At 41.9% G+C, this 115,343-nt stretch carries 102 protein-coding genes and 2 pseudogenes (1 of these 104 cut by a window edge); 56 read left to right on the top strand and 48 right to left on the bottom strand.

All coding sequences use genetic code 11. The annotated features are described in order from the left end of the window. The 4 genes from AC19MV_RS02310 to AC19MV_RS02295 form a co-directional block, all read right to left on the bottom strand. Positions 1-649, bottom strand: partial view of a bifunctional diguanylate cyclase/phosphodiesterase gene (locus AC19MV_RS02310; RefSeq protein WP_498305549.1) — the 5' end (the start) only. Its footprint begins 1,610 nt before the window's first position; the window shows 649 of its 2,259 coding nt (coding positions 1-649); its start codon is at positions 647-649; its stop codon lies off the left edge, out of view. A 238-nt stretch (positions 650-887) separates the two neighbouring features. Further along, entirely contained in the window at positions 888-2,102 is a 1,215-nt protein-coding gene (locus AC19MV_RS02305; protein ID WP_498305547.1) for an RsmB/NOP family class I SAM-dependent RNA methyltransferase, read from the bottom strand. A gap of 124 nt (positions 2,103-2,226) precedes the next feature. Beyond that, complete coding sequence (locus AC19MV_RS02300; protein ID WP_498305545.1) at positions 2,227-3,495, bottom strand: sugar MFS transporter; 1,269 nt, start codon at positions 3,493-3,495, stop codon at positions 2,227-2,229. 186 nt (positions 3,496-3,681) lie between these two features. Beyond that, entirely contained in the window at positions 3,682-5,313 is a 1,632-nt protein-coding gene (locus AC19MV_RS02295; protein ID WP_498305543.1) for an alpha-glucosidase family protein, read from the bottom strand. A 530-nt stretch (positions 5,314-5,843) separates the two neighbouring features. On the opposite strand from AC19MV_RS02295, the gene AC19MV_RS02290 reads away from it, so the two are divergent. Both AC19MV_RS02290 and AC19MV_RS02285 read left to right on the top strand, forming a co-directional pair. After that, positions 5,844-8,633, top strand: coding sequence for a TonB-dependent receptor (locus AC19MV_RS02290; RefSeq protein WP_498305541.1), 2,790 nt, complete (start codon positions 5,844-5,846; stop codon positions 8,631-8,633). Positions 8,634-8,733: 100 nt separating this feature from the next. Then, entirely contained in the window at positions 8,734-10,257 is a 1,524-nt protein-coding gene (locus tag AC19MV_RS02285; RefSeq protein WP_498305539.1) for a tryptophan halogenase family protein, read from the top strand. 147 nt (positions 10,258-10,404) lie between these two features. Here the strand turns inward: AC19MV_RS02285 and AC19MV_RS02280 are convergent, their stop codons facing one another. Continuing rightward, on the bottom strand, positions 10,405-10,545 hold the full coding sequence (locus tag AC19MV_RS02280) for a hypothetical protein (protein ID WP_432399539.1): 141 nt from the start codon (positions 10,543-10,545) through the stop codon (positions 10,405-10,407). Between AC19MV_RS02280 and AC19MV_RS02275 the strand changes: the two genes are divergently transcribed. After that, entirely contained in the window at positions 10,544-12,313 is a 1,770-nt protein-coding gene (locus AC19MV_RS02275; RefSeq protein WP_498305537.1) for a glycoside hydrolase family 13 protein, read from the top strand. The genes AC19MV_RS02280 and AC19MV_RS02275 overlap by 2 nt on opposite strands. A gap of 374 nt (positions 12,314-12,687) precedes the next feature. Next, positions 12,688-14,658 carry an alpha-amylase family glycosyl hydrolase gene (locus AC19MV_RS02270; protein ID WP_498305535.1) on the top strand — a complete coding sequence of 657 codons (1,971 nt, stop codon included), beginning with the start codon at positions 12,688-12,690 and terminating at the stop codon, positions 14,656-14,658. A 183-nt stretch (positions 14,659-14,841) separates the two neighbouring features. Here AC19MV_RS02270 and AC19MV_RS02265 read toward each other — a convergent pair whose 3' ends face one another. Together AC19MV_RS02265 and AC19MV_RS02260 are read right to left on the bottom strand one after the other, a co-directional pair. Further along, the gene (locus AC19MV_RS02265) at positions 14,842-16,155 is read right to left on the bottom strand and encodes a coproporphyrinogen III oxidase family protein (RefSeq protein WP_498305533.1); all 1,314 of its coding nucleotides are present in this window, start codon (positions 16,153-16,155) and stop codon (positions 14,842-14,844) included. A 425-nt stretch (positions 16,156-16,580) separates the two neighbouring features. Continuing rightward, positions 16,581-16,823: a YecH family metal-binding protein gene (locus tag AC19MV_RS02260; RefSeq protein WP_498299096.1), complete on the bottom strand. Its 243-nt coding sequence runs from the start codon at positions 16,821-16,823 to the stop codon at positions 16,581-16,583. Positions 16,824-17,283: 460 nt separating this feature from the next. Between AC19MV_RS02260 and trmY the strand changes: the two genes are divergently transcribed. Next, positions 17,284-17,880 carry a tRNA (pseudouridine(54)-N(1))-methyltransferase TrmY gene (trmY, locus tag AC19MV_RS02255; protein ID WP_498299098.1) on the top strand — a complete coding sequence of 199 codons (597 nt, stop codon included), beginning with the start codon at positions 17,284-17,286 and terminating at the stop codon, positions 17,878-17,880. A 598-nt stretch (positions 17,881-18,478) separates the two neighbouring features. On the opposite strand, the pseudogene AC19MV_RS02250 reads toward trmY, so the two are convergent. Next, positions 18,479-19,583: pseudogene (locus AC19MV_RS02250) on the bottom strand (ISAs1 family transposase). Positions 19,584-20,156: 573 nt separating this feature from the next. On the opposite strand from AC19MV_RS02250, the gene AC19MV_RS02245 reads away from it, so the two are divergent. From AC19MV_RS02245 to AC19MV_RS02210, 8 genes are all read left to right on the top strand, one after another. Then, positions 20,157-20,642, top strand: coding sequence for a hypothetical protein (locus tag AC19MV_RS02245; protein WP_498305531.1), 486 nt, complete (start codon positions 20,157-20,159; stop codon positions 20,640-20,642). Between the two features lie 42 nt (positions 20,643-20,684). Next, the gene (locus tag AC19MV_RS02240; protein WP_432399546.1) at positions 20,685-21,452 is read left to right on the top strand and encodes a hypothetical protein; all 768 of its coding nucleotides are present in this window, start codon (positions 20,685-20,687) and stop codon (positions 21,450-21,452) included. Between the two features lie 38 nt (positions 21,453-21,490). Continuing rightward, the gene (locus AC19MV_RS02235) at positions 21,491-22,150 is read left to right on the top strand and encodes a hypothetical protein (RefSeq protein WP_498305530.1); all 660 of its coding nucleotides are present in this window, start codon (positions 21,491-21,493) and stop codon (positions 22,148-22,150) included. Positions 22,151-22,188: 38 nt separating this feature from the next. Then, a complete protein-coding gene (locus AC19MV_RS02230) occupies positions 22,189-22,599 on the top strand; it encodes a hypothetical protein (protein WP_432399548.1) in 411 nt (136 codons plus the stop codon). Between the two features lie 428 nt (positions 22,600-23,027). Next, complete coding sequence (locus tag AC19MV_RS02225) at positions 23,028-25,136, top strand: glycoside hydrolase family 97 protein (RefSeq protein WP_498305529.1); 2,109 nt, start codon at positions 23,028-23,030, stop codon at positions 25,134-25,136. A 389-nt stretch (positions 25,137-25,525) separates the two neighbouring features. After that, entirely contained in the window at positions 25,526-27,064 is a 1,539-nt protein-coding gene (locus AC19MV_RS02220; protein WP_498305527.1) for an MFS transporter, read from the top strand. Positions 27,065-27,141: 77 nt separating this feature from the next. Further along, entirely contained in the window at positions 27,142-29,622 is a 2,481-nt protein-coding gene (locus AC19MV_RS02215; RefSeq protein ID WP_498305525.1) for a glucan 1,4-alpha-glucosidase, read from the top strand. 160 nt (positions 29,623-29,782) lie between these two features. Beyond that, entirely contained in the window at positions 29,783-30,178 is a 396-nt protein-coding gene (locus AC19MV_RS02210; protein WP_498305523.1) for a DUF805 domain-containing protein, read from the top strand. Between the two features lie 133 nt (positions 30,179-30,311). Here AC19MV_RS02210 and AC19MV_RS02205 read toward each other — a convergent pair whose 3' ends face one another. The 3 genes from AC19MV_RS02205 to AC19MV_RS02195 form a co-directional block, all read right to left on the bottom strand. Beyond that, entirely contained in the window at positions 30,312-31,244 is a 933-nt protein-coding gene (locus AC19MV_RS02205) for a DUF808 domain-containing protein (protein ID WP_498305522.1), read from the bottom strand. A gap of 94 nt (positions 31,245-31,338) precedes the next feature. Then, a complete protein-coding gene (locus AC19MV_RS02200) occupies positions 31,339-32,373 on the bottom strand; it encodes a LacI family DNA-binding transcriptional regulator (RefSeq protein WP_498305521.1) in 1,035 nt (344 codons plus the stop codon). A gap of 40 nt (positions 32,374-32,413) precedes the next feature. After that, complete coding sequence (locus tag AC19MV_RS02195; protein WP_432399555.1) at positions 32,414-33,124, bottom strand: DUF3334 family protein; 711 nt, start codon at positions 33,122-33,124, stop codon at positions 32,414-32,416. Between the two features lie 274 nt (positions 33,125-33,398). On the opposite strand from AC19MV_RS02195, the gene AC19MV_RS02190 reads away from it, so the two are divergent. The 11 genes from AC19MV_RS02190 to AC19MV_RS02140 all read left to right on the top strand — a co-directional run bounded on the left by AC19MV_RS02190 (position 33,399) and on the right by AC19MV_RS02140 (position 43,289). Then, entirely contained in the window at positions 33,399-35,009 is a 1,611-nt protein-coding gene (locus AC19MV_RS02190; RefSeq protein WP_498305519.1) for a methyl-accepting chemotaxis protein, read from the top strand. Between the two features lie 256 nt (positions 35,010-35,265). Beyond that, positions 35,266-35,523 carry an HPr family phosphocarrier protein gene (locus tag AC19MV_RS02185; RefSeq protein ID WP_498299106.1) on the top strand — a complete coding sequence of 86 codons (258 nt, stop codon included), beginning with the start codon at positions 35,266-35,268 and terminating at the stop codon, positions 35,521-35,523. Between the two features lie 10 nt (positions 35,524-35,533). After that, positions 35,534-37,249, top strand: coding sequence for a phosphoenolpyruvate--protein phosphotransferase (gene ptsP / locus AC19MV_RS02180; RefSeq protein ID WP_498305517.1), 1,716 nt, complete (start codon positions 35,534-35,536; stop codon positions 37,247-37,249). Between the two features lie 68 nt (positions 37,250-37,317). Beyond that, the gene (crr, locus tag AC19MV_RS02175; protein WP_432399559.1) at positions 37,318-37,827 is read left to right on the top strand and encodes a PTS glucose transporter subunit IIA; all 510 of its coding nucleotides are present in this window, start codon (positions 37,318-37,320) and stop codon (positions 37,825-37,827) included. A gap of 289 nt (positions 37,828-38,116) precedes the next feature. Next, on the top strand, positions 38,117-38,458 hold the full coding sequence (locus tag AC19MV_RS02170; RefSeq protein ID WP_498305515.1) for an ArsC family reductase: 342 nt from the start codon (positions 38,117-38,119) through the stop codon (positions 38,456-38,458). Further along, on the top strand, positions 38,458-39,591 hold the full coding sequence (dapE, locus tag AC19MV_RS02165; RefSeq protein ID WP_498305513.1) for a succinyl-diaminopimelate desuccinylase: 1,134 nt from the start codon (positions 38,458-38,460) through the stop codon (positions 39,589-39,591). The genes AC19MV_RS02170 and dapE overlap by 1 nt, the downstream gene beginning before the upstream one ends. Before the next feature lie 65 nt (positions 39,592-39,656). Then, a complete protein-coding gene (locus tag AC19MV_RS02160) occupies positions 39,657-40,289 on the top strand; it encodes a M15 family metallopeptidase (protein WP_498305811.1) in 633 nt (210 codons plus the stop codon). Between the two features lie 36 nt (positions 40,290-40,325). After that, positions 40,326-41,174, top strand: a complete 849-nt coding sequence (locus AC19MV_RS02155; RefSeq protein ID WP_498305511.1) for an alpha/beta fold hydrolase — start codon at positions 40,326-40,328, stop codon at positions 41,172-41,174. A gap of 109 nt (positions 41,175-41,283) precedes the next feature. Continuing rightward, positions 41,284-41,898: a carbonate dehydratase gene (gene can, locus AC19MV_RS02150; protein ID WP_498299112.1), complete on the top strand. Its 615-nt coding sequence runs from the start codon at positions 41,284-41,286 to the stop codon at positions 41,896-41,898. Between the two features lie 407 nt (positions 41,899-42,305). Continuing rightward, complete coding sequence (gene kdsB, locus AC19MV_RS02145) at positions 42,306-43,043, top strand: 3-deoxy-manno-octulosonate cytidylyltransferase (RefSeq protein ID WP_498305510.1); 738 nt, start codon at positions 42,306-42,308, stop codon at positions 43,041-43,043. A 36-nt stretch (positions 43,044-43,079) separates the two neighbouring features. Beyond that, positions 43,080-43,289: a DUF2897 family protein gene (locus AC19MV_RS02140; protein ID WP_432399565.1), complete on the top strand. Its 210-nt coding sequence runs from the start codon at positions 43,080-43,082 to the stop codon at positions 43,287-43,289. Between the two features lie 360 nt (positions 43,290-43,649). Here AC19MV_RS02140 and AC19MV_RS02135 read toward each other — a convergent pair whose 3' ends face one another. Both AC19MV_RS02135 and AC19MV_RS02130 read right to left on the bottom strand, forming a co-directional pair. Beyond that, positions 43,650-44,729 (bottom strand): AI-2E family transporter, encoded by a 1,080-nt coding sequence (locus tag AC19MV_RS02135; protein WP_498299113.1) that lies wholly within the window; start codon positions 44,727-44,729, stop codon positions 43,650-43,652. Between the two features lie 29 nt (positions 44,730-44,758). Then, complete coding sequence (locus tag AC19MV_RS02130; protein WP_432399567.1) at positions 44,759-44,980, bottom strand: sulfurtransferase TusA family protein; 222 nt, start codon at positions 44,978-44,980, stop codon at positions 44,759-44,761. Positions 44,981-45,107: 127 nt separating this feature from the next. Here AC19MV_RS02130 and bepA point away from each other — a divergent pair, with 127 nt between their 5' ends. From bepA to AC19MV_RS02115, 3 genes are all read left to right on the top strand, one after another. Next, complete coding sequence (gene bepA, locus AC19MV_RS02125; protein WP_498299114.1) at positions 45,108-46,577, top strand: beta-barrel assembly-enhancing protease; 1,470 nt, start codon at positions 45,108-45,110, stop codon at positions 46,575-46,577. Positions 46,578-46,662: 85 nt separating this feature from the next. Next, positions 46,663-47,019, top strand: a complete 357-nt coding sequence (gene arsC / locus AC19MV_RS02120; RefSeq protein ID WP_160052293.1) for an arsenate reductase (glutaredoxin) — start codon at positions 46,663-46,665, stop codon at positions 47,017-47,019. An 11-nt stretch (positions 47,020-47,030) separates the two neighbouring features. Further along, positions 47,031-47,408: a DUF2069 domain-containing protein gene (locus AC19MV_RS02115; RefSeq protein ID WP_432399568.1), complete on the top strand. Its 378-nt coding sequence runs from the start codon at positions 47,031-47,033 to the stop codon at positions 47,406-47,408. Between the two features lie 96 nt (positions 47,409-47,504). Here AC19MV_RS02115 and hda read toward each other — a convergent pair whose 3' ends face one another. After that, a complete protein-coding gene (hda, locus tag AC19MV_RS02110; protein ID WP_160052290.1) occupies positions 47,505-48,215 on the bottom strand; it encodes a DnaA inactivator Hda in 711 nt (236 codons plus the stop codon). An 84-nt stretch (positions 48,216-48,299) separates the two neighbouring features. Continuing rightward, complete coding sequence (locus AC19MV_RS02105) at positions 48,300-49,397, bottom strand: DUF2066 domain-containing protein (RefSeq protein ID WP_498305508.1); 1,098 nt, start codon at positions 49,395-49,397, stop codon at positions 48,300-48,302. A 249-nt stretch (positions 49,398-49,646) separates the two neighbouring features. On the opposite strand from AC19MV_RS02105, the gene AC19MV_RS02100 reads away from it, so the two are divergent. Next, the gene (locus AC19MV_RS02100; RefSeq protein WP_498299116.1) at positions 49,647-50,882 is read left to right on the top strand and encodes a uracil-xanthine permease family protein; all 1,236 of its coding nucleotides are present in this window, start codon (positions 49,647-49,649) and stop codon (positions 50,880-50,882) included. A gap of 100 nt (positions 50,883-50,982) precedes the next feature. Here the strand turns inward: AC19MV_RS02100 and grxD are convergent, their stop codons facing one another. Beyond that, on the bottom strand, positions 50,983-51,324 hold the full coding sequence (gene grxD, locus AC19MV_RS02095) for a Grx4 family monothiol glutaredoxin (RefSeq protein ID WP_011637214.1): 342 nt from the start codon (positions 51,322-51,324) through the stop codon (positions 50,983-50,985). A gap of 235 nt (positions 51,325-51,559) precedes the next feature. Between grxD and sodB the strand changes: the two genes are divergently transcribed. The 4 genes from sodB to AC19MV_RS02075 all read left to right on the top strand — a co-directional run bounded on the left by sodB (position 51,560) and on the right by AC19MV_RS02075 (position 57,252). Further along, complete coding sequence (sodB, locus tag AC19MV_RS02090; protein WP_011637213.1) at positions 51,560-52,144, top strand: superoxide dismutase [Fe]; 585 nt, start codon at positions 51,560-51,562, stop codon at positions 52,142-52,144. Positions 52,145-52,441: 297 nt separating this feature from the next. After that, on the top strand, positions 52,442-54,376 hold the full coding sequence (locus tag AC19MV_RS02085; RefSeq protein ID WP_498305506.1) for a PrkA family serine protein kinase: 1,935 nt from the start codon (positions 52,442-52,444) through the stop codon (positions 54,374-54,376). 56 nt (positions 54,377-54,432) lie between these two features. Continuing rightward, a complete protein-coding gene (locus tag AC19MV_RS02080) occupies positions 54,433-55,698 on the top strand; it encodes a YeaH/YhbH family protein (RefSeq protein WP_498305504.1) in 1,266 nt (421 codons plus the stop codon). A gap of 9 nt (positions 55,699-55,707) precedes the next feature. After that, positions 55,708-57,252 (top strand): SpoVR family protein, encoded by a 1,545-nt coding sequence (locus AC19MV_RS02075; RefSeq protein ID WP_498305502.1) that lies wholly within the window; start codon positions 55,708-55,710, stop codon positions 57,250-57,252. 125 nt (positions 57,253-57,377) lie between these two features. Here the strand turns inward: AC19MV_RS02075 and fadR are convergent, their stop codons facing one another. Next, the gene (gene fadR / locus AC19MV_RS02070; protein ID WP_432399575.1) at positions 57,378-58,097 is read right to left on the bottom strand and encodes a fatty acid metabolism transcriptional regulator FadR; all 720 of its coding nucleotides are present in this window, start codon (positions 58,095-58,097) and stop codon (positions 57,378-57,380) included. A 583-nt stretch (positions 58,098-58,680) separates the two neighbouring features. Between fadR and nhaB the strand changes: the two genes are divergently transcribed. Continuing rightward, positions 58,681-60,273 (top strand): sodium/proton antiporter NhaB, encoded by a 1,593-nt coding sequence (nhaB, locus tag AC19MV_RS02065; protein ID WP_498305500.1) that lies wholly within the window; start codon positions 58,681-58,683, stop codon positions 60,271-60,273. 112 nt (positions 60,274-60,385) lie between these two features. Continuing rightward, the gene (gene dsbB / locus AC19MV_RS02060; protein WP_498305498.1) at positions 60,386-60,895 is read left to right on the top strand and encodes a disulfide bond formation protein DsbB; all 510 of its coding nucleotides are present in this window, start codon (positions 60,386-60,388) and stop codon (positions 60,893-60,895) included. A 141-nt stretch (positions 60,896-61,036) separates the two neighbouring features. Here the strand turns inward: dsbB and AC19MV_RS02055 are convergent, their stop codons facing one another. The 3 genes from AC19MV_RS02055 to AC19MV_RS02045 all read right to left on the bottom strand — a co-directional run bounded on the left by AC19MV_RS02055 (position 61,037) and on the right by AC19MV_RS02045 (position 62,818). After that, positions 61,037-61,483 (bottom strand): YcgN family cysteine cluster protein, encoded by a 447-nt coding sequence (locus tag AC19MV_RS02055; protein ID WP_432399578.1) that lies wholly within the window; start codon positions 61,481-61,483, stop codon positions 61,037-61,039. Between the two features lie 61 nt (positions 61,484-61,544). After that, positions 61,545-62,507 carry a lytic murein transglycosylase gene (locus AC19MV_RS02050; protein ID WP_498305496.1) on the bottom strand — a complete coding sequence of 321 codons (963 nt, stop codon included), beginning with the start codon at positions 62,505-62,507 and terminating at the stop codon, positions 61,545-61,547. Between the two features lie 32 nt (positions 62,508-62,539). After that, a complete protein-coding gene (locus AC19MV_RS02045) occupies positions 62,540-62,818 on the bottom strand; it encodes a YcgL domain-containing protein (RefSeq protein ID WP_498305810.1) in 279 nt (92 codons plus the stop codon). A 119-nt stretch (positions 62,819-62,937) separates the two neighbouring features. On the opposite strand from AC19MV_RS02045, the gene minC reads away from it, so the two are divergent. The 3 genes from minC to minE are packed head-to-tail and all read left to right on the top strand — an operon-like array spanning position 62,938 to position 64,703. After that, positions 62,938-63,603, top strand: a complete 666-nt coding sequence (gene minC, locus AC19MV_RS02040; protein WP_498305494.1) for a septum site-determining protein MinC — start codon at positions 62,938-62,940, stop codon at positions 63,601-63,603. Positions 63,604-63,630: 27 nt separating this feature from the next. After that, positions 63,631-64,440 carry a septum site-determining protein MinD gene (minD, locus tag AC19MV_RS02035; protein WP_432399582.1) on the top strand — a complete coding sequence of 270 codons (810 nt, stop codon included), beginning with the start codon at positions 63,631-63,633 and terminating at the stop codon, positions 64,438-64,440. 2 nt (positions 64,441-64,442) lie between these two features. Further along, entirely contained in the window at positions 64,443-64,703 is a 261-nt protein-coding gene (gene minE / locus AC19MV_RS02030) for a cell division topological specificity factor MinE (RefSeq protein ID WP_160052275.1), read from the top strand. A gap of 103 nt (positions 64,704-64,806) precedes the next feature. Here the strand turns inward: minE and rnd are convergent, their stop codons facing one another. The 8 genes from rnd to yoaA all read right to left on the bottom strand — a co-directional run bounded on the left by rnd (position 64,807) and on the right by yoaA (position 73,592). Further along, on the bottom strand, positions 64,807-65,919 hold the full coding sequence (gene rnd, locus AC19MV_RS02025) for a ribonuclease D (RefSeq protein ID WP_498305493.1): 1,113 nt from the start codon (positions 65,917-65,919) through the stop codon (positions 64,807-64,809). 73 nt (positions 65,920-65,992) lie between these two features. After that, positions 65,993-67,666 (bottom strand): long-chain-fatty-acid--CoA ligase FadD, encoded by a 1,674-nt coding sequence (gene fadD / locus AC19MV_RS02020; RefSeq protein WP_432399586.1) that lies wholly within the window; start codon positions 67,664-67,666, stop codon positions 65,993-65,995. A 213-nt stretch (positions 67,667-67,879) separates the two neighbouring features. After that, a complete protein-coding gene (locus tag AC19MV_RS02015) occupies positions 67,880-68,767 on the bottom strand; it encodes an alpha/beta fold hydrolase (RefSeq protein WP_498305491.1) in 888 nt (295 codons plus the stop codon). A 204-nt stretch (positions 68,768-68,971) separates the two neighbouring features. Next, positions 68,972-69,835 carry a class I SAM-dependent methyltransferase gene (locus AC19MV_RS02010; RefSeq protein WP_432399588.1) on the bottom strand — a complete coding sequence of 288 codons (864 nt, stop codon included), beginning with the start codon at positions 69,833-69,835 and terminating at the stop codon, positions 68,972-68,974. Then, positions 69,832-70,506 carry a M50 family metallopeptidase gene (locus tag AC19MV_RS02005; RefSeq protein ID WP_498305489.1) on the bottom strand — a complete coding sequence of 225 codons (675 nt, stop codon included), beginning with the start codon at positions 70,504-70,506 and terminating at the stop codon, positions 69,832-69,834. The genes AC19MV_RS02010 and AC19MV_RS02005 overlap by 4 nt, the downstream gene beginning before the upstream one ends. Further along, positions 70,499-70,828 carry a hypothetical protein gene (locus AC19MV_RS02000; RefSeq protein ID WP_498305487.1) on the bottom strand — a complete coding sequence of 110 codons (330 nt, stop codon included), beginning with the start codon at positions 70,826-70,828 and terminating at the stop codon, positions 70,499-70,501. The genes AC19MV_RS02005 and AC19MV_RS02000 overlap by 8 nt, the downstream gene beginning before the upstream one ends. A 64-nt stretch (positions 70,829-70,892) precedes the next feature. Next, positions 70,893-71,594 (bottom strand): tRNA (adenosine(37)-N6)-threonylcarbamoyltransferase complex dimerization subunit type 1 TsaB, encoded by a 702-nt coding sequence (gene tsaB / locus AC19MV_RS01995; RefSeq protein ID WP_498305485.1) that lies wholly within the window; start codon positions 71,592-71,594, stop codon positions 70,893-70,895. Between the two features lie 72 nt (positions 71,595-71,666). Then, the gene (gene yoaA, locus AC19MV_RS01990; protein ID WP_498305483.1) at positions 71,667-73,592 is read right to left on the bottom strand and encodes a DNA repair helicase YoaA; all 1,926 of its coding nucleotides are present in this window, start codon (positions 73,590-73,592) and stop codon (positions 71,667-71,669) included. 289 nt (positions 73,593-73,881) lie between these two features. Here yoaA and AC19MV_RS01985 point away from each other — a divergent pair. Beyond that, a pseudogene (locus AC19MV_RS01985) lies at positions 73,882-74,437 on the top strand (DUF1569 domain-containing protein). Between the two features lie 77 nt (positions 74,438-74,514). Here AC19MV_RS01985 and AC19MV_RS01980 read toward each other — a convergent pair. Beyond that, positions 74,515-74,874 (bottom strand): Fis family transcriptional regulator, encoded by a 360-nt coding sequence (locus AC19MV_RS01980; RefSeq protein ID WP_498305481.1) that lies wholly within the window; start codon positions 74,872-74,874, stop codon positions 74,515-74,517. Between the two features lie 181 nt (positions 74,875-75,055). On the opposite strand from AC19MV_RS01980, the gene AC19MV_RS01975 reads away from it, so the two are divergent. Then, on the top strand, positions 75,056-76,399 hold the full coding sequence (locus AC19MV_RS01975) for a hypothetical protein (RefSeq protein WP_498305479.1): 1,344 nt from the start codon (positions 75,056-75,058) through the stop codon (positions 76,397-76,399). A 155-nt stretch (positions 76,400-76,554) separates the two neighbouring features. Here the strand turns inward: AC19MV_RS01975 and AC19MV_RS01970 are convergent, their stop codons facing one another. Further along, on the bottom strand, positions 76,555-77,424 hold the full coding sequence (locus AC19MV_RS01970; RefSeq protein ID WP_498305478.1) for a PAS domain S-box protein: 870 nt from the start codon (positions 77,422-77,424) through the stop codon (positions 76,555-76,557). Positions 77,425-78,100: 676 nt separating this feature from the next. Here AC19MV_RS01970 and hisG point away from each other — a divergent pair. The 8 genes from hisG to hisIE all read left to right on the top strand — a co-directional run bounded on the left by hisG (position 78,101) and on the right by hisIE (position 85,307). After that, the gene (gene hisG / locus AC19MV_RS01965; RefSeq protein WP_498299131.1) at positions 78,101-79,000 is read left to right on the top strand and encodes an ATP phosphoribosyltransferase; all 900 of its coding nucleotides are present in this window, start codon (positions 78,101-78,103) and stop codon (positions 78,998-79,000) included. 5 nt (positions 79,001-79,005) lie between these two features. Further along, entirely contained in the window at positions 79,006-80,295 is a 1,290-nt protein-coding gene (gene hisD / locus AC19MV_RS01960; RefSeq protein WP_498305477.1) for a histidinol dehydrogenase, read from the top strand. Between the two features lie 30 nt (positions 80,296-80,325). Further along, positions 80,326-81,387, top strand: coding sequence for a histidinol-phosphate transaminase (gene hisC / locus AC19MV_RS01955; RefSeq protein ID WP_498305475.1), 1,062 nt, complete (start codon positions 80,326-80,328; stop codon positions 81,385-81,387). Positions 81,388-81,448: 61 nt separating this feature from the next. Continuing rightward, on the top strand, positions 81,449-82,516 hold the full coding sequence (gene hisB, locus AC19MV_RS01950) for a bifunctional histidinol-phosphatase/imidazoleglycerol-phosphate dehydratase HisB (protein ID WP_498305474.1): 1,068 nt from the start codon (positions 81,449-81,451) through the stop codon (positions 82,514-82,516). 9 nt (positions 82,517-82,525) lie between these two features. After that, positions 82,526-83,170 carry an imidazole glycerol phosphate synthase subunit HisH gene (gene hisH / locus AC19MV_RS01945; protein ID WP_498305472.1) on the top strand — a complete coding sequence of 215 codons (645 nt, stop codon included), beginning with the start codon at positions 82,526-82,528 and terminating at the stop codon, positions 83,168-83,170. Further along, positions 83,167-83,904 (top strand): 1-(5-phosphoribosyl)-5-[(5-phosphoribosylamino)methylideneamino]imidazole-4-carboxamide isomerase, encoded by a 738-nt coding sequence (hisA, locus tag AC19MV_RS01940; RefSeq protein WP_498305470.1) that lies wholly within the window; start codon positions 83,167-83,169, stop codon positions 83,902-83,904. Before hisH ends, hisA begins: the two co-directional genes overlap by 4 nt. Continuing rightward, positions 83,886-84,659 (top strand): imidazole glycerol phosphate synthase subunit HisF, encoded by a 774-nt coding sequence (gene hisF, locus AC19MV_RS01935; protein ID WP_498299137.1) that lies wholly within the window; start codon positions 83,886-83,888, stop codon positions 84,657-84,659. Before hisA ends, hisF begins: the two co-directional genes overlap by 19 nt. Before the next feature lie 24 nt (positions 84,660-84,683). Next, positions 84,684-85,307: a bifunctional phosphoribosyl-AMP cyclohydrolase/phosphoribosyl-ATP diphosphatase HisIE gene (gene hisIE / locus AC19MV_RS01930; protein WP_498305469.1), complete on the top strand. Its 624-nt coding sequence runs from the start codon at positions 84,684-84,686 to the stop codon at positions 85,305-85,307. A gap of 88 nt (positions 85,308-85,395) precedes the next feature. On the opposite strand, the gene AC19MV_RS01925 is transcribed toward hisIE, so the two are convergent. The 12 genes from AC19MV_RS01925 to speA all read right to left on the bottom strand — a co-directional run bounded on the left by AC19MV_RS01925 (position 85,396) and on the right by speA (position 98,156). Then, the gene (locus AC19MV_RS01925) at positions 85,396-86,265 is read right to left on the bottom strand and encodes a mechanosensitive ion channel family protein (protein ID WP_498305467.1); all 870 of its coding nucleotides are present in this window, start codon (positions 86,263-86,265) and stop codon (positions 85,396-85,398) included. A gap of 76 nt (positions 86,266-86,341) precedes the next feature. Next, positions 86,342-87,277 (bottom strand): lauroyl-Kdo(2)-lipid IV(A) myristoyltransferase, encoded by a 936-nt coding sequence (gene lpxM, locus AC19MV_RS01920; RefSeq protein ID WP_498305465.1) that lies wholly within the window; start codon positions 87,275-87,277, stop codon positions 86,342-86,344. Positions 87,278-87,439: 162 nt separating this feature from the next. Continuing rightward, positions 87,440-87,739 carry an integration host factor subunit alpha gene (gene ihfA / locus AC19MV_RS01915; RefSeq protein ID WP_432399611.1) on the bottom strand — a complete coding sequence of 100 codons (300 nt, stop codon included), beginning with the start codon at positions 87,737-87,739 and terminating at the stop codon, positions 87,440-87,442. 3 nt (positions 87,740-87,742) lie between these two features. Next, the gene (gene pheT / locus AC19MV_RS01910) at positions 87,743-90,130 is read right to left on the bottom strand and encodes a phenylalanine--tRNA ligase subunit beta (RefSeq protein WP_498305464.1); all 2,388 of its coding nucleotides are present in this window, start codon (positions 90,128-90,130) and stop codon (positions 87,743-87,745) included. Positions 90,131-90,144: 14 nt separating this feature from the next. Beyond that, positions 90,145-91,128 carry a phenylalanine--tRNA ligase subunit alpha gene (gene pheS, locus AC19MV_RS01905; protein WP_432399614.1) on the bottom strand — a complete coding sequence of 328 codons (984 nt, stop codon included), beginning with the start codon at positions 91,126-91,128 and terminating at the stop codon, positions 90,145-90,147. A 754-nt stretch (positions 91,129-91,882) separates the two neighbouring features. Next, complete coding sequence (locus AC19MV_RS01900; protein ID WP_498305463.1) at positions 91,883-92,776, bottom strand: putative ATP-dependent zinc protease; 894 nt, start codon at positions 92,774-92,776, stop codon at positions 91,883-91,885. A 50-nt stretch (positions 92,777-92,826) separates the two neighbouring features. Further along, positions 92,827-93,177, bottom strand: coding sequence for a DUF3802 family protein (locus tag AC19MV_RS01895; RefSeq protein ID WP_432399616.1), 351 nt, complete (start codon positions 93,175-93,177; stop codon positions 92,827-92,829). Positions 93,178-93,258: 81 nt separating this feature from the next. After that, complete coding sequence (locus AC19MV_RS01890; RefSeq protein ID WP_498305462.1) at positions 93,259-93,834, bottom strand: YceI family protein; 576 nt, start codon at positions 93,832-93,834, stop codon at positions 93,259-93,261. Between the two features lie 79 nt (positions 93,835-93,913). Beyond that, on the bottom strand, positions 93,914-94,369 hold the full coding sequence (locus AC19MV_RS01885; protein WP_432399618.1) for a YaiI/YqxD family protein: 456 nt from the start codon (positions 94,367-94,369) through the stop codon (positions 93,914-93,916). Positions 94,370-94,398: 29 nt separating this feature from the next. Beyond that, positions 94,399-95,037: a pyridoxamine 5'-phosphate oxidase gene (pdxH, locus tag AC19MV_RS01880; protein ID WP_498305461.1), complete on the bottom strand. Its 639-nt coding sequence runs from the start codon at positions 95,035-95,037 to the stop codon at positions 94,399-94,401. 172 nt (positions 95,038-95,209) lie between these two features. Continuing rightward, positions 95,210-96,139: an adenosylmethionine decarboxylase gene (locus tag AC19MV_RS01875; RefSeq protein WP_498305809.1), complete on the bottom strand. Its 930-nt coding sequence runs from the start codon at positions 96,137-96,139 to the stop codon at positions 95,210-95,212. Between the two features lie 106 nt (positions 96,140-96,245). Beyond that, on the bottom strand, positions 96,246-98,156 hold the full coding sequence (gene speA, locus AC19MV_RS01870; RefSeq protein WP_432399620.1) for a biosynthetic arginine decarboxylase: 1,911 nt from the start codon (positions 98,154-98,156) through the stop codon (positions 96,246-96,248). Between the two features lie 593 nt (positions 98,157-98,749). Between speA and AC19MV_RS01865 the strand changes: the two genes are divergently transcribed. The 4 genes from AC19MV_RS01865 to AC19MV_RS01850 all read left to right on the top strand — a co-directional run bounded on the left by AC19MV_RS01865 (position 98,750) and on the right by AC19MV_RS01850 (position 102,279). Then, positions 98,750-99,583, top strand: a complete 834-nt coding sequence (locus AC19MV_RS01865) for a CvfB family protein (RefSeq protein WP_498305460.1) — start codon at positions 98,750-98,752, stop codon at positions 99,581-99,583. A 260-nt stretch (positions 99,584-99,843) separates the two neighbouring features. After that, positions 99,844-100,497: a YceH family protein gene (locus AC19MV_RS01860; protein ID WP_498305458.1), complete on the top strand. Its 654-nt coding sequence runs from the start codon at positions 99,844-99,846 to the stop codon at positions 100,495-100,497. Between the two features lie 52 nt (positions 100,498-100,549). Then, the gene (locus AC19MV_RS01855) at positions 100,550-101,383 is read left to right on the top strand and encodes an ABC transporter permease (protein ID WP_498299143.1); all 834 of its coding nucleotides are present in this window, start codon (positions 100,550-100,552) and stop codon (positions 101,381-101,383) included. Continuing rightward, entirely contained in the window at positions 101,380-102,279 is a 900-nt protein-coding gene (locus AC19MV_RS01850; protein ID WP_498305456.1) for an ABC transporter ATP-binding protein, read from the top strand. The genes AC19MV_RS01855 and AC19MV_RS01850 overlap by 4 nt, the downstream gene beginning before the upstream one ends. Before the next feature lie 795 nt (positions 102,280-103,074). Here AC19MV_RS01850 and AC19MV_RS01845 read toward each other — a convergent pair. The 3 genes from AC19MV_RS01845 to AC19MV_RS01835 all read right to left on the bottom strand — a co-directional run bounded on the left by AC19MV_RS01845 (position 103,075) and on the right by AC19MV_RS01835 (position 105,187). Next, entirely contained in the window at positions 103,075-103,281 is a 207-nt protein-coding gene (locus tag AC19MV_RS01845) for a cold-shock protein (RefSeq protein ID WP_011637160.1), read from the bottom strand. Positions 103,282-103,523: 242 nt separating this feature from the next. Then, a complete protein-coding gene (rlmA, locus tag AC19MV_RS01840) occupies positions 103,524-104,357 on the bottom strand; it encodes a 23S rRNA (guanine(745)-N(1))-methyltransferase (RefSeq protein WP_432399627.1) in 834 nt (277 codons plus the stop codon). Positions 104,358-104,380: 23 nt separating this feature from the next. Further along, the gene (locus AC19MV_RS01835; protein ID WP_498305454.1) at positions 104,381-105,187 is read right to left on the bottom strand and encodes a hypothetical protein; all 807 of its coding nucleotides are present in this window, start codon (positions 105,185-105,187) and stop codon (positions 104,381-104,383) included. A gap of 172 nt (positions 105,188-105,359) precedes the next feature. Between AC19MV_RS01835 and sbcB the strand changes: the two genes are divergently transcribed. The 5 genes from sbcB to AC19MV_RS01810 all read left to right on the top strand — a co-directional run bounded on the left by sbcB (position 105,360) and on the right by AC19MV_RS01810 (position 111,642). Then, positions 105,360-106,775 (top strand): exodeoxyribonuclease I, encoded by a 1,416-nt coding sequence (gene sbcB / locus AC19MV_RS01830; protein ID WP_498299146.1) that lies wholly within the window; start codon positions 105,360-105,362, stop codon positions 106,773-106,775. A 46-nt stretch (positions 106,776-106,821) separates the two neighbouring features. Continuing rightward, entirely contained in the window at positions 106,822-107,718 is an 897-nt protein-coding gene (cdd, locus tag AC19MV_RS01825) for a cytidine deaminase (RefSeq protein ID WP_498305452.1), read from the top strand. A 203-nt stretch (positions 107,719-107,921) separates the two neighbouring features. Continuing rightward, positions 107,922-111,005 (top strand): intermembrane phospholipid transport YdbH family protein, encoded by a 3,084-nt coding sequence (locus AC19MV_RS01820; protein WP_498305450.1) that lies wholly within the window; start codon positions 107,922-107,924, stop codon positions 111,003-111,005. A gap of 103 nt (positions 111,006-111,108) precedes the next feature. Continuing rightward, a complete protein-coding gene (locus tag AC19MV_RS01815) occupies positions 111,109-111,294 on the top strand; it encodes a YnbE family lipoprotein (protein WP_498305808.1) in 186 nt (61 codons plus the stop codon). A 12-nt stretch (positions 111,295-111,306) separates the two neighbouring features. Further along, on the top strand, positions 111,307-111,642 hold the full coding sequence (locus AC19MV_RS01810; protein ID WP_498305448.1) for a YdbL family probable chaperone protein: 336 nt from the start codon (positions 111,307-111,309) through the stop codon (positions 111,640-111,642). Between the two features lie 95 nt (positions 111,643-111,737). On the opposite strand, the gene AC19MV_RS01805 is transcribed toward AC19MV_RS01810, so the two are convergent. From AC19MV_RS01805 to AC19MV_RS01795, 3 genes are all read right to left on the bottom strand, one after another. Continuing rightward, positions 111,738-112,127 (bottom strand): hypothetical protein, encoded by a 390-nt coding sequence (locus AC19MV_RS01805; protein ID WP_498299162.1) that lies wholly within the window; start codon positions 112,125-112,127, stop codon positions 111,738-111,740. Between the two features lie 400 nt (positions 112,128-112,527). Continuing rightward, a complete protein-coding gene (locus AC19MV_RS01800) occupies positions 112,528-113,151 on the bottom strand; it encodes a 2OG-Fe(II) oxygenase (RefSeq protein ID WP_432399636.1) in 624 nt (207 codons plus the stop codon). Positions 113,152-113,355: 204 nt separating this feature from the next. Beyond that, positions 113,356-115,092 carry a SulP family inorganic anion transporter gene (locus AC19MV_RS01795; protein WP_498305807.1) on the bottom strand — a complete coding sequence of 579 codons (1,737 nt, stop codon included), beginning with the start codon at positions 115,090-115,092 and terminating at the stop codon, positions 113,356-113,358. Between the last annotated feature and the right edge of the window lie 251 nt (positions 115,093-115,343).

The following is a 115,343-nucleotide window of genomic DNA, read 5'->3' as shown; positions in this document are numbered from 1 at the left end:
TAGCTGACAATACGGAATTGTCTTCGCTGGTGATCACCAGGGCAATAGGTAAGCTGTTAAAGATTTTACTGCTCAAGCGCTGAACATGCATACCGCGACTGCGTTCAATGGCCAAACTGGCTAAACGAGCCGCTTCTTGAATTAAAATTAAATCCTGATCTGTAGGCGATTTTATGGTGTCGTAATACATGGCAAATGTGCCAAGCACTTTACCATCACTGTCTTTAATCGGTTCTGACCAACAGGCTTTTAACCCACAGTTAATTGGAATTTCTTTATATTGCTGCCAATTAGGATGGCCATCAATATCTTCAACAATAACCCGCTCAGCTAAAAAGGCAGCCGCACCACATGAGCCGACTTGAGGACCTATTTCAACTCCGTTAATGGCCTGGTTATACGCATCGGGTAAGTTAGGTGCTGCACCCGATATTAATCGTTTCCCGTCTTCGCTGATTAATAATACTGACGCGCGAGTGCCAATTTTTTGCGCTTCGATAAGCAGCACTAATGCGTTCAGCATTTCGCCAAGTGGCAGGCCTTGCAACACCATATTCAAGATAGTGCTGTAACGCTCTAATCTTGACTCATGGTAACCCTCTTCAAGAGGTTGCTGCGAAGAATTGTCGATATTCGGTCCTATATCCATATGGCTCCACAATGGTATGAGTAAACTCATATTACAACTGAATAATATGTTAATAAGATTATGCATTTATAGAAAGTTTATCAACGTTAAATTAAGATTTAATTATATAAAACACTATAAAATCTATGCTTTATTGTACAAATAAAAAAACGGTGCTTAAAAAGCACCGTTAAGTAATTGTTAATTATCAGTTACAGAAAACACAATCCAATAACGTTGATAACACCTTGGGCAAATATTATTCGGCAATGCGTTCCATCTTAGCAAGGTAGAAGCCGTCAAAGCCGCGCTCCGACACTAAAATGTTTTCATCTTCTAATAGAGTAAACTGCGGGTTTTCAGCTAAGAAGGCATCCACTTGTTGACGGTTTTCTTCTGGCATAATTGAACACGTTGCGTAAATGAGCATTCCGCCCACTTTGACCATACGACTGTAGCTTTGCAAAATATGCTTTTGCAGTTCAATAAGTACAGGCAAACGCTCTGGAGTATCACGCCATTTTGAATCTGGGTTGCGTTTTAATACACCTAAACCTGAACATGGCACATCAAGCAAAACGCGATCGGCTGTAAGCTTTAAACGTTTGATGGTTTTAGAGCTGGCAATAATGCGTGTTTCAACATTATGCGCGCCGGCACGTTTGGCACGGGTTTTAAGGTTATCGAGTTTCCATTGCTCAACATCCATGGCCAGTAAACGCCCCTTGCCTTGCATTTGGGCTGCTATATGTAATGTTTTACCGCCTGCACCTGCACACGCATCAACCACACGCATACCCGGTTTGGCGCCTACAGCATCGGCCACTAATTGCGAACCGGCATCTTGTTGCTCAAACCAGCCATCTTTAAAGGCATCGGTGCGAAACAGTGCAGAATCGGAGGTCACTTCAACAGCAGAGGCAACATCGGGTAATGCAATTGCTGTTACGCCCTCTTTTTGTAAGCGAGCAATTAGTTTTTCACGGTCGCATTTAAGCTCATTAACACGTAAATACCGCTTAGGTTGCTCGGCTAATGCGGCGCGCTCTGCTGGCCACTTGTCGCCTAATTGAGTTTGCCCTAGCTCGTTTAGCCATTCTGGACAACCGTCCCATAACACAGGATCGGCTTTGGCTTTTTCAAGATTGGCATCAAATGATGCTTGTTCGATTTGCAATGAATACTGCATTTTTGGCAAATCAAGACCATGAAACACATGCCAGCCATTAAGCAGTTTTGAACCTAGACGCTCAAATTCATCAGGTGTGATATCGACTAAAAAACAATATAAATTCAGCCGACGTAAGATATCGCCAGTAACTTGGGTGATCCGCGCTTGTTCTGATGGATTAAGCGATAAACCTGAAAAGTGCTCAGAGTAAGCTCTATCTAGTGGTTTTCCTCGGGTTAACACCATGGTCAGTACGTTTAATACTAATTCAGATGAACTGCCAGACAGCGGGTAAGTTAACATGGGCTCTCTCATAAAATAACAATAGTGTAAAAACGTGCCGATCATAGGGATTTAGACCACTGATAGCAAGAAAAAGCGACCCGAAGGTCGCTTAGTTTATCAGCCGTTAACGCATAAGATGCGATTACATTTTTGAGCCTTTAGCACCATAGAACAAAATAAAGCCATAACACACAACCGGTAAAATAAAGGCTAATTGCAAGCCCATGTTATCTGCCATTACGCCTTGCAGTAACGGCACAATGGCGCCGCCGACAATGGCTAAACATAAAATGCCGCTGCCTTGTGAGGTGTGAGGGCCTAAATCACGCAACGCTAAGCTGAAAATGGTCGGGAACATAATTGAGTTAAATAAACCCACCGCTAAAATAGACCACATCGCCACCGCGCCGCTGCTGTTCATCGCCACTAAGACCAACGCCGCCGCCATTAACGAATTAAAGGCTAAAAGGGTGCCAGCTGGAATTTTTTGCATTACAGCAGAACCAATAAAGCGACCGACCATCGCCCCGCCCCAATAATAGGTAATGTACTTAGCCGCATCGGCTTCTTGCAATCCGGCGATATGTTCTTCGCCTAAAAAGTTAACTAAAAAGCTGCCAATTGAGACTTCTGCGCCCACGTAAACAAAAATCCCCACTGCACCTAATACTAAGTGCATACTCTGCCATGCACTGGTTTTCCCGTTATGCGTAACAATGCCATTGTTGTCTGACACTTCATTGTGTTCAGCAATGGTCGGTAAGTTTAGTTTAGAGAAAATTAAGGCCAGCAAACCCAACATACCTGCCAAAATAAGATATGGCAGTTTAACGACTTCAGCTTCTGCTTGAGCATGGCTTAAGCCTGCTACTGCGCCCGTAGCCACAGACAAAATCAATACCGCGCCAAAATAAGGGGCAACCGTTGTACCCAGCGCATTAAACGCCTGGGTTAGGTTTAATCGACTCGATGCAGTTTCAACGCTACCTAAGGCATTAACATAAGGATTAGCGGCCACTTGTAAAATAGTAATGCCTGACGCCAACACAAACAGCGCGCCTAAGAATAAACCGTAAGTGGCAAACGCAGCGGCTGGGTAAAACAATAAACACCCTACACAGGCAATCAATAACCCGCACACGATGCCTTTTTGATATCCCATCTTTTTCACTAACTTACCGGCTGGCAATGACACCAAAAAGTAAGCACCAAAAAAGCAAAATTGAATCAACATGGCTTCGGTATAGTTAAGTGAGAACACCGCTTTTAAATGCGGAATTAAAATGTCGTTTAGGCAGGTAATAAACCCCCACATAAAAAACAGCGATGTTAATGACACCAGAGCAAAGCGATAATTACCGCTAGCACCGTCTGTTGTTGTGTGTTGTGAACTTTGCATTGTTGAAGCCATAATTGGTCTCTTCTTGTTAGTTATATTGATTTAGTTATATAGATTTAGTGATTTCGATTTTGATATAGCTGTTTAGGACATCTGCTGTGATGTCTGTGAGATGGCACAATAAGGCCTATACAGCTCGATATAGGGCCTTTTGATCAAAAAAGCCGAAATACTCAGCGTACTTCGGCTTTAATTAAGTTAGTCGATATAGGCATAAAAGCTACTAAACCCTGGTAACACAATAGTGTTTGCTTGCTGTTTATCTTGATGCCCTGTTGCTAGTCCATGGTCGTTCAGCACGGTATTGACCTTAATGTCAGCTAACTCAAACTGTGATGGTTGTGTCGATAAGTTAAATAATACCAACATCCGCTGCGAGCCGAGTGTTCTGACAAAAGCCAACACATTAGGATGTGCATCGACAAATTGGATATCACCGTCGATGAGTATATTTTGTTGTTTACGCCATGCTAAAAAGTGACGATAACTGTTTAAAATAGAGTCGCTATCGGCTTCTTGTACATCCACTGCACTATTGATGTGCTCTGCTGAGATGGGTAACCAGGGTTGTGTATGGCTAAAACCGGCATTATCTGCAGACTTAACCCAGGGCATTGGCGTACGACAACCATCACGACCTTTAAACATTGGCCAAAAGGCAAGACCAAACGGGTCTTGTAACTGGTTAAATTCGATTGGCGCTTCGGTTAACCCTAACTCTTCACCTTGATAGCTGCAGACACTACCGCGTAACGAAAACAACATCGCATTGAGCATTTTGACCATGGTCGGGTTAACCTGTTCCTTGCCCCAACGCGTGGCAACACGTTGAACGTCATGGTTGCCTATTGCCCAACATGGCCAACCGTCACCAATACTAGCCTCTAATGCTTCTACGGTTTGGCGAATATAGGCTGCGCTAAAATCATCGGTTAATAGCTCAAAACTGTAGGCCATATGTAGGCGGTCATCGCCCTGAGTGTATTGAGCCATGGTCGCGAGTGAATCTTCTGAGGAAACCTCACCTAATGTCACGGCACCGGGATAACGGTTAATCAATGCACGCAACGCTTCAATAAAGCCCACCGTTTGCGGCCGGGTATTATTGTAATAGTGGTATTGATAAGCGTAAGGATTGTCTTCGCTGAACCCACGGCCTTGGCGTTGGTCTTTCGGTTTAGCAGGGTTGTCGCGTAATTGCTCGTCATGATAACAAAACGTGATCGCATCAAGACGGAAACCATCGACACCCTTTTTAAGCCAGAACTCCACGTTGTTTAACACCGCCTGACGGACTTGTGGGCAATGGAAGTTTAAATCTGGTTGGCTTTTAAGGAAGTTATGTAAGTAATACTGCTGACGACGAGGCTCCCATTCCCATGCGCAACCACCAAAAATAGCTAACCAGTTATTTGGCGCGCTACCATCATCTTTAGGATCCGCCCACACGTACCAGTCGGCTTTATCGTTGTCACGACTCTGGCGACTTTGCTCAAACCACGCATGTTGATCAGAGGTATGACTTAATACCTGGTCAATCACCACTTTAATATTGCGTAGATGAGCCTGTTCAATAAGTTGATCAAAATCAGCCATGGTGCCAAATAATGGGTCAATTTCAAGGTAGTCACTGATGTCGTAACCAAAATCTTTCATTGGCGACTTAAAGAAAGGAGAAATCCATATCGCGTCAACATTGAGGCTCGCAATATAATCAAGCTTGGCTATGATCCCCTGCAAGTCACCCACACCATCGCCATTCGAATCCATCAAACTGCGAGGATAGACTTGATAAATCACCCCACCACGCCACCAGGTTACCTGACCCATTGTTTCCCCTTAAAATAAGCTAACCCGTCTCAAGACCCGCAAGTTAACTTTATGTTGCGAACGAGTAACAGCCCGCTGTTGTTTTATTGATATCCCTGAGGATACGTGAATAAGGAAATCAGGTTCAATACACCTGCATACGTATGCAAAGAAACAAATAGCATTACCACTTTACCAGTAGCAACAAATAAGCAATAAAAACAGAACCTTATCTTTGATTTTGATATCAACCGCAATGGCTTTCAAATATACAATTACCCCTCTATATCCCTGCAACAAGCTTTGAATACGTATGCATAATATTGTCGGCAAAAGTGTACTGGGAGTAGTATCGTCACTGTTGTGCAACAATTTGGTCATAACTCCAGCACTTATGCAGTCACTTATAATGGTTATTTAACATAGTTATTTATCATAGTCATTGAGCATGCTGGGGCATAAACACAATAAAGACTGTAACCATAATTCAAAAGGACACTAACACTCGACCTAAATCAAGCGGTTAAGTGTTCACTAAAGGGGAAAGATGAATGTTGCTATTTAAACCGAGCCTACTTACGTTAGCATTAGCCGCCGCGGGTGCGAGTATCAGCGCTTACGCTGCAGATGATGTACAAACAACAGAAACCGCTGAAGAAAATATCGAAGTGATCCAGGTCACTGGTATTCGTCGCAGTTTACAAGAATCACAATCATTAAAAATGTCTTCATCTTCAATCGTTGAAGCCATTTCTGCAGAAGACATTGGTAAATTACCTGATGTCAGTATCGCAGAGTCACTCGCTCGCCTACCCGGTATTACCGCACAGCGACTTGATGGCCGTGCAAACGTTATTTCTATTCGTGGCCTAGGCCCAGATTTTACCACTGCCACCTTAAACGGTCGCGAACAAGCGTCTGTCAATGACAACCGTGGCGTTGAATTTGACCAATACCCTTCTGAATTACTTAACCGTGTTGTGGTGTACAAAACCCCTGATGCATCGGTTATGGCGCAAGCCATTGGCGGCACGGTAGACATGCAAACCATTAGCCCACTGACTCATGGCGAGCAAGCCATTGCGGTGTCATTACGTGGCGAAATGAACGATTTGGGTTCACTTAACAGTGGTTCAAGCGACACTGGTTATCGTGGCAGCATTTCATATATCGACCAGTTTGCCGACGACACTATTGGTATTGCATTGGGTTATGCCCGTATGAAGTCGCCTAACCAAGAAGAGCGCTGGCAGGCATGGGGTTACCCAGATTTATACAAGCATGTTGATAATGGGCGAGAGTTTTACAATGCAGACGGGTCATATAACGATGTCGATGGCGAAGCTGCTGGCTTTACCGGTTTAGGTGGAGCAAAACCGTTTGTACGCTCAAGCGAATTAGAGCGCGATGGTGTATTAGCTGTATTTGAATACGCACCTAATAACCAATTCACTTCAGTTGTTGATATTTATTACACTAAATTTACTGATGATCAGCGTTTACGTGGTATAGAAATTCCTGGTGCTTGGGGATCTAACGGTGGTTTAGTTTCACCTACAAGTGAAGATGGTTTGATGGTGTCGGGCTCGATAAGTGGCGCTGAAGTCGTTGTGCGTAACGATGTCAACAAACGTGATGCTGACTCGTTATCGATTGGCTGGAACAACAAATACACCATCAATGATAATTGGCGCGTTGAAGCTGACATTGCAATGTCAAAAGCCGATCGTACCGACATTGGTATGGAAAGTTACAGCGGCACAGGTCGTGGTACCGGCGTTGGCGCGGTTGATGACTTAGGTTTTGCCTATAATGGCGATGGCGGTTATGACTTTACTCACAACTTAGATTACGCCGATCCAAATGTGATTAAATTAGGCGACCCACTCGGCTGGGGCAGTCCATTAGGGCCTAACACCCAAGACGGTTTTATTAATAAACCAGAAATTGAAGATGAGCTAAACTCGTTCCGTTTAAGTGCTGAGTACATCTTTGATGAAGGCGCTGTTCGTAGCGTTGAATTTGGTGTTAATCGCACAAATCGTGACAAGAGTAAGCTTGATAAAGGTTATTACTTAACACTTGCCGGCTACGATGGGTCAGATAACTACCTAGAAACCGTGCCAGATCAATTCTTGTTATCGCCGACTTCACTCGACTTTTTCGGTATGGGTGATGTACTTAGCTACGACTCATTAGCATTTTATAATGCCGGTGGTTACACCGAAACAGACGTAGCAGATGTAGATTTATCTCGCGCAACTAACTCTTGGTCTGTTTCAGAAGAAGTGTCTACCGTATTTGTTAAAGCAAACCTGGAATCTGAATTAATGGGTTTCCCATTAACGGGTAACGTCGGTTTACAAGCCGTACATACTGACCAAAGCTCTGACGGAACAGTCGCAACCGTTGAAAGCGGAGTGGTTAGCTTAACACCTCGCACCGCAGGTGACTCTTACGTTGAATGGTTACCAAGCATGAATTTAGGCTTTGAAGTGGCCGACGGTCAAATGGTTCGCTTTGCGGCAGCACGTACGTTAACCCGTGCGCGTATGGACAAAATGAATGCTAACGTTAACTTTAGCTACAATGAAAATCCAAACGACGGTGTTAACTGGTCTGGTGGTGCGGGTAATCCTGAATTACGCCCTTGGTTAGCGCGTCAATATGACATTAGCTACGAAAACTACTTTAGCGATCAAGGCTACTTCTCGTTAGCTGTTTTCTACAAAGACCTAGAAAACTACGTCTATGACCAACAATCAGCCTTTGATTTTAGCACTATTTTACCTCAAGGCGCTGACGACAACCCAATCGGGCTTGTGTCTCAACCACAAAATGGTCAAGGCGGTTATGTACAAGGTATTGAAGCCTCTTTATCACTAGATTTCGGCTTATTTGCAGATCAACTTGAGGGTTTTGGTACCATCTTAAGTGGTTCGTATAACGACAGTGAAGTGAAAGAAACCTCAGATAGCGCAGCGACAACATTGCCAGGCCTATCTGAAAAAACCTTTAACGCAACGGTTTACTATGAAAACGCCGGCTTTGAAGCGCGTATTAGCTCACGCTACCGCAGCGACTTCCTAGGTGAAGTGACCGCAATCAGCTTAACGCGTGTCAACGTTAACGTGAAAGCTGAAACCGTCGTTGATGCGCAAATTGGTTATGACTTTACTGAAAGCGGAATCGATGCCCTATACGGTTTATCGGTTCAGTTCCAGGTCAACAACCTAACCAACGAGCCATTTACCTCATATACAGGTGAAGATGCACGTCACGTACGTGATTATCAAAACTATGGTCGTAACTTTATGTTAGGTGCCAACTACAAGTTTTAAACGGCTTGTAATATAAAACCTCCCTCAAAAGCCTCTGTACCTTTTACAGGGGCTTTTTTACTTTATTGCACTCATCACACAATAAACAAAGGCGATAACAATGAAACAAACAACAATAAAAAACATTGTCATTGTGGGCGGCGGCACCTCAGGGTGGATGACAGCGGCCATGCTAGCGAGGCTGTTTAACACCCAACTCCATATTACTCTCATCGAGTCTGACGCCATTGGCACTATTGGTGTGGGCGAAGCGACAATCCCCCCGCTACAAATTTTTAATAGCGTTCTGGGCATTAAAGAAAGCGACTTTATTAACGCGACCCAAGCCACTTATAAATTGGGCATCGAATTTGAAAACTGGTATCAACAAGGTGATGCTTACATGCATGCCTTTGGTAATGTTGGCCGCGACCTAGGTTTTACTTCATTCCATCATTACTGGCTTTGTGCCCAGGCCACTCAAAAGACTGACTCAAACTCGCAATATAATTCAGCAGACTTTTGGCGATACTCCATTAATTACCAGGCCGCTAAACACAATAAATTTCAGCCTATTGCCAATATTCCCAATGCACAAATGTCGGGCATTACTCATGCCTACCATTTTGATGCCAGCCTATACGCCAACATGCTGCAACAATATTGCTTGCAACGAGGTGTTAACCGTATTGAAGGCAAAATAGATAACACAACACTTGATAACCACGGCAATATTGCCAGTGTTAACTTGCAAAACGGCCAAACCATCGCCGGTGATTTATTTATCGACTGCTCGGGCTTTTCTGCCCTATTAATTGAGCAAGCGCTCGGTGTCGATTATGAAAACTGGCAACATTGGTTACCTTGTGACAGTGCCTACGCCGTGCCGTGTGAAAGTACTCATCCACTGCTGCCATATACTAAAGCCACCGCACATGATGCAGGTTGGCAATGGCGTATTCCGCTGCAACATCGCACCGGCAATGGCATTGTTTATAGCAGCCAATACATGAGTGATGCGCAAGCAAAACAGCTGTTACTCAATAACCTTGATGGCACACCATTAGCTGAGCCCCGTAAAATCAAATTCACCACGGGCAGACGGGTAAAACAGTGGCATAAAAACTGTGTCGCGATTGGTTTATCGAGCGGTTTTTTAGAGCCGCTAGAATCCACCAGCTTACATTTAGTGCAATCGGCGATTATTCGTCTAACTAAATTGTTCCCGCATCACGGCATTCAATCTCAGCAAGTCGATGAGTTTAATCGCCAATCACAAACTGAGTTTGAACAAATTCGCGACTTTATTATTTTGCACTACCACCTCAACGCCAAACAAACAGAACCCGATAATACTGGGTTATGGCAGCATTGCCGCGACATGAATATTCCTGAGAGCTTGCAGCAAAAAATCGATTTATTTAGCCAAACAGCCTGTGTATTTAGGCACCAAGACGAACTCTTCACCGAAGCCGCCTGGATCCAGGTGATGCTCGGCCAGGGCATTACACCGGCAGACTTTCATCCGCTCGCGGCAGCGGTTGAGCCCGCTGCATTACAAGACTACCTAGGCAACATCAGTAAAGTGATTAACACCACCGTTGCCAACATGCCTGAACATAGCGCGTTTATTCGCGCGCTTTAGTGGATTTGGTGGATTTAGTGGATTTAGTGGATTTAGTGCATGGCATCTGTTGAAGATAAGAAGATCAATACCATAAAAAAAGAACTAAAAAGGACACCACATGACCTTGTCGAACTCAAAGTTACACTCAAAGTCACGCTCAAAGACTCACGCAAAACCAAACTCATTAACGCCTGCAAAAAAGTGTTTGCTTGCAGGTTCAATTTTATTCGGTTTAGCAATCAGTTGCAGTGCATTATCTGTGAATGCGGCGGTTAACGTTGAACCCCTTTCGTGGTGGGCAGGCATGCACAATCCACAACTGCAATTATTGGTTGCTGGCGATAATATTCGTGGCCACCAGGTTAAACTGCTCAACGCACAGGGCGTAAAGCTGGTCAACGTTGAGCAAACCGCAAGCCCCAATCATTTGTTCATCAATTTAGATTTACAAGATGCCAAAGCACAACAACTAAAAATTGGTCTTTATGATAATGATCAGCTAGTCGAACAATTTGATTATGCTATTCAAGCACGTGAGCCTGGCGCGCGCGAACGCCAGGGGTTTAGTAATAAAGATGTGATTTACTTAATCACCCCAGACCGCTTTGTTAACGGCAATCCAGATAACGATAATCACCCAAGCATGCTCGAAAAGAGCGACCGTAGTGTTGATGGTGGTCGCCACGGTGGCGACATTTTTGGGATCCGTAAAGCGCTGCCCTACCTGCACGAGCTAGGTGTGACTCAGTTATGGATTAACCCACTGCTTGAAAACAACCAAGATAAGTATTCTTATCACGGTTATTCAACCACCCACTTTTATCAAATAGACCCACGTTTTGGTACCAACGAAGAGTACCAGGCACTGGTGCAAGAGGCGCGTAGTTTTGGCATTGGGGTCATTAAAGATGTCATTGTGAATCACATGGGCTCAGGTCATCAATGGATGGCCGATTTTCCGAGCGAAACCTGGGTTAACGGCCAACAAGCCTGGCAGCAAAATCCGCAAGATATTTTGTACACCAGCCACCGTCGCACCACAGTACAAGACCCATACGCTGTGGCCAGTGACACCGCCGACTTTGACCAAGGCTGGTTTACCGACGCGATGCCCGACATGAATCAAACCGATCCACACATGGCAACTTACTTAATTCAAAACAGCATTTGGTGGGTTGAATATGCAGGCTTGAGTGGTATACGCGAAGACACCTACTCTTATGCAGACAAAGCATTTTTAACCCATTGGTCTAAAGCCATTATGGACGAATACCCAAACTTTAATATTGTTGGCGAAGAGTGGACAAGCAACCCGATTACCGTGAGTTACTGGCAGTCAGGTAAACAAAATAACGATGGTTACACCTCATACACCCCAAGTATGATGGACTTTCCGCTGTACGACACTTTGATTGCCAGTTTAACCGAGCCAGAAGGCTGGGACACAGGCTTAATTAATTTGTACCAACGCTTAGCCGACGATGTGGTGTATGCCAAGCCGACAGACTTAGTCTTATTTGAGGGCAATCACGACACCAACCGTTTATACAGCTTAATGAAAAACGATTTAGGCTTGTTTAATATTGCGATGGCCTACGTACTCACCAGCAACCGCATTCCACAGATTTTTTACGGCACAGAAGTGCTAATGCAAAGCCCAAGTGAAGGCAGAAACGATGGCGCGGTGCGCGGTGATTTCCCGGGTGGTTGGCCGCAAGATAAGGTCAACGCCTTTACCGGTGAAGGCTTAGATAACCAGCAACAAGCCACATTGTCATTTATGCGCAGCTTGCTTAATTACCGTAAAAATTCTGCAGCAATACAACACGGCAATTTGCGCCATTTTGTGCCTAAGGATGGCGTTTACGTGCAAAGCCGCCATGCGGATAATGAAACCTTATTGATTATCTACAATAAAAATGAGCAAAGTGTAGCGCTCGACTTATCACGCTTTAGCAGCGTATTTAATGGCAATACTCAAGGCGTTGATATTATCAATCAGAAATCTTATCGATTAGATGTTCCGCTTAAGCTTGAGCAAAAAGGCGTGACGATTTTGTCGCTCAAACGATAAGCTTATACCATTCCGCGTTAGTAAATGATCTCTCAGCTAGAATTTAAAAGGGCTTAAACAAGGCGTATGACTGAATGAATAGTTGTTCTCTTTCGAAGTCATGCAACGCAGTGTAAGCCCTTTTAAAACTCGCCAGAAAGGAATGCCCCAGCGGCTTTTGCTTTGCGTTCTCGCTATTTGAAAGGGAATAACCATTACTACACAGCGACGCCTTAATCAAAAACCGCTGGATGCATTCTGAGTGGTCACTTATTAATGCGGAATGGTATTACACATTGCTATGGCTAGGCTGAACCACTGTGGATTAGCCTAGCCGTGATAAACACACACGCTTATGCACCACACCAAGTGGATACCAAGATAAAAGAGTCCCTATGTTATTACCTTCTGTATCAATTAACGTTAACATGCGTCCCCTCGCCTACATAGCCGTGATAGGGTTAAGTTTAAGCATCAGCGGCTGTAAGCCCAACAATACCGACATTCAACAGACTGAAAATGTGAGACAATCGGCATTATCAATGACACAAGTTAAGTCATCGCCAACAACCGGTAAACCCGTGGTATACCAGGTTTTCACTCGCTTATATGGCAACACTAATACCACCAATAAACCTTGGGGCACCATTGCCGACAACGGCGTCGGCAAATTTAGCGACTTTACCGATACCGCTTTACAAGACATCAAATCCCTAGGCACCACTCACGTGTGGTATACCGGTGTGCCTCATCATGCGGTCATTAACGATTACACCAGTGTTGGGATCAGCAATGACGACCCCGATGTCGTTAAAGGCCGTGCAGGCTCACCTTATGCGGTAAAAGATTATTACAACGTCAACCCAGATTTAGCGACCAATCCAGCCAATCGCCTGGCAGAATTTGAAGCCTTAATCGAGCGCACTCACGATAATGGCATGCAAGTGATTATCGACATAGTGCCCAATCATATTGCCCGTAACTATCACTCTCTTTCAGCCCCAAAAGGTGAGCCAGACTTTGGTGCCAATGACGATACCTCACAGGTTTATAGCAAACATAACAACTTTTATTATGTGATCGGTGAAGACTTTGCCGTACCCGATGCTCCCACTGGCTACGCCCCATTAGGCGGCGAAACTCATCCTCTGAGCGACGGTAAGTTTACTGAATCTCCAGCTAAATGGACCGGTAATGGCTCACGTTTAGCCAAACCTGACGCCAACGACTGGTATGAAACCGTTAAAATAAATTATGGTATTAAGCCCGATGGCAGCCAAGACTTCCCTGCACTGCCCGCTGACTATGCAAGCAAAACGGCCGCGGAGCATTTGGTTTTTTGGCAAGCACAGGCCACAGATGACATTCCAGATTCATGGCGTAAGTTTGAACACATTGCCCAATACTGGTTAGCCAAAGGAGTGGATGGATTTCGATACGACATGGCCGAAATGGTACCGGTTGAATTTTGGAGCTATCTCAACAGCCACATTAAACACACAAACCCCAATGCCTTTATTCTGGCTGAGGTATATAACCCTGATTTATATCGTGATTATATTCATTTAGGTAAAATGGATTACCTGTACGACAAAGTGGATTTATACGACAGCTTAAAAGCCATTATTCAAGGTAAAGCCAGCACAGCGGTTATCGCCACAGTGCAAGCAAAAGTGAGCGACATTGAACAACATATGCTGCACTTTTTAGAAAACCACGACGAGCAACGTATTAACACCGCCGATTTTGCCGGTAATGCATTTAATGCTCTGCCAGCAATGGTGGTGTCGACCACATTAAGCCGCTCACCCACCTTGCTGTATTTTGGCCAGGATGTCGGCGAGCAAGGCGCTGAAAATGCAGGCTTTGGACAACCGACTCGCACCAGTATTTTTGATTATGTTGGCGTGCCTGCACACCAGCGCTGGATGAATAACGGCAAGTTTGATGGTGGACAGTCAACACCTGATGAAAAGGCATTGCGCACCTATTATCAAACGCTAATAAACTTAAGCCATACCGCTACTGCGCTAAGCGGTGAGTATAGAGAATTAGACAGCATCCAACGCCAAAATAAGCTTAAAGGCTATGATGACAGCGTATTTGCTTTCAGCCGCTTTAACGATGTTCAGCAATTAATCATCGTCAGTAATTTCAGCCAAAGCCAGAGCAAGCAATTTATCCTTCAGCTACCAAATACACTCATGCAAATGTGGCATATTAACGGTAATAAACAACTGACCGATTTATTAAAAAACACCCCACTCAATCAGCAACTCATTTGGCATCAAGATGGCAGTGCCAGTGTTGATATTGAACTAGCCCCTTTACAATCTGTAATTCTTGACGTTATCAATAAGACGTAAAATGATACTGACAAGACGTTAGGGCCTGTTGATATCAGACTTCCCCATTGGTTTGCTAGCAAGACGCAGTCTTTTATTACTAACTGCGTCAATCGCTAGCCTAATGCAAATCAATGCAAATCAATGCAACGCTGCTGTAAGACAAAGGGCTGGTTGATAGCCGTTAATTAATCCGATCAGAGGTTAAATACTTGCCAGTGTTTCAATTGCGCTTAAGGGTAATTCACGGGCCTGCTCGCGAAGAAAATCCATTCCAGATAAAAAGCCTGAAAACATTTTAAGCGCAATAAACTGGCCTTCAACGGTGGTAATGTAATTATCACCTTGTTTAGTCAGCGCCCCTGCTGAAATTAAAAAACTCATTTCTAACGGGAATGCGTGCCACAAAGACTTGCCGGTATAGGCTTTACATTGTTGATTGTTCAGCAAGCCAAGACCCATCATCATCATTAAATAATGCTGTGAAAGTGCCTTGGTTTTTAATGGCTTGGTATAACAAGTGCCACTTTTTCCTGCTTTGATAAGGTGAATATAATTTGGAATATCAAAACTGGAAATTCTAAACTGCTCGCCAAAACGACCAAATGCGCCAGAACCGACACCGAAGCAGTCTTCACCATCTAATACATATTTATGTTCAACTGGCTGACCGAAGTTACGGCTAAAGGTCCACGGAAACTCCATAATATAGTGTTCTGCTAATGCTTGTTTTACCGCTAAAAACTGTGGCCATAGCGCGTTAGGTTCGCCAGCAAGGCAACCGGCTTTTTTGCGATTTTTACCTAAGCCAATGGTTAACGGATAGGTGGTAATTTGATCTGGACGTAAACGAATGGTTTGGGCCAAGTCATTCGCCACCGTCTGAGGTGTTTGCATGGAAAAGCCATACATCATATCTACATTTACCGTAGGGATAATCTCGATAGCGCGACTAACATACTCAGCCTGTTGTAGACCGCTGCCAAATTTTTCAAAGCGACCAACCGCTTTTAAAATATTATCGTCAAAGCTTTGTATTCCAATCGACATTCGGTCAACCAAACCGTTAAGCAAATGCGGATTACCGTCTTTAAAATAAATAGGGTCACTTTCACACGTGACTTCACGTACTGAGGTTAATGACTTAATCAACTCTATCGTTTTAATCAACTCATCTTCTAAAATAGTGGTCGTGCCGCCGCCAATATACACCCGATTAAAACGAAAGCCCTGGGCTATAACTTGGCGAATTTCTTGTCTCAGCGCCGTAAAGTATTCGCGCGCGACAGGCTCATTAAATTTAATTTTATGAAATGAGCAATAACGGCACAAGGTATGACAAAAAGGAATGTGGATATACAGCGTTTCAATCGGCTTGTCTGGCACAATAAGTGGCTGTAATTCATCAAGAGCTACTGCATCTTGCAGATTTAATGAATGCCTTATGGTTTGGCTCATAACCCAGTCAAGGCTGCTTGTGGCAATGTTTAACTTTGAGGACGTAAATAATGTGTTCATAAAGTTGGCCTTAGTCTTAGAAACAGCCAATGGCATGAATAGTTAAATCAGCAGGATTGGCTTTAGCACTGCAGAGCAGTGCGACGTAAGTATGTTATTTAACCGCGATGATTTGCGTAATATTAGAAAATCTATATTTGCTTGTATAACCACACCTACACCGTTACCTACACAATACGAGCCTTCTTATTGTTAAAATTTGATGTCGGTCACATATTGAACTTCAAAGGTTTAACGGGAAGCTGTGGGTTAATTGGTAAAATCTATTTATCCGAGCCAGAAATCATCACTAAAAAGTAAGTGATTCACATTGAAGGGGGATCTTACGTTAGATTAGGTAATATTAGGCTTATCTAGAACCAACTAGTGCTAAGCCATATATTGCTACTTTATTGACCTGAAATAGTTTAGTGACCTTAGAGAGTTTAGTGATTACAGATTTTATCGGCTGCGGTGGTAATGCCGCCATTACTCGGAATAAACTTACCTTTGCCTTCTAAAAATGTAATCAGCATCTCAGCGTCCATTTCTTCAGCAGAGCAAGTATGATAGCGAGTCTCTGCGCCAAACGTAGTTTCCATCATCATTTTAAGCTCTTGCTTCGTTAACGCAGAACCGTGGTTTAACATCATTTGCATCACTTGATGGCCGTGGATTGAATCTGACATTGTATCTCCAGTTAAGATGTAAAATTTTTATACTTTATATCTTATTCTTGGCAGGCAAACCCTGATCTCGCACACATGTTCAGCAAAGTGATTGGCCATTTAACATAAATAATGAACAACGTGAGCCTATAATTTTCTTTCACTGGGGCTCAAATTGATAAAATGCGATAGCTACCATCGAACTGGCTACAGGTCATCAACGCCAAACTCAAGACGCTTCAATAGCGCAATATGCATATAAACTCACCGTCACCCATGGCGTAAAATGCTGTTTAAACGTGATTGAGATTTATAATGTTAGTTACTGAGATTAATCGCATTACAGTAGGCATTAAAACTGTGATAATGACTAATATACTTTGTCGTTAATGGATTGGGGGATACAGATTTAACTGTGACTCACTGATTAGCGGAGAAGAGAATCGATGTTAGCTTAATTTAATTTCCAATAGGATTTATGATGCGCGCTTTTGTAGTTCGAGCCAGAGCGGCTCCAGTTGATAGCCAGCAGTTTTTGGCGGGCATTGGCCAATCAGCTCATACCGAAATTTTAGCCCACACCTTAATGAATACCATCTTCGTTGCTCAATCACATCGTGATGATGTCGTGGTGTATTTAGTGTTAGAAAGCACGACCGATTTTTCACGCACAATATGCTTTCGTTCAAGTGAGTTAGGTCATATTGGTGGCTTTCATGAGCAAAACCTCACCAATAAAATAGCCAAGGCATTAACGGTATCCAAAGGTATGGATAAAGAACAGTTACGTGACGTAGAAGCAGGCATCACCGTTCGCACTGTTAGCTTTGAAAAATTAGTGCAAGAATTAGCCGAAGATTATCAGCTCTATATGTTAGAGAAAAAAGGTACCCCGGTTCGCGATGTTGAGTTTGCGCAAAACCCATGTTTTTTACTAACCGACCATATCCCTATGCCTAAGAAGAGTTTTAACAGCCTTAAACGTCTTGGTACTCAACACATTAACTTAGGCCCTAAAATGCTGTTTGCATCGCAATGTGTGGTGTTGATCCACAATGAATTAGACATGAGATTGTAATGATGATGGCCGTGCGGCCATTTACCTTGTGAGTCCTTGATCTACCGTCACTAGCGTTGTGGCGCTTCTCCCATACAAACTTTAAAACTTGAGAAGATCGCAACGTTTCCTTTGCTCATACTAAATAACACTGTCTTTACGGCAATGCTTTGAGCCGTGAACCAGCATTTTACTTTATGGTATTTTCCCCTACAGCTAATGGATATAGCCAAAGGATGACAACTATAGTTAACGTTTATATTTTGGAACACCTCATAATATAATCATGGATGTAATTTTATCCTTATTTTTATAAACGTATAATTTTAACCTGATATCCATTGTTTTGTTTACTTCATAGCAGTATACCCAATAGGGAGCTTTATTAATGTCTAAAGAATTGGCACTCGCCATGCACTATTTCGAGCTTTCCAATGAAAGTAAATTTTCAAGTATCGAACAACTATTCGATAACGATTAAACATTTTGTACTCGTAACTTAGATTACTTCATCGGTGTTGAAAATATTATGAAAATGCAAAGAGTACATCATGGTTCTTTCAAAAAACTCCATTGGTCAGTAACCGCTATCAATGCAGGGCAACCGCATGAGTGTTCATTAATTAGCCATATCACTGAATCTAGCATTTAATACCGCTTCTAAGTATGCTGTTTTCATCCAGGCTCGTTTTTGTTTAGCTGGTATGCTTCCCTTTGAAGGTTCGCTTCTAAGTATATTCAATGCGCCTTGGCGTAACGTAGCGCAATTTTAAAGCAACATGGTCTTGATAAATTTGGCAAGCATCTTCAGCCATACTGACATCTAACACCCAATGCAGGCTATTTTCTACAGCCCAATGAGCACGCACCGCTTCAGCGAGTTGCAACTCTGTCAGTTCAGCGGAACTGATATGGTAACGATACATGAGCTCAGGCGCTTTTCCTTTTTGCTGACGAAAGCTCATACTCATGCCAAGTGTTTGTAATTGAGGCCATTGTGAGAATTCTTCTTTAAACTGTTTGGCACTTAAGACATGGTAAATTCGCGCTTCGATACGACCATGTTGTTGCTCAAAGCTTACGCCGCCTAGCGAGACTTTACGTGTCTCAGAAAATGCTGTTTCTACAGCTTTACGTAGATTCGTAAATAAGTAATCGCCTCCTTGCTCGACAATATGCTCTGCAATGTTAACTTGGCAGCCCATGGCATCAATCGAAACCAAAACACCTTCAATATCCAGAAGCTTTATTAGCTCTGGGATTGCAGTGATTTCATTGGACTTTTCAGAGGTCTTGACTTGCCCAAGAACGACTTTGTTTTTACATGCAAACGCATTCACCATATGAATTGTTGATTGTCGGTTTCCGCGTTGATAGGAGCCTCTCAATGTCTTGCCGTCTATCGCGATAAGTTGACCTTGCGTTATTTCATGCACGGCTTGCATCCACTTTATGAAACACAGCCTAAATTGCTCTGGGTCAATGCGTAAGATGGTCCTCGCGATCGTGTCATCGACAGGGACACCATCACTTAAATATCCATGCTATTGAAACCAATCAAGATGACCATCAGCGTAATCACGGATCTCGCTCCAGCCCTCGGCTCCAGCTATAACACCACCGAGAGTAACAAATAAAATATCTTAGAGAGGATAAGTGATTTTAGCCGATTAACGCGTGTCGGTAAGCTCGCTGAAAAAGGTTGTGAAGGCTTCAAGATACATAATTTACTCTCCCAAAAGAGAGTATAAGATCACAGCTAAGCCAAGGCGTCAAACCGATTGTGTGTCAATATCAGCAGCTCAAAAAACGTTCACGACCTCACCCTGGACTAATGGTGTTCTGTCACAGGTAGAGTTTGAAAGTTCTCAATTAAAAATGTTCTGTTTGGCTTTTCCAGTACAGTTATTAACATTCAATTTTTCACAATAAAAAGCATTCCCTTAATACAGTTAACATCACATATAATGTCATAAAGATATAAACCCATCATAAATAATAACTTATTATTTAAATTTTAATTTCAAATAAACACCACAAAGTATTACACGAGCACACCCCAAGACACCTCAATTAACTACTACTGAAATACTAAATAAAAATTGTTTTTATGAAAATAATAAAAGACTCTTGAAACAGAGCTAAGCACACAGTATATTACCCGAAACTTCTTAAGGAAGAGATACATCTTACATTAAAACAACCATGTAATTTAAGGTGTCATCAAGGCGGATGAATAAAAATTTTCATTTTACCCTTAAATCTTCCAACATAATTTATTGATTAAGGTAAATATAATGTTCAAAAAAAATATCATAACAATTTCGCTGTTAACGCTTTCCACATTTACAGCTAATGCAGCAGATATGAAAACAAAAATAGAAATAAAAAAAGCAGAAGAGAGCATACAAGAAGCAAAAGTAAAACTAGTCAGTACATGTGGCAATAAAGATGTTAAATTCAATATTGATTGGACAAATTACGACACGTACGATTATAAAAAACTGAGACGATCACAAGAACAAATCGTACGCTTCAGTGGTGCACTAATAGTCAAACTTGTAGAGAACCTTACCGAAATATGTTCTCAAGGTGAATACGCGGAAATGTATAAAAGTGAACTTACTAAGATATCGCAAATAAACATCTCTGGTCATAAAGATCAGGAATTACGGGATGCTTCATTCAAACTTGAAAATGAAGGCGAAACGCTTTTAATGGAACTAAATGCATCTTCAGCTTATGATTCAAAATTTGAAAAACTACTTAAAGCACTTTGGTAAATATTAGACTGTTATGAACTTATTTCATTTTTAAGGAATAAAATGAAAACTTTTTTAGTAACTACATTGCTTTTCTTTAGTTTATCTATCGATGCTCACAGCTATAGTGATACTGTGAATGAGCAAGAAATACAGATACTCGTAGAACAAGGAAGTTTTCAGGAAGCTATTGATGTTTTACCTGAAATATCACCTTCAAAACGTTCTCTAGAATGGAACATATTAGCTAAAAAATCATTCGCTAATTTAATTGAACGCAATATAATCAGTGGCAATTTCTACGGTAATATTGAACAGGGTTCCGTTATAAAATCTAGGTATCCATTTTTACTTAAAGATACTAAAATTATGAGTAATATATTTAAGAGTGGATTGTTCATTAATCCGAACTGTAACACTCGCTTTGATAATGAATGCATGTCCATGCTAGGTTACTCTTTAGCCTTTAACAATGATGGTCCTAAAGTGGCAGCGAGGTTGGTAGAAAATAACAGAAATCAGATGGCTGGCGAACCCTTAGAATTAATTCAACTTTATGAAATGGCAGCAAAAACCAAACAAAATGAAATTTGTTCTGATAACAAGTTACAAAATGCAGTTAGCTTAGCTGCATCAAAAAATGACAAAGTTTACCAAAGTTTTGCTTCTAATATAGTAACTAAATCTTGTGATAAGTTTATGTTTAAGTCTCTTGAAGATAATCTACATCGTGATGAGACTATCCAAAAATTAATGTGCAAGCCAATGAGCGTATCCAAGCAACTAGGTAAAATTAGTCTTATGGTATGTAAAGACAAAGGTTTAATTTAATGTTATCTAATTCCCTATAAAAAATTAAAAGAGAATTTATGCTTCCACCTTCATATGAAATATTCATCTCTTCTTTTGAAAAAATTTTAGAGAGAATAAAACAAAAAGAGAATATAGAACCGCCAAGAATCGTTTTAAATGATAAATTTGGACACCGTTACATTGGATTTCTAACTCACTTAGACTTAGATAATAGAGTTTTAGTTTTATATTCAAAAGAAGATGTTATAACATACATTCAGATCGAAAACATAGCTTCAATTGGTTTATTAAATGCGAAAACCAAATTGAATTTATTAGAAATTAATAGCAAAAAAACCAATTCTTTTGATTCAAAATCAGAACGAGCTATTTCATTAGATGAAAAATCAGAGATGATTGAAGAAGCCATTCAAAAAAATCTAGGTGTAAAAATTAAATTTATTCCTCCAAATATTGAAATGTATGACAGTGTTATGATAGACAATGTATTATCGTTAATAGATAGCACTTTTGATTCATTAATGGAGATAGCTTATGACGAATTTGGTAAAAACTTAGTCTCAAAAGTTGATGCGATTGAATTTGTTAATGTTGATAATAACTTTCTATCTTTGACTAAAACAAATAACCGAATAACATTAAAGTATTGTTTGTCAAAAAGCCTTCCAAATGACTACAACTCTTTAATAAAAAACAAATTAGAAAAAACTTTGTAATTTCGTAATAAAACCTACTATTAACATGGAGATTTAAAATGGGTTTAGCAGAAAGACGTGCGACAAAAGAATTTCAAGATAATCGCTTAGAATCTTTGAAAGACAAGATATTCAAAGATGCAGGCTTTAAGTTTGAAATTGAAGTCAACTGGTCTACTTTAGAAGTAGAACGCTTCAGTCACTTATATGATGAGTGCTGGCCAAAAGTTTACTTCCAACCTCTTGCAAAAGCATTTAAAGAAATGTGTTCTGAAGATTTTGCAAGAGAAGTAATACAAGAATCGTTAAAAAAAGTAGTTATTCAGAATTATAGTGATAATCACAGAAGCGATAAATTTGCTGAATTCAAAAGTGGAACACTAACATTAAATCACTCTCCAATTACGAATGTAGATCAAGTAGATGATCGTGCATTTAATATTCAACATGTTGTTGAAAAAGAACTATAATTTAAATTAGCTCTTAAAAAATAAATTTTAAGAGTCTAAGGTTTTAGTTGTTACATAGAAGCTGATTATACTTTTTAACCAGCTTCTAAAATAAATTTCCTCTCTAAATCATCACTTCAGCATGTTCAATTAGCGTCTAATTTTCCCTGCATTTTTACTGGTATAATTTTACTAAATTTAATCGTCAATATTGATCGCCCTCTGTAGCATAAAATAAGTTAGAACAAATAAAATTTGTGCTTAGCATTCTGCTTTTTCAAAAAAACTCGTTAGAAATTATCAATAATTATTGTACACAAACACGCAATTTATTCGTACACTTTTTGTGTAGGTATCCTGAATACGTATGCAGATCTTTGCGGTAAAATCTAAAAGCGTCATATATTACTTGTTGATAAAGATATAATAATAAACAACAAGGATACCGTATGACGCCCTCATACCCACAGGCTGCAGCTTTGTCTCGTAGCGCTGAGACTCAATCTCGATTTAATAAATCCATCATTAGTCTAACCTGCGCTTTAGCACTATCTGGCTTAGCATTTTCTAGCATCGTAAATGCTAAAACCGTGCATGTAACCTCGCCAGACACCCACATCAATATCAGCTTAACTGACGACAATGGTCGTCCAGAATATCAAATAGCCTTTAACGGTAAAACCGTCATTAACCCGAGTAAACTTGGCCTGGTATTTCAGCAACTAGGTGAGTTTGGTAGTGAATTTACCATTAAAAATGTCAGCCGCAGCAGTGTTGACCATACCTGGCAGCAACCCTGGGGTGAGCGTGATAATGTGCGCGATCATTACAATCGTATCAAAGCTACCTTGTCTAACGGTAAACTCGATTTTGATATTGAATTTAAAGCGTTTAACGACGGCATTGGCTTTCGTTATCTTGTGCCAAAACAAGCGGGTCTAGCGAGCACACCCAAACTGGATATTACCGACGAGCTCACCGAGTTTGTTATCCCAAATCCACAACTCACAACAGCATGGTGGATCCCCGGACGTGGCTGGAACCGCTATGAGTATTTATACCGCACCACATCGCTGGATAAAATCGACCGCGCCCATACTCCTATGACGTTTAGGACAAATGATGGTGTGCACATGAGCATCCATGAAGCGGCCCTAACCGATTATGCTGCCATGGTATTAAATCAGGGCCGTGACGGCACATTACGCGCAGATTTAACCCCATGGTCAGACGGTATTCGGGTGAAAACTAAACCAGGATTCACCACACCGTGGCGCACCATTCAAATTGCTGACAATGCTATTGGTTTACTCAATTCCGACTTAATCTTAAACCTCAACGAGCCTAACAAACTGGGTGATGTGTCCTGGGTACAACCAGGTAAATATGTGGGTATTTGGTGGGGCATGCACCTAAACGAAAACACCTGGGGCAGCGGACCTAAACACGGCGCCACCACCAGCGAAACCAAACGCTACATGGACTTTGCTGCGCAATATGGCTTTGACGGTGTATTAGTTGAAGGCTGGAATGAAGGTTGGGATGGCAGTTGGTTTGATAATGGCGATGTATTTAGTTTTACCAAAACCTACCCTGACTTTGATCTTGATGCGATTAGCCAATACGGTAAAAGTAAAAACGTTCGTTTAATTGGCCATCATGAAACCTCAGGCTCTGTGACCAACTATCGCAATCAAATGAGCGACGCCTATGACTTATACAAAAAACATGGTGTCACTCAAGTTAAAACCGGTTATGTGGCCGACGGCGGCGACATCAAGCGCATTGACGAAAACGGCATAGTGAGACACGAATGGCACGACGGTCAATTTATGGTTAATGAGTATTTGCACAGCGTCACGGAAGCGGCAAAACGCGGCATTAGCATTAATACTCATGAGCCAATTAAAGACACAGGCTTGCGCCGTACTTACCCTAACTGGATTGCCCGTGAAGGTGCCAGAGGCCAAGAGTTTAATGCATGGGGCAGCCCACCGAATACTCCAGAACATACGGCAATTCTACCTTATACTCGTATGCTAGCTGGGCCGATGGACTTCACCCCTGGTATCTTTAATTTAGCACCACAAGGTTTAGATGCCGAAAACCGCGTACAAACCACGTTAACAAAACAGTTAGCTCTTTACGTCGTGTTATACAGCCCAATTCAAATGGCTGCAGACTTACCGCGTAACTACGTGCAACGACTTGATGCATTTCAATTTATTCAAGATGTGCCAACTGATTGGAGCGAGAGTATTGCCCTTGCCGGTGACATTGGTGATTACGTGGCGTTTGCTCGAAAACAACGCGGCGCGGAAGATTGGTATTTAGGTGCATTGACTGACGAAAACCCGCGTAAACTCACGGTTAAACTCGAATTTTTAACGGCTGGTAAACGTTATGAAGCCCAAATATACCGTGATGGTCATAACGCTGATTGGCTAACAAATCCGTATGATTACGTCATTGAAACCAAGATTGTGAGTGCCAAAGACACTCTTGCACTGTCACTCGCGTCAAGTGGCGGTACCGCAATTCGTTTTAAAGCACTGTAATATGTTACGTAAGTGTTTGTGTTAGGTTGCTCAAATGGCATGAATACGTATGTAGCACGTTGAACCCACAACAGGCTCAAGGCTACTATAAAACCTGCTATTTCGTTCTCAGATTGCAGGATGAGAAGGGCTAGGTCGTTTCTGGTAAGCCACTTGTTTAGGCCACCAGCTTTAAAGCACCTTAATTGCCTTTATTGATGGTTTATTAGGAAAATAAGCCATCGATAGAGCTTAGGTCTTGGCGAATACTTGTCTTAGGGAGATGCGTATTCGCCATTTTTTATGACACCATTATCTCAAGTTTGTATCTGGCAAACTTAAGAGTCACGTAACATCATTAAAAGTAATAATAAAAAGTCAGCATAGCGACTGATAAAAAGGGATATAACATGTCTGCGGAAAATCATCATAAAGTGACTCAACAGCCACAGCTCAGCTTTTGGCAAATCTTTAATATGTGCTTTGGTTTTTTGGGGATTCAATTTGGTTTTGCCCTACAAAATGCCAACGTCAGTCGTATTTTTCAAACCTTAGGTGCTGCCATCGACGACATTCCTATTTTATGGATTGCCGCGCCACTTACTGGGTTAATTGTACAGCCCATTATTGGTTACATGAGTGATAACACCTGGAATGCCCTTGGCCGTCGTCGTCCTTATTTTTTAATTGGTGCGGTGTTAACCACTTTGTCACTGTTTATTATGCCTCACTCACCTACCCTGTGGATTGCTGCGGGCATGTTGTGGATTATGGACGCATCAATCAATATCGCTATGGAACCATTTCGAGCCTTTGTTGGTGACAACTTACCTAAAAATCAACGTACCCAAGGGTACGCAATGCAAAGCTTCTTTATTGGCATTGGCGCTGTTGTCGCTTCTGCCATGCCATATATGTTAACCAACGTGTTTGACGTAGCCAATACCGCTGCAGCAGGTGAAATTGCAGATTCAGTGCGCTATTCATTCTATTTTGGTGGTGCGGTTTTGTTTGTCGCGGTGGGTTGGACCATTGTTTCAAGTAAAGAGTATTCGCCTGAAGAGTTAGCCTCGTTTGAGCAACATACCAACCATGTTGACACAGCAGAAAATCCCAACAGCCGCACCAGTAAACAGTATCAAAACGGTGGCATTATTTGGATGCTCATTGGCGCCATATTTACCGCAGCCATTGTCATTCAAGATCTTGATAAACAGCTTTATATTCTCAGTATTGGTATTTTTGCTTTTGGGCCTCTGCAACTGTTTTGTGCCCGTAAACTCACTCAAGCAAACAACACCAACGTGCAACGCAAAAACTTTGGCATGTTGTTTAATGTGGTCGATGATTTGTTCCATATGCCAAAAGCCATGCAGCAATTAGCTGTAGTTCAGTTTTTTGCCTGGTTTGCCCTCTTTGCCATGTGGATTTACACCACCGCGGCCGTGACCTCACACCATTACGCAACCAGCGACGTGCTTAGCCAGGCGTATAACGACGGTGCTGATTGGGTGGGAATGTTATTCGCCTCATACAACGGTTTTGCCGCAATTGCCGCCATCATTATTCCCTTTTTAGCCAAAGCTGTCGGCATTAGACTGACCCACACCATCAATATGTTTTTGGGTGGACTGGGACTTATCAGCTTTATGTTTATTGAAAACCCGAATCAATTGTGGATCCCCATGATTGGTGTTGGCTTTGCCTGGGCCTCTATTTTGTCTGTGCCCTACGCCATGTTGTCGTCAGCGTTACCCGCTAAAAAAATGGGGGTGTATTTAGGGATTTTTAACTTTTTCATTGTTATCCCTCAGCTACTTGCGGCCAGTATTTTAGGCTTGTTGTTAAAAGTCTTTTTTGACGGCCAGCCGATTTACGCTCTGGTATTGGGCGGCGTATTTATGATGGTGTCGGGCATTGCCGTACTGTTTGTAAAACAAGATAACTAAATCAATTAATCATTTATTAAATACAAAACAATAACAGTGATCTGTCATCGTCACAGACAACATTTTTGGGGAAGTTTATGTTAAAGCCACACTCACATCGTAGTGCAATTTCGAGTGCCATAACGGCAAGCTTACTAGGCCTGTTTTTAACAGGCTGCTCACCCGCAGACACATCAACAAAGGTTGAAGTGTTACCAACAACTGCACCTTTCAGTGTTGTCGCGCCGGGCGCACCGGGTATTGAGCCAACGTGGGCATTCTCTGGTAAAACCGGTATCGGCACATCATATGAGCCCTATATTAATGGCGAGTATCAGGACCAAGCCACGAATCCTGTCAGTAAAGTATGGTTTTCGATTGCCCAGGGCATACTCACCGAAACCATGTTTGGCCTTATTCATAATGCACAATTAAAAGAGCTGCAATTTATTATCAGCGGTAATGGCTTTGTTGATACAGAAAAAGACAACACCATTAGCACCATTGAATACCTCGACACCGACGAACAAGGCCGACCATTGTCGCTGGCGTATAAGATTATTAATAAAGACGTGGAAGGCAAATACCAAATCGAAAAGCATATTTTTACCGACCCAGATAGAAATAGCTTAATGATTAACGTGACATTTACCGCTTTTGAAGCCGGAATTACCCCACACTTGTACGTTAACCCACATATCGATAATAGCGGTGCGAATGATATTGCCTTCGTTGATGGCCAAGCGCTGGTAGCGCACACCAATGAGGCAAACTCAGCGGTGATGGCCATTAAAACCGATGTTGATTTTGTCCACGCAAGTGCAGGATTTGTGGGCACATCAGACGGGATTATCGATTTACAAGACAACGGTAAACTTGATTCTCTGTACCAAATCACCAGCGATAATAATCAAGGGGGCAACGTTGCACTTACCGCGCAATACCCAACATTGACTAAAGCAAACGACAGTTTACGCTTTAATCTTGTCATCGGCTTTGGTAAAGACAAAACCAGCAGCTTAGCCACAGCACAGGCCACATTAGATGCCGGTTACGATGCCGTTAAGCAGGCTTATTTAGGCGATGACAGCCATATAGGTTGGAAAGACTACCTTGGCTCTTTAGCACCATTAAACGACATGAGCGCTAACACCACAGATAACGGTAAACTGCTGTATGCCAGTGCACTCGTGCTCAAAGCGCAAGAGGATAAAACCCACGCTGGAGCACTAATCGCATCCTTATCAAACCCTTGGGGCGACACAGTATCTGCAAAAGTAGGCAGCACGGGTTATAAAGCGGTATGGCCACGCGACTTTTACCAATGCGCCATGGCATTTTTGGCCATGGGCGACACTCAAACACCTAAAGTGGCGTTTGAGTATTTAAAGAAAGTTCAGGTTAATCAGCAAACCCCAGGCTTTGCCGGCACACCCGGTTGGTTTTTACAGAAAACCCACGTTGATGGCGAAATTGAATGGGTTGGCGTGCAGTTAGACCAAACCGCAATGCCAATTATGCTCGGTTGGAAACTGTGGCAAGCTGGCGTATTAAATGATGCAGAAATAATCACTTGGTATAAAGACATGCTAAAACCTGCCGCTGACTTTTTGGTAAGCGGTGGCAAGGTAAAACTCGATTGGAATGACACCGAAATTACTCCGCCAAGCACCCAACAAGAACGTTGGGAAGAACAGGCAGGCTTTTCGCCTTCGACAACCGCTGCCGTCATTTCAGGGTTAGTGGCCGCAAGTGATTTAGCTGAGTTGGCCAATGATCCACAAGCAAGTGAATACCGTGAGCTTGCCACTAAACTGCAACGCCAGCTTGAAACAACCATGGTCACCACTAACGGCTTGCTTAATACCACAGATGCGGCAAATACCGAGGGTAATACGGCTCCTTATTACGTGCGCATTAGTCCTAATGGCAACCCAAACACCGCTGATACCTTATTAGATAACAACGGTAAGCCAGGCTTAGATCAACGGCTTATTTTAGATGGCGGATTTTTAGAACTGGTACGTTATGGTGTAGTTGATGGGCAAGACCCTGTCATTAAAAACAGCGTAATGCTTATTGATAATCAACAGCTTGAAGATAACTTACGGGTTAAGTATGAGTTTACCGCGAAAGATGGCAGTAAAGTACCGGGTTATCGCCGTTATGGTAATGACGGCTACGGTGAAGATACTGTTACAGGCCTTAGCTATGCCGAAAAAGGCAATACTGAAGATCAACGCGGCCGTGTATGGCCCTTCTTTACTGGCGAGCGCGGCCATTACGAGTTAGCACTTGCCAGATCGGAAGGTAATTTAACCCCAGATCGCAAAAAAGCATTAATTAACACCTATGTTCAGGGCATGGAGACTTTTGCGAATGAAGGGTTAATGTTGCCAGAGCAAGCGTGGGACGGTGTTGGTCATGTCACACGTTATGATTATAAAATGGGTGATGGTACCAACTCAGCAACACCTTTGGCATGGACTCATGCAGAATACGTTAAATTGGTGCGTTCAATGACCGATGAGCAAGTATGGGACTTTTACCCTGTGGTGAAACAGCAGCTGGCTAAATAAGCCTTTTTTAGTAACACCGATGTGATTAACGATTAAATAAAGCCATTGTGAATATCAGTGGCTTTATTTTTGCCATTCACTTAAACAAAACCTTGTTAATTCAATACTATCTTGTTACAAATACATCAGATTAAGAAATGTTAACGTTAAGGAACAACGAATGGATTGGTATTTAAAGGTTTTAAAACAGTATTTCGATTTTAAAGGTCGCGCTCGTCGTAAAGAATATTGGATGTTTGGACTAATCAGTGCCGTGATCAGCATCGTTCTGACGCTGATAGACATGGGTACGGGTATGTACAATGACGCTTTTGGTGCTGGAGCATTAAGCTCAATATACTCACTCGCTATCATGATCCCAAGTATTGCCGTTAGTGTGCGCCGCTTACATGACACAGACCATTCAGGATGGTGGTTACTGTTGATATTTATCCCATTCCTAGGTGTATTAATTCTGCTTGTCGTCATGTGCTTTAACAGTAAAGATGACAACGAATACGGCCCAAATCCAAAAGCTGAGCCAAACTTTACAGATAACGACAATTTAACCGCTTAAATTATCTGCATCGTTAAAACAAAAAAGAGCAGGGTCAATGCCCCTGCTCTTTTTTTTCATCGTTCAATTACATCTTTAATGTGCATATCAAACTAAATAATGTTTACCAATGAAGCGCTTTACCGCTACAGCGTTAACCTTTTGATGGCATTAATTTCATCACACCATTCATCAATAATACCGCTAAACCGCCAGCAACCACACCAAATAGTGCATTGAGTAGACTTGGGGTTAACATCCCTAAAAAGCCACCGACAACATTGATTTGCTCAACAACCACTGCCGCATGCTCTATCCATTCAAACACCACATGAATGCCGTGCGTTAAAATGCCACCGCCCACCATAAACATGGCAATGGTGCCAACTACAGTGAGTACCTTCATTAAATAAGGCGCAGCAGACACCAGCATTAAGCCAATATTGTGTCCTAAGCCTTCGGCTTTACGTTTGGCAAGATATAAACCTAAATCGTCAATTTTGACAATGCCAGCGACTAGGCCATATACGCCAACCGTCATGATAATAGCAATAACCGATAACGTTAAAAATTGGCCCATTAAATCCATGTGAGCGGCAACACCTAAGCTAATGGCAATAATTTCAGCTGACAATACAAAATCGGTACGAATGGCACCTTTGATTTTGTCTTTTTCAAATGCCGCTAAATCGTCAATGTCAGCTTTACCTTTAGCAACAATGGTTTCATCGTCAGCAGGTGCAGCCTTTTTGTGCACCATCGAATGATAAACTTTTTCAAAGCCTTCGTAGCATAAAAATAAGCCACCAAACATCAACAACGGCGTAATGGCCCAGGGAATAAAGGCGCTGATCAATAACGCCAGTGGCACCAGGATTAACTTATTACGAAATGAGCCTTTGGCAACCGCATAGACCACAGGTAATTCACGTTCTGAGGCTACACCTGACACTTGCTGGGCGTTTAAGGCTAAATCATCACCAAGTACCCCTGCGGTTTTGCGTGCGGCAACTTTACTCATTGCCGCTACGTCGTCAAGAATTGTTGCGATATCATCTAACAAGGTTAATAAACTGGCGCCTGCCATAATTGCTTGTGTCCTTTATCAATAAAAAGAGTGGGTGTGATGCTATATATTTATTGTGTTTTTTAGCCGTTATCAATCGTTAACGACGGCTCGCTTATTCGTCTACGTTAGCACCGCATGAGCTGCGAACCACTAAGCTGGTTTGAATTAACCGCTGGCTGACTTCTTCCCCACGGATTAATTTCAACACACTTTCAACTAAAATCTCACCCGCAAATTGAGTATCTTGTTTTACTGTGGTTAATGCTGGATTGGCAAAACTGGCAACCGGAATATCGTCATACCCCACTACAGCAACCTGCTCAGGCACTAACACACCGCGCTTTTTTAACGCACGTATTGCACCAATAGCAATGAGATCGCTGGCAGTAAATATCGCTTCAAATTGAACACCACTATCAAGCAAGGCAATAGTAGCCTGATACCCTGAAGCCTCGGTATTAATCGCGTGATGTAATAACTGTTTATTGGCATTAATTCCCGCAGCAGTTAACGCATCAACATGACCTAAATAACGATCACGAAATTCTGGGCTGTGCCCTGAGGCATCACCTAAAAATGCAATATGTCTGTGACCAAGAGTTAATAAATGTTCAGTGGCTATAACGCCTCCCTGATGATTGTCGCAACCAATCGATAACACGGCTTTATTGTGCTGCTCGGCGCCCCAAATCACAAAGTGGGTATTTTTTTCAATCAAGGTATCCAGCTTATGGGCGTAGTCCATGTAATCGCCATAGCCGAGTAAAATAATGCCGTCTGCTTTATTACTGTCTTCGTAATCGGCGTGCCAATCTGTCGACAATTGTTGAAACGACACTAATAAATCATAGCCTTGGCGTGCTGTTGCACGCGTAATAGACCCAAGCATGGATAGAAAGAACGGGTTAATCATTGAGTCGTCGTTTGTGGGATCTTCACAAATCAACAAGGCTAATGTCAGACTGTTTTGGGTGCGCAAATTACTGGCATTTTTATCGACTTTATAATTAAGCTCTTTGGCAATGGCTTGAATACGTTGGCGAGTTTCTAAATTCACCAATGGGCTGTTTCGTAATGCTCTAGACACTGTCGATTGCGACACGCCGGCCTTATATGCGATATCAATAGAGGTCGCTTTTGAGGTCATTGTTATCCATCACCTTTTTATTGTTATTGCATTTAGTTAACTATAAACCCAGCTCACTGAGTAAATCATCAGCATCGTCAACCACTATCCCTTTTACATTGGGATCGCTTAGCACGTCTTTAGATTGACGAGGTTCTGGAGACATAGTCTTACGGTGTGCTTCGATTAGCGAATCTGGGTCAAACTCTTCGTCCATTTCAAAATCGGCCGAACGAATAAACTCGGTTTGATCCATGGCAAATTCAAGGTAGAAAATATGATTACTTTCAGTTTTAAATGACACGCGCCTTGCCACAGCATTATCAAGGTTAGTGTCTACCGATATGGTTAACTCTTTATTAATGGTTAACATTTTCGGCTGGCTTTGAGTAATAGAGGTTTGTAACTCTTTCGAGATTTTACCAATAAAATCACCCAAAATTTGGTTCATCAGCTCGCCCATCACATTACTGACATCATCTGACGTGTGAGAAAAAGCCAATTCTGACTCTGGCATGCCCATGTTAATCATGTAACGACGATATATCTCAATGGCGGCATCGGCTGAAAAATTGATAACAACAAGACCGGAAAACCCGCCATCAAAAATTGAAAAGCAGCCTAAATCTGGCTTTAAGCGTGTGCGAGAAATGCTTTGCACCATGCCAGCATGGCTAACTCGGCTTGCGCTAGCACTCGACAATACATGAGAAACTGAATGGCATAGTTTTAAAAGAATGTCGTCGTTGTTAACTGCGTTAGAAGAATTCATGGCTTAGATACCTTTTCGTTATTTAGGCTAATCTTGCGGGTAAAACGTAAAAAAATCAAAATTAAAACAATTGATTAGCATGTTTAATCATCAAAAATATCATAAATGTGATTAACCGCATGATATACATGTACTTTTCAAAAGCTATTTACTCATACCTCACAATTGTAAATAAGCGTTGTTTGTTCACAAAAATACACATTAATCGTTAATTTTTTTCACAATACTATTATAATTCGAACACTCTATATGGATATGTACTTTAGGACTATAAATGATTGAATTATTAAGACGTTTAACCATTTTGAAACGACTTTTCATTATGCTTATTCTCGCGGCGATTGGTACTGTTGTGTTTGGCACTTTTTCCGTTAAAGAACAATACAATCATTTAGTCGAACAAAAGCAACAGCAAGTCACTGCTCAAGTGTCTCTACTTAACAGTAGCCTTGAGGCGATGCAACAGCATCAGCCATTATCTGACCCGGAATTATTAACGCTTATTAGTGAAATACACTTTACTGATCATGTAGGCTTATGGGTCGTTGATGAACAACAGCGTGTATTAATTGACAGTGCAAACTCTACTAATGTGGGTCAGTCAGTTAATGCGTTAGCAAGCGGCGACAATAGTCGTATTTTTAATCAACTGTTAACCGATGCTAAGCAAGCCGTCACTCATACACAATTGACCATTAACACCGTAGGCAATAGTGATCAAACGGTGTTAACAGCCGCAACTTATTTCCCTAGCCATCATTGGACACTCATCACTCGTGCAAGTTTACAGGATGTTAACCAAAGCATGACCGGCATTATTATTGATTATTTAATTATCATGATGATTATTTCGGTGCCTATTTTTGCCTTCTTTTTATTATTGAATCACTCGATTACCCAACCCTTAAAAACGGCGATTCACGCAATGGAGCAAATTGCTAAAGGCGAAGGCGATCTTACCCAACGCTTATCGACACAGGGCAATGATGAAGTGGCCCAAATGGCCCATGAATTTAATCAATTTGTGATCAAAATAGCCGACATGGTTGCCCATTTACAGCCGTTGGGTGTCAATTTACAAGATGAGGCACTTCATTTACTCAATACGGTTACCGAGTCGAATCAAAGCGCAAACCAAGTAAACAATGAAACTCAAAGCGTTGCCACTGCCATTAATCAAATGTTGTCCACTAGCCAAGAAATGGCCCGTAATACCCAAGATGCCGCACAAGGCGCTAATAATGCTAAACACCAGGCTTTGCAAAATCAGCAGCTAATGCGCCAAACAGTTGAGCACACAGACAGCTTAGTGAGCGAGTTAAAACAGTCTGAAAAAGTCACCTTAAGTTTAAGCCAATCATCGGCAGAAATTGGCAGTATCTTGGATGTCATTGGCAGCATTGCCGACCAAACTAATCTATTAGCTCTTAATGCGGCAATTGAAGCCGCACGAGCAGGTGAACATGGGCGTGGGTTCGCTGTGGTTGCCGATGAAGTGCGCGCATTAGCCAACCGCACTCAATCATCAACCAATGAAATCAATAAAATTATTAATCAAATTCAGAACGGCATTCAATCGGTTATTGACAGTAATACCCATACTCAACAACAGTCATCGCAATTACAAACTAAAGCGATTCAATCTAGCGACGCCATCGTGGAGATTTTAGCGCTTATCGACAATATCAGTAATATGACCGCGCAATTAGCCAGTGCAACGGAAGAACAAGCGCTGGTGACTGAAGATATTAACCGTAATGTCACGACCATTTCAGAACTGACGGAGTTATCACTGAGCGCCAATGAAACCCATGCACACGCTGCGCAGTCATTACAAACTGTCAGCAAAGACATGAGCCATACTTTAGGTCAATTTAAAATATAATCCTGTAAATCGTTATGCTAGCCATTTGCCTAACTGGCATAACGATTCATCTCCTACACCACACCGCGACAGACTTTGCGCTTGGCATCACTTTTAGCCCTGCACACTTTAGGGTATATTAAGCGCTTCAGATAGAATACCTTGGTATTTCAGCCTTGTTTAACACGGTGTGCCAACACGGTAGTAACAGTATAAACATCTGAAATATAGCGTTAAATGAGTATTTAGTTGTCATTCATTAATGAGTATTTTCTCTATGTATCAAAAAACGGTTACGATTGTCGCACCTCATGGCATTCACACTCGCCCTGCGGCTTTGTTAGTTAAAGAAGCGAAAACATTTGCATGCGACGTGATGGTAGAATGCAATGGCAAACAAGCCAGTGCGAAAAGTTTATTCAAATTACAGACATTAGGGCTATACCAAGGCGTGTCTGTTACCGTATTTGCCACTGGAGAACAAGCGCAAGCGGCAGTCGATAAAGTTGCCTCTTTGCTGATCACCCTCAGTTAAAGGACTGTTTATGTCATTCAATGGAATTGTGGTTTCTGCGGGCATTGCATTTGGTAAGGCATTAACCATGACCTCGCACATGCCGCCATTAGACTTTAAACTGCTCAGTGCAGAACAAATAAGCCTACAACAGCAACAATTAACCCATGCCATTGAACTGCTCATCCACCATTTACAACATTGCCAACGTCATTTGTGCCAAGAGTGTGAAAATTTTCAGCTGATTGATGCCGATATCATGTTGCTCGAAGATGAAGAATTACAGCAAGAACTACTGCAACATATTAAGCAGTTTAAAGTGTGTGCGGCGGTAGCGATTGATAGAGTATTTAATCAGCAAGCCGCTGAATTAGCTGAGTTAGATGACCCATATCTTGCGAATCGCAGTAACGATATTTTGTGCTTGGCCAAACGATTAACAAGCGCAATACATGGTCATTTACAGTGGGATTTATCAACCCTCACTGAAGACACTATTTTATTAGCCGACGATTTAACCCCTGCCGAATTTGCCATTTTACCGCTGAAACACATTACCGGCATCGTGTTACAAACAGGCGGGCTCACCAGCCATACTGCCATTTTAGCGCGTGCTGCGGGTATTCCAGCACTGCTCAATTATCAGTTTTCACAACGTCCTGTAAAAATTAAAGATGGTGAACAACTGGTATTAGATGGTATGTCTGGCGAGCTGCATATTGCGCCAACCGAGGCAGAATTTGAGCAATTACAGCAAAAACAACAACAGGAAAAACAACGTCGGCAAGCGTTGACAGCATATAAAGATAAACCCAGCGTCACTCTTGATGGTCACGCAATTACCTTGCTGGCAAACGTCGGTAATTTAAGTGAAATATCTCATGTTACTGATGTAGGTGCTCAAGGTATTGGTTTGTTTCGAACCGAGTTTTTGTTGATGAACGCCAAAGCATTGCCGGATGAACAACAGCAGTACAAACTGTATTGTGATGCCTTGCACAGCTTGCAAGGACAAGTCTTGTCTATTCGCACTTTCGATATTGGTGCCGATAAAGAGATCCCCTATTTACAACAAACTCAAGAAGATAACCCAGCACTGGGTATACGTGGGATCCGTTATAGCCTGGCACACCCAAACACCTTTATTACCCAAGTTAAAGCCGTTCTGCGCGCCGCCAATCATGGTCAAATCAGATTAATGTTCCCAATGGTGAGTCAAATTGAAGAACTTGAGTGCGCATTAGCATTAATTGAACAAGCTAAATCACAATTAATTGAACAAGAAAAAGGCTTTGGTGAGCTAAGCTTAGGGATTGTGGTTGAAACACCTGCTGCAGTGTTTAACCTGCCCAGTATGTTACCTTTGCTTGATTTCGTTAGTATTGGCACCAACGATTTAACTCAATACACCCTAGCCGCAGACCGGACGAATCCGCATTTAGCCAAGCTGTATCCTGCGTTATCACCGGCGGTAATCCAGTTAATTGCAATGACGATTCAATTATGTAAACACGCCAAGGTTAAAGTCTCTTTATGTGGTGAACTTGGCAGCGATCCGCAAGTCTTACCGTTATTGGTCGGCCTAGGCTTAGATGAAATCAGTATTAATCCGACTAACTTACTCGAAGTGAAAGCCGTGCTAGTACAAGGCCGGTATCAAGATTTTGTTAAACATGCACAAACGGTATCGGCATTAACGCGTATAGATGATATCCGCGCGGCTATCAGCACTATTAATTACAATTAAAACTGGTAAAGTTGCCAGAGCTGTTTACAATTAAACATATAAAAATATTAATAAAAGGGGCTTTTCATATGGGATTTTTAAGCCGTATTCGACGACTTATTTCAGGCCAACCGCAATTAACTGGCGGCATTGCTATTTTGGCTCCGGTATCGGGTGAGATTGTGCCAATTGAAAGAGTACCAGATGTCGTTTTTGCTGAAAAAATCGTTGGCGATGGTATTGCCATCGATCCTAAAGGCGAATTTATTGTTGCCCCCATTGACGGCACCATAGGTAAAATATTTGAAACCAACCACGCCTTTAGTATTGAGTCTCCTCAGGGTCTCGAGCTATTTGTCCACTTTGGTGTTGGCACAGTTGAGCTAAGAGGCAAAGGCTTTAAACGCTTAGCTGAAGAAGGCCAACAGGTTAAAGCGGGCCAACCTATTCTGTCATTTGACTTAGCCTTTTTACGCGACAATGTCGAAAGTTTACTCACTCCTGTGGTACTGGCAAACATGGAAGATGTGATCAAATTAGACAAAGCCCAAGGCAGTGTTATTGCCGGTAAAGACGTGATTTTTACCGTTCAAATGTAATCAAATTTCATCCTCACTTTTACATTTTTTGCCACCAAGATTGACTAAGATGCAAGCAGCCTCAGCTTGCATTTTATGAAATCTATTCAAATGCCTGCATTACCCTTGTTCAAGCTGCAACTCAATGCCACAATGTTGTTATTACCTCAGTTGTCATTACCTTAGTTGTCATTGCCTTATTTCATAAAAGCCTCATGTGCACTTATGGGCTGAAGTATTGCTTATGGATTACAGGGTTCATTCGGCAAACTCGACACATAAAATTTAACCGATAAAAGGGAGCCCACCTTTGACTTTATACGGCATTAAAAATTGCGATACAGTGCGTAAAGCACGCAAATGGTTGGAAGCAGAAAAGATTGATTACACCTTTCATGATTTTCGTGATGATGGTTTAACAGCTGATACCGTGAGTCAATGGGCCAATATTGTCGGCTGGGAAACATTATTCAATAAACGCAGTACCAGTTTTCGTGGATTAAGCGATGCAGAAAAAACAGACATCACCCAAGACAAAGCCATCGCGCTTATGGTGCAACACCCTACTCTCATAAAACGTCCAGTTCTGGTCAATCAAGAAAACATTCTGGTTGGGTTTAAAGCTGAGCAATACCAAGCGTGGTTCGCATAATGAATAATGATGTTGTTGAATTAACAAAAGAGTTAATTTCTCGTCCATCGGTCACCCCGCTCGACGAAGGTTGTCAAACATTAATGGCTAAACGCCTAGCCGCCATTGGATTTGATATTGAACCGATGGTTTTTGAAGACACCACCAATATGTGGGCTAGACGCGGTAAAGGTAATCCCGTATTTTGCTTTGCGGGCCACACAGATGTGGTCCCAACCGGTGACTTAAACCGTTGGCATACCCCCCCTTTTGAACCCACCATTATTGACGATTATATCCATGGGCGTGGCGCTGCCGACATGAAAGGCTCCTTAGCGGCCATGATTGTGGCCACCGAGCGTTTTGTCGCAAAGCACCCCGATCATAATGGTTCGATTACCTATTTGATCACCAGTGACGAAGAAGGCCCGTTTATTAATGGTACCACTCGCGTTATTGATACGCTGGAAGCTCGCAACGAAAAGATCACTTGGGCACTTGTGGGCGAACCATCATCGACCCATAAACTCGGTGATATCGTCAAAAATGGTCGCAGAGGGAGTTTAACCGGTAATTTAACTGTCAATGGTATTCAAGGTCATGTGGCTTACCCTCACCTTGCCGATAACCCCATTCACAAAGCCACGCCAGCATTAACTGAGTTGGCGCAAATGCATTGGGACAATGGCAATGAGTTTTTCCCACCGACTAGTTTTCAAATTGCCAATATTAATGGCGGCACCGGCGCATCGAATGTGATCCCAGGCGATCTTAAAGTGATGTTTAACTTCCGTTATTCAACTGAAGTTACCGCTGATGAATTGATAAAGCGCGTGGTTAATATTCTTGATGCTCACGGCCTAGATTACGATATTGATTGGGTCTTCAATGGCTTGCCCTTTTTAACCGGTGATGGTCCACTGCTTGAAGCCACACGTGATGCCATTCGTGAAGTCACTGGTTATGAAACCGATCCACAAACCACTGGCGGCACTTCAGATGGACGTTTTATTGCGCCAACAGGGGCTCAAGTGATTGAATTAGGTCCGGTTAATGCCACTATTCATAAAGTGAATGAGTGTGTAAAAGTGTCTGATTTAGAAGTATTAGCTAATTGTTATGAGCGCATTTTGGAAAAATTATTGTGCAAGTAACACCGTCGCTCAACATCGATATTCCTCAACAACAACTCAAGCTATACGGCTTAGATGGCCAGCATATGGTGTCTGTTGGGGATTATTTACTTGAGAAAAATACCGCTGCAGCGTTTTGCAAAATGCAGAACGCTGCAAAAAAAAGCGGCATAGATTTGCAATTGTGTTCGGCTTATCGACCTTTTGAACGTCAAGTGCATATTTGGAATGCTAAAGCCTCAGGTACACGGCCTTTGCTCGATAAAGCATCGCAACCTATTGATTATGCATCCTTGTCTGAACAACAACTTATCGACACTATTTTAATTTGGTCTGCCCTACCCGGCGCGTCAAGGCATCATTGGGGCACCGATGTCGATGTGTTTGATGCTGAGCAGATCAGTAAACACGCTCTGCAATTAGTCAGCGCAGAATACCAAGAAACAGGCCCGTGTTTTGCTTTACACCAATGGCTTGTACAACATGCGGTTGAATATGGTTTTTATTTTCCTTATCAAACACAACAAAGTGGCGTAAGCCCTGAGCCCTGGCATTTAAGTTACTTTCCGATTGCTAAAGATTACGTCAGCCAGTTTCGGGCAGATGAACTGGCAAAGGTGTTGTCTCATGCTGAAATATCATTACAATCGCCGCTAATTGAACGATTAACCGAGTTGGTTAATCACTATGTATTTTATGTCGCGCCCTCTCCGGCTTAACGCCTGCGTGTCGCCTAATTAAATGAGCCAACTGTTATGCCAACCTTGTTACCCAATATCATTATCGACAAACACCCGCTGCATTATATTGATAAAGGCCACGGCCCAGTGGTGGTGTTTTGTCACGGTTTATTAGCCAACAGCCACATGTGGCAAGCGCAAATTGATGCGTTATCGACACAATACCGATGTATTGCGATTGATTTTTGGGGTCACGGCCAAAGCCAAACGTTGCCCGTAGGCTGCGATAGTTTACAAGATGTTGCCAAACACGTTTTACGGTTACTTGATGCTCTTGCAATTAACAATGTTGCAGTGGTTGGCCATGGCAGCGGCGGAGCCATTGCAACAGAAATGGCATTACTGGCGCCAGCACGCGTACATGCATTAGTGATGCTAAACAGTTTTGTTGGCTTTGAGCCACAAGTAAACTGCATAAAATATCAAGGCTTTATGGCACAAGTGGCCAATGCCCAAGCGGTTCCTGTAGCGCTAGCTGCAAGCTTAACTGAATTGTTTTTCAGTAAAGACGCTAATGAAATTAGTCAACACAATATCGCCCTAGCCCAAGCCATCAAAGCATTTGAGCAACAGTTAATTGCCATTAACGCACAACAAATTGCCCCGTTGCTTAAATTTGCCAATATGGCGATTTTTAAACGAGATACTTTAGAGTCGGTTGAGGCTTTAACCTTACCGACACTCGTTGCCGTAGGACTAAATGGCTACCTTCGTACCGCATTAGAAAGCTACTTAATGCACGACTGTATTGATGGCAGCCAATTGCTGCATATCGAACAGGCTGGGCATTTAGCGAATATTGAAAAAGCCGATTTATTTAATCAGCATCTTATTGATTTTTTGAATAAAGTGAATTTTAATTAATCCACTTAATGGATAGACCAGATCCGCAAACATTGCTGATATACTCGTAACTTAATGACATATTGTCTGTAAATCCTGACAGACAAAATACTGAATAATCCGAGCACCAATGAAACTCCTTAAACCATTATTTGATAATAATCGCCGTTGGGCAGAGCGGATCAACAAAGAAGATCCTACTTTTTTTGAACAGCTAGCTAAGCAACAAAATCCTGAATACTTGTGGATTGGCTGCTCAGATAGCCGAGTACCTTCAAACCAAATTATTGACCTACTCCCGGGCGAAGTATTTGTTCACCGTAATATCGCCAACATGGTCATTCATACCGATTTAAATTGTTTATCGGTACTGCAATATGCAGTTGATGTACTCAAAGTTAAGCATATTATGGTTGTTGGCCACTATGGCTGTGGTGGTGTTCGCGCCGCAATGGGGAACGAGCGATTAGGCTTAATCGATAATTGGCTAGGCCATTTGCGCGACGTTCATCGTATTCATCAGGCCGATCTTGAACCTATGACTGAACAACAACGTTTTGACCGTTTGTGTGAACTCAACGTAATGGAACAAGTGTCTAATGTTGTATCAACCAATATTGTTCAAGAAGCCTGGGCTAGCGGTCAAGATGTGGCCGTCCATGGCTGGATTTACGGTATTAACAATGGTTTATTAACCGACTTAGATGTCACAATTGACCGCATTCATGGTCGTAATATTCCGTAAAACAGTGACTCAAATCGCGACAACAAAAGGCCTGCATGGCCGTCAGATATTCGACGGTTATTTGCAGGCCTTCGTTTTCCTAAATAATGCCTTAAAAAGTGTTAAGATATTTATTATTAAAAGTATTATTCAAAGTATTATTATTGCCCCAAGGCTGTTTTTTAAGCATGTAAACGCGCAATTGACTGCAGCTAAGAGAAAGAGGCAGATTAAAATATTACCTTGTATATAATTAACGGTATTGCTTACTCATATTGCTTAACCTACGTGCTGTACTTACGACGCGCTTAACTAACGCAATTAATCAGGGCACTGCAAATCAGTGCGGTTAACGCACAACATATTCTGTTATTGAGGATAAGTCTAAGTCCTCAATAGGTATTTTCTACAACAGTAGGGCTAATTTAATGAACGTGACTCTCATCATCCCAGCACGATATGGCTCAAGCCGTTTCCCGGGTAAACCACTGGCTCTTATTGCGGGTAAACCTATGATCCAGCGAGTTTACGAGCGCGCTGCACTGGCCAAAGGCATCGACAATATTTACGTTGCCACCGATGACGACAGAATTAAAAACACCGTAGAAGGCTTTGGTGGCAAGGCCGTCATGACCGACCCTGATGCCGCATCAGGTACAGATCGCATTAACGATGCCATTGAGCGCCTAGGCTTAGGTGACGATGATTTAGTGATTAACCTACAAGGTGACCAACCGTTAATCGACCCAAGCTCTATTGAGCAAATGGTGAGTTTATTTCAACAACACCCTGGCGAGTTTGAAATGGCCACGTTGGGCTTTCAAATTACCGAAGAGAAAGAATTAGACGACCCAATGCACGTTAAAGTGGTGTTTGATAACGACTATAACGCCTTGTACTTTTCACGAGCTCGCATTCCTTTTGGCCGTGACATTAAAGACTACCCTGTTTATAAGCACATTGGCGTTTATGCTTATACCAAACGTTTCATTAATGCATTTGCTAAGTTGCCAGTAGGCAGACTAGAAGACATTGAAAAACTAGAACAATTACGCGCATTAGAAAATGGCCATAAAATTAAAGTCGTTATCAGTGAATACAACGCTCCTGAAGTTGACGTGCCGGACGATATTGAAAAATGTGAGCGCATTTTAGCGGCAAATTAAATGTTACCGATACACACCATTACCAAGGAGTAACCCATGAGTTTAGAAGGCTACGAAGTCTGGTTGATTATTATCTTAGTGCTTGGTGTTATTGCCAGTAATATTGCCGTTTTAAAGTATTCAGCAAAATTTAAAATGCCACAATTTGGTGATCCAAAAGATAACAAGGCGACACCAGATCAGAATAACGCTGACACAGACAAACCGTCTGACACAAAAGATGATGACAGTAAGCCTAATGGTTAATCTTGAGCCTCTGTTCTAATGCTTATTAGAGACAAAAAACGCTAGCCTCTTCGCAGTGGCTAGCGTTTTTTTATTGCGGTACTCTTGATATTGAAGCACTAAGTGCTCGTTCATAATAGCTAGGTCAAAGTTGCTAAATCATTAGGAACTAAGTCATTAGGTGCTAAGTCATAGGAGCTAAATCATTAGGTGCTAAGTCATAGGAGCTAAATCAATTGGAACTGAGTCATTAGGCTCTGAGTCATAGGAGCTCAGCGCTAAATCTTAAGTCTAAATGCTCGGAGCTAAACGCTAGGAGCTAACCCAAACAATGCTCGGCAAATTAACTCATAGCGCAATATTCAGCAGAAATCCTATCGATTATTCGTAATCAAAGGACTCTTTAGGTGCGACATCATTAGGCCAAGCATTAATCACCGCTTTGACTAACGATGCCAATGGAATCGCAAAGAAAACCCCCCATACGCCCCACAGCCCGCCAAACACGAGTACCGCAGCGATAATCACCACTGGGTGTAAATCAACCGCATCAGAGAATAATAACGGCACTAATACGTTACCGTCTAATGCCTGAATAATACCGTAACCAAGCATCAAGTAACCAAACTCAGGGCTAAATCCCCACTGGAAAAAAGCCACTAGTGCAATGGGTAACGTCACTAAGGTCGCCCCAACGTATGGGATCAATACCGATAAACCGGTAAGCACACCTAACAATGCAGAGTAGCGCAGCCCCATAATGGCAAAGAAGATATAGCTGGCAACGCCAACAATCACAATTTCAATGACTTTACCGCGGATATAGTTAAAAATTTGCTGGTCCATTTCAAACCAAACATTGCGTGCTAAATCACGATTTGTGGGAAAAAAACGCTTACTGCCCTTCATTAATTGGTCTTTGTCTTTTAAGAAGAAAAACACCAGTAATGGCACTAAAATCGCGTATACCATCAACACTAATAATGACGCAGAATAACCTAACAACTGCTTACCTAAGTCTAACAAGTGCTGAGTATCAAGCATCTTATTAATCTCTTCCATCATCGAGTCTATCTGTGGAGCACTGATAAATTGCGGATAATCAGCACTAAACTCTCTAACGATTAGCATGCCTTTATCAATCATTGACGGTAAATCGGTTACCAATGACACACCCTGACGCCAAATACTGGGTGCTAATCCCAACATTAAAATCAGCATTAAGCCTAAAAATACCACTAACACGATAGAGGCTGCCGCCGTTCGACTAATGCCTAAACGCGACATTTGCGCCACAGGCCATTCAAGTAAAAATGCTAACACCAACGCAACCAATAAAGGCGCAAGTAAACCGGCACCAAAGTACAACGCAAGACCAATACCAATAATAATAAACATTAAGGTAATGGCTTGTGGATCGCTAAAACGGGTTTTGTACCACTCTGTTAAAAATGCCAGCATTGAACAACCTTTATATTAAAAACACTAATTTAATTTGTTTTGGTAATAATTACGGACAAACAATGCAACTCATCGGCAACGATTTCAATACCAAAACCCATTTTTTTCATTAACAAGGGAACATCTCGACGTGAACCGTGGTCAGATAGAAGAACATGTAAGGTTTCACCCACTTGTATTTGCTTGAGTAAAAGTTTCACTTTAACTAAAGGATACGGACAAGAATACGGCGTTAAATCAATAAAAATCATTATGAACTTGCTTTAATCATTCTAGGGCTATTATCCTAGCTTGAACAACAAACCACAAGCAATGTTGCAAAACCAACTTGTGCGTTAAGCCAAGAACTTACGACTCATTTAGCATTAAAGGTTTCGCTTGCGTAAATTATCATTATCGACCTTTTCAAAAGCATTAACAGCCACTGCCATTAGCATTGTATTTGCTGGCAGTATTGCCCACAGCTTTGCCAATAATGATCTACCCGATCTTGGTACTGCAGCTGTTAACACCTTCAGTTTAGAAAAAGAAACCGTGTACGGTGACGCATACATGCGAGTCATCCGCTCATCTGCACCTGTACTGGCCGATCCGGTACTGACACAATATTTATCTGAACTAGGGAATAAATTAGTTGCCAATGCGACAGGCGTTAAAACCCCTTTTTACTTCTTCTTACTGCGTAATGATGAAATCAACGCTTTTGCGTTTTTTGGTGGCCACGTTGGCGTACACACCGGTTTGTTTTTAAATGCTGAAAACGAAAGTGAATTAGCATCAGTGCTCGCACACGAAATCACCCACGTTACCCAGCGCCATTTAGCCCGTTCACTCGAGGCACAGCAAAAAAGCTCGACGGCGACGATTGCAGGCATGTTAGGCGCGATTTTATTAACGATTGCCGCCCCGCAAGCGGGTATGGCCGCATTAGCAACCACCCAAGCCCTTGCCACTCAATCGAAAATAAACTATACCCGTCTTCATGAAAAAGAAGCAGACCGAATTGGGATGCAAATATTGGTTGATGCAGGCTTTGACCCCAATGCCGCGTCTACTTTTTTTGGCCAACTTGCCGTACGTTACCGCTTTTCAACCACGCCACCACAAATGTTGCTCACTCACCCGTTACCAGAGTCTCGTATTACTGAAGCGCGTAACCGTGCCGCGCAATACCCTAAGCGCTTTGTGCCTGACAGTTTAAATTACCAATTAGCCAAAGCCCGTATTCAAGTGCGATTTTCTAACTTTAGTGACGACGGCGCGTTATCGTTATTTGAACAACAATTAAAGAAAAACAACTACACATTTGAAGATGCAGCCCTATACGGTAAAGCATTAGCCTTATTCCGTTTAGAAAAGTTTGCTCAAGCAGAAGCCATCATCGATTCGTTATTGAAAAAAGATAATAACAATTTGTTTTATCTAGACACAAAAACAGATCTGCTCGCTCAGAAAAAAGACTTCACCGCTGCCATCGCATTACTGGAAGCGCAGCGTAAAATTAAACCCACATCGCAAGTGGTCAATACCAACCTTGCCAATATTTACGTTGAAGCAGACCAACCGCTAAAGGCTATTCCACTGCTTGAAGAGTTAATCTTTTTCGACAAACAAAATATGTTGCCTTACCAGATTATGGCTGACGCTTACCGTAAGCTTGATAATAAAGCCTTAGAGTATTACAGCAATGCCGAAATTATGGCATTAACCGCCAATTATCAAGGCGCAATCGACCAATTAAACTATGCCTATCGTTATTCTGAAGGACAAACCTTGCAGCTTGCACGAATTGAAGCCAGGATCCGCCAGTTTAGACAAGCCGATAGAGAACTTGATCAGTTTAAGTAACCATAACGGTGTAACTTTAGCGGTCTTTTTTTGATAGAATAATGGCGAACTGAAGGTTTGCCATTTTTTATGACGGAAAATAAACATGACAAAAACTAAAACGACTATTTTACACAATCCTCGCTGCTCAAAAAGCCGTGAGACGTTAGCGTTACTTGAAGCCCAAGGTGTTGATATTACTGTAGTCGAGTACCTAAAGCAGCCTCCGAGTGAGACCGAAATCAGTAATATACTTACCCTTTTAGGTTTAACAGCACGCCAAATGATGCGCACCAAAGAAGATGAATATAAAGCGCAAAACTTAGCAGACCCGGCACTGACCGAAGCACAGCTTATCAGCGCAATGGTTGCAACGCCAAAATTAATTGAACGTCCAATTGTGCTGGCTAATAACCAGGCTGCGATTGGCCGACCACCTGAAACTGTTTTATCTATTCTGTAACGAGCAAAATAATGACCACACAAACCTTATTCCAACTCAGCCGTATTGGTTACCTTGCATTACTTTTGCTGCTTAGCGGCTGGTTTATTCAACAAGGCTTAAATGGCACCTATTCTCTTGGTTTTAGTTTAATTTGGATTGTCCCATTACTCTTTCCGCTAAAAGGCATTATTACCGGCAACCCATACACCTATGCCTGGGCGAGTTTTATTTTATGTGTGTATTTGCTACATGGTTTGACCCTAGCGTATATCACCACTGACGCGTTTGCCTTTGCACTGATTGAATCTGTCTTGATTTGTATTTTATTGGTTACCTTTCCTTTCTATGCCCGCAAACGCGGCCGCGAATTAGGCTTAGGATTAAAGAAAAAATCTGAACAACAGTAGAATATAAATAAACAAAAACGCCAAATGAATTCATTTGGCGTTTTTTTATTGTCATTTAAGTGCATTACGCGCGTTATCTGTGATTAAAATCTAGCTCTATAACCTAAGCATTTCTTTAATAAACGGAATCGTCAATTTACGCTGATGTACCATCGAGGCTTTATCAAGCTTATCGAGCACGTCAAATAAGGTACGTAAATCACGTGCCATACGGGTAAGCAAAAAACGCCCTACTTCATCAGATAACTGTAAACCGCGCATTGCAGCGCGGCGTTGTAATGCGGCGAGCTTTTCATCATCAGCCATGGGTTGTAACTGATAAATCAATCCCCATTGCATACGCGAGACGAGGTCAGGCAAAGAGAATCCCACCTCAGATGGCGATGCATTACCGCTGACAATCAAACGACAATCTTGCTGCTCTGCAATACGATTATACAGATGAAAAATGGCTTCTTCCCATACAGGATGTCCGGCAATGGCTTCAACATCATCGATACAAATCAGCTCTAATGATTCGAGCCCTTCAAACAATGCTGGAGAAATACTGGCGTGGATCCCTAATGGAATATATAGCGTACGTCGCTCTAAATCATTCGCATGGGCACAAGCTGCATGCATTAAATGAGTGCGACCTGATTTTTCGGGACCATAGATGTATAAAGAAGACGCAAGTGACCCTTCAGCACTAGCTTGAAGTTTTTGGATCAGCTCATCGTTACCCGAAGCAGGATAATAACTTTGAAAGGTTTCATCGTCAGGTAAGTAAACGGGTAAAGATAATTGTCTTGGTGAGTTTTGTGTCACTCAGATAGGTCTCGAAATCATAAACGAACAAACGTTATTATACATGTAAGCGCTCTATAATCACAGAGCGCCACCTTTGCCGACTTATTGGCCGAGCCATTGATACATTAACGAGGGTTGCGAAACCTCAGTTTTTTGTTGGTAAAATGACTCCACACTGCCCATTGTATCTAGCTTTGACAGGCGACTGTCTATATCCAGTAAACGCTGTAAATCATTGACACTACTATATAACTCAACGTTATAGGTTGCCGTGCTGCCTTTAAACGAATGTAAGCTTATTGATTTAATGGCGCTTAACTGACGTAAATAGGCTTCAATATTGACCACCTGAGTCATGTTATTTAAGCCAGAAAAGCTCACTTCTGTGGCCGCATTACTGCCTGTTGATGCAATCGCATACTGACTAATGTGGTAATCAGCTAAAATAGCCATCATGCGTTTTACCGCTTGTTGATTGTCTGCCGCCTCGCCTTGCTGCGCCACTAAAGGTTGTAACACCCCATCGGTTCGGGTTTTATTGAATAAATTGATCGTAAACATCACTCGACTGCCTTGGTTTTCAATATTGGCAATCGCAAAGTAATCTGACTGGTAACGTGCCGAGGCAACAAATACGACATCCGTAAAACCGCCACGCACATCATTGACGGTAACACCCATCACGTCATCAAGATCCATAATCGGTAACATCACCGGAATACCTTTATTGGCAGACGCTTGGGTTAACTCATCACGAAGTTCTGATAAAGAGGCATCAGCTAAAATAGTGGGCTCAGTGTTTTCATCTACCGTTAACCACATAAGTGTTAATGGGCGCTGGCTTCCCCATACAGGCAAACCGGCCTGACGTAGCTTGGCAATCACTCTTTGATGATCAAAACTGGCTTTCAGCATCAGCTCGCCATTTTGTTCGAAATAGCCGTACTGAGTCAGAATGACTTCAGGCTCATTTATCTGGGCTTTAATGAGTGGGTTTAATACCACACTTGGGCTGCCAGAATTTTTTAAAAACACAGCCGCTAACGCTTCTTTCAATGCATTATTTTTAACATCGTTTGCACGTGAACTCACCGCAATATCAGCCTCTTCAAGCTTACTGACTTCAGCAGCTTGCACGAGCGCGATTGAGGTTAACGCAATTAAAGGTAACACAATGAGATTAATTAGTTTTTTCAGCATCTGATAACATAAACGCAGCAAATATAAGTAGCAAAATTATATCATAATAAAAAATGGATAACGAAAACTCTTTTTACGGCAAGGTAGCACTAAGGTCAATTTGACTAAGTATTGTAGCGATATCAAATAACTATAATCGCCACATAGGCCTAATACAGGTTATGAAAACACTGGCATTTATGTGACAATTCGCGCCGTTTAATCACACGCCAGCTTCTAGCCAGCTTCTAGATAATGATGGAGAAAAATATGAAACGCGTGTTAATCCCGCTTCAAGGTGCACAAATGTTATTTGTCGCCTTTGGTGCACTGGTACTTATGCCATTATTAACTGGCCTAGACACTAGCGTCGCCCTGTTTACTGCCGGTTTCGGTACCCTTTTGTTTCAACTCGTCACTAAGCGTCAAGTCCCCATATTTCTTGCTTCTTCTTTTGCCTTTATTGCGCCGATTTTATATGGCGTACAAACTTGGGGCATTCCGGCCACTATGGGTGGATTAATGGCGGCTGGTGTGGTGTACATGTTACTGGGCTTATCGGTTAAGTTACGCGGCACCGGCTTTATTCATAGGTTGTTACCGCCTGTGGTCGTCGGCCCTGTCATCATGATTATTGGCTTAGGCTTAGCCCCTGTTGCAGTCAATATGGCGCTGGGTAAAAGTGGCGACGGCAGCATAGTGATTATTGAACAAAACACCGCGTTATTTATTTCACTTGCCGCATTAATGACTACGGTTTTGGTTGCTGTATTCGCCAAAGGATTAGTGCGATTAATGCCGATCCTTGCCGGTATCTTAGTTGGCTACGGCGCCAGTTTAGCCTTTGGCATCGTTGACTTTACCCCGGTAACGCAAGCGGCATGGTTAGCCATGCCCAACTTTGTTGCCCCAGAATTTAATTGGCACGCTATTTTATTCATGATCCCGGTAGCCATTGCACCTGCAGTTGAGCACATTGGAGATATTTTAGCGATTTCAAATGTGACCGGTAAAGATTTTCTTAAAAAGCCAGGCCTGCACCGCACATTAATGGGTGACGGTATTGCGACTATTGCAGCATCGGCGTTAGGTGGACCACCAAACACCACATACAGTGAAGTCACTGGCGCAGTCACATTAACCAAAAGTTTTGACCCACGCATTATGACATGGACGGCTATCACCGCGATTACGCTTGCTTTTGTTGGTAAATTGGGGGCATTAATGCAAACGATCCCGGTGCCGGTAATGGGCGGCATTATGTGCTTATTGTTTGGCTCTATTGCGGCGGTTGGCTTAAATACCTTGATACGCCATCAGGTCGATTTATCTGAACCACGCAATTTAAGTATTGTTGGGGTGACTCTGGTATTTGGTATTGGCGGCATGGCCTTTGGCATAGGCTCATTTAGCCTAACAGGCATCAGCCTTTGCGGTATTGTGGCGATAGTCATGAATTTAATTTTACCGACGGTAAAAAAGCCTCACACAGATGAAACACATTAAGATTGATAACTGACATTGTTAAATAACAGATAATAAAAAGCCCCAATGGCTCTCGCTTTGGGGCTTTTTTTATTGCGTTAAACACATTAAAGGTTAACGATTACTCTGCTGCATCTTCTGTACGGAATTTATCAGCAGTGGCTTTAATAATTGGCTGAAGCTCACCTTTTTGGAACATTTCGGTGATGATGTCACAACCACCAATCAACTCGCCTTCAACCCATAATTGTGGGAATGTTGGCCAGTTAGCAAATTTTGGTAATTCAGCACGGATATCTGGGTGCTGTAAAATGTCTACGAATGCAAATTGTTCACCACAGTTGATCATCACCTGAGCAACCTGAGATGAAAATCCACAGCTTGGTAATTTAGGCGAACCTTTCATGTACACAATAATTGGGTTTTCGCTAATTTGCTGTTTAATCTTTTCTACAGTTTCCATTTGATTTCCTAAGTACGACGACTGAACACATAATAGCTATTGTACGACACCTAGACAAATAACAAAATGCTACGATTTGTAAGGTTAATCTAAAATCCAGCAAATCAATTAGCCCAAGCGCGATAATTCCCTAAACAATGATTCACATCACAAAAATAATCAGTACAATAGCAAGAGAGCAATGTTACCTGATTGGTAAACAAAAACGATAACCTGAATCCATGGAGAGATACTAATGGCTTTCGAACTACCAGCATTACCTTATGCAAAGAACGCACTTGAACCGCACATTTCACAAGAAACTATCGAGTTCCATTACGGTAAGCACCACAACACTTACGTGGTAAAACTGAATGGTTTAGTTGAAGGAACTGAATTTGCTGGCAAGACGCTAGAAGAAGTTGTTAAAACTTCAACAGGTGGCATGTTCAACAACGCAGCTCAAGTTTGGAACCACACTTTTTACTGGAACTGTTTAGCGCCTAACGCTGGCGGCGAAGCCACTGGCGATATCGCAGCGGCTATCAATGCATCTTTCGGTTCTTTTGAAGAATTCAAAGCTAAGTTTACAGATTCTGCAGTAAACAACTTCGGTAGCGCTTGGACTTGGTTAGTGAAAAAAGCTGACGGTTCTTTAGCTATCGTTAACACCAGCAACGCTGCAACACCGTTAACAGATGAATCAGTTACTATTTTATTAACTGTAGACGTATGGGAACATGCTTACTACGTTGATTATCGTAACGCACGTCCAGAGTATTTAGCTCACTTCTGGCAACTTGTTAACTGGGAATTTGTTAACAAGAACTTTGCTGCTTAATCTTAATTAACAGTAAAACTTAAGGAGCCTATATGGCTCCTTTTTTATGCCTGGATGTCATTAACGCTCATACTTTATGCTCAGCTCTATTTTTGCAACTATTGCAAATGCTACTGTTTGTCATTGTTTTTATTTAATTTATTTTAACTAAAATTTAGCTAAGTCGTTTGCCCTGTCCTACACTTTAGTCGTAAAGCCTAATGTAGCTGGATAGATCTAGCAGCATATTCCCCTAGATCCTCTCCCATCACTTTGGCTTTTAAAAGTGAGACAACTGTATGTTTTGAGGGGGTTACCATGGGCATATTTGAGCATTATCAACAACGTTATGAGAAAAAGCTCGACGAGGAATACACCTTAGCGCAATTTCTTGATATTTGTAAGCAAGACAAAAGTGCATACGTGTCTGCTGCAGAACGATTATTAATGGCCATTGGTGAAGCAAAAATGGTCGACACAGCCAAAAATCCCATCCTGAGTCGAATTTTCTCTAACCGTTTAATTGCAAGCTATCCCGCTTTTAAAGATTTTTATGGCATGGAAGATGCTATCGAACAAATCGTGGCTTATTTAAAACATTCAGCTCAAGGCTTAGAAGAATCAAAGCAGATCCTGTATTTGCTTGGCCCTGTCGGTGGCGGTAAATCATCACTGGCTGAAAAATTAAAAGCCTTAATGCAACAAGTGCCGATTTATATTCTCAGTGCAGATGGTATGCGCAGCCCTGTCAACGACCACCCTTTTTGCTTATTTGATCCCGAAGAAGACAGTACACTGCTACAGAGCGAATACAATATTCCCATTCGCTACCTTAAAACCATCATGTCTCCCTGGGCAGTTAAACGCCTACATCAATACGGCGGCGACATTTCTAAATTTAGAGTCGTAAAAGTCTATCCATCAGTATTAGATCAAATTGGTATTGCGAAAACAGAGCCTGGCGATGAAAACAATCAAGATATTTCTGCGCTTGTCGGTAAAGTGGATATTCGTCAACTTGAGCATTTTTCACAAGATGATGCCGATGCGTATGCATACTCAGGTGCGCTGTGTCGTGCCAACCAAGGCTTGATGGAATTTGTCGAAATGTTTAAAGCGCCCATTAAAGTGCTACACCCATTATTAACCGCCACTCAAGAAGGCAATTACAATGGTACAGAGGGCTTATCTGCACTGCCCTACAATGGGATTATTTTGGCTCACTCAAATGAGTCTGAATGGTCGACATTTAGAAATAACAAAAACAACGAAGCTTTTTTAGACCGGGTTTATATTGTTAAAGTGCCTTATTGTTTGCGCGTATCAGAAGAAATGGCAATCTATCAAAAGTTGTTAGTCAACTCCGAATTATCTGCAGCATCGTGTGCACCTGGAACGTTAGAAACCTTAGCGCAGTTTAGTGTGTTATCACGCTTAAAAGTCCCTGATAACTCATCAATTTATTCAAAAATGCGTGTCTATAATGGCGAAAGTTTAAAAGACACCGATCCAAAAGCTAAATCATACCAGGAGTATCGAGACTACGCCGGTGTAGATGAAGGTATGCAAGGATTGTCGACTCGTTTTGCCTTTAAAATTTTGTCACGTGTGTTCAACTTTGATAGTGCTGAAATTGCCGCTAATCCTGTGCACCTTTTTTACGTACTTGAAAAGCAAATTGAACAAGAGCAATTCCCAAGTGAAACAGGCGAGAAGTACCTTGAATTTTTAAAAGGCTACCTTATTCCTAAGTATGTGGAATTTATTGGTAAAGAAATTCAAACTGCCTATCTTGAGTCTTATTCAGAATACGGCCAAAATATTTTTGACCGTTATGTCACCTACGCAGACTTTTGGATCCAAGATCAAGAGTATCGCGATCCTGAAACCGGTCAGTTATTTGACCGTGGCGCCTTAAATGCTGAGCTGGAAAAAATTGAAAAACCAGCAGGCATCAGTAATCCTAAAGACTTCCGCAATGAAATCGTTAACTTCGTTTTACGCGCCAGAGCCAACAACGAAGGTAATAATCCATTGTGGACCAGTTACGAAAAACTGCGCACTGTGATTGAAAAGAAAATGTTTTCTAATACAGAAGATTTATTACCCGTTATTTCATTCAATGCCAAAACCTCAAATGATGACCAACGTAAACACGATGATTTCGTCAATCGGATGATGGAGAAAGGCTACACCAAGAAACAAGTCCGCTTATTGTCTGAATGGTATTTACGCGTTCGAAAATCATCATAATCAACACCCAGCCCTGGCTGAGACATACTCAGCCAGATAGTTGACTTGGGGGGCGTATGGCAAACTTTATCGATAGACGACTTAATGCTAAAGGAAAAAGCACGGTTAATCGTCAGCGTTTTATTGAGCGCTATAAAAAACAAATCAAAAAAGCGGTCAGTGATGCCGTGACCCGTCGCAGTGTGACTGATATTGATAAAGGGGAAAAGATCAGTATTCCGACTCGCGACATCAGTGAACCGCTATTTAGGCAAGGTCAAGGCGGTAAACGAAATCGCGTTCATCCTGGTAATGATCAGTTTAATCGTGGAGACCAAATACAGCGCCCTAATGGCGGTCAAGATGGTGCGGGCCAAGGCGATGCTTCAGACAGCGGCGAAGGCAGTGACGATTTTGTCTTTAATATCTCAAAAGATGAATATCTAGAATTATTATTTGAAGACTTAGCACTACCCAACTTGCAAAATAATCGCTTTAATAAGTTGGTTGAGTATCAAATTTATCGGGCGGGTTTTACCAACGATGGCGTGCCAGCCAATATTAATATTGTACGCTCGCTGCGTTCGTCACTTGCACGCCGTATTGCGATGTCTGGCAGTAAAAAGCGCGCCCTCAAATTATTAGCAGCCGAGCTTGAGCAATTACAAAATACACCAGGCTCAAAAGCTGAAAACATTTTCGCGTTAAAAGAGCAAATTGAATTGCTCAAAAAACAAATCGCCAATGTGCCGTTTATCGACACCTTTGACTTAAAGTTCAATAACTACGCAAAACGTGAAAAACCATCCAGTCAGGCGGTAATGTTCTGTTTAATGGATGTATCTGGCTCGATGGATCAAGCGACTAAAGACATTGCCAAACGGTTTTATATATTGCTGTATTTGTTTTTAACCCGCAGTTATAAAAATCTTGAGGTGGTGTATATCCGCCATCACACTCAAGCAAAAGAAGTCGATGAACACGAATTTTTTTACTCGCAAGAAACTGGCGGCACCATAGTATCGAGTGCATTAACATTAATGAACGAAATACAACAAGCACGTTATCCTGAAAACGAATGGAACATTTACGCAGCGCAAGCCTCTGACGGTGATAACTGGGTCGATGATTCGCCCCACTGCCATGACTTATTGGCCAACCATATACTGCCTAAAGTGCGATACTTTAGTTACATCGAAATCACTCAACGTGCCCACCAGACCTTATGGAATCAATATCAAGATCTGCAACAACAATTTGATAATATTGCAGTGCAACACATTCGTGAAGTCGAAGACATTTATCCGGTATTTCGCGAACTCTTTAAAAAACAGGCTGTATAGGGGGTGACCATGGTTAATGCAACTCGCAAGCCGTTGGATGATGGACCCGAATGGACATTCGACTTACTTAACCAATATCAGCAAGCCATTGCTGAAGCTGCAGATTTTTTCAAATTGGATGCATACCCAAACCAAATCGAAATCATCACCGCCGAGCAAATGATGGACGCTTACGCCGGAATTGGTATGCCAATCGGTTATACCCATTGGTCGTTTGGCAAACGTTTTATTGAAACGGAGCAAGGTTACAAGCGCGGGCAAATGGGCTTAGCCTACGAGATTGTGATTAACTCAGACCCTTGCATTGCCTATTTAATGGAAGAAAACACCATCACCATGCAAGCCCTAGTGATGGCACATGCATGTTATGGCCATAATAGTTTTTTTAAAAATAACTATTTATTTAAAACCTGGACTGATGCCAGCTCAATTATTGATTACTTAGTGTTTGCCAAGAATTACATTCGGGAATGCGAAGTAAAATACGGCATTGAACAGGTTGAACTCACGCTCGACTCTTGCCATGCATTAATGAATTATGGCGTTGATCGTTACAAGCGCCCTGCTGAGGTGTCGTTTAAAGAAGAGCAAGCACGTCAACAAGAGCGCGAGGATTACCTGCAAACTCAGGTTAATGACTTATGGCGAACCATCCCCATATCACCGCAAAAAACACCCCAAGATAACGACAAAATCTTTCCAGAAGAACCGCAAGAAAACATTCTGTATTTTATCGAAAAAAACGCCCCATTATTAGCACCTTGGCAACGTGAACTGGTGCGTATTGTGCGTAAAATGGCGCAATATTTTTACCCTCAAAAACAGACTCAGGTCATGAATGAAGGCTGGGCAACATTTTGGCATTACACCATTTTGAATCGTCTTTATGATACCGGTAAAGTCAGCGATCGCTTTATGTTAGAGTTTTTACAAAGCCACACTGCAGTCGTCGCGCAGCCGTCTTATAATAGCCCTTACTATACTGGCATTAACCCCTATGCTTTAGGGTTTGCCATGTTTATTGATATTAGGCGCATTTGTGAAAACCCAACGGATGAAGACCGTCAATGGTTTCCCGATATCGCGGGCAGCGACTGGCTAACCACAGTACATTTTGCGATGCAAAACTTTAAAGATGAGAGTTTTATCAGCCAATACTTATCTCCTAAAGTGATAAGAGACTTTAAGTTATTTGGGATTTTAGATGATGAAAAACGCAGTCATTTAGCCGTATCCGCCATTCACGATGAACAAGGTTATCAAGATATTCGCAATACACTGTCGCAGCAGTATAACTTGTCTAACATCGAGCCTAACATTCAAGTACAACAAGTGCTGGTCAATGGCGACCGTTCGATAACGCTTCGTTATATCCCTTTTGATAATATCCCGTTGGCAGACAATCATCAGGAAGTATTGAAACATCTGCATCGGTTATGGGGGTTTACTGTGACACTCGAGCAAGTTGATGAACTTGGCATGATAAAAGTACTATCAACATGCCCTGAAATGGAATCACAGCCTCACCATTCTTCTTATAACGTTATCGCTTAGGCTCATTACATTAGCTAATAACATATGCTTTAACAATAAGTCCTTTAACATAAGTCCTTAGCTTATGGGCATAAAAAAACCAATCGCTAAACGATTGGTTTTTATGTTTAAGCTATAAAACTGATTTAGCTGTTGTCATGACCGATTTCAGCAGGCATATCATCACGCAGTTTTTGCCATAATTTACCGCTTTCAATACCATTGTTACGCATTAACGTAGGCACTTCGGCATAGTTTTTATCTTTGGCTAATTTTTCAAGTTTGATATAGAAACGCATCGTCAATTCTCGAGCTTCTTGGCTTGAAAAGTAGAAGCGACCCACACGGTTATATAAACCTTTAAACCCATTTAAAATCAACACATACAGTGGATTTCCTGACGCAAAAGCCAAGGTGTGATGTAATTGGTAATCAAACTCGGCATAGGCTTCAGCATCGTTTTCTAACGAATGAATACCTGCTAAAGCGGCAATAGCTTTGTCTGGATTGTGTCTAATCGATGCTCGGAAATAAATGTTACTCACGTTGCCACGCGCCGACATTAACTGATCGACTAATAACGGAAATCCATCTGGATTTAAATCCGCGATGGTTTCAAGAATATTGAGTCCTGATGTTTCCCAAAAGTTATTCACTTGGGTTGGTTTGCCATGTTGAATTTTCAACCAGCCATCTCGAGCTAAACGTTGCAGTACTTCACGTAATGTTGTGCGAGTCACTCCAATGAGTTCAGAAAGCTCACGTTCCGCGGGTAAAATTGATCCGGGTGGGAACTTGTTTTCCCAAATGGAACGAACAATGTACTTTTCGGCGAAACTTGCTGGGCCTTTGGCATTGATGATCATTAGCCTTCATATCCTATTGCTAAACAATGGCGAAACTATTGACTGATCATACCAGAGCGGTGGAAAATAAAAACCATTGTTTATTCACAACACATATAATGCTTGTTTTTTAAACATACCTAATTCATTCAAATCGGATTAACTGAATTCACTTCACAACTTGACTATTATCATCAACATATCGTGATTTATGTCGATAAAATAAAACAAGTTTAGTATATACTCATGTAGCTAGTTTGTTAGTGCTGTGTAGGTATTTTTGCTCGTACTACGGCATTACAATGAGACTTGTTTAAGCTACACTAGCGACGAAAATAATGAGCCATATAGCGTTTTTCGCATTACAACATGCGCTAAAACCTTGTTTAATAAATCAATTTATTACTATTTTCAATTAACCGCAGGCCATTTGTAATACTATAGTAGGTAAAGTTTTAATGAAAATTAATGAAATATTGATTTTCATCAAGTTTTTAATCCGAACTTGCCTCTATTCTCCCAACCTGTTGAAAATAAGAATGTGTTGTTTGCTATCAAGAAATGGTACCAATACTGTCACAATAACAATATCGGAGAGGCTGCTATGCAGGCAACCAAGGGTCAAGCGCTATTTGTTAACTTTTTAGGCAATTCGCCTAAGTGGTACAAATACGCCATTTTGGCATTTTTAATTATTAATCCCCTGCTGTTCTTTTATGTCAGTCCATTTGTCGCAGGATGGGTGCTGGTTGTTGAATTCATTTTTACACTCGCGATGGCATTAAAATGTTATCCGTTACAGCCAGGGGGCTTGCTTGCAATTGAAGCGGTGATGATTGGCATGACATCGCCCACCCAGGTTCTACATGAAATAGAAGCCAACTTAGAAGTGCTTTTACTATTAGTGTTTATGGTTGCCGGTATTTACTTTATGAAGCAGCTGTTGCTGTTCGTATTTACCAAGATGATCACTAAAGTTCGTTCCAAAATTATTGTGTCCTTGATGTTTTGCACCGCATCGGCCTTTTTATCTGCCTTTTTAGACGCTTTAACCGTTATTGCAGTGATCATTGCTGTGGCGGTGGGCTTTTACTCTATTTATCACAAAGTCGCGTCAGGCAAGAGCTTTAGCGATAATGATGGGCACGACCATACATCGGAATCTTCAGACCAACTCAACGACGATGAATTAGAAGCATTTAGAGCGTTTTTACGTAACCTATTGATGCATTCTGGTATTGGTACCGCTTTAGGTGGTGTATGTACCATGGTGGGTGAGCCACAAAACTTAATCATTGCGGCGCAGGCGCATTGGCAATTTGGTGAGTTCTTCTTACGTATGTCACCAGTCACTATGCCGGTGCTGTTTGCGGGTATTTTTACTTGTTTCCTTGTAGAAAAATTAAAATGGTTTGGCTATGGCGCGCAGTTACCTGATGCTGTTCACCGCATTTTAACTGACTACGCAGCTCATGAAGATTCGCATCGAACCAACCAAGATAAAATGAAATTGGTTGTTCAGGCGTTAATTGGTGTTTGGTTAATTGTCGGCTTAGCACTGCATTTAGCGTCTGTAGGCTTAATCGGTTTATCTGTCATTATTTTAGCGACGGCCTTTAATGGTGTGACTGATGAACATGCATTGGGTAAAGCGTTTGAAGAAGCATTACCGTTTACTGCACTTTTAGCCGTGTTCTTCGCCGTTGTTGGTGTGATCATTGACCAAGGCTTATTTGCGCCAGTCATCCAATGGGCATTAGGTTATGAAGGCAATACGCAGTTGGTGATTTTCTATATTGCAAACGGCTTATTGTCTATGGTGAGTGATAACGTCTTTGTGGGTACGGTGTACATTAACGAAGTTAAATCAGCATTACTGAGTGGCCAAATTACCCGAGACCAATTTGACTTACTTGCTGTCGCAATTAACACAGGTACTAACCTTCCGTCAGTTGCTACGCCAAACGGACAAGCTGCGTTCTTGTTCTTGTTGACCTCTGCGATTGCACCGCTTATTCGTCTGTCTTATGGTCGCATGGTGTGGATGGCATTACCTTATACCATCGTATTATCGATTGTGGGAGTGATGGCCATTGAAACCGGTTTCTTAACTGATATGACCCAAGTACTGTACGACACGCAGTTGATTATTCACCACTCAGCGAAAGATTTGGGCGGTATGGTTAGCGGCCATTAGTGAGCTAGGATGTTGGACTTAATAGATAATTTATCTTAAAGTCGACACAACCCATTTGAACACCCTCAATTGAGGGTGTTTTTTTATCTCAAAATTGCACTAGGAGCAGTACTTGTCAACGTTACAACTCTTTTGTCGTGGTCGTTTATCGTGGGGATTACTCGCGCTCTCTGGAGTGGTATTAGAGCTTGCCGCACTGTTTTTTCAATATGGAATGGATCTGTCACCCTGCGTAATGTGCATATACGTGCGTGTAGCCGTTCTTGGCCTTATATTGGCGGGATTAATTGGCATGCTTCAACCCACATGGTTGATTTTACGCTTTGTAGGCTTAGTGGGTTGGGTGGTGTCTGCTGTATGGGGATTTCGTTTAGCTTATGAGCTTAACAACATGCAAGTGAACCCGTCACCTTTTGCAACATGCTCTTTTTATCCTGAATTCCCAAGCTTTATGCCATTAGATGTTTGGCTCCCATCGGTGTTTTCTCCTACCGGAATGTGCAGTGATCTGCCTTGGACGTGGTTATCGGTGAGCATGGCACAATGGATGATGGTGTGTTTTGCTATCTATGCCCTGATTTGGTTAGCTATGCTTGTTCCGAGCTTAAAACCGGCAAAATAACCTATCACTGTGATTGAACAAAAAAAGACCTCAATAGAGGTCTTTTTTTATCGTGACGCACATCGGTGTCTGCTATTTTATCGAAACCGCAGGATGCATGCTGAGTGGTCACTTATTAATGCGGATTAGTATTATCGTTTACTATTCAACATCAAGTAATGGCCACAAAACAATACAGTCTTCTAAGTATTTAACTTTCATCTCGTTAACCGTTTTACCTTGCACCGAAATACCTGCAGCATGCATAGCCTCTTTGTCACCGGTCAATAATGGGTGCCAGCTAGGTAACGCTTTACCCAAATATAAACGACGATAAGCACAGCTGTCTGGCAGCCAGGTTAACTCGCTAATGTTAGCAGGCGTTATCGCAGTACATTCTGGCACGTATTTAAAACGTTCAATGTAGCGTCGACAACTGCAACTGTCCCCATCAAGTAAATGACAAGCAGCATTGGTGTAATACAATTCATCGGTTTCATCATCGATAATTTTGTTTAAGCAGCATTTACCGCAGCCATCACAGAGCGACTCCCATTGTATCGGAGTCATTTCATCTAACGGGGTTGTTGTCCAAAACTGTGTCATCATGGTCTATCTAAAGAATTATTCATCAAAATTTGTCAGCATTTTACACCGAAAACAGCTCAAGTTACTGCTTAATTTTTTCAGAAAGATAGGTTAACGCAAGGGTGTCATGAAATGAGGGTGTAAATTGATGTAATAATCGAAAATTATCGTAAACCAAATAAAAGCGCCCTTTGCTACCGTCAGGAGCAATTAACGACACATTCATATCGCTGCGCGATGGCAAGTTATCACCATTAAAACGCCTAATGCCATATGCCTGCCATTGGGGAAAAGTATGGGTCGTGGCCAACCCTAATAAATTAGGGTCCAACATCATGGTCGCTTTAACTTGCCTGCCCCAGGTAGAGTCAAATTGCCAACCTTGTTGATGTAACATATTGGCCGCGCTGGCAAACGCATCTTCTGTCGTATCCCAAATATCAATTGTGCCATCTTGATTGCCATCTACAGCATATGCTAATAACTGTGATGGCATCATTTGCATTTGTCCCATAGCCCCAGTTGATGAACTACGCAGCGAAGCGATTGGGATATTTTTCTGTTCAATGAGCTTCAGCGCAGCAATAAACTCGTTAACATAAAAAGATTCATTTTCACCTTTAAAAGCAAGAGATGCTAAAACAGATAATGTTGAAAACCGACCAGATTGCTCGCCAAAGCGCGAATTAACACCCCATAGGGCAATCAGAAAACGAGGTTGAATTTGATAACGCTGGCTGAGCTTATGAACGAGTACTTCATGTTGTTGCAACATGGCTCTAGCGGTACTGACAGTAATTTCTGGAATGTCTTGTGCAATAGAGGTTTCAAGCGTGTGTTGTGGCTTAGAATCAAGATTGGCTTTTTTAAACACTTTAATCTGTGGAATATACCGCTCTGCCGTCACCGGAGCAACACCAGCATTAATGGATTGTTGTTGTAGGTAAAGCAGATAATCTTCAAATTGGTGATGACTACTCTTAGCCATCACTAACGGAGAAAATAAGAAGTAAACTATTGTGCTTAAGATGATTTTTAGAATCATATGAGTCCTGTTTACTCCTCAAAAGATTCAGTTTATTGCTTAAAACCTATCTCTTGTTTGTGTTGGTCGAGTAAATTAATATTCGGTGGCGGAATTTGTAAATAAAAGCCTTGTTCTTCTAATGCCACTTTCACTTTACCAATATCAGCAATACCAAGATGATCACGCTTTGATAAAGGTACAATCATCACTAATGTTGGTGCGCCAAACATTTCCATTAATTGAACTGGAACATCATCAAAAACATCACGTTTTTTGACAAAAAGGTAAGTATCGGCTTTTCTACTGCTTTTATATACTGCACAAATCATTTTAGTGTAAATTTCCAAAGGTTCAAACTTGATAGTCAACTAACCACACTATAACATGGTAACTCAAGAAAATAATTGTAAATCAGTTTCTAGCTGATGTTTTGGAGAATGATGCCGGGATGGCTAAACAAAATCTCGAATTAAAAGCCACGTCTTTTACACTGTCAGTACTGCACATAAATAATAGTAATCTCGACATTATTGCTGCTGAATTAGATAACAAATTGGCACAAGCCCCGCAATTTTTCTTGGGCGCGCCTTTGGTGTTAAATCTTGCTGCGATTAAGCATACCCAAATCGATTTTTACGCGCTCAAACAATTATTAACTGACCGAAATTTAATTATCGTTGGCATTACCGATGCGAATGAAGCGCAAATAGAACAGGCTAAAAGCATGGCGATTGCCGTGGTCAAATCAGGTAAACAAGCCGCAAAAGCTGAGTTACCTAAAAGAGCCACTAAAATTGTTAAGCAAAATGTGCGTTCTGGACAACAAATATACGCACAAAATGCTGATTTAGTCATTTTTGGTGCGGTTGGCAATGGCGCTGAAGTCATTGCTGATGGTAGCATTCATATATATGGTGCACTTCGTGGTAAAGCCATGGCAGGTGCTGCGGGTGATAATCAAAGTGTGATTATTGCTAACTCGCTTGAAGCAGAATTAGTGTCGATTGCTGGGCAGTATTGGTTAACAGAACATTTACAACAATACGCACTCGATCAAAGAGGTTGTATCCGCCTTGAAGGCGAATCTCTCACAGTTGAATCATTGCCTCAATAATTGGCAAACAAAAGGATATAAAACAAAATGGCGCAAATTATTGTTGTCACATCAGGTAAAGGTGGTGTGGGAAAAACAACATCCAGTGCAGCAATTGCCACAGGATTGGCTTTAAAAGGTAAAAAAACCGTGGTTATCGATTTTGATATCGGTTTACGTAACCTTGATTTAATTATGGGTTGTGAACGTCGTGTAGTGTATGACTTTGTTAATGTGATTAATGGCGAAGCAAACCTCAATCAAGCCTTAATTAAAGATAAGCGCTGTGACAAACTCTTTGTATTACCTGCGTCGCAAACACGCGACAAAGATGCATTAACCAAAGAGGGTGTGGGGCGAGTATTAGACAATTTAGCCAAAGACTTTGATTACATCGTCTGTGACTCACCAGCCGGTATTGAGCAAGGCGCAATGATGGCATTATACTTTGCCGACATAGCCATTGTAACGACTAACCCTGAAGTCAGCTCAGTGCGCGACTCAGACCGTATATTAGGCATGTTACAAAGCCGTTCTCGCCGTGCAGAGCTGTCACTTGAGCCTATTAAAGAATATTTATTACTTACCCGCTATTCACCTGCTAGAGTCAAAACAGGTGAGATGCTCAGTGTGGAAGATGTAAAAGAAATTTTAGCCATCGAACTACTTGGGGTTATTCCTGAGTCTCAGTCGGTACTTAAAGCGTCAAACTCTGGTGTACCAGTGATTATTGATCAAGAAAGTGATGCAGGCTCAGCCTACAGCGATACTGTCGCTCGCTTATTAGGTGACGATGTACCGGTTCGATTTATCACAGAAGAAAAAAAGGGATTCCTTAAAAGGATTTTTGGTAGCTAACTATGTCGATACTTGATTATTTCAGAAGCAATAAAAAACCTAATACCGCATCGCTGGCAAAGGAAAGATTGCAAATTATTGTGGCACATCAGCGTGGAGAACGCGGTGCGCCCGATTACTTCCCAAAGATGAAGCAAGAAATCATCGAAGTGATCCGCAAATATGTTCAGATATCAGACGACCAAGTCTCTGTGCAACTTGATCAAAACGATGATAATTTATCGGTATTAGAACTTAACGTCACCTTACCTGATTCAAAGTAGTTCGCTAAGGTGAAAAAAGGATACTGGCATAATGCGAGTATCCTTTTTTATTGGCTATCGAAAATAATGACATTTACGATAACCCACAAGCCCTAACGACCACTTAGCTAAACTGAATATCCGCCAGTAAGTCACCGATTAACAGCCCTCTCCAACCGCACAATAATAACGGTGTAGGTGTTTGCTTTTTATGATAAAGCCATACTAAATATTCATGAATATGGCGTTTTGAACCGACAAACTCTAACGACACTTGTTCGCGCTCACACAATTCAGTTAAGCGGGTTTTAAGGTCTTTAAATGCAGACTTGTAACCTGATTTTAAAGCGACTATATCAACCTCTTCAGGCAGATTAGTTAAATCGGCCGTGGCCATCACCGCTAATAAATCTTTGCCATGAATCCGTTTTTCTTGCTCTGTTAAATCGGTTAAACGACTTAATTCGGCAAGGGTTGTCGGCTGCTTTTTAGCAAGAGCAATGAGCGCATGGTCTTTAACCACAAAACCCAATGCCAAATTGCGGTTAACCGCTTTGCTTAAACGCCATTTCGCCAGTACTTTTAAATACGCAAGTTGTTGGCCATTAAGTTGAAATGCATTTTTGACTTTGAGGTAAATGCTGTCACCGTCGGGCAACGTCATTCTGCCCTCGGTCATGCGTTGGCCTTCTTCAAACAACCAGGCTTCGCGTTGATTTTCAATTAGTTTTTGCTGTAATTGCGGATACAACTTATACAAATAATATACATCATTGGCAGCATACTGTAACTGAGCATCGGTTAACGGTCGCTTCATCCAATCTGTTCTGGATTCGCCCTTATCCACTTCAACTTGTAAACATGCTTCAACCAGTTTGGCATAGCCTAAACCATGGCCAAACCCTGCCAGGCTTGCCGCGATTTGACTATCAAATAACGGACTCGGCTGACATTCACCATAATGGGCAAACACTTCGAGATCTTCACTGCATGAATGCACTAATTTAACGATATTAGGGTTAGTCAGGAGTTGCCAAAATGGGCTGAGATCAGTAATCGCCACAGGATCAATCAAGGCTAACGTATTACCATCATAGGCTTGAATAAGCCCTAACTTTGCATAATAAGTACGGGTGCGGACAAACTCAGTATCAAGTACCAATAAGGTACTTTGTTGGTATTGCTCAACTAATGACAAAAGGCTCGCATCATCACTGATATATTCAAACGTTAACAAAATAAGCTCCGCTAAAAAATACAAATGGGGAAAGGCACCAATAAAAAAGCCGGCGCAATTGCCGGCTAGTATTTTATGCTTTCTTCACTTCGTCTCGAAGTTGTCGGCGTAAAATTTTACCCACATTCGTTTTTGGTAATTCGTCCCTAAATTCTACCAGCTTAGGCACTTTATATCCCGTTAAATGATGTCGGCAATGTTTAATTAGCTCTTCTTCAGTAAGCGACTTGTCTTTGGCGACCACGAAAATTTTAACCAATTCACCACTGGCTTCATGCGGTACACCAACTGCGGCGACTTCAATCACCTTAGGGTGCATAGCAACAACTTCTTCCACTTCATTAGGGAATACGTTAAAACCAGACACTAAAATCATGTCTTTTTTACGGTCAACAATGAAGAAAAAGCCTTTTTCGTCCATGTAACCGATATCACCTGTTGCGAGCCAGCCATCTTTATCAATGACTTTTGATGTCTCTTCAGGACGCTGCCAGTACCCTTGCATAATCTGTGGGCCTTTTGCATGTAGCTCACCAGTTTCGCCTTGGGCCAAGACTTTTGAGTCATCATCACGGATTTGGATCAATGTTGATGGCGCTGGAAAACCAATAGATCCGTTATAACCTTCTAAATTATAAGGACAACACGTTACCAATGGCGATGCTTCTGTTAACCCGTAACCTTCTAGTAAGCGAGTTTTGGTAATTTTTTGCCATTTATCAGCCACTGCACGTTGTACCGCCATGCCGCCACCAATGGAAAACTTAAGCCCAGAAAAATCTAATTTATTAAATTCTTCATTGTTCACTAGCGCATTAAATAAGGTGTTAACCCCGGTAAGTGCTGTAAATGGGTATTTTTTTAACTCGCCTACAAACGCCGGAATATCGCGTGGGTTAGTTATTAATAAATTTTTGCTGCCTTTATGTAAAAACAATAAGCAGTTAACAGTTAAGGCAAAAATATGATAAAGCGGTAGTGCGGTGACCACAAACTCAACACCGTCTTCCAGCGCTGGCGAATAGGCGCCATTAGCTTGCAATACGTTACTCACCACGTTTTTATGGCTTAACATCGCCCCTTTAGAGACGCCAGTTGTTCCGCCGGTGTATTGTAAAAACGCTAAATCATCGCCATTAATAGCCGCTTTAATGTACTGTAGACGACGACCTTTTGTTAGCGCATCACGAAATGACAATGCGTGAGGCAAATGGTATTTAGGTACCATTCTTTTTATGTATTTCACCACAAAATTAACCAGTGTACGTTTAGGTGCACTGAGCTGATCGCCAAGACTGGTAATAATAACCGACTCAACTGGCGTTTGGTCAACGACTTCTTCAAGGGTGTTGGCAAAGTTTGAAACAACCACAATGGCTTTTGCGCCAGAGTCGATAAGCTGATGCTTTAACTCACGAGGGGTATACAGTGGGTTAACGTTAACCACCACCATGCCTGCGCGTAAAATACCAAATAAAGCAATAGGATATTGCAATAAGTTCGGCATCATAATAGCGACACGATCACCTTTATTTAAATGCAGATCATTTTGTAAGTAGGCTGCAAATGCGCGGCTGCGTTCTTCAAGCTTACGATAGGTCATTGTTGCACCCATGTTGATAAATGCAGCTTGATCGGCATATTTAGCCACTGAATCTTCAAACATATGTACTAACGAACTATATTGAGATGGGTCTATTTCGGCCGGAACATGTTCAGGCAGGTGATTAATCCAAGGCTGGTCCACAGGTGTCTCCTAATAATTCCACTGTGCTAAGACGTGCATTCCCCGTCAGTGGTAAATTTTATAGCACTGCGTATCATTAATATTGTTATCGCAGGCTTTTTTATATTACCTGTAATGATAATTGTAGTGACAAAAATCATACAAGTGTTTTAATTTTTGATCATAATCACATAAATACATTCAAAATAACAGCGATTTTAGCTGTCTAAACCACTAATTTAGAATAAAAGCTCCAATCGTTTCTGCGACGAGGTTTGCATTACCCATATGTAGGTGATGATCGCCTGCTAATGTTACCATTTTAATGTTGCTAAACCAGGTATTTGCATGCTGGTCTGTTAAGGTGAGTTGTTTATAACCGTCTTGAGCACCAATGAAGAGTGTTTGCGTGTCACTAGTGGACATTAATCCATCAACTTGTTCAAACGTAAAACGATTTAATGAATCAAGCTTTAATCTTGGGTCGCTTCGCCAAGCACATTTACCATCGATCAATTGCATATTTCGTTTCGTGATCAGCTCACACCAAGGCAATGCAAGCCCAGTCAATTGATGGCGAGCTTGAACGGCCACATCCATCGACGAATACGTAGGTATTGGCCGTGATAATTGGCGGTTAAAACGCTGCTGTTGCAGTAAACCTTTACGAAGTCGAGTCTTAGCATGCTCTGCAGATTCATATAAAGGCGCGAGTGCTTCAATCAAAATCAGCTTATCCACATTTTCCCCCATACAGGCATTATATGCAGAGGCAATAATGCCACCCAGCGAATGTCCTATGAGTGTTATAGGCTGCCCTTCGATTGATATAGCTTGAATAACAGCTTGTAAATCATAGATATAATCAATCCAATGTAATGGATAGCGTCCTGGGCGATGTTCAGATAATCCGTGGCCAGGCAAGTCAATACAGATCAGTTGATGCGACTCAAATAATCCATGTTGTTCAAATACATTGGCTAACGGAATAAAGCTGTCGACGTTATCTAACCAACCGTGTAGAGCCAAAATAATGGGTTTATCGGCTTGTCCATAGCGCTTTGCGGCAATGTTGATATGCGCCAATGGCAATTGAAATTCGGTTGAATGGAGTGTCAACATGATTGGCTCACCTTTTATAACTGTAAAACGCATTGAGTGGAGATACACAATAAAAACACAACGCGCATCATCGACATGTACAAACCACGACATGATAATCAATGGGATAAGAAAGACTTCGCGGAATGGTATTACTCATAAAAATAACACACGGCGTATTCGCCGTGTGTTATTAAAAAGAACTGATTAACTGACTCTAATAGCTTACTTAGCAGCAGTTTTGGTGAACTTAAGCGTCATACGATCGCTTTCACCTATATCAATATACTTTTGCTTATCTTGATCGCCCATGGCTAAACGCGGTGGCAGTGTCCACACGCCTTTTGGATAATTTTTGCTGTCTTTTGGGTTAGCATTGATTTCAGAACTTGCTGTAAGTTCAAAACCGTATTTATGGGCTAACTCAACCATTTGATTTTGATCCATATAGCCGCTTTCAGCTGCCATACCGATGTTTGCACGATGCTCAACAACGCCAAATGACCCACCCACTTTGAGTACATCATGTGCGGCTTTAAACACGCCTTCCAACTCGCCTTTCATTGCCCAGTTGTGCAGGTTGCGGAATGTCAGTACGTGATCGGCAGAGTTATCTTTACCCAACGAAAATTTAGTCGGTGGATCTAACGTCACAAATTGCACATTGCCAACGCTGGCTTTGTTGTCGCTGACCCATTTTTCAAACTTTAATCCAGCCGATTGATAATAAGCACTTTGTTTAGTGTCTGTAGCCGGTTTTGTTTCAAAGTTAGCCGCGACGTATTGGCCCTTTTCGGCTAAATATGGGGCTAATATTTCAGCATACCAACCACCGCCTGGCCACAACTCGATGACGGTTTGTTCTGGTTTAATATCAAAAAACGCAAGCGTTTCTGCAGGGTGACGATAATTATCACGTAACTTATTTTCTGAAGAACGAAACTCACTTGCAACGGCTTTGGCTAATGCTGCATTAATTTGCGGCATCGCCTCTTGTTTAACAGGAACAGCATCAGCGGCAAGCACTGAAGTGGTAAACCCAAGGCTCGAAAAACCAATTAAGGCACCTAACATCATGTTACGTTTCATTTAATAACTCCCTTTTTGTAATCTACTTTCTGCCAACATAGCCACAGCATAAAACCACTGAATAATAGCCATGTCATTACCCATAACCAAGCTGGGATCCAGGTCAACTGCGCTAACATCACCGCATCGCCTTGACCGCTTAACCCGAATAACACCATAGGGCTTGCCATGGCATTTAAAATTATCATAAGTCCTAATATACGCAGTAAGGTGTTTAACACACTACTGTTTTTTAATTTAAGTGGTAACAAAAAAACAATGACTAGTACGATCAATATGGCAATAGTGAGTAAATCGCGTGCCCAGAAAACTAATGATGCCGCTACCGTAAGTCCGAGTAAGCTGAGCGTAAAGCGGATAATGCTTTTTTTAGTGGCCAATAAAAAAATCACATAGCCCCATAACGCGGCACCAAAATATCCAGCATAGGCAATAAAAATACTGCTGCCACCTTGGCTAAAACACAGACCGGCGCCATTAGGGAACAATTGAATATGACTCACCATGCCACCGGTTAATAATGTGGCAATACCATGGGATAACTCATGAAAGTAGCTTTCAAGCCATTTGAAAGGAATCGAAATATACGGGAATCGTGTCAGTAAAAAAGCCACCAGCAGCTCAAACATAAAGCGGCTGCGACTCGGCGTTGCAGATAAACCACTAGGCATATAAGTCGATACCGACCATTTGTTGAATTTCTTCGCGTTTTGCTGAGTGTTGAGTCGACAAGTATTGCGCTATAGCACCACGTTGACTGTTTGTGTCACGATCATACTCTACACGCGCTTGTTGTTTTGCCGATAAGGTTACATCATCAACAATGGCAACCTGTTGGCTTTCAAAATGTTGCGAGTCAACTTCGGCGGTAACAGGATTAACAATAATAGGGTCGCGGGCCGGCGTAATCGGGCGATTTCCGGCAACAGCTTGGCTCAGGCTAACAGGGCCCGATTGATTATTCGCCATAGAAAGTGCTGCATTAATCGTCATTAACGATACCGTTTACCTAATTGTTGTGATGTTTGTTAAATATAAGTCAAAATATCGCCAAAGGCTATTCTCGGCCAGGAAGTTTTTTCCACGTCACAGTATCACGTAAATAAACCGGTGCGAGTTCATCAACCGTTGTGTGTAAATTTTGCTGATATCCTTGCTGCGCTAATATCAACATGTATTTTGCATCTGGATAAGTCACTGCTGTGCATAACGTAATATGCGGAGCCAAGGTCAAGAGTTGTGGATAGGCCTGAAAACCAGTACCACAAGCGTGAATAGCGTGTTCAGTGTCAAGTAGCAATTCGAGAGCTTCTGGCGCACTAACATGCTCTTCACCCACTAATGTTGCAATACCCTCTTTGGCAATAAATTGGCCCCAGTACACTTCATTCATACGGGCATCAATACTGCACAATACTTGAGTTGCGCCCGCTTCGGTAATGGCAGCCTGCGCCATTGCCGCGAGTGTAGAAATACCAATAACAGGCAAATCTAAACCAAGCGCTAAGCCTTGAGTCATACTGGTGCAAATTCTGATACCAGTAAAACTGCCAGGTCCACGGCCATAAGCGATTAAGTCAACATCTGCTAATGCAACTTGAGCTTGAGCTAATACGTCATCAACCATGGGCAATAGGCGCTGGCTATGTTCACGAGGTGCATCTGCGATAAGCGAAAAGACCTGGTCATTGACAGTTAACGCAGCAGAACAAGTTTCGGTACAGGTATCAAGCGCGAGGATGGTTAACGGCTTAGGCATTATGATGGGTTATCCAGTAAAAAACTTCAAATAAGCTCAATATGATAACTGATACAGGCCGTTTTAAAAAGCTTAGGGGATCTGTTTTAAAAATTGTAAGGCACGGTCTAAATCACGGGTGCGGTGCATCGGGGGCAGTGAGTTAATAAAAGCCTGGCCATAAGCGCGATTAACAATACGGTTGTCGCACAAAATCAACACGCCACGGTCTTTCTCGTCACGAATAAGTCGTCCTACACCCTGCTTTAAACTAATCACCGCTTGGGGTAATGATATGTGGCTAAACGGATCTAATCCCTGACGTTCAGCATTGGCTGCGCGCGCTTTATATAAGGCATCATCAGGCGATATAAAGGGTAATTTATCAATGATGACACAACTTAATAGCTTACCTCGAACATCGACCCCTTCCCAAAAGCTACTGGTACCAAGCAATACTGCATTGCCTAGCTGTCTAAACTTATTGAGTAAGCTTTGTTTGCTCGCCTGCCCTTGAACCAACAGTGGATAGGCTGTACGGCCTTGCAGTGCTGAAGCAACTTGCTCAAGCATATGGTGACTGGTGAACAAAATAAACGTTCTGCCCTGCGCAGCATTAATCGCTTGAACACACACATCGACTAACTGCTTTACCGTGTGTTGAGACTGACCTACTTTACCTAAGTGCCTGGGTACACAAAACATCGCTTGGTTTGGGTAATCAAATGGACTGTCTAAGATAATCTGTTTAGCCGATACCAAGCCTAGCTCTGTGGCAAAATGCCCTAAACTGCGGTTGACTTGGAGGGTTGCAGAGGTAAAAATCCAGCGGGTGTTATCATCAAATAATTGCTGGCATTGCTTTGCCACATTTATCGGACTTAATCTGAGCATCACAAATCGTGCCCCCAATTCAACGCTATACGCAGCTTGCAGATCTTTGCATTCAAAATAATCTTGCAGCTTTTGTGCAAGTTCGTGCAATTGCTCAAAGGCCAAATCAAGTTGGTCATCGCGGCCAAGATGATGTGTCATCACGTTAGTTAGATCGGCCACAGCTTGCTGCAATGCCCATGACACAGTCGCTAACGGCTTATTAGCTAACACTTTGCGCCAATCTGACACTTGATTGTCGTACATCGCATTGTGCCATTCACTGAGTGCGACTAAGCCACGTTGGGCTAATTGCTCTATTTGAATGCTGTCGCGAATGACCGTTTTATGCAGCTTAATAATACCGTTGAGCAAGGTGTCTATTTCGCGGCTTGATATATGACTGCCAAAATAGTTAATGCAAATGTCTGGGACCAAATGTGCCTCATCGAAAATCACCACATCAGGATCAGGTAACAATTCGGCAAAGCCAGTATCTTTAAGGAGCCTATCAGCAAAAAATAAGTGATGGTTAACCACCACGACTTTGGCTTCCATTGCACGTAATCGCGCTTTACGCGTAAAGCACACATCGTAATGCTCACATTTTTTCCCGGTACAGCTTTCTTTGGTGCTTACCACACTTGGGATAACTTCAGAATGCTCTGCAACTGAGGTTAAATTGCCAATATCACCGTCTTTGCTTAAGTGGGCCCATTGATTAATTTTAAGTAAATCATCAATGTAGTAGTCGCTATGCTGACTGGCATGTTGCATTTGTGATGCTAGTCGTAACTGACACAAATAGTTATTTCGCCCTTTAAGCAATGCAATGGGTACATGTACATCTAACATGGTGAGTAAGGCGGGTAAGTCTTTTAAAAACAGCTGTTCTTGCAAATTTTTACTGCCCGTACTGATCACCACTTGCTTGCCACTGAGCAATGCCGGGATTAAATAAGCAAAGGTCTTGCCCACACCAGTACCGGCCTCAAGGATAAGGTTATGTTTTTGACTAATAGCCTCACTCACCGCAACAGCCATATCGGTTTGGCTTTGACGGTTATGATAGTTGTGCACATTTTTAGCTAACGCGCCGTGTTCGCTAAATTGGTGAATAACGGTTTGAGTGAGTCTTGAGCTCAAAATATCCTCAAAGGATGCATTACAGTAAGGTTTAATGGACGGGTATTATGCTTATAACGGTTGCATCTTCCAACCACTAATCATCAATTTATACTTTATGCATAAGTAATGTGAATACGATAAATGAGTCATTGGAATAGCGAATATCAATATCGCACTACTGCAGCATTTTCGATTTCATGTCTTAGTGTTACGCCACATACCCAATGTTAATGGTCATAACGTTTGTGAGATAGTGTATGCTCAAAAATATGCGACACTCAGCCGTCATGATTAACAAGGATACTCGATGCAGCGTAGACAATTTTTAAAAGTGGGCATGATAGGTACTTTTGTCGGTGTTAGTGGTGCGAGTGCGGTTTGGTTAAGCCAAGGCGTCGGTGCAAAATACCTAACTCTTGAAGCATTATTATCTAAGCTGCAACAATTTACTGTACTTCCTGTTGCGGAACTCGCGGGCTTGAGTCTAGGTCAGTGGAATAGTGCGCAAGTATTCACACATTGTGCCCAAAGCGTTGAGTTTTCAATGAGTGGATTTCCTCAGCAAAAATCAGCAATATTTAAACACCATAGGTGCGTTAGCATTTTCAGCTTTTGCCACAAAAGGCGCAATGACTCACAACCTTACAGAAGCCATCCCTGCTGCACCAAGGCTTGAACCGCTCGTTAATGCTCATCAAGCATTAGCTCGGTTCATAACATCCTTGCATGATTTTTCGCAATATCAAGGACAATTAGCGCCGCATTTTGCTTATGGCGAACTCACTAAACAAGATTATGAATTAGCTCATGTACTGCATTTTTATAACCATCTAGACAACTTCAAGCAACTGAGTAAGGGATAATTCATCTCAATTGACATACTCATAAAATAACACTTATTAGCGGCACTTATTTTAGAGCTAGTGATTAGCGGCAGTGATTAGTGGTACTGATTGGCGCCGCTCAAGCGTAATGCCCAATTGCCATGGTGTTGTTGTGCGCATGCAGCTTCGGTATCAAACTGGACATGTTGCTCGATATTGTTGAGCATAATACCATCTTTAGCCAAAGTGCCTTTAATTAACTGAAGTAATTCAAGTTTATGGCCATTATGGTTAAATTGAGTAAGAAGAGCCTCTGTGTCAAACACACACACAATGCGTAAACTTTTAGGGAATGTATTGAAGTCAACGGTGTGTGTTAACCATTCAAATCCCGTATATGCAGCCAAAGCATGATCGCAAACTTCAGTGAGTGATTGCCTAAGTTGGTTATCTATTTTCTTATCTGTTTTACGCATAATGTTCCGTTAGTCACCTTATATACAATCATATAGCATGCAGAAGTGCGTACCCGGATTCACCATAAAAGGCTTTTCCATTTTGCCAACCTGGGATTTTAGCATTTCATTGCAATCTAAATTGCATCATAATAACGTAAACCTCATGAAATCTTTAAATACAGCTTAAGGAAAAGCAATAATGAAATGGTTAATCGTGGTCGTCATCAGTTGGAGTATCGGTTTTGTTAGTTACCCACTGCTTTGGCCTAGCGACTCTCACAATACCACGAGCAGTGCCAATGTTTTAAAACAAAGCACGGTAGTACAGCATACATCTTCAGCACCATCAAACCATACATCGCCACAACAGCCTCAACTCATCGAGCAAAAACAATTTGATCGTGACGCGCTAAAAGCATCATTAAATACCGATGAAACGCCGTATATGTCGATTTTCAAAATCATGCAGCTCGCAGAACAAGATCCTTTAGAAGCCCTACTCATTGCTCAAGAAACTCAGCATGAAGATTTATACGGCTTTATCTTAGAGATTGCCGGCAAAAAACAATTTTCGAACGTGATTTCATGGCTTGAACAGCAAAAAAGTACAGAGCTATTCGAATCGTTACTCGACAACTACTTACGCGGCTTAGCCTCTGTTAACCCACAACAAGCATTAAGCGATGTTGAACTGTTAGCAGTAGAACCAATGAGATCGTCTATTGTGATGTCGATTGTCGATTCATGGGCCAGTACCGATGCTATCAGTGCTTTTGAATGGTTAAAACAACAACCTGAAACTCAATCGACCTTAAAAATGTATCTGAATACCATGTACTACTACATTGAGCAGTCTCCCAATGAAGCGGCAAATTTAATCTCATCATTACCATTGAATGAATCAACCAATTATTTGGTAACCTCGATGGTCTATCAGTTAGTTGAAAAAAACATTCAAGATGCTGTCGACTGGTTAGAGGGCATTTCGTCTGAACAACGTGCTAGCGGTGTGTTTATTATTTCACGTAAAATGGCTGAAACCGATGCAGAAGCGGCATTAGTGTTTTTAAATAATCAAAAACAAGCCTACGATTTAAATCAAGACTATTTCAACAGTGCATTAGCTGAAATCGCCAGCGTTGAACCCAATATGATGCTCGCCAGAATAGATAATTACGATGCCAATGTGCAGCGAGATATTATTATAAATGCCAGTTATGCCCTAGCTGAACATTCTGAATCGAGCTTTTTACAGGTGGTAGAAATGCTATCTGATGACAATAAAGACATTGCCTACCGTCAACGGGCAAATCAACTCAGCCAAAGCGATCCTCAACAAGCCTTTAATGTCGCAGAGAAAATTAACGACTCAGCCTCACGAGAAGAATCTATCGTCAGCACAGTGAATGTGTGGAGTGGATTTGATAAACGCGCAGCACTGAGTGCCATTGATAATTCAACGCAATTAACGGCAAGTCAAAAAGCAGACATAAGCAGTCAAATACAGTTACAGCTCACCTCATCGAATATCATTTATCCATAACAAGATTTGGTGATAAACAATACTGAGACTATCGACACTCTTAACTAGCAAAACATTTTCTAGCGAGAGTTTTACTGGCGAGAATAGGGTTAGCGAGGATATGATCAGTAAAGTTACATTGAAAATACGTTATTACTGTTACCAATAACGTATTTCTATTGAATTTCAATGCGGTTGCCGCCCGCATTTTTGGCTTTGTACATGGCATTATCTGCATGTTTGAGTAATTGATGCTCGTTTTCACCGTGTTCTGGATAGCGCGCCACACCAATACTGGGTGAGAGCTGTAAATTATGCTGTTCGAGTTGGTATGGCCGTTCAAGCTCTGCACGAATAGTTTCAGCAACAAGCAATACATCAGTCAATAAATCAATACCATTGAGCACTACAACAAACTCATCACCGCCAAAACGCCCTACCGTGTCAGAATGTCGCACGCAATCACTTAAACGTTGAGCAATACACTTTAACAGTTTGTCGCCGATGAGGTGGCCATAGTTGTCATTCACTTGTTTAAAGCCATCAATGTCGATAAATAATAAAGACAAGTGAGAGACTTCGCGACGCGCTAAACCAAGGGAAACTTGTAAACGGTCAAAAAACAATGCCCTGTTAGGCAAGTCGGTTAATGGGTCGTGTCCGGCACTATAATGAAGCTGTTGTTCCATCAGTTTTCGCTCAGTAATATCATGAGCAATGGCGATGCGAAATTGGTGGTCTTCAGACCAACGCGCAGACCATAAAACGTGGATGATACTGCCGTCTTTACGGATCCAACGATTTTCAAACCGAGGCAGAAGGTTGCCATTCAATAAACCGGCAACAACATTGAGTGTAACTTCACCATCGTCCGGGTAAACATGATCAATCATAGGTTTGCCGATGACTTCGTCTGGAGAATAACCAAAAATATCTTCAAATGCGGCACTGACAAAGACAAAATCGCCTTTTTTGTTTACCACACAAACAGCATCTAACATCAGATCCATCACATCTTTAAGTGCCACTAAATCAAAGGTCTTCATGCATATACACCTCGAGTAACGCTTTATATTATGAAAGGATAATACACTCTATCCTGTAAGGCGAATCAATAATGCTCAGGGTATACGCAACATTACACGTATGTTGGGCTGACTTAAACTGAACCGGTAGGCCGTTATATCACAAGAGTCAAACCCCATGATGACATGACACAATGTTAGCACTCGTAATATCTTGCGTAATATTAACTGCATTATTGCCAACAGCAATTAACATCACGGCGTTCAAATTTTATCCTTAATTGGACCGAATTGATCGCCAATAAGCAACAAAGCATAACTTATGCAAAAAATCTGGTAATAAAATGACATTAATGCTTTATCCACTATTGCAAACGAACATAAATGCGGTTAAGTTAACTGCAAGTCGATTTACACGATATTGAATGAGTGAATAAATCCTCATTTAAAATGATTAGTTAATACAGCATTAAGAGAACAATTATGAACATCCAAGTGACTACAATCCATCATCATCACCATATGCGGTAGCCTTCGGATGCTTACTGCCGAAGGACGTTATCCTTCTGGTGGTGAACATATTTTCACATAAACCCCTGGAAGGAATTTCAGGGGTTTTTTGTTTTCTATCGTTTTATTTTTATTTAAGCTTTTAAATTTACAACATTTTATATTTAACACATTAAGGAAGTATCACATGAGCCAATCTACACGTTTACGCATCGCCATTCAGAAATCAGGCCGTTTATCAAAAGAGTCTCAGCAGCTACTTAAAAGTTGTGGTGTTAAATTCAACGTCAACGAACAACGCCTTATTGCTCACGCAGACAATATGCCAATCGATTTATTACGCGTTCGTGATGATGATATTCCAGGCTTAGTCATGGACGGCGTTGTTGACCTCGGCATCATTGGTGAAAACGTACTTGAAGAAGAGCAACTTGAACGCCAACTAGCCAACAAGCCGGCTGAGTTTACAAAATTGCGTGAGTTAGATTTCGGTTCATGCCGTTTATCACTTGCTGTGCCTAATGAGTTTAAATACCAAGACGCGAACTCGCTTGAAGGCCTTCGTATTGCCACTTCTTACCCAAATCTGCTGCGTCGTTTTATGCAAGAAAAAGGCATTAACTACAGCGACTGTATGTTAAAAGGTTCTGTAGAAGTCGCGCCTCGTGCGGGTTTATCTGATGGCATTTGTGATTTAGTGTCAACCGGTGCCACACTTGAGGCAAACGGTTTATATGAAACTGAAGTCATTTACCGCTCAATGGCATGTATTATCCAGTCTAACAAAACTCAATCGACTGAAAAACAAGCGCTCATTAATAAAATCTTATCGCGTATTAATGGTGTTATTCGTGCCCGCGAAAGTAAGTACATTTTATTACACGCACCACTAGAAACCTTAGATCAAATCGTTGCCCTACTTCCAGGTGCTGAAAACCCAACTGTATTGCCATTAAATGATGATACCAATCGTGTGGCTATTCACGTAGTGAGCACAGAAGATTTATTCTGGGACACGATGGAAGAGTTAACCGCACTGGGTGCAAGTTCAATTCTTGTGATGCCAATTGAAAAAATGATGGGGTAACACAGATGCAAATTCTCGATTGGGCGTCTTTATCTTCTACTGAGCAGCAACAAACGTTAGCGCGTTCGCCATTAATCGGTGACGCCAGTGTTGAGCAAGGTGTGCGCGATATTATTGAACAAGTTAGCAGCCAAGGCGACGCGGCGTTAATCAACTTTAACAAGCGTTTCGATGGCGTTGAACTGACCGAGCTTGCGTTAACGGCTGAGCAAATCAGTGCAGCATGTGCCCGTGTCAGTGACGATGTAAAGCAAGCTGTAGCACAAGCTGTTGCCAACATTGAGACATTCCATAACGCCCAAATGTTTAATGGTGTCGATATTGAAACCCAACCGGGAGTGCGTTGTGAGCTTCGAAGTGAGCCAATTGAACGTGTAGGCTTATACATTCCAGGGGGTACAGCACCACTGATTTCGACCGTGATGATGCTAGCGTTACCCGCAAAAATCGCCGGCTGCGAAAAACGTGTTTTAGTCAGCCCACCGCCCATTAATGATGCGATTATTTATGCCGCCAATGTATGTGGGATTACCGATATATTCCAGGTCGGTGGCGCTCAAGCTATTGCGGCATTGGCATTTGGTACCGAATCTGTGCCAAACGTCGATAAAATTTTTGGCCCAGGGAATCGATATGTCACCGAAGCTAAACGTTTAGTATCGCAAGACAATCGTGTCAGCGTGTCGATAGATATGCCAGCTGGTCCCTCTGAAGTGCTGGTCATTGCCGACAAAGATGCCAATCCAGCATTCGTGGCCTCTGATTTATTGTCACAAGCAGAACATGGGGTTGATTCACAAGTCATGTTAGTGACTGACTCAGTTGATTTAGCAAAAGCGGTCAACCAAGCGTTAACTGAACAACTTGCGCAGTTGAGCCGTAAAGACATTGCCGCAACCGCACTTGAATGCAGCCGCAGTATTGTTGTCAGTGACATGGGCGAAGCGGCTAAAGTGTCCAACTTATATGGCCCAGAGCATTTGATTATTCAAACCAATGCGCCCCGTGATGTGCTTAAACAAATACGCGGTGCTGGCTCAGTATTCTTAGGCGCTTATACACCAGAGTCGGTAGGTGATTATGCCAGTGGTACCAACCACGTGCTGCCTACTTATGGTTATAGCCGCTCAGTATCAAGCTTGTCTTTAGCCGACTTTAGCCGTCGTTTTACAGTGCAAGAGTTGAGCGTGCAAGGGTTACAAACCTTAGGTCAAAGCGTCATGGTACTTGCTGAAAATGAATTGTTAGATGCGCATAAAAATGCCATTGCGGTTCGTTTAGCCAGCCTACAATAATGATAATTTAGTGAATTAGAGAACATAGCCATGAGCCAAAACACCGCAGCGCCTTTTGACCCAAAACAGTTGGCCAGACCCGAATTACTACAATTAACGCCATACCAAAGCGCCAGACGTATCGGCGGGCGTGGCGACATTTGGATCAATGCCAACGAATCACCGTTTAATAACAGTGATTTAGATAAGGTGAACCGTTACCCAGAATGCCAACCTCCTGAGCTGATTAATGCGTACAGTCACTATTCCGGTGTAAAGGCGAGTAACATTGTTGCCAGTCGCGGCGCAGATGAAGCCATTGAACTGTTAATCCGCACCTTTTGTACGCCCGGTGTCGACAGTATTGCCTGTTTTGGTCCCACTTATGGCATGTACGCCATTAGCGCTGCCACGTTTAACGTTGGGGTAACCGCATTAAGTTTAACCGATGATTATCAGCTGCCACAGGCATGGCCAACTCAAATTGGCGCCGCTAAAATCGTATTTATTTGCAACCCAAATAACCCAACGGGTACGGTGATATCAAAAGAGAACATTGAGCAAGCCATTCAAGCTGCACCCAATGCCATCGTAGTGGTTGATGAAGCCTATATTGAGTTTTGCCCACAATACAGCGTGGCAGACTTACTTGGCACCTACCCTAACCTTGTGGTATTGCGCACGTTATCTAAAGCTTTTGCATTGGCCGGCGCACGTTGTGGTTTTATGTTAGCCAATGATGCCATTATCGATTTAGTGATGTTAGTGATTGCACCTTATCCAGTACCTTTACCCGTGTCTGAATTGGCAACTAAAGCATTAAGCTCACAGGGCATCGACACCATGCAAACTCAAGTGGCCAGTTTGGTTGAACAAGGTCAACGGTTAAGTGCTGCATTAAGTTCATTTGGCGCTAACGTTCTGCCGGCAAAAGGTAACTATGTATTAGCCAAGTTTGACGATGTTGTCAGCGTAGCTGAGCGGTTACGTGAGGCAGGTATTGTTGCCCGTGCATATAAAGATCCACGCTTAGCTGATGCTATCCGCTTTAGTTTTACCAACGAGCAACAAACCAATGCCATTGTTGCGTTGTTTGACGGCTCAGCGGCATGAACCTATTTAAAACTTGTAAAATTTAATTATAAAAATTACACCCTATTGTTAAGGTAGTCACATGAAACAGAACATATTATTCATCGACCGCGATGGCACATTAGTAGAAGAGCCTGCAATCGACAAGCAATTAGACAGCTTAGAAAAATTGGTTTTTGAGCCGCAAGTGATTCCAGCATTACTCAAGCTACAAAAAGCAGGTTTTCGCTTAGTGATGGTGAGTAATCAAGACGGGTTAGGCACGCCTTCATTTCCAAAAGAAGACTTTGATGCCCCGCACGATATGATGATGCAAATCTTTGCCAGCCAGGGTGTTAAGTTTGACGATGTGGTGATTTGCCCACACTTTAATGACGAAAACTGCAGTTGTCGCAAGCCAAAGCTTGGCCTGGTGAAAGACTACTTAACTCAAGGTAAAGTTGATTTTACCACCTCTGCCGTAATTGGCGATCGTGAAACTGACGTTGAGCTTGCCAATGCCATGGGCATTAAAAGCTTTAAATACGACCGTCAAAGCCTTAACTGGGATGACATTGCAAATGCCCTATTGAGCAAAGGTCGTATCGCGACGGTAGTGCGCACCACCAAAGAAACCGACATCACTGTCACCATTGACTTAGACAGTCAAACCAAAGGTTCAATTGAAACCGGTATCGGCTTTTTTGATCACATGCTTGACCAAATCCAAACCCACGGTAATTTCAAAATGGACGTGCACGTCGACGGCGATTTAGAAATTGACGATCACCACAGTGTCGAAGACACCGCGCTTGCCATTGGTGATGCTATCCGCCAGGCTCTCGGCGACAAACGGGGCATTGCTCGCTTTGGTTTTAGCTTACCAATGGATGAAGCCAGCGGCGAATGTTTAATGGACATTTCTGGTCGTCCATTCATTAAATTCACGGCTGATTTTGACCGTGAAATGGTCGGCGAAATGGCTACCGAAATGGTACCGCATTTCTTCCGTTCATTTGCAGACGGTCTTCGCTGCACACTGCACATTGGCTCAACAGGTGATAACGACCACCACAAAGTGGAAGCACTATTTAAAGTATTAGGCCGCACGCTTCGCCAAGCGGTGAAAGTCGAAGGCGACATACTGCCATCAAGCAAAGGCGTACTGTAAGGAGCTAACGTGACACAACAATCTGTTTCTTCAAGCAATGACCTCACAGTGATTATCGACACTGGCTGCGCCAATTTAAGCTCTGTACGATTCGCTTTTGAACGTCTTAACGCCAATGTCGTTGTCAGTGCTGACTTTGATGTTATTCGCAGCGCTGCGCGCGTAGTACTGCCAGGTGTGGGCACCGCCGGCGCCGCGATGGATGCATTAAAGCAAAAAAACTTAATCGAGTTGATTAAAAGTTTAACTCAGCCGGTCATGGGTGTGTGTCTTGGCATGCAAATGCTTGCCAGTTTATCAAATGAGCATGGCGGGCGTAGCGAGCAAGATATTACCTGTTTAGGCCTAGTACTGACTGACATTGGCGATCTTGACAGCAAAGGCTTGCCATTGCCGCACATGGGGTGGAACCAAATTGATGTAGGCGATCATCCGTTATTTAGCGGGATTGAAAATGGCAGCTACGTGTATTTTGTTCACAGCTACCGCGCGCCCATTAGTGAGTACACGTTAGCCAGCAGCACTTATGGCGAATCATTCAGTGCCGCCATTGGCAAAGATAACTTTTTTGGGGTGCAATTTCACCCCGAAAAGAGCGCTAAAGTCGGTGCTCAAATTTTACAAAACTTTCTAAATATGGGGACACCACAGTGATTATTCCTGCCATAGATTTAATTGACGGCCAAGTGGTGCGCCTATACCAGGGCGACTACGACAAACAAACCACCTTTGACTTAAGCCCGCTGGCACAATTGCAGTCTTATCAAGCACAAGGTGCTACGTTACTGCACATTGTTGACCTCACTGGCGCAAAAGATCCCAACAAGCGTCAAACCCAACTGATCAGCGAATTAGCCGCAGGGCTCAATGTTGATATTCAGGTAGGCGGTGGTATTCGCAGTGAAGAACAAGTCGCAGAACTGCTTAATATTGGTGTTAAACGCGTGGTAATTGGCTCTCTAGCTGTTAAAGAACCTGAACTGGTTAAAAGCTGGTTTATAAAATACGGCAGCGATGCCATTTGTTTAGCGCTTGATGTTAATATTAATGACGCAGGCGAAAAAATTGTCGCGGTATCAGGCTGGCAATCAGGTGGCGGTAAGTCATTGGAATCATTAGTCGCGGAGTTTGAAACCGTTGGTTTAAAGCATGCCCTCGTCACTGACATCAGCCGTGATGGCACCTTAACCGGCGCCAATACCGAGCTTTATACAGAGCTGGCAGCTACTTACCCTCACATTCTGTGGCAAGCCTCTGGCGGTATCGCCACTCTCGACAATGTTGCAGCCGTACGCGACAGCAAAGCATCGGGCATTATTATCGGCAAAGCCTTGTTGATTAATCAATTTACCGTTGAGGAGGCAATACAATGCTGGCCAAACGCATAGTTCCTTGTCTTGACGTTCGTGAAGGTAAAGTGGTTAAAGGCGTACAATTTCGCAACCACGAAATTGTCGGTGACATCGTTCCCCTCGCCGCCCGTTATGCCGAAGAAGGTGCAGATGAGTTGGTGTTTTATGACATTACCGCCAGTGCCCACGATCGGGTTATCGATAAGTCCTGGGTGAGCCGCGTCGCGGAGCAAATAGATATTCCCTTTTGTGTAGCCGGTGGTATTAAAACCATTGAACAGGCACGGGAAAAATTGGCCTTTGGTGCCGACAAAATATCAATCAATTCACCCGCATTAACCGATCCAAGCTTGATCTCGCGCTTGCAAGATGAGTTTGGTCGTCAGTGTATTGTGATTGGAATTGACTCATACTACGACGAAGCAACCGATAGCTATAAAGTCAAACAGTTTACTGGCGATGAAGCCGCGACCAAAGACACCCAATGGTATACTCAAGACTGGGTTGAAGAAGTACAAAAACGTGGTTGTGGTGAAATCGTGCTTAACGTGATGAACCAAGACGGCGTACGTGGCGGTTACGACATAAAACAACTCAGCATGATACGCGCTATTTGTGATGTGCCGTTAATTGCCTCTGGTGGCGCTGGCACCATGGAACACTTTAAAACCGTATTTGAACAGGCCAAAGTTGATGCTGCATTAGCCGCAAGCGTATTTCATAAAGGCATTATTGATATTGGTGAGTTAAAGCAATACTTACACGCCAATAACATCGCCATTCGTTTATAACGTTGCCTAAAAAAGAGAATTTTAATGACTGATATCGTATTTGACAGCACGAACGTAGATTGGGATAAACAACAAGGGTTGATCCCAGCGGTGGTTCAACATCACCTAACAGGCAAAGTGCTGATGCTTGGGTACATGGACCAGGCGGCTTTAGAAAAAACTCTAGCCACTAAGCAGGTTACCTTTTTTAGCCGCTCTAAGCAGCGTTTATGGACCAAAGGTGAAACCTCAGGTAATACACTCGACCTTATCGCTATCGACAAAGACTGCGACAACGACAGCTTTTTAGTGCAAGTCATTCCCAACGGCCCAACCTGCCACACAGGCACAGAAAGCTGCTGGAAAGACGGTAACGCCCACCCTTTTATTGATAATCTGACCAATTTGATTATTTCACGTAAAGGCCAAAGTGCAGACTCAAGCTATACCGCGTCATTGTTTGAACGTGGTACGAAGCGTATTGCCCAAAAAGTCGGTGAAGAAGGCTTAGAAACCGCACTTGCTGCAGCCACTCACGACAAAGAAGAGCTGGTCAATGAAGCCTCTGATTTGATGTATCACTTAATTGTGCTACTTGAAGACCAAGGACTATCAATGGCTGATATCAATAAAAATTTATTGGATCGTCACACCAAAGCCAGCCAATAGCATCCATTTAGCCATGCTTTAGTGCTGCTAAATAAACAACAAAAAAGACGCCGCGGCGTCTTTTTTATTATTTCAAAATGGTTAGCATTTAGTTTTTATGGCTTTGAGTAATCGTTAAATTGCCATCAACATGTAAATCACGTTGTGGGTAGGCTATGACCACTTGATGTTCATTAAACAACTCATACATTCTAAAGCGAATTTCGCTACGACGACGGCGAATATCAGTTTCTGATACGGCGCTGACCCAAAATATCAAGTCAAAAATCAACGCATTGTCGCCAAAGTCCTCAAATAAGACAGAGGGTTTAGGTTGCGGTAAAATATCATCTCGTTCTGCAATAACTTGATAAATCAGCTCGCGAACTTTAATTACATCCGAACCGTAAGCGACACCAACACGAACAAATGTACGTGCATTTTTATCAATCAAAGTCCAGTTGGTTACGGTGTTTTCAAGTAACTGGCTATTTGGCACCAACATGTGTACCCCATCATTACGGCGTATCAAGGTTGATCGAGTATTAATACACTCAACCACACCGCGGGCTTCACCAACTTCTAAAAAGTCGCCAATACGGATTGGCCGCTCCCACATTAAAATCCAACCACTGATAAAGTTATTAATGATATTTTGCGCACCAAAACCAACACCGATGGCAATCGCACCAGACACAAACGCAAACGCGGTCAATGGAATATTTAAAATCTCCATACTGGTAAACACCAGCACCGCAATACTGATAATAAAGTACATGCGGGTGAACAAATGGATTGCATCAGCTCCAACATTACGACGTTTTAAGGCTTTAACAATCAATCGACCGGCACGAGTAATAATAAACCAGGCTAAAAAGATGTATAACGGCACTTGCAACAGCTGCAGCAATGTGATCGGCCGGGTGTCATAAGTGAACACCACAAACGATAAGGCTGATAACAATTCATTAAAATCCATATAAACCTCTTATTGTTCTTATATTCAGTATTGTTGAGCTTGTTAGCTCATCTTTAACGCTATGGTAATGCGTGTTTTAGTAAAACCGCTGCTCGCCTGGCGGGCGCGTTTTAAGCAGCTTTAAAAACCACATGTATTGTTCTGGGTAAGCTTTAATCACCTGCTCAACCGCTTTGTTTAACGCCAACGCTTCGTTTTCTTTACCTGCCATATCTTGTGGATCTATCGCGGGCATTATCGTCATAACAAATTGCTTAGCTTGTTCATTATAGCCAATATTTACTGGCATCACTTGGGCGTTGCCCGCTTGAGCAAGACGACCCACTACGGGTAATGTCGCTTTTACTGTACCTAAAAACGGCGTAAATACGCTTTTATCTGGTCCTAAATCTTCATCGGGTAAATAAAAGAAGCTGTTGTCTTTTTTAAGCTCGGCTAATAACGCGCGGATCCCCGCTTCACGCATGTACACACGGCCATTTTGGCTAGTGCGCATACGATTACTAAACCAGTTAAACAAACCGTTACGATGTGCTTTTGCCATCGTTACTAAAGGAATCTCCATGTTGACACGCAGCCCTGCGTATTCCATTGGCCAAACATGAGGCATAATAAAAATTATTGGCTGTCCGGCATCTCTGGCCGCTTTGATGTGCTCAAAGCCATTCATTTGGATACGACGCTTTAAATGAGCCGTAGATCTAAACAGCAATTCCGCTTGTGAAAGCAGCACCAACACAAACATACGCACATTCCGCTTAACTAACTCTGCAACCTCTGCTTCCGACCATTCAGGAAAACAATGACTGATATTAATTCGGGCAATATTGATGGGCTTTTTGGCTACTTTCATCACAATGACCGCCAAAAACCTGGCAATAGGGTCACGCACAGTGGCGGGTAAAATACCAAATAAAAACAATACCGCTATGGCTAGCCATGTCGCCCAATAACGGGGATGTAATAAGGCCATTTTAAAGCGGGTATCAAAATGTTTTGTTTCTCGAGACAAAAGAACACTCCAAATGAACGTGCACGAACAATACACACTTAAGGTTGATATCTAGGATTATACCAATCCTGTGGCAAACTCAAAAACAAAAGAGCCACTCAATAAAGAGTGGCTCTTAGTAATACAGATCCAGTAAACGGATTTGGCGTATTAACCAGTGATCTATTTCTTACCCGAATTTGCCGCTTCAACGCGTGCTTTTAACTTCTGTCCAGGACGGAAAGTTACAACACGACGAGCAGAAATGGGAATATCTTCACCAGTTTTCGGGTTCCTTCCCGGTCTTTGATTCTTGTCCCTAAGGTCAAAGTTGCCAAAGCCAGATAGCTTGACCTGCTCACCACTTTCGAGTGCTTCACGAATTTCTTCAAAAAAAGACTCTACCATCTCTTTAGCGACACGTTTGTTGATGCCTAATGTTTCAAAAAGATGTTCTGCCATTTCGGCTTTGGTAAGTGCCATACTTTAATCCCTCAACGATGCGTTGAACTCGGTCTTAAGAGCGGATAATACTGAATCCATAGTTTCGGTAATATCTTTTTCTTCAAGTGTACGAGTAGTGTCTTGTAATGTAAGTGCGATAGCGAGGCTCTTTTTGCCAGGCTCAACACCTTTACCTTGGTATACATCGAACAAGTTTAAGCCAACCAACTGATTTTCGCCAACTTTTCTTATCAAATTCATAACATCAGTTGCAGAAACTGCTTCGTCTACTACTAGCGCGATATCACGACGGTTAGCAGGAAACTTAGATACAGCTTGGGCTAGCGGCAAACGGGCGTGCAATAATGCATCCAGTTCTAACTCAAAAACAATTGTTTTGCCATTGAGTCCAAACGGCTTTTCCAAACTTGGATGGATAGCGCCGATGTAACCAATGACTCGATTATTTCTTAATATTTCAGCACATTGACCTGGATGCAGCGCAGGATGTGTTGCCCCTTTAAAACTAAATTCAGAAGCGGCAACTGTCAAGCCGAGAATTGCTTCTAAATCACCTTTTAAATCAAAGAAGTCGACAGTTTTCGATTCCATTGACCAATGTTCTTCGTTTTGCACACCTGAAATAACCGCGCCCAGCATGGCTTGCTGGCGAACACCAGAATCTGCTTGTGCATCAGGAACAAAGCGTAAACCCGTTTCAAATAATCGTACTCTATTTTGCTGACGGCTCTGGTTATAACCCACTGCAGTCAGTAAACCGGTAAACATTGACAAGCGCATGGCCGACATTTCAATAGAAATCGGGTTTGGCAATACCATGGCTTTTTCACCTGGATGCACGATATTTTGCATCTTAGGGTCAACAAAGCTGTACGTCACTGCTTCTTGGAAGCCTCGGGCAACAAAAACACTACGAACACGCTTAAGCGAAATATCCGCTTCTTTGTGATCAGGCATTGTTAACGCAGCTTGTGGCGCGGTGTTCGGAATGTTATTGTAACCGTAAATACGCGCCACTTCTTCGATTAAATCTTCTTCAATCGCCATATCAAAGCGGTACGTCGCGGTAGTAACCTGCCATGAATCATTAGCCGCCTCAACGTTAAAGCCTAAACGCTCTAAAATTTCCACAACGTCAGAATCAGGAATGTGATGACCTAAAGTTTTGTCTAACTTGTTACGACGTAATGTAATGGTTGCCGCTTTCGGTAAATGCTCAGCAGAAACCGCTTCAATCACTTGGCCAGCTTCGCCACCACAGATGTCCAATACAAGACGTGTAGCGCGATCCATTACCTTATGTTGAAGCTCTGGGTCTACACCACGTTCAAATCGGTGTGAGGCATCTGTGTGTAAGCCTAAGCGACGAGATTTACCCATAATGGCAAGTGGTGCAAAGAATGCACACTCTAACAAGATGTCTTGAGTGTTTTCATTCACACCTGTGCTTTCGCCACCAAAGACACCTGCAAGCGCAACAGCTTGTTTGTCATCGGCAATCACTAATGTGTCGTTGGGGATGGTAATTTCGTTACCATCGAGTAACGTTAGCTTTTCAACGCCATCCGCTAAACGAACGGTAATACCGCCATTTAAGGTGTTTAAGTCAAAGGCGTGCATGGGCTGACCAAATTCAATCAACACATAGTTAGTAATATCGACAATCGGGTCGATTGAGCGAATACCGCTACGACGCAGCTTTTCCTGCATCCATAGTGGTGTTGCCGCTTTCACATTGATATTTTTAACCACACGGCCTAAATAACGTGGGCACAAGTCAGGCGAGACTACATTGATGCTATATGGGACATCAATCGTTGCGCTCACAGCTTGCCAAGTCGGCTCTGTCACTGCTTGACGGTTTAATACGCCCACTTCGCGCGCAAGACCAGCCATGCCTAAACAGTCAGCACGGTTGGCAGTTAAGTCAACATCAATAATGGCATCATCTAATTGTAAAAACTCACGCACATTAATGCCTAATGGCGCATCTGCTGGTAGCTCAATAATGCCATCGCTTTCGATATCGATACCAAGTTCACCGTATGAGCAAAGCATGCCCATTGATGGCTGGCCACGCAATTTGGCTTTTTTAATTTTAAAATCGCCAGGCAATACTGCGCCCACCATAGCAACCGCAACTTTTAAGCCTAAACGGCAGTTTGGTGCGCCACATACGATGTCGATAAGCTCATCGCCACCCACATTGATTTTAGTTACACGTAGTTTGTCAGCATCTGGATGCTGACCGCATTCAACCACTTCACCAATAATCACGCCGCTAAAATCAGCCGCTACGGGATCAACGCCGTCGACTTCAAGACCTGCCATGGTAATTTGGTGTGATAATGCGTCACGACTTATCGATGGGTTAACCCATTCACGAAGCCAAGATTCACTGAATTTCATCTAATATTGCTCCGTTATTTGAATTGCTTAAGAAAACGTAAATCGTTTTCGAAGAAGGCACGTAAATCATTTACGCCGTAGCGCAACATGGTTAAACGCTCAACGCCCATACCAAAAGCAAAACCAGAGTATTTTTCAGGGTCAATGCCCACACTGCGAAGCACATTTGGGTGCACCATACCGCAACCTAAAACCTCTAACCATTTACCGTTTTTGCCCATCACGTCTACTTCAGCTGAAGGTTCTGTGAATGGGAAGTAAGATGGACGGAAACGCACTTCTAAATCTTCCTCAAAGAAGTTACGTAAAAAATCGTGCAAAATGCCTTTTAGTTCAGCAAAGTTGACGTTTTCTGCAACCATCAACCCTTCAACCTGATGAAACATCGGTGTGTGAGTTTGGTCATAATCGTTACGATAAACACGGCCTGGAGAAATAATGCGCAGCGGTGGTTTTTCGTGTTCCATGGTGCGAATTTGTACGCCAGAGGTTTGGGTACGCAACATCACTTTAGGATTAAAATAAAACGTATCGTGATCGGCACGAGCGGGATGATGTTCAGAAATATTTAGCGCATCAAAGTTATGAAAATCATCTTCGATTTCAGGACCTTGTTTAACAACAAAGCCTAACTCACCGAAAAAGGTTTCAATGCGTTCGATAGTACGAGTAACCGGATGTAAGCCACCGATTTCTAAGGTACGACCTGGTAAAGTAACATCGATTTTTTCAGCAATTAATTTTGCTTCTAATTCCGAGGCTTTCAATCCATCGATACGCTCAGTCAGCTTTTGCTGTACGGCTTGTTTAGCTTGGTTGACGGCTTGACCAAAGGCAGGCTTTTCTTCTGCGCTGATTGATCCCATCATTTTCATCATGTCTGTGATTTTACCTTTTTTACCAAGGTAATCGACACGGATATCATCCAATGTCTTTAGATCACTGGCCTTGTCAATGACCTCTAAGGCTTGTTCTACGATCTCGGTTAACTGCTGCATGTTATCATCCACTGCATTTGTGCATATCAATGCGATTGGGCGTCTGATTCGACTATCAAATAAATCAAATAAATCAATAGTGCCGACGCGATAGTTTAACTCTTGTTAGTTGCCACAAAGAGCTAAAGCTAGGGTTAAAATGAAAGAGAGAAATTTTACGTTAGCGACCGTGATTTTACTAGTCATTATTGGATTTTTTAGTGGCAAATAGCTGTATTTAACTGCAATTTCTAATTGTGAGCTTATCTGCCATGTTAAACACGTCAGTTTATCAATTGTGAAACCGCCTTTTCAACATTTTAATATCAGCGCCTTCGTACTGACAAGCTCAAATAAGCCAACAAAAAATCGTTGTGAAGGGCTTTTTAAGTCTGCTCTCTCTCAACATCTAAGTTTCAATACAAAGACAGAAACTCGATGGCGTAACGGTCAGATTAATGTAATATAAATTAAGGGATTAAGTACAACTATGCTGTCATTGAAGCTATTGTAGCGAGAACCAACACAAGTTAGGTTGTGTCGTCGTGTCAAAAACATTCATTTTATACCCATCCGCATTAATAAGTGGACACTCAGAATGCGTCCAGCGTTTTTTGATTAAGGCGTCGCGATGTAGTAATGGTTGTTCCCTTTCAAATAGCGAGAACGCAGAGCAAAAGCGGCTGGGGCATTAGATAAAGCATTGGGTGATAAAAAAAACCGCTCAACATGAACGGTTTTTTTAATAACATTCGTATTTTGAACAACGTTAGTCTTAAATGGGTTTATGCGGCAGTGACATATCGACCACATAATGGCCTTGTAACCAATTTCGGCCTATAAGCAGTTTATAACCCATTTGACTTCGGTCAGTTAAATTAACGTCAACCTGATACTCATTTGTTGGCTCGCCGATGCTTAACCTTACCGTATACCTAATTTCGGAACCTTGGGCATTGCGAATTAACGTCGCGCCTCTAATTCGTGTGGTAAAACTAACCGTTTCACCATTTTCGTTTTCAGTATCAAAACGGATCATCTTACCGATGTTGTTCTCCATCACATCCGCGTCTTCATTTTCAACCTTGATATTTACGGCATGCAAAGAGTTCTGGCCAGCGCCGGTATCAATACGAGTGGTATAAAGTAAACCGATTTGCTTAATATTAAGTTGGGCTACTGGACCAATTGTTTTTTTAGACGCAACATCGACAACGTATTTTTGTTTTAGAAAATTACGACCTATCAATAACTTGTAGTTCATGTGGCTGCGGTCGCGCAAATTAACGTAAAGTGGTTGTAAACTATCGGGAAAGCCCACTTCTAATTTAACGGTATATCGACTTTCCGTTCCTAAGGCATTTTTGACCGTCGACACTTTGACAATTTCAGCTTGAAGGCGTTGTTGATCGCCTAGCTCATTTTGGGTTGTAAACTCGACCAGTTTACCGACATTACCTTGCATTGTTTCAGCAGAGCCACCAATAATCTCTAAATCCACGGCATGCAAAGAAGTATTCACAGCCCCCGTGTCAATCCGTGCTTGATAAATCAAATCTGACTGTGAAACGGTCATCTCTTCAACTTGACGGATTATCGTTTTACTATTGGCAAAAACGGGTAATGATAAAAAACTCAACACGGTAACAATGGCTATTTTTCTAAACATGTCTATTCCACACATCCACAAATTTCTTTAACGCGGTAAATGCAATGCGCTTAACGCAATAAATGATCAATTTCTTGATCAAATAAATTTTTAATTAAACCAGAAAACTCAGTAATAAAAATACTTTGTTCTGCAGTCGCTTGATGATTAGCAACTTTAGCTAAAATCTCTTCTAAATCATAGACTATCGCATCAATTTCACGTATCACCATATTACGCTGCGCAAATGACAATTGCGGGTTTTGACCGCAAACCATAATAATCTGCGCAGATAACTGTTCTTCAAACAGCTCCATCACGGTCTCCGTTGCGGCTGCATTGTTTTCAGGCCCTTCAAACAAGCCTAAGTGTTCAGTTAAATACTGAATCAAATGCATATATCCGTCTTTATCGGTAACCATGTTGTTTCACCTTTATATACTGCTAAAAAATGAATATGACTTAAATCAATACGATAAAAGCCATGATCAAATGTGTAAGTGCTATTGCGCTAAGGTTAGCACAAATGACACTGGCACCGCTAAGCTGATACTGGGTAAGCCTGCGATTTCTCTCAATTTTTCGACACCGGTAACAAAATTAAATTCATCCGCTTGAACAATCATTGGCGCAAAACTACTGACTACCATTTTATTGTCTGACAATTTCGCCACTAGCACATCAATACTTTTCTTTTGTTTTTTACCATGCATTTCAACCATGGCATCTATTTGTGTTGTTAATGTATCACCCACTTTCATGCCCATCAGTAATTTAGGGTTAATGACAGCGTTGACTTTTAACTGAGGAAATTGTGCCACCTCAAATAAAATAGTTTGCATGCGTTCATCACGAATTTGAATGCCTGTATCGACCGAGTTCAAATCAATGGTTAACGCAAAAGCGCCCTCATCGGTGAGTGAACCAGCAACATGTTTAAAGTGATGAACTTCAGCAATATCGTTTTTCTTAACCGATATAAAACTGACGCGTGAATGATCTTGATTAACTTGCCAATCGCCTGCCATAGCTTGAAAACTTAATAACCCAGCAGCGAACAAAGGTAATGCGATTTTCATTATGTCGTCCTTTTTGTTAACAATAACGCGTAATGTCACTATAAAAATAAGTATAGATGACGGTTTAATCAATTAGCCATTATTTTACTTTGGCCAACCATTTGTCTAATGCCTGTGCAAAAGCGTGCTTATCAGCTTGAGAGAAGCTATTTGGCCCGCCAGTGTGTATTCCACTGCTGCGCATTTCTTCCATAAAATCACGCATGGTTAAGGTTTGCTTGATGTTCTCAGTCGTGTAAACCGTACCACGAGGGTTTAACACCAACGCCCCTTTATCTATCGCATCGGCAGCAAGCGGTATGTCGGCGGTAATAACCAAATCACCCTTGTTAACTTGCTCAACAATATAATTATCGGCTTCATCAAACCCAGAGCTCACTCTAATCATACTGATGAGGGGTGAAATAGGCACTTTAATCAATTGATTTGCCACCAACACCAACTGAATAGATTTGCGCTCTGAAGCTCTAAATAACATGTCTTTTACGGGATTTGGACACGCATCAGCATCGACCCAAATTTTATTGCTTATCACGCGATAATGCTCCTATTTATTAACACAGATTAAGGTGCCAAACGATCTATTTGCCAATCGCTGTCTGCCTTAGTGTATATAAATCGGTCGTGCAGGCGATGTTCGCCACCTTGCCAAAATTCAATACTGCTAGGACGCACTAAATATCCCCCCCAAAATTTAGGTAATGGCACTTCACCTTGAGCATATTTGGCTTTCATTTCAGCAAATTTACCCTCTAAAGCCTGCCTAGCAGATATTTTGCTCGACTGTTTTGAAACCCATGCGGCAATCTGGCTGTCTTTTGGTCGACTCATAAAATACTTCGCCACATCTAACATAGACAAAGGCTCTGCCTCGCCGATAACGGCCACCTGACGCTCTAATGGATGCCAGGGAAACAACAAACTGATTTTACTATTAACACCAATTTGTTTGGCTTTACGGCTTTCAAGGTTAGTGAAAAAAACAAAGCCGTTATCATCAAAGCGTTTTAATAACACAATCCGCTGAAAAGGTTGGCCGGTTTCATCGACAGTGGCGACACACATTGCGGTGGGATCGGTTAATTGCGCATCTTTGGCTTGCTGCATCCACTTTTCGAATAAATCCATTGGATTAGCAGGTAGGTCACCACGTCTTAAGCCACCTTGGGTGTACTCTCGGCGAATATCACTTAAATCACTCATTGTGTTTCCTTGTTTATGCTAACTAAATCTATTTTACGCTGAGCAGGCACAAAAAAGCCAACCTCTATACGTGGCGATGTTATTTACACTATTATTTAAACGGCTTTTTAATTATGCCAATCTTTTCGCTTCAAAAAACCACATTTCAAGACCTAACGCAACACAAGCTAATTTACATCAATTCGGGATTGAGCACTTCTGTGTCAACCTGTTGAAAATGACTAAAATGCACATGATAATTTTCAACAATGGGGTATGAGCAATAGGCTAGACAAACATTGTGAGAACCAGCCCCCGCCTTAATAGGTGTATTAAATCCGATAGTGTCCCAACTAATAGGCTGCAATAAAGCCAGTAATTGCGCAGCGATAGGGTTATCGGCGGCATTAACATCCACATTGGTTTCGACACTGACATAAGAGCTTTGCTCTTGCGGAGTAATGTGAATCGTAAAATATCGGTCGCCTTTGATACCATTGACAGAAAAGCCGAGAGGAGAAAATAGGTGACAGTCATAGTCAAAACCAGCAAACAATGTGTCGAGTTGTAATAACTGACAAATTTTTTGTTCCGATTGATTCTTGCTAATTAAATACTGCGCGAGCGGCCCACTAATGTGGTACATCAACAGTTCGCTTGTGGTGTCATTTGAGGCTAACTCAGCCGCTTTTTCGCTAGTAAAAATGAAATGGTGATGGCTGTCTAAATGGCCAATTCGACAAGCTTTGCCAGGTATTTTCTGGCGCAATTGGCTAATGTCATCGGCGAACGTAGAGGCTTGCAAATGCGCAAGGTATTCATTTTTACGTTGATAACTTACAAACGCTACATTTGCGATACCTATGTGATCAATAACAGCGATTAAACTGTCTATCAAGGTTGAGAGGCCGCAAGTGATGATAACTAGGCGCTTGTCCCATACAAATAAACTCGATTCACTCAGTAAATAAGCATCACATTGATCATTGCTGATAACAGAAATAATGTCTGCTTTCGCTAGCGCAACGATGTCGGTCCAAAATGCTCGTCCAAACGATCGCAACGACCCTAGAGTAGGTTCGACAATCAGTTCAACTTTTTTTTCTGAACCTTCAAAAAACATCAATACTTGAAACTCTCTTAAAAAATAACTTAAACGCAGAATAATAAATAAAGCCTTAGCTATTATTCATAACTAAGGCTCTTTAAACAATCACTAACAGTAAAGATTAGAAATCTTCTAGGTAAGTATAACCGTCAAGACCTGCTTGTAACTCTTCTAAAATGCTTTCTCTTTCATCTTCAACAATATGTTGAGTCACTAACTCTTCAAAAGTGCGCATAAACTCTTCTGCGTCTAAGTTAACATAACGCAATACGTCTGCAACAGTATCACCTTGCAATACTGACTCTATATTTGCAGCGCCATGTTCATCAAGACGTACAACAGCAGAGTTAGTATCACCAAATAGGTTATGCATATCACCCAGGATTTCCTGGTATGCACCCACCATGAAGAAGCCAATTAGGTAAGGACTTTCTTCGCTCCACGCTGGCACAGGCAATGTGGTTTCAATACCTTGACCGTCAACGTATTGGTCAACAATACCGTCTGAGTCACAAGTAATGTCCAACATCACGGCACGGCGCTCAGGCGCTTTATCTAAACCTGACAATGGCAATACCGGGAATACCTGGTCAATACCCCATGCATCAGGTAATGATTGGAATAAAGAGAAGTTAACAAAGAATTTGTCGGCTAACTTTTCATTTAATTCATCGATAACCGGACGGTGATAACGATTGTTATTGCTTAATAAGCCTTTGACTTCATGGCATACGCGTAAGTGAGCTTGTTCAGCCCAAGCACGATGCGCTAAGCTAAATTGACCTACTGAAAATAACGAATGCGCTTCAGCAATGTCACTTTGAGTATCATGGTAGATCTCAATAATGGCACGTTGATCGTTGCCACCGCTAATGTCTTCCCACGATTGCCACATGTTATGTAACAACTGCGGATCATCTTCAGCTGGTGCTTCAATCACTTCAGGCATGTACGCTTCAGTACCAATCACATCGGTAATCAATACCGCGTGATGAGCCGTTAAGTGACGGCCAGATTCAGAAATAATACGTGGCATTGGCTGATCGTATTCATTACATAAATCAGTTAGCACATTAACGATGTTGTTAGCGTATTCACTTAAACCATAGTTCATTGAGTTGTTGCTTTGGCTACGCGTACCATCGTAGTCAACCGCTAAACCACCGCCCACATCAAAACATTTAATGTCGGCACCTAGTTGGCGCAGTTCACAATAAAAACGCCCTGCTTCACCCACACCCTGGCGAATATCACGGATATTGGCAATTTGCGACCCTAAGTGGAAGTGCAATAACTGCAGAGAATCAAGCATGTTAGCATTTTTTAATTCGGCAACGACTTTCAATACTTGCGCAGCAGACAAACCAAATTTAGATTTTTCGCCGCCACTTGCTTGCCACTTGCCTTTACCTTGGAACGCTAAACGTACACGAAGGCCTAAACGTGGGGTCACACCTAAAGTTTCAGCTTCGGCTAATACCATTTTAAGTTCTGACATCTTTTCAAGCACGATGTAAACTTTGTGGCCTAACTTTTCACCGATTAACGCTAAACGAATGTATTCTTTGTCTTTGTAGCCATTACACACAATTACAGAGCTGGCTTTTTGCGCCATAGCCAATACGGCCATTAGCTCAGGCTTACTGCCCGCTTCAAGGCCTAACTGTGGTACTTCTTTCGATTTTTGGCTAGCCAGAATTTCTTCAACAACCGTTTGCTGTTGGTTCACTTTAATCGGGTAAACTAACAAATAATCATTTTGATAGTCGTACTTAGTAATAGCATCATTAAATGCTTCACATAAGCTTTCAACTCTGTGGTGCAAAATCTGTGGGAAACGTACAAGTACCGGTAACGAAACGCCCGCTTTTACCATATCTTTGGCTAATTCATTTAAGCCAACTTTATGATTAGGATTTTGTGGATCAGGTGACACTGTCACTTCGCCATCTTCACGAATACCGTAAAAGCCTTGGCTCCAGTGAGTCACGTTATAACCCGCACGAGCATCTTCGATAGACCAATCAGACATAATTATTTTCCGTATTTGTATCAAAGTAAGCAGCAAAATCGTGCTGCTTGTTAAAATCCGACAACGACTTAGCGCTGTCTCTGGTAAAGTTGTTGTATTTTACGGCTGGGCTTATTGGCCAGCCGTGACAACACACTTTATGTTGCAATCCACAGTTGACGTATAAAATGAGATTATCCTTTATGGTCAATTTCATTCTTCGTCTTCACTGCGCTTAAGCTATTTATAAGTACATATTAGTCTTACATCAGCATGGCTTGCAAATATTGAAGGCGAACCTCAGTGTGTATACATCGCCAATGTTTTACTGAAGTAATCGATAAAAAGATCACTTTCATACACAGAAATAGCACTGACACTCGCCTTGATAAAATCGGCGCAATTAAAACCTGCAATGCAGTGTAATGCAAGTAAATTACCCATTAATCCTTATAAAAAGTTGCATTTATTGGGATTGAAAGAGTTCAATAATCTTGCCAACTAAAAAAACGTTTCACAGCAAGCTAATTGACACAACTAAGTGCTGATTTACGTGTATAATTAATCGATTTTGATTAAATCACCTTTTCATCTTTTATTAAGTAGAGTCATTCATGATACAAATCGGTAAACGTTATTCATTAGAAGTCGTAAAGCAAGTGAACTTTGGGGTTTACTTAAATGCTCAAGAGCTAGGACAGGTCTTACTTCCTAATAAATTTGTCCCTACCGGTTGTAATGTCGGTGATATGGTAGATGTGTTTCTTTACCTAGACTCTGAAGACATTGTGATTGCTACCACCCAAAAATCATTAGCTCAGGTGGGTGAATATGCTTATCTAAAAGTCGTCGCCACGGGTCCATTCGGCGCATTTTTAGATTGGGGCTTAGACAAAGATTTATTACTGCCTTTTGGTGAGCAACATAAACCGGCCGAAGAAGGCCACTCATACTTAGTTTATGTCCATGCTAACCATGCCGACGAACGTATTATGGCATCGTCAAAACTGGATAAGTTTGTCGATAAAACTGAAGCGCATTACACCGAAGGTGAACAGGTTAACTTAATCATTGGTGGCACTACAGAGCTAGGTTACAAAGCCATTATTAATAACCTGCATTGGGGCGTCATTTACACTAACGAAGTATTCCAAAAACTACGTTTTGGTCAAAAAGTCACTGGCTACATTAAATCAATGCGCAGCGATGGCAAAATTGATTTAGTGCTACAAAAAAGTGGTAAAGAAGACTTAGACAAAAATGCCCGTCTGATCATCAACAAATTGCGCAATGCTAATGGTTTCTTACCGTTACACGATAAAACAGATGCTGAAATTATTTATGATCAACTTGGTATGAGTAAAAAAGCCTTTAAGAAATCGATTGGAGGCTTGTTTAAAGCCGGTGAAATCAGCATCGAAACTGATGGTATTCGCCTCACCATGTAACATAGATTGCTTTATAGCGTTTGAATCATGAGTGAGCAACAGATGTTAATCACTCATGATTTAAACGGTTTCAACATCTCGATTGACTACCATCTCAGATACACCGGTTTTTAACTACGCCATTTTCTCATGACCTTACTTAACAACCTCACCAGCTTGAATGGCATAAGTCAGTAATCTGATGGGTTCTGATTGGTATAAAACTCTTACTCTGATATAAACACTAACAGTGCAAAGATTATTTATAATAAGGATAGTGTATGGAATTAACGCCCTTAGAAGCTCGGGTTATTGGATGTTTACTCGAGAAAGAACTCACCACGCCAGACCAATACCCCTTATCTCTTAATTCATTAACGCTCGCCTGTAACCAGAAAAGCAGCCGTGAGCCAGTATTGTCATTAAGCGAATCCGATGTACAAGACATTATTGAAGATCTCAATAAAAAGCGCTTAATCAGCGAACAGTCTGGATTTGGCAGTCGTGTAGTTAAATACAAACATCGATTTTGCAACACCGAATTTAGCGAGTTACAGCTTAATAGTGCAGAAGTGGCACTGATTTGTGTGCTGTTATTACGTGGGCCACAAACACCTGGCGAACTTAAAACACGTACGGCTCGATTACATGAATTTACTGATGTAAGCCAGGTAGAAACGGCTTTAATTGGATTAAGCCAACGTGAAACGTCATTAGTTGTGCAGCTCGCACGCGAACCTAATAAGCGAGATTGTCGCTTTATGGAATGCTTTAGCGGCAATATAGACGATCACCAAGTCAACAGTAACGACAATCTACACGTCTCTACGCAAACGCACCAAAGCATTGCTCAAGATAGCCGTATTGATGAACTGAGCCAACGAGTCGCCGTGCTTGAAGAAAAAATAGCTCAACTTGAAAGCTTATTAAATTAATTCAATAAACCTGATTTTTACGCGAAAATACCGCTTAAGCAAGGAAACGTTTATGCCCGTTACGACTCCCCCATCGGGGATATCTCACATTTGGTTATTAGCTAAATATGAACTCACCAAACGCTTTACTAATAAAAGCGGTATGGTCGCTTTGATTGCATTTATGCTCATTTGGGGAATTCTATTACTTTACCCCATAAAAAGTGCATCTGAATTTATTATGCAACCCAATTTCAAAGAGTTCACGGAAGCATTATTTGGCCCCGGTAGTTTGCAACACTTATTTGAATGGCCTGTCCCTGAGTTAGCCGTATTTTGGCTTGCAGCACTGTATTTATTCCCTATGTTCAGTATTTTTATTGCTGCAGACCAATTTAGCTCTGACAAACAACGTGGCAGCTTACGGTTTTTAACCTTAAGAGTGAGCCGTAGCAGTTTGTTTTTCGGGCGTTTTATCGGGCAAATGCTCATTCAATTCGCACTCATTATATTAACGCTACTAGCCACTATTGTGATGGTGATTAGCCGTGATATCAGTTTGTTACTGCCCTCATTAACTACCAGCTTATTAGTGATGATAAACCTGGTTATTGTGTTACTTCCTTATACTGCAGCAATGGCGGTGTTATCTCTACAGGCAAACTCAGCAAGGCAAGCCAGTATATTTGCGGTGATATTATGGGCAATAGTATCCATCATCATTGCGATTATTAATTTTCAGTTTCCACAATTGAATGGTTTAAGCATGATATTACCTGGCTCGCAGATCTCCAGTATGATTAACACTCAGGGGTTAGGCTCGTTGGCATTTGCCCCGATCCCACTAGTGCAAACCGTAGTCATTTTAGGATTGGGCAATGTATTAATGAAACGGAGTGCCCTATGATCCTTATTCAATGTGATAACTTATCAAAGCAATACCCGAATAAATTAGCACTCGACAATGTGAGCTTAATCCTTCAACCGGGGGCGCCAATAGCATTAGTCGGGCCAAATGGTGCAGGGAAGACCACATTATTTAGCTTGTTATGCGGTTACATTCAACCGACTCATGGCAGCATTCGCATTCTTGGACATGCCCCCGGCAGCAAAGCATTACAAGGTGTGTTATCCGCTCTACCGCAAGATGCGGCATTGGATCCTAACTTTACGATTGCTTCACAATTGCAATTTTTTGCTCAGTTACAAGGCTTTAACAAAACAGATGCCAAGCAAGAAGTCATACGAGTATTGGAGCTGGTTGAACTTAGCGACTCTGCACAGGCGAAACCAAAAAGTTTGAGCCACGGTATGAGTAAACGCGTGTCAATTGCGCAAGCACTTATCGGCGCGCCTGAAATAGTGTTACTTGACGAACCGACAGCAGGACTGGATCCTGCAAATGCTAAAAAGATCCGCCAAATCGTTAAAAACTTAACCGGTGAAACAACATTTATCATCAGTTCTCATAACCTTGATGAGCTTGAAAAACTTTGCGACCATGTTGTCTACCTTGAAAAAGGCCAATTACAACAATCGGTTTCAATTAAGGCCAGTCAGGCAACTGACTTTATTACGCTCACCATGCAAGCTTGCGATATGGACAGTCTGCATCAACAGTTACTCAGTTTAATCAATGTCATTGAAGTCAAACGTAGTGGTGATGAACAGTATGTTATTGAATACCAAAAACAAAGTAACTTTGAACTTGAACTGCAATTATTGAATTTATTCGCCCAGAAGCAATGGCAATACAAAGCCATACTCAAAGGCAGAACATTAGAAGAAACGCTGTTTTCTTAAGCCATTGCTGCTTATCAATATGCTAATCACAGGCCCGGTAAAACGGGCCTTTTTATCTACAATATTGAGTTAAAACGAAGACCCCTACTCCTAATCGCTGCTATTAACTGCCTATTTTTTATCAGAATTGAGTCACGCGCATACGTAACCTCATACTATTTAACCTGAATGAGGTATAAGAAATGAACTTATACTATTTAAAATCAGCATCTTAATTAACCTCACTTGTAATTTTGTCATTTATGATGCCAATAAGGCCAATTGTCGCGTCAATAACCAGCCTATTGTAAGTTGATTCAACGCAGTAAGTAGGACAAAGACTGTTTGAAAGGCGTTTATTATCCAGTTCTCAAGTTATTTAATACCCATTCACTATCGATACTCAAGCATGATCAGTCTGAGAAGTTGAACTTTCAGCATGCTTGAGGATTCGATCAAGCCTATGAGAGATGTAATTGCGATTCATTTGTGAATTGCTTTCAATACAGAGGTACAGCCCAAAATATACTTAAAGGTATTAATCGCTTTTCTAACAAAACCTGATATGCGTACTTAAAAATAATGAGTGATGGAATGGACGATGAGAGATGAAATTAACGATAAGTGGTGAAACGGACGATAAGCGATGAAATGGACGATGAGTGATTAAACGGACGATAAGCAATGAAACGGACGATAGCGATTAGGGTAAAAAGATTACTTTAATAATCTAACAATCATGAATAAAAAAGCAAAAAAAACTGCAGCATAAATGCTACAGCTTTATTTATTTAATTTTTAGCCGAAGCCAAAAGATTAAACGATTGAAACGTTCTCAGCTTGAGGACCTTTCTGACCTTGGGTCACAGTGAAAGATACTTTCTGACCTTCGTCAAGAGTTTTGAAACCGTCTGAGTTGATAGCACGGAAGTGAACGAATACGTCTGGACCAGACTCTTGCTCAATAAATCCGAAACCTTTGTCAGAGTTGAACCACTTAACAACACCAGTAACTTGAGACATGATATAAATCCTGTAAATATATAAAATAAAGCCTTAACGGCGGTAAAGCTGGAAAATGCCGGTATTACTTATGTTTACAGGACGAATCTGATCGTATTGTTAAATATAAGCCCAACCTTCAAGCTGAGTAAACTATAAACCATTTTCAGAATAAGTCAACAAAGATCAAGCGCCAGGCTAAATATATTTAATGAGTAAACAAATCGGTTTATCTTTGAGCATCAATTAGTTATTTGTCTGATTTAATCAACAGTCGATTGTTCGCGTTGATGAATTTCGATTTTAAAATCTATCTCACATTCGAGCCCTTGCTCTATTATTTGTCGTTTTTGCATATCACTTAACTTCCATGCGTACGGTGTCATATTGAGGAAGTGTTGAATATCATCCACTTGTGTTAGCGCAAGCGAGTAAGTTAGTGATTCGTGCGACAGATAATTAAATCCTTCGAGCAACAACGATTCTTGTGGATGCAATCTTGGTTGGCTGTATATCTTTTGTTTCAACGCAAAATGATGCATCGGCCCTGGCGAGACAGTAATTAATGTACTGCCAGGTTTCATCACTCTTTGTAACTCCTCGACTTTAGACGGGGCATAAATGCGTATAGCCAGATCAACGCTGTCATCAGCAAATGGCATTTCAAACACGCTGGCCACACAAAAATGTAAATCCGAATACCGCTTTGCCGCAGAACGAATCGCCGATTTAGAGATATCGAGGCCATAAAGCTTACAATGATTTATAGATGCTTGTTGCATGGCTGCAAATAAGCGATGGCTATAATACCCTTCGCCACACCCTATATCGAGCAGCGTTTCAGCATTGGGATGATATTGAGCAGCTAATTGATTCACTTTATCGCTCAACGGTTGATAAAAGCCTTTATCAAGAAACTCTCGTCTAGCGATCATCATTTCTTTGTTATCACCAGGGTCTTTGGTTTTTTTCTTTTGCACTGGCAATAAATTTACATAACCTTCTTTAGCGCAATCAAATTGATGACGCTGGGAACATGCCCAACTTTTATCGCCTAGGATTAACGGCGCAGAACAAATAGGACAAATATACGGCATGAGTAGGCTCTGAATGGTAAAAATTACATTTCGTCGTCAGACAGTTTATTGACCATATCTGACACGTCTTTAGGGGCTAACAGCTCAAAGCAGTCTAACTTTCGCTGTAATTGTTCAATATTACACAGTTGCTCATTCGACGAACGCCCTAGGTTAGGCCGCTCTAAAGATTGATGGTACGTTCTGAGCAACCACTGGTGTTTATTTTGCAATAAATGATCAAGCTTTAACAGCTCAGTTGACACACCCGGATGAATTTTACCCGACTCACCTTTAAGGTATTCTCGTAAATCGCGTCTGACTTGTTCAAGCTCACTGATATGTACCGCCAGCATTGAGGACGGTTCATCGTAATCAAATTTGCGCCCTAAAATCGCTTTGGCCATCACTAACGCATGAGGTTCACTTAAAATCCGTAAATCTTGCTCAAGGGAGATTAATTCAAAGCGAGCAAGGGTTTCTAAACTAAAATAGACATGCTCATCAGCTTGAATATCAACGGTAATACCTTTTCTGAGTTGGTCAATACACACTCTGGGAGCTATCCCCATCGTTGGGTATAAACGAGTACCTTGCCCAATCGATCGTACTTGATCATATTTGTCAGCAACTTGCTGTGTATCTTGATAAATCAGTTCAATAAAAGGTTGATGACGCACAATTAACGTTGCTTGCGTTGCGTTGACTTGGCTGACCACAAATTCAGCGATAGGATTTGTCATCGATGATAGTACCAACAAATCACTCACCGACTCTAACAAGCGAAGCGTCAACAACGTGGGCTGTTTAATTTCACTGACAATGGGTTGAGTAAAAATATGTTGATGCATTCAATATCCTTTTAAAATCAATACGACTTGTATAATTTATCTTACTTATTAAATTGAAACTAGCAAACGTATTGAGAACATAGTAAAAAATTTGCAAAATTCACGCTATTATCAATTTAAGGCTCATCAATGTTAATATGCCAGTAATCGCGAAAAGGATCTTAATTTTATTATGGCAAATGCAATTCAACCCACCCTATTCTGGCACGATTATGAAACCTTTGGTGCAAACCCGGCCAAAGATCGCCCGTCGCAATTTGCAGGAATTAGAACGGATCTCGACTTAAATATTATTGGTGAGCCAGAAAGCTTTTATTGTAAGCAATCACCCGATTATTTACCGGCCCCCGAAGCCATTCTTATTACCGGCATTACCCCACAACTGGCGAACATGAAAGGCATACCTGAAGCTGAGTTTATGCGCCGTATCAACAGCTTATTTAGCCAACCTAATACCTGTGTTGTGGGTTACAACTCGTTACGTTTTGACGATGAAGTTAGCCGCTATGGTTTTTATCGCAATTTTATTGACCCATACGGGCGTGAGTGGCAAAACGGCAATTCGCGTTGGGATATTATCGATTTAGTCCGAGCTTGCTATGCTTTTCGTCCGCAAGGCATTAACTGGCCGATGAAAGAAGATGGCTCACCAAGCTTTAAATTAGAGTTATTAACTCAAGCAAACGGCTTAAGCCATGAAAAAGCACATGATGCGATGTCAGATGTTTACGCAACCATTGCAATGGCCAAACTCATTAAACAGCAACAGCCTAAATTGTATGAATACTATTTTAATTTGCGCCGTAAGCAAGCCGTTGCTGACCATATTGACGTATTAAAAATGCAACCTTTGGTGCATGTTAGCTCTAAAATCAGTGCGTTAAATGGCTGCACAACCTTAATCGCACCTGTGGCTTACCACCCAACCAATAAAAACGCCGTTATTTGCATTAATTTGGCCATGGATATTTCACCATTGCTCGAGTTATCCGCTCAAGAAATCAGCGACAGAATGTACACCCCACGTCATGAATTAGCAGAAACTGAGCTGGCGATACCCATAAAACAAATCCACCTCAACAAATGTCCTTTCATTGGATCGCCAAAATTACTTGACGACGAGGTGACTGCAAAATTACAGTTTGATAAAGACTTTGCACGTGAGCAATATAAACGCTTAAAAAATCATCCAGAAATACGAGAAAAGATTAACCAAGTATTTGAATTAGAGTCAGATCGCAAGCCCATTACCGATCCTGACTTGATGCTATATAGCGGCGGTTTTTTCAGTCATGCTGATAAAACCAAAATGGAAATTATTTGTCATACTGAACCGCGGAACCTAGCGGCGTTAGAGTTGCAATTTGATGATCCGCGCATCAATGAAATGTTATTTCGTTTCCGGGCCCGTAACTACCCAGAAACATTGTCTGATAATGAAACTCGTCGATGGCGCGATTTTTGCCAACAACGACTCTCAGATGCCGATTATGTGATTAATCTCGAAAACTTGGTCGAAGAAACCAGCGAGAATGAACACAAACAAAAGTTACTTAAAGCCCTATATCAATACTTACAGTCATTATAGTGAATTATCACTTTTACCCGATTTATTTCATTTAAGGATTAAGGGAATGCAAAATCGATTTTTAGACAGCATTACTCAGTTAGACAAACCATTAGCGACCGCGCTTGCACCATTACTGCATGAGCAATTTTGTGGCCACATCGATGCCAACCAATTTGCCATGTTAGTTAAAGCTAGCGGTAAACCAGAAGAACAAGTGTTAATGGATTTATTACCTATTGCAGCCGCTTTGGCTAACCCACCTATCAGTGAGTTTTATGTTGGTGCTATTGCTAAAGGTGCCAGTGGCGACCTATACATGGGTGGCAACCTTGAACTACCCGGTGAAGCGCTGTTTCACAGTGTACATGCAGAGCAAAGCGCCATTAGTCATGCATGGTTAAGCGGCGAAATAGAAATTGTAGACATTATTGTTAATTACAGTCCGTGTGGCCACTGTCGTCAATTTATGAATGAATTGTTCAACGGCAGTAATATCAAGATCCATCTGCCACAGCAAGAAACTAAAGCCTTATCTCATTACTTACCGTATGGCTTCAGTCCTGCCGACCTCGATGTTACCTTGCCATTATTGTGCAAACGTGAAAAAGAATTTAGCCTAAATTCTGACGACCCAATGATCATTGAAGCGGTAGATCAAGCAGGCCTAAGCTATGCGCCTTACACTGACAGTAATGCCGCAGTAGTGCTTGAAACCATGGACGGAGCGACATTCTGTGGCCGTTATGCCGAAAACGCAGCATTTAACCCATCAATGCAACCGATGCAAATGGCGTTATCGAACTTGATTAGACACAACCGTCAATACAGTGAAATTAAACGTGCTGTATTGGTTGAGTCATCTGAGGGGAAAATTAGCTTAGTGGGCGCGACAATGGATGCATTACACGCGATTGCAGCCATTGAGTTAGAACACATTGTTGTTGAACCTATGCCAACTTAATCGCTGCAAAATTTACCCATAAGGCGCTTAAGAGCGCCTTTTTTATTGGCATATTGGCACGCTAAAGGGATTAATTATCTTTTAGAGGGTAATTCAATCAACCTGTTAACATGCTAATCTAAAATTAAAATTGATTTAACTACATTATTGAGCCGTAATAACGCTATAGCACAGCAATAACAGAAGCAACGAGTGAGTTACTATTGCACATATTTACCATAAAAAGGATTTTAGTTTTTATACTGCTATGCACAGTAGGTTTAGTGTGGGCCATTATCGAACATGCAAAGCCACTGACGGTAAAACTACTTAATAATTTACTAGCAGACAATCACATTGAAGTCCTGAATTTTGATGCTGAATACGTCTCGTTGAATCATATTTATATTCCAAGACTTATCCTCAAAATTGAAGACAGCCATATCGCGGTACAAGAATTTAATCTCGAACTGCGTGACAGTATTCAAATGCTTAAAAATCAGCAATTCAATGCCGACGATATTGTCAGTATTGAAACACAAAGCGTGTATGTCGACTTAGGTGAAAGTTTTTTTATTAGGCAATCAAAGCAAACCGAAGACTCACCCGCCACCTTACAATTAAATCTCGCGAAACTCCCAACCATTAATTTAGGTAATATCACCATAAGACTCCCCGTGTTAGAGACCGCGCAAGCCAACCAACACAGCTTAACCATGTATAATCTAACCCTGTCAAAAACAGGGAAACTCAATACCGTGTGGCGTTTTGATGAGTTTCCGCTATTCAGTGTTGATGCAACACTTGACAAACGAGCTTGGGAATTTGACACCTTGGTTGACTTAGGTGCAAGTTATCAAGGGCTTGAGTCATTAAAGAAATATTTAGACTTGTTGCATGATAAACAATTTAAGGCTTATCCAAACAGCAATAACCTATTAAGCGGCTTACACAAACAACTGACACATATACTCAACCCTATCACTGAGCAGCAATTATCGGTTCAAGGGCAATGGACTACTCACACCCAACTTAACTTAATTAATGGCGAGCTTAAGAGTCAGCAATCCATACGCGATTTATCATTACATTCATCGCGTTGGCCAAGTGTCTTTTTTACGCCAAAACAACCGATAAACTTTACCCTCGACATAGGTCAATATTCTGTTAACGATCCGTTCAAGGCTATGACTGATGAGCAAAAACCACTTGAAACGTTAGCGCTCAAACTCGCTATTGCACCGCTCAATTATCAACTGAATCCGAGTGAGACAGACATCAACCAGTTAATCGACTTACTGATTGTTAATCCTGATAGCAAACAACACCTCAATCATATCATTCAGCAACTTCTCCCCTTATCAGAGCAACCTTACCTTGCGGTTAATATGACCGAGCCCGTTGAGGTGTTCATGCCTCTCCAGCAAGACACCGCAGTAACACAAGTGGCCATACCAAACTTAACCTTAAGTCTTAATGGCTTGCGCTTAAAAACACAACTGTCACTAAGCCACATCAAGGTAAATAGCCAACAACAATGGCGCAGTGATTTTGATTGGGATATTCAGTTAGCCTCACCACAAACAACAGAAAATGCTCAACCTATTGACCTTAAAAAATTATTAGCAAACATTGATGTTGAACAGCTTAGCGTTGAAAAAGCCTCAGTTATATTGAAAGGTACGGTAAATAGTGTGCAAGAAAATGATGTTAATATCGCCCTGTTCCCAAGTTCCACTGTCGCGTTTAATAAGCTGTACTTTACCCAGCAAGATGGTGATAAAACCATCCATAAAATTCAAAAAAATACCGCTGCGCAACTTGCCTCGTTAACACTCAATTTAACCCAGACCTCGACTATTAAAAAAAGTCACAACCTCGATCTTAAATTGGCTCCATTTATCGTTACCGCAAAACAATTTATCGGCCAGCAAATCGTCAGCCAAAAAAACATTAAAACAATCACCACCAATGCCTGCGCCAATCTTGCGAGCATTGACGTTCAACAAGATGTGTTATTTAGCCTAAATGACAATGAAAATATCGAACAAGCCATCGCCCGTTGGTTACAAACCCCAACAACAAACCAGATTGTATGGAGCATTAAGCAACTTGATGCCGTTAAACAGGTTGGCAAAAGTCGTCGCCAACCCTTGCTTGCACTTAACAGTGTTAATTTGCAGCAACAACTTAATTTGTCAAAAGGCTTATTGGTGGGCAGTGAGCAATGGCAGTTAGATACCCTAGCATTAAGCAGTTACCATTTATTAAAGTTTGCCGATGCCAAAAGCCCTCTTTCACTGGCAGGCCAATGGACATTTGACACCGACATTGAGAGGGCGCTTTACATTCTTAAAAAAGTGCAGCCATTACCCGACAACTTCAACCTTCAAGGTCACAGCCGCTTAGTCGCCGGTTTTGCGCTGAGCGAACTCAATAACAGCAGTCAATTTGAAATGAAAATTCAGCAACAACTTTCATCGTTGTCTGGCCGCTTAGCTGACAGGTCATTTATTGGTGGCGATGTGTTTGCACAGTGCCAATTTAACTGGCAACAGCAGCACGATAAACCCAACACTCCGCTGGCAGAGCAACACTTTGCCCAAAGTCAATTAGTGTGCCCTCAAACAGCCATTAGCTTACAAAAAGCCAATGTGGGTTTATTAATGACTAACCTCAATATCAATGCCAATATTGAATTAACCAAAGACGGCAATAAAGTGCCCGACAATTGGCTACAACAAATCACTGGACTCAGTGAAACCAACGTCAGTTTAACAGCCAGTGGCGACATGCTCGACGGACGCTTTTTACTGCCAGAGTTTGTGCTTAAGTTGCATGATAAATCCCATGGCTACCTTTTATTACAAGGGTTAAGTTTAGCCACGTTTTTAGAAGAACAACCTCAAGTCGGTGTAAAAGCCAGCGGTCTATTTGATGGCGTACTCCCTGCTGAACTTGTCGATGGTAAAGTGACGATTGCGGGCGGGAAACTCGCGGCTCGTAAGCCCGGTGGATTAATTGAAGTGGCAGGAAATCCAGCAATGGATCAACTGGCCCTATCTCAGCCTTATTTGGAATTAGTGTTTACCGCACTGGAGCATCTTAACTACACTGAGTTATCGAGTACTTTTGATATGAACCCGAATGGTGATGCCTTTATTCATGTGGGGGTTAAAGGAAAAAGTCGCGACATTGAGCGCCCTGTTCATCTTAACTACGACCACCAAGAAAACCTTATTCAGTTATACAAAAGCACTCAAATAGGCAACCAATTGCAAAATAAAATTGAAACCAAGGTTCAGTAGTAAACGTTCAATAGCATACACTCAATAACACAAGCTCAGTAACACAAGTTGAATAACATCCGTCAAGTCGCATTAAAAGGAAATACAGGTGAAATACTCGTCGATATACATTGTTAGTATCAGTACCCTGCTAGGCTCATTGTGGCTCTCAGGTTGCACACCCACGGTGAAAATTGAGCCGCCCGACAAACCGATTGTGATTAATCTTAATGTCAAAATCGAACATGAGATTAGGATCAAAGTCGATAAAGAGTTAGACACTTTGATTGAAAATGATGAGTTATTTTAGGCGGAGAACACAATGAAACCTTCATTCGCTATCGTGACACTATTGTGTGCCACCAGCCTGTTATGGTGTTCAAATGTTTTGGCTGCAGTGACCTTACAACAAGCCAAAGTATCGGGTTGGGTTGGAGAGCAAACCAATGGCTATTTAGGCGTGGTGGTGGATAGCCAAGAAACGCAAACATTGGTGTTAGCGGTAAACGAGAAACGTAAGAAGTATTATCTGGTGATTGCAGAGCGTAACCACATAAAACTGGATACGGTTGCTAAGCTTGCTGCACAAAAAGCCATACAAGCAGCTGATACCGGCCATATAATACAAACGCCACAAGGAAAATGGTTAACTAAGTAATGCTTAATTAACGACATATCCACTCGCGGCGTATTCTATTGATGGACTGCACCATCGATACTTTCAGGCAATACCAGTATTACATGGTTGCCGTATTACATTGTTGCCATAGTCCAGTAATCTAAACGTTTTTGTGGATCATCAACTAATGTCTTGCAAGCGTCTTTATACTGAGCCATTAAACCGCCAAGGTTGTTTGAGCCAGCGAGCTTTTTCACTTGGGCTTGTTTAGCTGCAGCCACATCTTTTTCAACTTGCTCTGCCCCGCGATATTTACTGGCAAGCGTTTGCGCATCACTTGCAGAGGTCTTTAGACGTTCGCCTACCGCTTTCATTTGTGGTGCATTCATTGCAGCAATAGCTTCAGAGCTAATTTGGTAATACGCAGCACATTCAATTAATTCATTAGTAAAAGCTTTTTCGGCAGCATCTTCTGCAAACGAAACCGTGCTGAAGCACACAAATGATGAAGCCAAAATCCACATAGCTGGTTTGAACATTCTGTTGTCTTCCTTATATAAAATAGTGTGTTATTTTATCGCCTCGCTCGCCAAGACCTAAATCATCATCTAAAAAAAATGACTACTTACGCGTTTAACATATAAAAAGTCAACGTCGTGAGAGTTTTGCTGCGATTAATAAAATTTGAATTACCACAACATCAGCAGATGGTGAATACGATATATATCACATTATCGTATATCAATAGTGACTAAATTGAAAAGCATCACTGCAGGCACGCAGTTGATTTATTGTAAGAGAACATGGCAACGATGGCGGCTTACAAAAAATAGCAGATTGATATCAATGAAAATAGCGTGTTATAAAACACAGATAATCGTTATCTACATCATTATCTGTGTCTTAATGATAACCCATTAACGATTAAAAGCCGTGGTTAGCGTTACTGACCCTAAACCAACCGGCAATACTCTTACGCGTTTTAAAGGTTGGGCGCACTTCGTGAGGAAATCGCTCACTCAAAAACAGCACTAGCGTACCAATTTGTGGATTCACCACATCGAGTTGTTGGTCAAGCTCGTCATAAATCACCAACTCACCACCGTCGCTTTCTTGCCATTCTGGATTCAAGAAAAATACCGTCGACAAAATTCGATTTTGGCTACCGTGCAATGCATCAACATGTTTTTTATAAAATGCACCAGGCTCGTAAACGGCATAATGGCTTTCAAAATCGAACAGCCCCATAAATAAGCGTCGATTTAAGCCCTCTTTTAGTTGATCCATAATCGACAAGTATTCGCGATCGGTATGATCTTGATTGTCTAACCAACTAATTTTATCCGAGCGAATTTCAGTATTGATTTGTTGCTCAATACCTCGACCTATGGCTGCATCTTTGAAATTAATATCTTGCTCAGCTTGCATTTTTTCAAGCAAGGCTAAGCTTACATAATCAGGAATGATGTCAGATAAAAGAATGTATCCTTTATCGACTAACGCATCTGCGATCACATCCAGCATTGCTTCACTTACTTGCGAAACCATACATGCCACATCCAAACAGAAAGACTACGCTTTTTACTTTACTTAAGGACTCAGAAAGGAAGTTAAGAGTCTGATTTTCGAGGGGGCGTCATTAAAAGGTATGGTTGCCATACCTCAATTATTTAGGGCGATTCTATAGAATAAAACCGCCCTAGACAACACATATTAAAACGCATAAAAATCAATGGCTTAATTCAGCTTCCATTAAATTTGACTGTGAAGTAAAACCGACTGATTGTCTGCTGTATTGTCTTCACTCGTTGTGGGTTCTACGGTGGCAGCCAAATGGCTTTGATGTAGCCTTAATGCCAAATATAAATCTGAGCGTATTGTGATACCGTCGTCACCTGACACCATATCAGTTTGTTCAAACCAACTGATTAACTGCCGTTTTCTGCCCGCTAACACCAAGCTTACGCCGCGTTTACGTAATAATGCCTCAATGTCTGTCAACATGGCCATCACACTCAAATCTAAATGTGTAAAGCACGGCACTGCATCAATAATCACACAATCAACAGGTTCGAGTTGATTCTGACGAGCAAAACGCTCAAGTAACCTGCGTTTAAAGTAAGTTGAATTAAAGTAAGTTAGCGGTGAATTAAACCGATAAATAAACACACCGGGTACTGCCGCCGCTTTATCGCTGCCATCAATACTACGAATAATTCCTTTGGCATCAAGGCCTAACACTTGATCTGTTGGGCGCATCACGGTGCGTAGAAATTGAAATAAACCCAGTAATACTGCAAGCGTGATACCTGGGATAACACCAATAAATAACACCGCAAATAAGGTTGTCAGCGCGAGGTAAAATGCTTGACGATCGCGCAAACGTAACACCCAAATCGCTTTAAAATCGATAAGGTGTATTGATGCTATGACCAACACCACACCTAGTGCTGCGCTGGGGATGTATTCAAGTGGTGCAGTTAGAAATATCGCCACTATCGCAATTAATACCGCGGCAATAATCGACACAAGTTGGGTTTTACCGCCATTAGCATCATTTACGGCAGTGCGAGAATCTGCACCACTGACAGCAAAACCTTGCGATAACGCCGATGCAATATTGGCTAAACCTAAGGCTTTAAATTCTTTGTCTGCATCAATGTCGTAACCGTTTTTAGCGGCAAAACTTCGAGCCGTAAGCATCATGCTAACAAAGCTGACCATCGCTAAGTTCAGTGCAGGCATCACCAGTTCACGCGCGATACCAATATTAAATGCAGGGGTTTGAAATGACGGCAAACCACCCGTCACAGAGCCAATGACCGCGATATCGTACTGGGTAAGCTTAAAGCCCCACACCAACAACGCACCAACGGCAATGGCAAACATGGACGCTGGCCAGGTCGGTTTAATCCGTTTCATCACAAAGTAAACAATCACAGTTAATACTGCCATTAACAATGTAGGCACATGAGTTTGTGACAAGTAGCTTGGTGCCCCGCCTAAACGTTCTAACAGGTATTTTTCATCGAAAGTAAAGCCAAATATTTTTGAGAACTGGCCAACAATAATGGTAATCGCGACCCCGTTAAGCAGGCCCATTAAAATCGGTTTTGATAAAAAATCGGCCAAGACGCCTAACTTAAACCGACTGGCAATTAAACACCAAAAACCGGTCATCACCGTCATGGTCATTACAAGTTGCCAATGCATTAAGCTGTCGCCCGCAGCAAGCGGCGTAACCACCGCGGCAATCACCGCACAGGTGGCGGCATCAGGGCCAACAATAAGTTGTCTTGATGTACCAAACAAGGCGTAAACTAGCATCGGTAATACGCAAGAATACAGCCCAACGGCAGCATTAACCCCAGTTAATTGGGCATAAGCGATAGCCACGGGTAATGCCACTGCAGCAACAGATAACGCGGCGGTAACATCGTCTTTGAGCCAGCTTCTCTCATAGCGAGAAAAGGTCTCTAAACCAGGCATAAACGCATACAATCGACTCAGAAACACAACGACCCCACCACATTGACTTTGATTGTTATCATAGATTTATTTCAAAATAATTACGACATATTCAATCGCGCTAAACAGGTAAATTTTTGTTAACCCAGATAAATTGATAATGCACTACGCAAAACCTTAGCACCTCATGTGCAAAAAAATTGCACATAATCAGACTAATCTAACGCTAAAAAATGAACCCTCGTAGAGTAGACTATGCCAAATTCGCTTAC

Source organism: Shewanella sp. MF05913, assembly GCF_059758095.1.
This window is presented reverse-complemented; position numbering and strand designations above follow the sequence as displayed.

Excerpts from the sequence above, each read along its gene's own strand:
- AC19MV_RS02195 (WP_432399555.1), bottom strand. The coding sequence starts at position 33,124 with ATGAATTCTTCTAACGCAGTTAACAACGACGACATTCTTTTAAAACTA.
- AC19MV_RS01835 (WP_498305454.1), bottom strand. The coding sequence starts at position 105,187 with ATGCATCAACATATTTTTACTCAACCCATTGTCAGTGAAATTAAACAG.
- hisG (WP_498299131.1), top strand. The coding sequence starts at position 78,101 with ATGAGCCAATCTACACGTTTACGCATCGCCATTCAGAAATCAGGCCGT.
- AC19MV_RS02295 (WP_498305543.1), bottom strand. The coding sequence starts at position 5,313 with ATGGGTCAGGTAACCTGGTGGCGTGGTGGGGTGATTTATCAAGTCTAT.
- AC19MV_RS02075 (WP_498305502.1), top strand. The coding sequence starts at position 55,708 with ATGGTTAATGCAACTCGCAAGCCGTTGGATGATGGACCCGAATGGACA.
- AC19MV_RS01975 (WP_498305479.1), top strand. The coding sequence starts at position 75,056 with ATGAAATGGTTAATCGTGGTCGTCATCAGTTGGAGTATCGGTTTTGTT.
- crr (WP_432399559.1), top strand. The coding sequence starts at position 37,318 with ATGGGATTTTTAAGCCGTATTCGACGACTTATTTCAGGCCAACCGCAA.
- AC19MV_RS02050 (WP_498305496.1), bottom strand. The coding sequence starts at position 62,507 with ATGATTCTAAAAATCATCTTAAGCACAATAGTTTACTTCTTATTTTCT.
- hisD (WP_498305477.1), top strand. The coding sequence starts at position 79,006 with ATGCAAATTCTCGATTGGGCGTCTTTATCTTCTACTGAGCAGCAACAA.
- AC19MV_RS02205 (WP_498305522.1), bottom strand. The coding sequence starts at position 31,244 with ATGGCAGGCGCCAGTTTATTAACCTTGTTAGATGATATCGCAACAATT.
- pheS (WP_432399614.1), bottom strand. The coding sequence starts at position 91,128 with ATGCAGCAGTTAACCGAGATCGTAGAACAAGCCTTAGAGGTCATTGAC.
- AC19MV_RS02010 (WP_432399588.1), bottom strand. The coding sequence starts at position 69,835 with ATGAAACGTAACATGATGTTAGGTGCCTTAATTGGTTTTTCGAGCCTT.
- AC19MV_RS02130 (WP_432399567.1), bottom strand. The coding sequence starts at position 44,980 with ATGATTTTTATTGATTTAACGCCGTATTCTTGTCCGTATCCTTTAGTT.
- minE (WP_160052275.1), top strand. The coding sequence starts at position 64,443 with ATGTCGATACTTGATTATTTCAGAAGCAATAAAAAACCTAATACCGCA.
- AC19MV_RS02220 (WP_498305527.1), top strand. The coding sequence starts at position 25,526 with ATGTCTGCGGAAAATCATCATAAAGTGACTCAACAGCCACAGCTCAGC.
- AC19MV_RS02085 (WP_498305506.1), top strand. The coding sequence starts at position 52,442 with ATGGGCATATTTGAGCATTATCAACAACGTTATGAGAAAAAGCTCGAC.
- AC19MV_RS02265 (WP_498305533.1), bottom strand. The coding sequence starts at position 16,155 with ATGAACACATTATTTACGTCCTCAAAGTTAAACATTGCCACAAGCAGC.
- fadR (WP_432399575.1), bottom strand. The coding sequence starts at position 58,097 with ATGATCATCAATGCCAAAGGCCCAGCAAGTTTCGCCGAAAAGTACATT.
- AC19MV_RS02045 (WP_498305810.1), bottom strand. The coding sequence starts at position 62,818 with ATGATTTGTGCAGTATATAAAAGCAGTAGAAAAGCCGATACTTACCTT.
- AC19MV_RS02135 (WP_498299113.1), bottom strand. The coding sequence starts at position 44,729 with ATGCTGGCATTTTTAACAGAGTGGTACAAAACCCGTTTTAGCGATCCA.
- hisF (WP_498299137.1), top strand. The coding sequence starts at position 83,886 with ATGCTGGCCAAACGCATAGTTCCTTGTCTTGACGTTCGTGAAGGTAAA.
- AC19MV_RS02260 (WP_498299096.1), bottom strand. The coding sequence starts at position 16,823 with ATGTCAGATTCAATCCACGGCCATCAAGTGATGCAAATGATGTTAAAC.
- AC19MV_RS02140 (WP_432399565.1), top strand. The coding sequence starts at position 43,080 with ATGAGTTTAGAAGGCTACGAAGTCTGGTTGATTATTATCTTAGTGCTT.
- AC19MV_RS02015 (WP_498305491.1), bottom strand. The coding sequence starts at position 68,767 with ATGTTGACACTCCATTCAACCGAATTTCAATTGCCATTGGCGCATATC.
- AC19MV_RS02190 (WP_498305519.1), top strand. The coding sequence starts at position 33,399 with ATGATTGAATTATTAAGACGTTTAACCATTTTGAAACGACTTTTCATT.
- sbcB (WP_498299146.1), top strand. The coding sequence starts at position 105,360 with ATGGCAAATGCAATTCAACCCACCCTATTCTGGCACGATTATGAAACC.
- AC19MV_RS01850 (WP_498305456.1), top strand. The coding sequence starts at position 101,380 with ATGATCCTTATTCAATGTGATAACTTATCAAAGCAATACCCGAATAAA.
- AC19MV_RS02185 (WP_498299106.1), top strand. The coding sequence starts at position 35,266 with ATGTATCAAAAAACGGTTACGATTGTCGCACCTCATGGCATTCACACT.
- hisIE (WP_498305469.1), top strand. The coding sequence starts at position 84,684 with ATGACTGATATCGTATTTGACAGCACGAACGTAGATTGGGATAAACAA.
- AC19MV_RS02270 (WP_498305535.1), top strand. The coding sequence starts at position 12,688 with ATGTTATTACCTTCTGTATCAATTAACGTTAACATGCGTCCCCTCGCC.
- AC19MV_RS02160 (WP_498305811.1), top strand. The coding sequence starts at position 39,657 with ATGGTGTCTGTTGGGGATTATTTACTTGAGAAAAATACCGCTGCAGCG.
- AC19MV_RS01895 (WP_432399616.1), bottom strand. The coding sequence starts at position 93,177 with ATGGTTACCGATAAAGACGGATATATGCATTTGATTCAGTATTTAACT.
- AC19MV_RS02225 (WP_498305529.1), top strand. The coding sequence starts at position 23,028 with ATGACGCCCTCATACCCACAGGCTGCAGCTTTGTCTCGTAGCGCTGAG.
- AC19MV_RS02115 (WP_432399568.1), top strand. The coding sequence starts at position 47,031 with ATGACCACACAAACCTTATTCCAACTCAGCCGTATTGGTTACCTTGCA.
- minD (WP_432399582.1), top strand. The coding sequence starts at position 63,631 with ATGGCGCAAATTATTGTTGTCACATCAGGTAAAGGTGGTGTGGGAAAA.
- minC (WP_498305494.1), top strand. The coding sequence starts at position 62,938 with ATGGCTAAACAAAATCTCGAATTAAAAGCCACGTCTTTTACACTGTCA.
- AC19MV_RS02215 (WP_498305525.1), top strand. The coding sequence starts at position 27,142 with ATGTTAAAGCCACACTCACATCGTAGTGCAATTTCGAGTGCCATAACG.
- AC19MV_RS01900 (WP_498305463.1), bottom strand. The coding sequence starts at position 92,776 with ATGTTTAGAAAAATAGCCATTGTTACCGTGTTGAGTTTTTTATCATTA.
- nhaB (WP_498305500.1), top strand. The coding sequence starts at position 58,681 with ATGCAGGCAACCAAGGGTCAAGCGCTATTTGTTAACTTTTTAGGCAAT.
- trmY (WP_498299098.1), top strand. The coding sequence starts at position 17,284 with ATGCGCGCTTTTGTAGTTCGAGCCAGAGCGGCTCCAGTTGATAGCCAG.
- dapE (WP_498305513.1), top strand. The coding sequence starts at position 38,458 with ATGAATAATGATGTTGTTGAATTAACAAAAGAGTTAATTTCTCGTCCA.
- AC19MV_RS02300 (WP_498305545.1), bottom strand. The coding sequence starts at position 3,495 with ATGGCTTCAACAATGCAAAGTTCACAACACACAACAACAGACGGTGCT.
- pheT (WP_498305464.1), bottom strand. The coding sequence starts at position 90,130 with ATGAAATTCAGTGAATCTTGGCTTCGTGAATGGGTTAACCCATCGATA.
- AC19MV_RS02245 (WP_498305531.1), top strand. The coding sequence starts at position 20,157 with ATGTTCAAAAAAAATATCATAACAATTTCGCTGTTAACGCTTTCCACA.
- AC19MV_RS02100 (WP_498299116.1), top strand. The coding sequence starts at position 49,647 with ATGAAACGCGTGTTAATCCCGCTTCAAGGTGCACAAATGTTATTTGTC.
- AC19MV_RS01980 (WP_498305481.1), bottom strand. The coding sequence starts at position 74,874 with ATGCGTAAAACAGATAAGAAAATAGATAACCAACTTAGGCAATCACTC.
- AC19MV_RS02080 (WP_498305504.1), top strand. The coding sequence starts at position 54,433 with ATGGCAAACTTTATCGATAGACGACTTAATGCTAAAGGAAAAAGCACG.
- ptsP (WP_498305517.1), top strand. The coding sequence starts at position 35,534 with ATGTCATTCAATGGAATTGTGGTTTCTGCGGGCATTGCATTTGGTAAG.
- rlmA (WP_432399627.1), bottom strand. The coding sequence starts at position 104,357 with ATGCCGTATATTTGTCCTATTTGTTCTGCGCCGTTAATCCTAGGCGAT.
- kdsB (WP_498305510.1), top strand. The coding sequence starts at position 42,306 with ATGAACGTGACTCTCATCATCCCAGCACGATATGGCTCAAGCCGTTTC.
- ihfA (WP_432399611.1), bottom strand. The coding sequence starts at position 87,739 with ATGGCACTTACCAAAGCCGAAATGGCAGAACATCTTTTTGAAACATTA.
- AC19MV_RS01970 (WP_498305478.1), bottom strand. The coding sequence starts at position 77,424 with ATGAAGACCTTTGATTTAGTGGCACTTAAAGATGTGATGGATCTGATG.
- AC19MV_RS01860 (WP_498305458.1), top strand. The coding sequence starts at position 99,844 with ATGGAATTAACGCCCTTAGAAGCTCGGGTTATTGGATGTTTACTCGAG.
- AC19MV_RS02230 (WP_432399548.1), top strand. The coding sequence starts at position 22,189 with ATGGGTTTAGCAGAAAGACGTGCGACAAAAGAATTTCAAGATAATCGC.
- hisC (WP_498305475.1), top strand. The coding sequence starts at position 80,326 with ATGAGCCAAAACACCGCAGCGCCTTTTGACCCAAAACAGTTGGCCAGA.
- AC19MV_RS02275 (WP_498305537.1), top strand. The coding sequence starts at position 10,544 with ATGCACAATCCACAACTGCAATTATTGGTTGCTGGCGATAATATTCGT.
- AC19MV_RS01925 (WP_498305467.1), bottom strand. The coding sequence starts at position 86,265 with ATGGATTTTAATGAATTGTTATCAGCCTTATCGTTTGTGGTGTTCACT.
- AC19MV_RS02200 (WP_498305521.1), bottom strand. The coding sequence starts at position 32,373 with ATGACCTCAAAAGCGACCTCTATTGATATCGCATATAAGGCCGGCGTG.
- AC19MV_RS01810 (WP_498305448.1), top strand. The coding sequence starts at position 111,307 with ATGAAACCTTCATTCGCTATCGTGACACTATTGTGTGCCACCAGCCTG.
- sodB (WP_011637213.1), top strand. The coding sequence starts at position 51,560 with ATGGCTTTCGAACTACCAGCATTACCTTATGCAAAGAACGCACTTGAA.
- AC19MV_RS01805 (WP_498299162.1), bottom strand. The coding sequence starts at position 112,127 with ATGTGGATTTTGGCTTCATCATTTGTGTGCTTCAGCACGGTTTCGTTT.
- AC19MV_RS02305 (WP_498305547.1), bottom strand. The coding sequence starts at position 2,102 with ATGTTAACTTACCCGCTGTCTGGCAGTTCATCTGAATTAGTATTAAAC.
- AC19MV_RS01795 (WP_498305807.1), bottom strand. The coding sequence starts at position 115,092 with ATGCCTGGTTTAGAGACCTTTTCTCGCTATGAGAGAAGCTGGCTCAAA.
- can (WP_498299112.1), top strand. The coding sequence starts at position 41,284 with ATGAAACTCCTTAAACCATTATTTGATAATAATCGCCGTTGGGCAGAG.
- AC19MV_RS02240 (WP_432399546.1), top strand. The coding sequence starts at position 20,685 with ATGAAAACTTTTTTAGTAACTACATTGCTTTTCTTTAGTTTATCTATC.
- pdxH (WP_498305461.1), bottom strand. The coding sequence starts at position 95,037 with ATGAGTGATTTAAGTGATATTCGCCGAGAGTACACCCAAGGTGGCTTA.
- AC19MV_RS02000 (WP_498305487.1), bottom strand. The coding sequence starts at position 70,828 with ATGACGATTAATGCAGCACTTTCTATGGCGAATAATCAATCGGGCCCT.
- grxD (WP_011637214.1), bottom strand. The coding sequence starts at position 51,324 with ATGGAAACTGTAGAAAAGATTAAACAGCAAATTAGCGAAAACCCAATT.
- AC19MV_RS02280 (WP_432399539.1), bottom strand. The coding sequence starts at position 10,545 with ATGCCTGCCCACCACGAAAGGGGTTCAACGTTAACCGCCGCATTCACA.
- AC19MV_RS01875 (WP_498305809.1), bottom strand. The coding sequence starts at position 96,139 with ATGTTTTTTGAAGGTTCAGAAAAAAAAGTTGAACTGATTGTCGAACCT.
- AC19MV_RS01845 (WP_011637160.1), bottom strand. The coding sequence starts at position 103,281 with ATGTCTCAAGTTACTGGTGTTGTTAAGTGGTTCAACTCTGACAAAGGT.
- cdd (WP_498305452.1), top strand. The coding sequence starts at position 106,822 with ATGCAAAATCGATTTTTAGACAGCATTACTCAGTTAGACAAACCATTA.
- AC19MV_RS02055 (WP_432399578.1), bottom strand. The coding sequence starts at position 61,483 with ATGATGACACAGTTTTGGACAACAACCCCGTTAGATGAAATGACTCCG.
- AC19MV_RS02290 (WP_498305541.1), top strand. The coding sequence starts at position 5,844 with ATGTTGCTATTTAAACCGAGCCTACTTACGTTAGCATTAGCCGCCGCG.
- speA (WP_432399620.1), bottom strand. The coding sequence starts at position 98,156 with ATGTCTGATTGGTCTATCGAAGATGCTCGTGCGGGTTATAACGTGACT.
- AC19MV_RS01800 (WP_432399636.1), bottom strand. The coding sequence starts at position 113,151 with ATGGTTTCGCAAGTAAGTGAAGCAATGCTGGATGTGATCGCAGATGCG.
- AC19MV_RS02155 (WP_498305511.1), top strand. The coding sequence starts at position 40,326 with ATGCCAACCTTGTTACCCAATATCATTATCGACAAACACCCGCTGCAT.
- AC19MV_RS01855 (WP_498299143.1), top strand. The coding sequence starts at position 100,550 with ATGCCCGTTACGACTCCCCCATCGGGGATATCTCACATTTGGTTATTA.
- AC19MV_RS02105 (WP_498305508.1), bottom strand. The coding sequence starts at position 49,397 with ATGCTGAAAAAACTAATTAATCTCATTGTGTTACCTTTAATTGCGTTA.
- AC19MV_RS02285 (WP_498305539.1), top strand. The coding sequence starts at position 8,734 with ATGAAACAAACAACAATAAAAAACATTGTCATTGTGGGCGGCGGCACC.
- AC19MV_RS02210 (WP_498305523.1), top strand. The coding sequence starts at position 29,783 with ATGGATTGGTATTTAAAGGTTTTAAAACAGTATTTCGATTTTAAAGGT.
- AC19MV_RS02235 (WP_498305530.1), top strand. The coding sequence starts at position 21,491 with ATGCTTCCACCTTCATATGAAATATTCATCTCTTCTTTTGAAAAAATT.
- AC19MV_RS01890 (WP_498305462.1), bottom strand. The coding sequence starts at position 93,834 with ATGAAAATCGCATTACCTTTGTTCGCTGCTGGGTTATTAAGTTTTCAA.
- AC19MV_RS02005 (WP_498305489.1), bottom strand. The coding sequence starts at position 70,506 with ATGCCTAGTGGTTTATCTGCAACGCCGAGTCGCAGCCGCTTTATGTTT.
- arsC (WP_160052293.1), top strand. The coding sequence starts at position 46,663 with ATGACAAAAACTAAAACGACTATTTTACACAATCCTCGCTGCTCAAAA.
- tsaB (WP_498305485.1), bottom strand. The coding sequence starts at position 71,594 with ATGCCTAAGCCGTTAACCATCCTCGCGCTTGATACCTGTACCGAAACT.
- hisB (WP_498305474.1), top strand. The coding sequence starts at position 81,449 with ATGAAACAGAACATATTATTCATCGACCGCGATGGCACATTAGTAGAA.
- AC19MV_RS01865 (WP_498305460.1), top strand. The coding sequence starts at position 98,750 with ATGATACAAATCGGTAAACGTTATTCATTAGAAGTCGTAAAGCAAGTG.